Source organism: Janthinobacterium sp. GW821-FHT03C10 (genome assembly GCF_059420865.1).
Genome location: NZ_JBWKUN010000003.1, coordinates 1 through 87519, shown reverse-complemented (window position 1 = coordinate 87519; position 87519 = coordinate 1). Strand labels below are relative to the sequence as shown.

At 63.7% G+C, this 87519-nt stretch carries 72 protein-coding genes and 2 tRNA genes; 24 read left to right on the top strand and 50 right to left on the bottom strand.

Annotation, left to right across the window (positions count from 1 at the left end; genetic code table 11):
* The 4 genes from AC07VH_RS11600 to AC07VH_RS11585 form a co-directional block, all read right to left on the bottom strand.
* Window positions 1-76, bottom strand: a tRNA-Glu gene (locus tag AC07VH_RS11600).
* A gap of 54 nt (window positions 77-130) precedes the next feature.
* Window positions 131-206: transfer RNA gene (locus tag AC07VH_RS11595), tRNA-Ala, on the bottom strand.
* Window positions 207-330: 124 nt separating this feature from the next.
* Complete coding sequence (gltX, locus tag AC07VH_RS11590) at window positions 331-1737, bottom strand: glutamate--tRNA ligase (RefSeq protein ID WP_494787950.1); 1407 nt, start codon at window positions 1735-1737, stop codon at window positions 331-333.
* Between the two features lie 70 nt (window positions 1738-1807).
* The gene (locus AC07VH_RS11585; protein ID WP_494787949.1) at window positions 1808-2719 is read right to left on the bottom strand and encodes a LysR family transcriptional regulator; all 912 of its coding nucleotides are present in this window, start codon (window positions 2717-2719) and stop codon (window positions 1808-1810) included.
* Between the two features lie 159 nt (window positions 2720-2878).
* Between AC07VH_RS11585 and lysA the strand changes: the two genes are divergently transcribed.
* Together lysA and AC07VH_RS11575 are read left to right on the top strand one after the other, a co-directional pair.
* Window positions 2879-4117 carry a diaminopimelate decarboxylase gene (gene lysA / locus AC07VH_RS11580; protein ID WP_475413553.1) on the top strand — a complete coding sequence of 413 codons (1239 nt, stop codon included), beginning with the start codon at window positions 2879-2881 and terminating at the stop codon, window positions 4115-4117.
* A 63-nt stretch (window positions 4118-4180) separates the two neighbouring features.
* The gene (locus tag AC07VH_RS11575) at window positions 4181-5746 is read left to right on the top strand and encodes a phospholipase D family protein (RefSeq protein WP_494787948.1); all 1566 of its coding nucleotides are present in this window, start codon (window positions 4181-4183) and stop codon (window positions 5744-5746) included.
* A gap of 122 nt (window positions 5747-5868) precedes the next feature.
* Here AC07VH_RS11575 and AC07VH_RS11570 read toward each other — a convergent pair whose 3' ends face one another.
* From AC07VH_RS11570 to apbC, 3 genes are all read right to left on the bottom strand, one after another.
* A complete protein-coding gene (locus AC07VH_RS11570; RefSeq protein ID WP_494787947.1) occupies window positions 5869-7545 on the bottom strand; it encodes an alkaline phosphatase family protein in 1677 nt (558 codons plus the stop codon).
* Between the two features lie 138 nt (window positions 7546-7683).
* The gene (locus AC07VH_RS11565) at window positions 7684-8091 is read right to left on the bottom strand and encodes a DUF4399 domain-containing protein (RefSeq protein WP_494787946.1); all 408 of its coding nucleotides are present in this window, start codon (window positions 8089-8091) and stop codon (window positions 7684-7686) included.
* A gap of 220 nt (window positions 8092-8311) precedes the next feature.
* Window positions 8312-9400: an iron-sulfur cluster carrier protein ApbC gene (apbC, locus tag AC07VH_RS11560; protein WP_070219730.1), complete on the bottom strand. Its 1089-nt coding sequence runs from the start codon at window positions 9398-9400 to the stop codon at window positions 8312-8314.
* Window positions 9401-9560: 160 nt separating this feature from the next.
* Between apbC and metG the strand changes: the two genes are divergently transcribed.
* The 5 genes from metG (at window position 9561) to panC (ending at window position 14374) form a co-directional block, all read left to right on the top strand.
* On the top strand, window positions 9561-11714 hold the full coding sequence (gene metG / locus AC07VH_RS11555) for a methionine--tRNA ligase (protein WP_494787945.1): 2154 nt from the start codon (window positions 9561-9563) through the stop codon (window positions 11712-11714).
* A 19-nt stretch (window positions 11715-11733) separates the two neighbouring features.
* Entirely contained in the window at window positions 11734-12213 is a 480-nt protein-coding gene (locus AC07VH_RS11550; protein ID WP_070219744.1) for a GNAT family N-acetyltransferase, read from the top strand.
* A 107-nt stretch (window positions 12214-12320) separates the two neighbouring features.
* Window positions 12321-12530, top strand: coding sequence for a DUF3460 family protein (locus tag AC07VH_RS11545; RefSeq protein WP_034778041.1), 210 nt, complete (start codon window positions 12321-12323; stop codon window positions 12528-12530).
* 17 nt (window positions 12531-12547) lie between these two features.
* Window positions 12548-13480, top strand: a complete 933-nt coding sequence (locus AC07VH_RS11540) for a segregation and condensation protein A (RefSeq protein WP_489628139.1) — start codon at window positions 12548-12550, stop codon at window positions 13478-13480.
* 54 nt (window positions 13481-13534) lie between these two features.
* Complete coding sequence (panC, locus tag AC07VH_RS11535; RefSeq protein WP_489628140.1) at window positions 13535-14374, top strand: pantoate--beta-alanine ligase; 840 nt, start codon at window positions 13535-13537, stop codon at window positions 14372-14374.
* Between the two features lie 39 nt (window positions 14375-14413).
* Here the strand turns inward: panC and AC07VH_RS11530 are convergent, their stop codons facing one another.
* Entirely contained in the window at window positions 14414-14866 is a 453-nt protein-coding gene (locus tag AC07VH_RS11530) for a hypothetical protein (RefSeq protein ID WP_494787944.1), read from the bottom strand.
* Window positions 14867-15147: 281 nt separating this feature from the next.
* Here AC07VH_RS11530 and AC07VH_RS11525 point away from each other — a divergent pair, with 281 nt between their 5' ends.
* Window positions 15148-15900 carry an SDR family oxidoreductase gene (locus AC07VH_RS11525; RefSeq protein WP_494787943.1) on the top strand — a complete coding sequence of 251 codons (753 nt, stop codon included), beginning with the start codon at window positions 15148-15150 and terminating at the stop codon, window positions 15898-15900.
* A 287-nt stretch (window positions 15901-16187) separates the two neighbouring features.
* On the opposite strand, the gene AC07VH_RS11520 is transcribed toward AC07VH_RS11525, so the two are convergent.
* The 16 genes from AC07VH_RS11520 to flhD form a co-directional block, all read right to left on the bottom strand.
* Window positions 16188-16778, bottom strand: coding sequence for a cohesin domain-containing protein (locus AC07VH_RS11520; RefSeq protein WP_494787942.1), 591 nt, complete (start codon window positions 16776-16778; stop codon window positions 16188-16190).
* Window positions 16779-16813: 35 nt separating this feature from the next.
* Complete coding sequence (locus AC07VH_RS11515) at window positions 16814-19057, bottom strand: SGNH/GDSL hydrolase family protein (RefSeq protein WP_494787941.1); 2244 nt, start codon at window positions 19055-19057, stop codon at window positions 16814-16816.
* A gap of 475 nt (window positions 19058-19532) precedes the next feature.
* Window positions 19533-19931 carry a chemotaxis response regulator CheY gene (cheY, locus tag AC07VH_RS11510; RefSeq protein ID WP_026132837.1) on the bottom strand — a complete coding sequence of 133 codons (399 nt, stop codon included), beginning with the start codon at window positions 19929-19931 and terminating at the stop codon, window positions 19533-19535.
* 147 nt (window positions 19932-20078) lie between these two features.
* Window positions 20079-21149, bottom strand: a complete 1071-nt coding sequence (locus AC07VH_RS11505; RefSeq protein ID WP_475413560.1) for a protein-glutamate methylesterase/protein-glutamine glutaminase — start codon at window positions 21147-21149, stop codon at window positions 20079-20081.
* A gap of 107 nt (window positions 21150-21256) precedes the next feature.
* Entirely contained in the window at window positions 21257-21865 is a 609-nt protein-coding gene (cheD, locus tag AC07VH_RS11500; RefSeq protein ID WP_034758343.1) for a chemoreceptor glutamine deamidase CheD, read from the bottom strand.
* 9 nt (window positions 21866-21874) lie between these two features.
* Complete coding sequence (locus AC07VH_RS11495; protein ID WP_035826600.1) at window positions 21875-22747, bottom strand: CheR family methyltransferase; 873 nt, start codon at window positions 22745-22747, stop codon at window positions 21875-21877.
* Between the two features lie 71 nt (window positions 22748-22818).
* Complete coding sequence (locus AC07VH_RS11490) at window positions 22819-24534, bottom strand: methyl-accepting chemotaxis protein (protein ID WP_494787939.1); 1716 nt, start codon at window positions 24532-24534, stop codon at window positions 22819-22821.
* Window positions 24535-24877: 343 nt separating this feature from the next.
* On the bottom strand, window positions 24878-25384 hold the full coding sequence (locus tag AC07VH_RS11485; RefSeq protein ID WP_034758356.1) for a chemotaxis protein CheW: 507 nt from the start codon (window positions 25382-25384) through the stop codon (window positions 24878-24880).
* A gap of 30 nt (window positions 25385-25414) precedes the next feature.
* Complete coding sequence (cheA, locus tag AC07VH_RS11480) at window positions 25415-27616, bottom strand: chemotaxis protein CheA (RefSeq protein ID WP_494787938.1); 2202 nt, start codon at window positions 27614-27616, stop codon at window positions 25415-25417.
* Window positions 27617-27659: 43 nt separating this feature from the next.
* Window positions 27660-28025, bottom strand: coding sequence for a response regulator (locus AC07VH_RS11475; RefSeq protein ID WP_034758362.1), 366 nt, complete (start codon window positions 28023-28025; stop codon window positions 27660-27662).
* A gap of 83 nt (window positions 28026-28108) precedes the next feature.
* Window positions 28109-28657 (bottom strand): hypothetical protein, encoded by a 549-nt coding sequence (locus tag AC07VH_RS11470; RefSeq protein WP_034758366.1) that lies wholly within the window; start codon window positions 28655-28657, stop codon window positions 28109-28111.
* Between the two features lie 46 nt (window positions 28658-28703).
* Window positions 28704-29681, bottom strand: coding sequence for a flagellar motor protein MotB (gene motB, locus AC07VH_RS11465; protein WP_475413563.1), 978 nt, complete (start codon window positions 29679-29681; stop codon window positions 28704-28706).
* 58 nt (window positions 29682-29739) lie between these two features.
* Window positions 29740-30600 (bottom strand): flagellar motor stator protein MotA, encoded by an 861-nt coding sequence (gene motA / locus AC07VH_RS11460; RefSeq protein WP_034758373.1) that lies wholly within the window; start codon window positions 30598-30600, stop codon window positions 29740-29742.
* 219 nt (window positions 30601-30819) lie between these two features.
* Window positions 30820-31581, bottom strand: coding sequence for an SAM-dependent methyltransferase (locus AC07VH_RS11455; RefSeq protein WP_489628148.1), 762 nt, complete (start codon window positions 31579-31581; stop codon window positions 30820-30822).
* 109 nt (window positions 31582-31690) lie between these two features.
* Window positions 31691-32254 (bottom strand): flagellar transcriptional regulator FlhC, encoded by a 564-nt coding sequence (gene flhC / locus AC07VH_RS11450; RefSeq protein ID WP_152282605.1) that lies wholly within the window; start codon window positions 32252-32254, stop codon window positions 31691-31693.
* A gap of 149 nt (window positions 32255-32403) precedes the next feature.
* Window positions 32404-32721: a flagellar transcriptional regulator FlhD gene (gene flhD / locus AC07VH_RS11445; protein WP_010396649.1), complete on the bottom strand. Its 318-nt coding sequence runs from the start codon at window positions 32719-32721 to the stop codon at window positions 32404-32406.
* A gap of 606 nt (window positions 32722-33327) precedes the next feature.
* Here flhD and kynU point away from each other — a divergent pair.
* The 6 genes from kynU (at window position 33328) to AC07VH_RS11415 (ending at window position 40287) form a co-directional block, all read left to right on the top strand.
* Window positions 33328-34578, top strand: a complete 1251-nt coding sequence (kynU, locus tag AC07VH_RS11440; protein WP_494787936.1) for a kynureninase — start codon at window positions 33328-33330, stop codon at window positions 34576-34578.
* An 8-nt stretch (window positions 34579-34586) separates the two neighbouring features.
* Window positions 34587-35474, top strand: a complete 888-nt coding sequence (kynA, locus tag AC07VH_RS11435; protein ID WP_475413566.1) for a tryptophan 2,3-dioxygenase — start codon at window positions 34587-34589, stop codon at window positions 35472-35474.
* A gap of 14 nt (window positions 35475-35488) precedes the next feature.
* Window positions 35489-36034, top strand: a complete 546-nt coding sequence (locus AC07VH_RS11430; protein WP_494787935.1) for an RBBP9/YdeN family alpha/beta hydrolase — start codon at window positions 35489-35491, stop codon at window positions 36032-36034.
* Between the two features lie 103 nt (window positions 36035-36137).
* On the top strand, window positions 36138-38204 hold the full coding sequence (locus tag AC07VH_RS11425; protein WP_494787934.1) for a hypothetical protein: 2067 nt from the start codon (window positions 36138-36140) through the stop codon (window positions 38202-38204).
* Between the two features lie 2 nt (window positions 38205-38206).
* The gene (locus AC07VH_RS11420; RefSeq protein ID WP_494787933.1) at window positions 38207-39229 is read left to right on the top strand and encodes a leucine-rich repeat domain-containing protein; all 1023 of its coding nucleotides are present in this window, start codon (window positions 38207-38209) and stop codon (window positions 39227-39229) included.
* Window positions 39230-39261: 32 nt separating this feature from the next.
* Entirely contained in the window at window positions 39262-40287 is a 1026-nt protein-coding gene (locus AC07VH_RS11415; RefSeq protein ID WP_494787932.1) for a leucine-rich repeat domain-containing protein, read from the top strand.
* A 26-nt stretch (window positions 40288-40313) separates the two neighbouring features.
* Here AC07VH_RS11415 and AC07VH_RS11410 read toward each other — a convergent pair whose 3' ends face one another.
* Entirely contained in the window at window positions 40314-41351 is a 1038-nt protein-coding gene (locus AC07VH_RS11410; protein ID WP_494787931.1) for a hypothetical protein, read from the bottom strand.
* A gap of 143 nt (window positions 41352-41494) precedes the next feature.
* Between AC07VH_RS11410 and AC07VH_RS11405 the strand changes: the two genes are divergently transcribed.
* Window positions 41495-42226: an alpha/beta fold hydrolase gene (locus AC07VH_RS11405; RefSeq protein WP_494787930.1), complete on the top strand. Its 732-nt coding sequence runs from the start codon at window positions 41495-41497 to the stop codon at window positions 42224-42226.
* On the opposite strand, the gene AC07VH_RS11400 is transcribed toward AC07VH_RS11405, so the two are convergent.
* The 4 genes from AC07VH_RS11400 to AC07VH_RS11385 all read right to left on the bottom strand — a co-directional run bounded on the left by AC07VH_RS11400 (window position 42203) and on the right by AC07VH_RS11385 (window position 46606).
* Window positions 42203-42568 carry a hypothetical protein gene (locus AC07VH_RS11400; RefSeq protein ID WP_489628154.1) on the bottom strand — a complete coding sequence of 122 codons (366 nt, stop codon included), beginning with the start codon at window positions 42566-42568 and terminating at the stop codon, window positions 42203-42205. The genes AC07VH_RS11405 and AC07VH_RS11400 overlap by 24 nt on opposite strands.
* Entirely contained in the window at window positions 42565-42954 is a 390-nt protein-coding gene (locus tag AC07VH_RS11395) for a hypothetical protein (RefSeq protein WP_494787929.1), read from the bottom strand. Before AC07VH_RS11395 ends, AC07VH_RS11400 begins: the two co-directional genes overlap by 4 nt.
* Before the next feature lie 209 nt (window positions 42955-43163).
* A complete protein-coding gene (gene htpG / locus AC07VH_RS11390) occupies window positions 43164-45083 on the bottom strand; it encodes a molecular chaperone HtpG (protein WP_475413574.1) in 1920 nt (639 codons plus the stop codon).
* A gap of 89 nt (window positions 45084-45172) precedes the next feature.
* Window positions 45173-46606 carry an aminotransferase-like domain-containing protein gene (locus AC07VH_RS11385; RefSeq protein WP_494787928.1) on the bottom strand — a complete coding sequence of 478 codons (1434 nt, stop codon included), beginning with the start codon at window positions 46604-46606 and terminating at the stop codon, window positions 45173-45175.
* Window positions 46607-46740: 134 nt separating this feature from the next.
* Between AC07VH_RS11385 and AC07VH_RS11380 the strand changes: the two genes are divergently transcribed.
* The 3 genes from AC07VH_RS11380 (at window position 46741) to AC07VH_RS11370 (ending at window position 50671) form a co-directional block, all read left to right on the top strand.
* Window positions 46741-47652: a DMT family transporter gene (locus tag AC07VH_RS11380; protein ID WP_494787927.1), complete on the top strand. Its 912-nt coding sequence runs from the start codon at window positions 46741-46743 to the stop codon at window positions 47650-47652.
* 176 nt (window positions 47653-47828) lie between these two features.
* Window positions 47829-49022: an aminotransferase-like domain-containing protein gene (locus tag AC07VH_RS11375; protein WP_475413577.1), complete on the top strand. Its 1194-nt coding sequence runs from the start codon at window positions 47829-47831 to the stop codon at window positions 49020-49022.
* Between the two features lie 290 nt (window positions 49023-49312).
* Window positions 49313-50671, top strand: coding sequence for a diguanylate cyclase (locus AC07VH_RS11370; protein WP_494787926.1), 1359 nt, complete (start codon window positions 49313-49315; stop codon window positions 50669-50671).
* Between the two features lie 201 nt (window positions 50672-50872).
* Here the strand turns inward: AC07VH_RS11370 and AC07VH_RS11365 are convergent, their stop codons facing one another.
* From AC07VH_RS11365 to AC07VH_RS11345, 5 genes are all read right to left on the bottom strand, one after another.
* The gene (locus AC07VH_RS11365; RefSeq protein ID WP_494787925.1) at window positions 50873-53146 is read right to left on the bottom strand and encodes a TonB-dependent hemoglobin/transferrin/lactoferrin family receptor; all 2274 of its coding nucleotides are present in this window, start codon (window positions 53144-53146) and stop codon (window positions 50873-50875) included.
* A gap of 246 nt (window positions 53147-53392) precedes the next feature.
* Window positions 53393-54970 (bottom strand): FGGY-family carbohydrate kinase, encoded by a 1578-nt coding sequence (locus tag AC07VH_RS11360; protein ID WP_494787924.1) that lies wholly within the window; start codon window positions 54968-54970, stop codon window positions 53393-53395.
* Window positions 54971-54974: 4 nt separating this feature from the next.
* The gene (locus AC07VH_RS11355; protein ID WP_494787923.1) at window positions 54975-55331 is read right to left on the bottom strand and encodes a hypothetical protein; all 357 of its coding nucleotides are present in this window, start codon (window positions 55329-55331) and stop codon (window positions 54975-54977) included.
* Complete coding sequence (locus AC07VH_RS11350) at window positions 55328-56896, bottom strand: glycerol-3-phosphate dehydrogenase/oxidase (RefSeq protein WP_494787922.1); 1569 nt, start codon at window positions 56894-56896, stop codon at window positions 55328-55330. The genes AC07VH_RS11355 and AC07VH_RS11350 overlap by 4 nt, the downstream gene beginning before the upstream one ends.
* Window positions 56893-58503, bottom strand: a complete 1611-nt coding sequence (locus AC07VH_RS11345; RefSeq protein ID WP_494787921.1) for an FAD-binding oxidoreductase — start codon at window positions 58501-58503, stop codon at window positions 56893-56895. The genes AC07VH_RS11350 and AC07VH_RS11345 overlap by 4 nt, the downstream gene beginning before the upstream one ends.
* Window positions 58504-58643: 140 nt before the next feature.
* On the opposite strand from AC07VH_RS11345, the gene AC07VH_RS11340 reads away from it, so the two are divergent.
* The 3 genes from AC07VH_RS11340 (at window position 58644) to AC07VH_RS11330 (ending at window position 61628) form a co-directional block, all read left to right on the top strand.
* Window positions 58644-59732: an AraC family transcriptional regulator gene (locus AC07VH_RS11340; protein ID WP_494787920.1), complete on the top strand. Its 1089-nt coding sequence runs from the start codon at window positions 58644-58646 to the stop codon at window positions 59730-59732.
* Window positions 59733-59824: 92 nt separating this feature from the next.
* Window positions 59825-60607 (top strand): 3-hydroxybutyrate dehydrogenase, encoded by a 783-nt coding sequence (locus AC07VH_RS11335; protein WP_494787919.1) that lies wholly within the window; start codon window positions 59825-59827, stop codon window positions 60605-60607.
* Between the two features lie 172 nt (window positions 60608-60779).
* A complete protein-coding gene (locus tag AC07VH_RS11330) occupies window positions 60780-61628 on the top strand; it encodes a DUF2071 domain-containing protein (protein WP_494787918.1) in 849 nt (282 codons plus the stop codon).
* On the opposite strand, the gene AC07VH_RS11325 is transcribed toward AC07VH_RS11330, so the two are convergent.
* The 4 genes from AC07VH_RS11325 to AC07VH_RS11310 form a co-directional block, all read right to left on the bottom strand.
* On the bottom strand, window positions 61600-63243 hold the full coding sequence (locus AC07VH_RS11325; protein ID WP_475413587.1) for a methyl-accepting chemotaxis protein: 1644 nt from the start codon (window positions 63241-63243) through the stop codon (window positions 61600-61602). The two genes, AC07VH_RS11330 and AC07VH_RS11325, sit on opposite strands and share 29 nt — an antisense overlap.
* A 145-nt stretch (window positions 63244-63388) precedes the next feature.
* Complete coding sequence (locus tag AC07VH_RS11320) at window positions 63389-64639, bottom strand: cyclic di-GMP phosphodiesterase (RefSeq protein ID WP_494787917.1); 1251 nt, start codon at window positions 64637-64639, stop codon at window positions 63389-63391.
* 379 nt (window positions 64640-65018) lie between these two features.
* Window positions 65019-65615: a hypothetical protein gene (locus AC07VH_RS11315; RefSeq protein WP_494787916.1), complete on the bottom strand. Its 597-nt coding sequence runs from the start codon at window positions 65613-65615 to the stop codon at window positions 65019-65021.
* A gap of 62 nt (window positions 65616-65677) precedes the next feature.
* Window positions 65678-66043, bottom strand: a complete 366-nt coding sequence (locus AC07VH_RS11310; protein WP_494787915.1) for a winged helix-turn-helix transcriptional regulator — start codon at window positions 66041-66043, stop codon at window positions 65678-65680.
* 112 nt (window positions 66044-66155) lie between these two features.
* On the opposite strand from AC07VH_RS11310, the gene AC07VH_RS11305 reads away from it, so the two are divergent.
* A complete protein-coding gene (locus AC07VH_RS11305) occupies window positions 66156-66863 on the top strand; it encodes a glutathione S-transferase family protein (RefSeq protein ID WP_475413591.1) in 708 nt (235 codons plus the stop codon).
* A 118-nt stretch (window positions 66864-66981) separates the two neighbouring features.
* Window positions 66982-69072 carry a S9 family peptidase gene (locus AC07VH_RS11300; RefSeq protein ID WP_475413592.1) on the top strand — a complete coding sequence of 697 codons (2091 nt, stop codon included), beginning with the start codon at window positions 66982-66984 and terminating at the stop codon, window positions 69070-69072.
* Between the two features lie 186 nt (window positions 69073-69258).
* Here AC07VH_RS11300 and AC07VH_RS11295 read toward each other — a convergent pair whose 3' ends face one another.
* The 8 genes from AC07VH_RS11295 to AC07VH_RS11260 form a co-directional block, all read right to left on the bottom strand.
* A complete protein-coding gene (locus AC07VH_RS11295) occupies window positions 69259-71313 on the bottom strand; it encodes an esterase-like activity of phytase family protein (protein WP_494787914.1) in 2055 nt (684 codons plus the stop codon).
* A 70-nt stretch (window positions 71314-71383) separates the two neighbouring features.
* Window positions 71384-72310 carry a helix-turn-helix domain-containing protein gene (locus tag AC07VH_RS11290; RefSeq protein ID WP_475413594.1) on the bottom strand — a complete coding sequence of 309 codons (927 nt, stop codon included), beginning with the start codon at window positions 72308-72310 and terminating at the stop codon, window positions 71384-71386.
* 55 nt (window positions 72311-72365) lie between these two features.
* Entirely contained in the window at window positions 72366-73283 is a 918-nt protein-coding gene (locus AC07VH_RS11285; protein WP_494787913.1) for a helix-turn-helix domain-containing protein, read from the bottom strand.
* 15 nt (window positions 73284-73298) lie between these two features.
* Entirely contained in the window at window positions 73299-74774 is a 1476-nt protein-coding gene (locus tag AC07VH_RS11280) for a mannitol dehydrogenase family protein (protein ID WP_494787912.1), read from the bottom strand.
* Window positions 74774-75823, bottom strand: coding sequence for an ABC transporter ATP-binding protein (locus AC07VH_RS11275; protein WP_489628175.1), 1050 nt, complete (start codon window positions 75821-75823; stop codon window positions 74774-74776). The genes AC07VH_RS11280 and AC07VH_RS11275 overlap by 1 nt, the downstream gene beginning before the upstream one ends.
* Before the next feature lie 18 nt (window positions 75824-75841).
* Window positions 75842-76660 carry a carbohydrate ABC transporter permease gene (locus AC07VH_RS11270; protein WP_070219870.1) on the bottom strand — a complete coding sequence of 273 codons (819 nt, stop codon included), beginning with the start codon at window positions 76658-76660 and terminating at the stop codon, window positions 75842-75844.
* Window positions 76661-76670: 10 nt separating this feature from the next.
* Entirely contained in the window at window positions 76671-77531 is an 861-nt protein-coding gene (locus tag AC07VH_RS11265; protein ID WP_099664783.1) for a carbohydrate ABC transporter permease, read from the bottom strand.
* Window positions 77532-77748: 217 nt separating this feature from the next.
* Entirely contained in the window at window positions 77749-79059 is a 1311-nt protein-coding gene (locus AC07VH_RS11260) for an ABC transporter substrate-binding protein (protein ID WP_475413598.1), read from the bottom strand.
* Window positions 79060-79370: 311 nt separating this feature from the next.
* Between AC07VH_RS11260 and AC07VH_RS11255 the strand changes: the two genes are divergently transcribed.
* Window positions 79371-80639, top strand: coding sequence for a maltoporin (locus AC07VH_RS11255; protein ID WP_494804013.1), 1269 nt, complete (start codon window positions 79371-79373; stop codon window positions 80637-80639).
* A gap of 195 nt (window positions 80640-80834) precedes the next feature.
* On the opposite strand, the gene AC07VH_RS11250 is transcribed toward AC07VH_RS11255, so the two are convergent.
* The 4 genes from AC07VH_RS11250 to AC07VH_RS11235 all read right to left on the bottom strand — a co-directional run.
* Window positions 80835-83195: a chitinase C-terminal domain-containing protein gene (locus tag AC07VH_RS11250; protein WP_494789606.1), complete on the bottom strand. Its 2361-nt coding sequence runs from the start codon at window positions 83193-83195 to the stop codon at window positions 80835-80837.
* Between the two features lie 102 nt (window positions 83196-83297).
* The gene (locus AC07VH_RS11245; RefSeq protein ID WP_494789605.1) at window positions 83298-84749 is read right to left on the bottom strand and encodes a glycoside hydrolase family 19 protein; all 1452 of its coding nucleotides are present in this window, start codon (window positions 84747-84749) and stop codon (window positions 83298-83300) included.
* 280 nt (window positions 84750-85029) lie between these two features.
* Complete coding sequence (locus tag AC07VH_RS11240) at window positions 85030-85872, bottom strand: sulfotransferase family protein (protein ID WP_475413602.1); 843 nt, start codon at window positions 85870-85872, stop codon at window positions 85030-85032.
* Between the two features lie 156 nt (window positions 85873-86028).
* On the bottom strand, window positions 86029-87519 hold a 1491-nt coding region (locus AC07VH_RS11235; RefSeq protein ID WP_494804027.1), incomplete at its 5' end, for a YDG domain-containing protein.

Genomic DNA, 87519 nt, shown 5'->3' with positions numbered 1-87519 from the left:
TGGCGTCCCCAAGGGGATTCGAACCCCTGTACTCACCGTGAAAGGGTGATGTCCTAGGCCTCTAGACGATGGGGACCGCGGAACTTCCAAACAACATCTGCACCACTTCAACAAGCAACATCATTGCTGCTGGTGGAGGTAAGCGGGATCGAACCGCTGACCTCTTGCATGCCATGCAAGCGCTCTCCCAGCTGAGCTATACCCCCGTTGGTGCAGAAACAAGAGTATAGCAAAGAAGTTTCACTCTGCAAATACCCTTTTTCGTCTATGAGCAACTTTTCATAGGGGCGGTTTCCGCACTGCGTTTACGCGCTCAATTCAGCGCGGCGATTACAGCCACTTTGCCAGGCGCGCCAGCACGGTGTCGCGACCGAAGATCACGACCACCTGGTCGATGGCCGGCGTCTGCAGCTGGCCCGTCAGGATCAGGCGCAAGGGCATGGCCAGCAGCGGCATCTTGATGGCGTTGGCGGCCAGCACTTCCTTGATCATGGCGGCCACGGCTTCCTTGCTCCACTCCACCGTGGCGATGCGCTCGGCAAACTGCGCCAGCACGGGCTTGATGGCGTCCGTGATGTGCTGCGTTGCCAGTTCAGCTTCCGGCTGCGGCGCGCGGAAGAACAGCATCGAGGCGGCAGCCAGCTCATTGACGGTGTTGGCGCGCTCTTTCATCATGCCCAGCACTTGCGCCAGATCAGGCGCGCCTTCGAAGACGGCGCCGGCGGCGACCATTTGCGGACGCGCCAGGTCGGCCAGACGGGCATTGTCGGCCTGCTTGATATAGTGATTATTCAGCCAGGCCAGTTTTTCATTGTTGAACTGGGCCGCCGATTTCGACAGGTGATTCAGGTTGAACCACTCGCAGAACTGCTCGGTCGAGAACACTTCATCGTCGCCATGGCTCCAGCCCAGGCGCGCCAGGTAGTTCAGCATCGCTTCCGGCAGGAAGCCCTGCGCCGGGTAATCCATCACGCTGACGGCGCCATGGCGCTTCGACAGCTTCTCGCCGTCCGCGCCGAGGATCATCGGCAGGTGACCGTACAGCGGCAGCGGCGCGCCGATGGCGCGCAGGATGTTGATCTGGCGCGGGGTGTTGTTGACGTGGTCGTCGCCGCGGATCACGTGGGTGATCTGCATGTCCCAGTCATCGACGGCCACGCAGAAGTTGTAGGTTGGCGTACCGTCCGGGCGCGCGATCACCAGGTCGTCCAGTTCGCGGTTAGAGATCGTGATCGTGCCCTTGACCACGTCGTCCCACGTCACGTCGCCATCGAGCGGATTCTTGAAGCGCACGACGGGCTTGCGGTCCGCCGGCACGGCCGGCAGGGTCTTGCCCGGTTCCGGGCGCCAGGTGCCGTCGTAGCGTGGCTTTTCGCCGGCGGCGCGCATGCGCTCGCGCATCGCTTCGACTTCTTCCGGCGACGAGTAGCAGTGGTACGCCGTGCCTTCGGCCAGCATCTGCGCCACCACTTCGCGGTAGCGGTCCATGCGGGCCATCTGGTAGAACGGGCCTTCGTCGTGGTCCAGGCCCAGCCACTTCATGCCTTCGATGATGGCTTGCACGGCTTCCGGCGTGGAACGCTCCACGTCCGTGTCCTCGATGCGCAGCACGAAAGTGCCGCCGAAGTGGCGGGCATACGCCCAGCTGTATAAAGCGGTGCGGGCGCCGCCCAGATGCAGATAGCCGGTCGGGCTGGGAGCGAAACGGGTACGGACGGGAGTAGCGTTTGTGGTCATCGAAGTAATCAGGCTTGAATAAGTAAAACGCCATTTTACTCTGTTGACCGCCGCCGCTCCACAAGCGCCGTCACAGCTGCAGCAAGCGCCTTTTCACCTCGTCCGCCTGCGCATGCAGCGCCTGCTCGAACAGGGCCACCAGCTGCGACAGGGGCCGGTGCAGGGGCTTGACCAGATTCACGGTGAACGGCAGGGACACGGCAAAGCGGCGGATCTGCAAGCCCTGCCCCGCGTAGTCCAGCGCCGTGAGCGGATTGACGATGGCCAGGCCCACGCCTTCGCGCACCATGGCGCACACGGAGGCGGCGCTGTGCGTGTCGAGCGCCATGCGCCGCTCCACGCCGGCCTGCGCGAAGATGGCGTCGATCTGCTGGCGGTAGGGGTCGACGGCGGCCAGGCTGATGAAAGGCTGGCCCGCGAAATCGGCCGGCTGCAGCACGGCCTTGCCGGCCAGCGCATGGCCGTCGGGCAGTACGCACACTTCATCGACGGACATCAGGGTGTCGAGCGCGGTGCCCGGCGGCGCATTGCCCACTTCCGTCAAGCCGATATCGTGGCGCTGCGCCGACAGCCACTCTTCCAGCAGCGGCGACTCCTGCGGCGTGATGCTGATGCTCACCTTGGGAAAATCGGCGACGAAGCGCTTGCAGGCCTGCGGCAGCAAGGATTGGGAAAACACGGGCAGGCAGGCGATCGACAGCTGTCCCTGGTCGAACTGGCGCAGGGCCGCCGCCGTGCTGACGATGCGCTCCAGGCCGAAATACGCGCGCTGTACTTCTTCGAACAGCTGCAGCGCCTGGGCCGTGGGGCGCAGCCGCCCCCGCTCGCGCTCGAACAGGGTCAGGCCCGTCAAATGTTCAAGGCGCGCCAGCTCGCGGCTGACGGTGGGCTGCGAGGTGTGCAGCATCGTGGCGGCGGCCGTCACGCTGCCCGTCGTCATGATGGCGCGGAAAACCTCGATATGGCGCAATGAAATGGTCATGTGCATATCATAAATGAATAAGGTCACCTTAAATGGATATTTTATGTTTACACAGAAAAGCCGCATCATGGCCAGCATCGCAGGTCGGATTAGCGGGCAAAGCCCGCGTAATCCGACACCACCTCCGACACCACCCATCACACGACAAAGACCACCACCATGAAACCAGTGCCAGACGCCACCCTCGCCCAACTCGCCCAGGAACACGGCACGCCACTGTGGGTGTATGACGCGGCCACCATCCGCGCACGCATCGCGCAGCTGGCGCAGTTCGACACCGTGCGCTTCGCGCAAAAGGCCAACTCGAACATCCATCTGCTCACCCTGATGCGCGAAGCGGGCGTGCACGTGGACGCCGTCTCGCTGGGCGAGATCGAGCGTGCGCTGCAGGCAGGCTTTACGCCGGCGCAAACGAATGGCGCCGCCGGCGTGGTGTTCACCTGCGACCTGTTCGACCGCGCCACCCTGGCGCGCGTGGCGGCAGCGAAGATCGAAGTCAATTGCGGCTCCGTCGACATGCTGCGCCAGCTGGGCCCCGTGTCGCCCGGCCACCGCGTCTGGCTGCGCATCAATCCAGGCTATGGCCATGGCCACAGCAACAAGACGAATACGGGCGGCGAAAACAGCAAGCACGGCATCTGGCATGAAGAGCTGCCGGAAGCGCTGGCCGTCATCCGCGCGCATGGCCTGCACCTGGTGGGCCTGCACATGCATATCGGCTCGGGCGTCGACTACAGCCACCTGGAAACCGTCTGCGGCACCATGGTCGACCTGGTCAAGAACATGGGCCATGACCTGGAAGCCATTTCCACGGGCGGCGGCCTGTCCGTGCCCTACCGCGAAGGCGAGCAGCCCGTCGACACGGACCACTACTTCCAGCTGTGGGATGCGGCGCGCAAGCAGATTGAGGCGCACCTGGGCCATCCCGTGCACCTGGAAATCGAACCGGGCCGCTTCCTCGTGGCCGACGCGGGCCTGCTGGTGGCCGAAGTGCGCGCCACCAAGCAAATGGGCGGCAACCATTTCACCTTGCTCGATACGGGCTTCAATGAACTGATGCGTCCCGCCATGTACGGCAGCTACCATGAAATGTCGGTGATCGCGCACGACGGCCGCGCTCTTGATGAGCAGCACGCCACCGTCGTCGGCGGCCCCCTGTGCGAATCGGGCGACGTGTTTACCCAGCGCGATGGCGGCGTGGTGGAAACCCGCCTGCTACCTGCAGCGCAGGTGGGCGACTACGTCGTCTTCGAAGGCGCGGGCGCGTATGGCGCCTCGATGTCGTCGAACTACAACAGCCGCCCGCATGCAGCCGAATACCTGGTCGATGGGGCGCAATCCCGCCTGATCCGCCGCCGCCAGACGGTGGCCGAGCTGATCGCGCTGGAACAACTGTAAATCCTCGCCCGCGTGCGGGCATGCGCATCTGCTAACATCGGGGCAACTCGATGAAAGCCCGCCATGCCCGCCCAAGCACTTCCCTTCCGCAGCGCCACCCGGCTGCTGCTGCCCCTGCTGCTGTCCGCCGTCCTCGCCGGCTGCACTACACTGCCCTCGCTGGACGGCCGCAGCCCCTCCACCGTCATCGCAGACACACAGCACACCCAATTGGCCACGGCCATCGCGCCCATGGTGGCGCAGCATCCCGGCGTGTCCGGCATCTATCCGCTGGTCGACGGACGCGACGCCTTTGCCGCGCGCGCCCTGCTGGCCGCCGCCGCCCAGCGCAGCCTGGACGTGCAGTACTACATCTGGCACAAGGACATCACGGGCACCTTGCTGTTCGACGCCCTGCGCCAGGCGGCGGAACGTGGCGTGCGCGTGCGCCTGCTGCTCGACGATAACAATACGGCGGGCCTGGACCAGACCCTGGCCATGCTGGGCAAGCAGCGGAACCTGGAAATCCGCCTATTCAACCCCTTCCTGCCCCGCTCTCCCCGCGCGCTGGCCTTTGCCACGGATTTTTCGCGCCTGAACCGGCGCATGCACAATAAATCGTTCACGGCAGATAACCAGGCCACCATCGTTGGCGGACGCAATGTGGGCGATGAATATTTTGGCGCGGCCGGCGAGGTGCTGTTCGCCGACCTGGACGTGCTGGCCGTCGGCCCCGTCGTCGGCGAGGTCTCGCAGGATTTCGACCGCTACTGGAACAGCGCCTCGGCTTACCCGGCCAGCCTGCTGCTGACCAGTCCTGTCGACGGCGACGCGGCCACCATCGCCGCCGAGGCGGACCGCATCGACGACACCAGGGCCGCCGAGGAATACGTGCAGGCGCTGCGCACCTCGCCCTTCGTCAAGCAGATGATGGAACGCACCCTGCCCTTCGAATGGGCGCGCACACGCATGGTCAGCGACGACCCGGCCAAGGTGCTGAACCAGGCCAGACCAGGCACGGGCGTGGCGGAAAACCTGCAAAACCTGCTCGGCGTGCCGGAAAAGGAAGTGGACCTGGTGTCGCCGTATTTCGTGCCCGGCAAAGCCGGCACGCAAGCCTTTGCCGACCTGGCGAAAAAAGGCGTGGGCGTGCGCATCCTGACGAATGCGCTGGAAGCGACCGACGTGGCGGCCGTGCATGCGGGCTATGCAAAGTGGAGGAAACCGCTGCTGGAAGCGGGCGTGCTGCTGTATGAATCGCGCCGCTCGTGGGAGGCCGGCGACGCGCGCGAGCAGCCGGGCCGCTTCGGCAGTTCCGCATCAAGCCTGCATGCGAAGACCTTTGCCGTCGACGACCGGCGCATCTTTGTCGGCTCGTTCAATTTCGACCCGCGCTCGATCGAATTGAACACGGAAATGGGCCTCGTCATCGACAGCCCCGCGCTGGCCAGCCAGCTGGGGCAAGCCATGCGCACCACTATCCCGCAACGCGCCTACCAGGTGCTGCTTGGCGACGACGGCGCGCTGTACTGGATCGCCCGCGACGCCAGCGGCGCCACCACGCGCTACGACACGGAACCGGGCACCAGCGTGTGGAAGCGCATGGGAGTGGCGATTCTGTCGGTGCTGCCGATCGATTGGCTGCTGTAATCGGTTTTGCCGACGATGTTGTCGGATGACGCGTGGCTGCGCCCCGCTAATCCGACCTACAAGGTCATCGTAGGTCGGGTTAGCGCAAAGCGCGCAAGCCGACAAGCGCGCAGTACCGCCCTTTACCGCACCGCTTCCGTCAAGATCCGCCCTTCCGACGCGGACGGCTGGCGTATGCGCAGCAGGTGGGCCAGCGTAGGCGCGATGTCGACCACTTCCGCGTACTGGCCATAGGCGCCCGGCTTGATCCAGCGGGGGCCGAACACCATCAGCGGCACGTTGGTGTCATACGTGTACGGCGTGCCGTGCGAGGTGCCGCCGCTGCCCTTGCCAAAGTACCAGGCCGGCTTTGTGACGACCATCAGGTCGCCCGACAGCTGGCGGTTCCAGGCGCGGCGCATCAGCGTGTCCATGCGGGTGGCCACGGCGCCTGCTTCCATCTGCGTGCGCGTGTAGACTTGCGCCAAGCCGTCCTGCTGCAGCAGGAAGCGGGCCGCCGCGTCTTCCAGGGCGGCGCGCTGGATGCCGCTCTTTTCCGCCAGCGCGTAGTCGAGGTAGATATTCGGCAGCGACGACGTCGTCACCAGTTTATCGATGCCCAGGCTCGTCGCCAGGTGCCGGCTCAAGGCATCGACCAGCTTGGCGCCATCGATGCGTTTGGCGGAAAAGCCGCGCGTTTCGGCAAATTCCGGCACGTTGGCAAAGCCATGGTCGGCCGTCAGCACCACCAGCACGTTATCCATGCCGACTTTTTTATCCAGGTCGCTAAAGAAGCCGGCCAGCATGCGGTCCAGACGCTGCAGGTGGTCGTGCGACATCTTGCTTTCCGGGCCGTAGGCATGGTTCACATAATCGTGCGCGGACAGGCTCACGCCCAGGATGTCGGGCACGCCGGCCGGATTGCGGCCCAGATTCTCGCCATCGATGGCGGCGCGGGCGAATTCCAGGGTCAGCTCATCGAGGAAGGGACCGGACTTCAAACGGCTGTAGTACTCGCCATCGAGCTTGCCGCTGTCGCTGTAATAGGCGAACGGGAAGGTATTGCGCGTGCCCGGCTTGGCCGCCACCAGATCATCACGGGCGTCGCGCGCATAGGCAGCATCGGCCAGCAGCGGCGTCCAGCTCTTGCCATAATAACGGTCCTGCGGTTTGGCCGCCTGGTAGCGCTGCACCCATTGCGGATGCTGCTGCATGTAATAGGTGCTGCTGGCGAAATTGCCCGTCTTTTCCATGTACATATAGGCCGTGCCCGTTTTCCCGGCCAGCAGGATGGCGCCCCGGTCCTTGCCCGACACGGTGACGACCTTGGCCTGGTCGCCCGTGGCATAGCGCAGCTCGTCGCCCAGGGTGCTCACGCGCAGCTTCGTCGGCGCCGTGCCGTCGTCCGGCTGCGTTGCTTCGCCAATGTAATGGAAATTGCCGTCCTCGGTGCAGTACACGGACTTTTTCGTAACGGGATCGATCCAGTTATTGCCGATCACGCCATGCTGGTACGGGTAGGCGCCCGACAGCACGGCCGAGTGGCCGATGGCGGTGACCGTGATGCCATGCGCCTGGTGCGCATCGCTGAACCACGCGCCCTGCTCCAGCAGGCGCCGGAAGCCGCCCTGGCCGAACTGCTCGCGATAGCGCGTCACCTGTTCCTGCGGCAAGCCGTCGACCACCAGCACGACTACCAGCTTTGGCTGCGCCACGGCAGTGGGAACCACCTTGGCCGCATGCGCCTGGCACGCCGCCACGCCAGCGACCACCAGCAGCGCCTGCGCCACTTGCCGGGAAAGGGAGAAATGTTTCGTCATATCCACTCATCAAAAGTTAGGCCACCGGGCAGCATACGCCGACTATATGACGCAATGATGACAAAAGGCAATAACAAGAAAAAGACCGGGCTCCATCGCTGGAACCCGGCCTATGCCGTAACAGACAATATATCTGACTTACTTGACCGTCACCTTGATGCTTTTGCTCAACTCCGGTCCATATGACTGGTGCGCGCCATTGGCGAACTGCATGGTGAGGGTGTACTGGCCCGGCGGCAAGGTGACGTCCGTTTCCGTTTGACCTTTGCCAAAATGCAAATGCTTGTCATCCATGGGTATCATCTCGCCCGCCTTCATCGGCCCCGAATTGATGAGCAGATGATGGTGGCCCGTCTTGGCCGTCATGTCGCCGGCCGGCTTGACGTCCATGCCTTGGATCGCAAACTTGACCTTGAACGGGCTGCTGACGGTGGCGCCGTCAACCGGCTCGACGAACGAGACGGATTGGGCGAAGGCGCTGGCGGCCAGCAGGCTGCCGGCAAGCAGGACTGCGGCTTGGCGCAGGAATACGGTGTTCAATTGCATGATGTCTCCTCTTGTTTAATAACAACATGGACTGCATGAAACCATATTCCTGGCGGTCATGGCGCCGGGGACGAGTTAAGCCAATGGTGCCACTGGTGGCCTTGAAAACCGTAGCGAGCAAGCTCAATGTCGGGTTGAGTAACGCAACCGTACTTTAGTACGGTGAGTAACGCCGACCCGAAAGTGAGCTGCGCAGCAGGTTTGCAAGGCCACCCAACCATCAGTCGTTCTTGATCACGATCGACGGGAATTTACTTGTCATATCCTTCGCCTTTTCCGCCACCTTGATGGCGATGGTGCGGGCGATCTGCTTGTAGATCACGGCGACAGGGCCTTCCGGCTCGGCCACGACGGTGGGCGTGCCCGAGTCCGTCTGCTGGCGAATCGCCATGGTCAGCGGCAAGGCGCCGAGGAATTCCACGCCGAAGTCCGCGCACATCTTCGCACCGCCGCCGGCGCCGAAGATTTCTTCCGCATGGCCGCAGTTCGAGCAGATGTGCGTGCTCATGTTTTCCACCACGCCGAGGATCGGAATGCCGACCTTCTCGAACATTTTGAGACCCTTGCGCGCGTCCAGCAGCGCGATGTCCTGCGGCGTGGTGACGATCACGGCGCCCGTGACGGGTACTTTCTGCGACAGGGTCAGCTGGATGTCGCCGGTGCCTGGCGGCATGTCGACGATCAGGTAATCGAGGTCGCGCCAGTTGGTCTGGTCCAGCAACTGCTGCAAGGCTTGCGTGACCATCGGGCCGCGCCACACCATCGGCTCGTCCGGATCGATCATGAAGCCGATCGACGACACTTGCAGGCCGTGGTTTTCCATCGGCTCCATGCTCTTGCCGTCCAGCGTCTTCGGCTGGCCGCTGATGCCCAGCATCATCGGCTGCGACGGGCCATAGATATCGGCGTCCAGCATGCCGACGGTGGCGCCTTCGGCGGCCAGGGCCAGGGCCAGGTTGACGGCCGTGGTCGATTTGCCAACGCCGCCCTTGCCGGAAGCGACGGCGATGATGTTTTTCACGTTGCTCATCGGCTTCAAGCCGCGCTGCACCGTGTGCGAAATGATCTTCGACGACACGCCCACGCTGACGTTGCCCACGCCCGGCAGCACGCGCAGGGCGGCCAGCACGGACTTGCGGATCAGGTCGATCTGGCTCTTGGCGGGATAGCCCAGTTCGATGTCGAGCGAAATGTCGCTGCCATCGACCTTCAGATTCTTGACGGTTTTACTGGAAACGAAATCTTTATGTGTATTTGGATCAATAACCTGGGCCAGCGCGGCCTTGACGTCTTCTACTGTGATGCTCATGTAAATCTCCGTGTGTACTACATATGTGCAATACGCGCAGTCTAGCGCAAATTTGCGTGGTGCGATGGCGGCAAAAGCATCACTTGCCGGCGCTGCATCTGCTCATATTGCCTTTCCGCTGTTAAAATGTCCTATTATCCATCCCAAAAGTGCATCAATCATGACTCGCAAGCTGTTCGTCACCACTGCCCTGCCTTACGCAAACGCCGCTTTTCACATTGGCCACATCATGGAATACATCCAGGCCGATATCTGGGTCCGGTTCCAGCGAATGCAACGCGATGGCGAAGCCGGCCGTGAAGTGCACTTTGTGGGCGCCGACGATACGCATGGCACGCCCATCATGATCGCCGCCGAAAAGGAAGGCATCACGCCGCAGCAATTCGTCGCCAACATCGCGGCCGGCCGCGCCCAGTACCTCGATGGCTTCCACATCGCCTTCGACAACTGGTATTCGACCGATTCGCCGGAGAACGTTGATCTGTCGCAATCGATCTACCGCAAGCTGCGCGATACGGGCCTGATCGTCACGAAAACCGTCGACCGCTTCTTCGACCCGGTCAAGGGCATGTTCCTGGCCGACCGCAACATCAAGGGCGAATGCCCGAAATGCGGCGCCAAGAACCAGTACGGCGACAATTGCGAAGTGTGCGGCGCGGCTTACCAGCCGACCGACCTGGTCAACCCGTTCTCCGTGTTCACCAACGCGACGCCCGTGATGAAGCCGTCGGAACAGTATTTCTTCAAGCTGTCCGACCCGCGCTGCTTCGAATTCCTCAAGGATTGGCTGAATACGCCAGGCCGCTTGCAGCCGGAAATGGTCAACAAGGTCAGCGAGTGGCTGGGCGAGGCGGGCGAAAAGCTGGCCGACTGGGACATTTCGCGCGATGCGCCCTACTTCGGCATCCCGATTCCCGATGCGCCGGGCAAGTTCTTCTATGTGTGGATGGACGCGCCCGTCGGCTACCTGGCCAGCCTGAAAAACTATTGCGACAAGAAAGGCATCGATTTCGACGCCTTCCTGAATGACCCGACGACGGAACAGATCCATTTCATCGGCAAGGACATCGTTTCCTTCCACCTGCTGTTCTGGCCTGCCATGCTGAAATTTGCCAATCACCCGGTGATCGACAAACTGAAAGTCAATGTGCACGGCTTCCTGACGGTTAACAACGAAAAGATGTCGAAGTCGCGCGGCACCGGCATTTCGCCGCTGCGCTACCTGGACCTGGGCATGAACCCGGAATGGCTGCGCTACTACATCGCCTTCAAGCTGAACTCGAAAGTGGAAGACCTGGATTTCAACGGCGAAGATTTCGTCGCCCGCGTGAACAGCGACCTGATCGGCAAGTACGTGAACATCGCCAGCCGCTGCGCCGGCTTCATCGCCAAGCGCTTCGACGGCAAGCTGGCATCGACGCTGTCGGAAGGCGCGCAAAGCTGGATCAACCGCGCGCTGACGGTGGACGTGAACGGCGTCATCGTCGAGCGCCAGGCCAGCATCGCCGCGCACTTCGAGAACCGCGAATTCGGCAAGGCCTTGCGCGAGATCATGGAAATCGCCGACATCACCAACCAGTATGTCGATGAAAACAAACCATGGATTCTGGCCAAGGATGCGGACAAGACGGCCGAACTGCACGACGTGTGCACGACGGCGCTGATCCTGTTCCGCCAGCTGACGATCCTGCTGTCGCCGGTGCTGCCGGGCGTGGCGAAGAACGTGGCATCGTTCCTCAACGACGCCGAGTTCACCTGGGCCGATACGCAAGTGTTCGGCGACGCCGTCTCGAACAGCATGCTGGGCCGTACCATCGGCGCCTACAGCCACTTGATGACGCGCATGGATGCAAAGATGATCGAAGCGCTGTTTGATGCACCGCAAGCGGCCGCCGCCATCGCGGCGCCGGCCGGCGACGCGGCCAACGACGCCGCAGCAGCCCCTGCCGCTGCCGCCATCGAGGAACTGGCGCCCGAAATCAAGATCGACGACTTCCTCAAGGTCGACCTGCGCATCGCCAAGATCGTCAACTGCGAACTGGTCGACGGCTCCGACAAGCTGCTGCGCCTGACCCTGGATGCGGGCGAAGGCCGCTTGCGCAATGTGTTCTCGGGCATCCGCTCGGCCTACCAGCCGGAAGAACTGATCGGCAAGCTGACGGTGCTGGTGGCCAATCTGGCGCCGCGCAAGATGAAGTTCGGCATTTCGGAAGGCATGGTCATGGCCGCCTCCGCCGCCGACGAGAAGGCCAATCCGGGCATCTACATCCTGAACCCGTGGCCGGGCGCGGAACCTGGCATGCGCATCCGCTAAGCCCGCACAAGGACCGATGATGAATATCGTGGTGCGCGAAGCAACAAATGCCGATGCACAACTGATGGCCGAGCTGACCCGCGCCGCGTGGGCCGGCAAGGTGGCGGCCTCGTCCAGCGGGCACCACGAGACGGCGCAGCAGGTGGAAGCGCAATTGCGCCACGGCGGCGGTTTTCTGTTGCTGATCGACGACATTCCAGCCGGTTCGCTGCGCTGGATGCCGCTCGACAGCGACCCCGCCATCTGGAAGATTTCACGCATGGGCGTGCTGCCCGCCTACCGGGGCAGCCACGTCTCGCAGCACTTGCTCGAAGCCATCATTCATCACGGCCTGTCGTGTCAGGCCGAGGAATTGCGCCTGGCCGTACGGCGCGACCAGCGCAAGCTGATCGATTTTTATGCGGCCTTCGAATTCGAGCTGGCCGAAGAACTGGAATATTCGCACGCCAACCCCGCCGAACCGGCGCCGATGGTGATGCGGCGCCTGTTGCGTTATTGATTTTTAGCAATTTCGCCCCGGACTTGCCGATACAACAACCCGCCAAGCCGCACGGCGCGGTAAAATACGGCCGGCTGACCTTACCCATAAGACACTCAGAAGAGAATATGAAACTGCCTGCAAAACACAACAACTACGTATCCGACCACACCTTGTTCATCGCCGAACTGAAGGCCAAGAATCCTGGCATGGAAGCGGGCCAGCAAGCGGGCCGCGCCCTGCTGTGGGACAAGCCAGCCGTCAGCATCGATGAGCAGGAGCGCCAGCTGGCGTCGGCCGTCAAGCAACAGGCTTACGTTTACCAGAACAAGAACTAAGACCTGGAACCGGCACGATGTTGCCTGAAGAGTCTGCAGTCACGCCGGAAGCCGACGCTTCCGGTGCCGGCGCAGTCATCGAGTCGCCCGAACCTGTCGCCGATGGCGACGGCAGCGGCGACCCTGCAGCATCTGCAGCCGAGGTAACGGACGCGGCGCCCGCCGCCGACCCGCTGGGCATCGCCCGCCTGTATGGCGAGCCCATGCTGCGCATGCCGACGGATCTGTACATTCCGCCGGACGCGCTGGAAATCTTCCTCGAAGCCTTCGAAGGCCCGCTCGACTTGCTGCTCTACCTGATCCGCAAGCAAAACTTCAACATTCTCGACATTCCGATGGCGCAGGTGACCCTGCAATATCTGAAATACGTCGACCAGATCCGCGTGCGCAACCTGGAACTGGCCGCCGAGTACCTGCTGATGGCGGCGATGTTGATCGAGATCAAATCGCGCATGCTCTTGCCATCGCGCAAGAGCGACGTCGAGGAAGATGGCGGCGACCCCCGCGCCGAACTGGTGCGCCGCCTGCTCGAGTACGAGCAGATCAAGCTGGCCGCCTACGACCTGAACGCCATTCCCCAGTTCGAGCGCGATTTCGTGCGCACGCAGATTTTCATCGAGCAAAGCCTGACGCCCACCTGGCCCGACGTGGAACCGGTGGACTTGCAGCAGGCGTGGCTCGACGTGCTGAAACGCGCCAAGCTGACCCAGCATCACCGCATCAGCCGCCAGGAACTGTCCGTGCGCGAGCACATGTCGAGCATCCTGCGCCACTTGCAGTCGTCGCGCTTCGTCGAATTCAGCGAGCTGTTCGACATTGCCGGCGGCGTGCCCGTGGTGGTGGTCAACTTCGTGGCCTTGCTGGAACTGGCCAAGGAAACCCTGATCGAAATCACGCAGGCAGAACCGTTTGCCCCCATCTACGTCCGGCTGGCGTATTCGCCCGCCTGATCCCTTCCCTTTGTCACTGACCACCGTACAACGGGGTTTTAGCGAAAGCAATCCATGAAAATTATTTCCGACATTGAAGAATTGCGCGACCAGCTCAGCGGACAGCTGCGCACGGCGTTCGTCCCCACCATGGGCAACCTGCACGAAGGCCATCTGTCGCTGATGCGCCTGGCGCGCAAGCATGGCGACCCCGTCGTCGCCTCGATCTTCGTGAACCGCCTGCAATTCGGGCCGAACGAAGACTTCGAGAAATATCCGCGCACCATGGCGGCCGACATCGCCAAGCTGGAAAAGGAAGGCGTGTACGTGCTGTTCGCGCCGACGGAAAAGGAACTGTACCCGGAGCCGCAGGAATACCGCGTGCGCCCGCCCGATGACCTGGGCAATACCCTGGAAGGCGAATTCCGCCCCGGCTTCTTCGAAGGCGTGTGCACGGTCGTCACCAAGCTGTTCTCGTGCGTGGGTCCGCGCGTGGCCGTGTTCGGCAAGAAAGATTACCAGCAACTGATGATCATCCGCAACATGGCGCGCCAGTTCGCGCTGCCGACGGAAATCATCGCCGCAGAAACCTACCGGGCAGACGATGGCCTGGCTTTGTCCTCGCGCAATATGTACTTGTCGGAAAGCGAACGGGCGGAAGCGCCGGAACTGTTCAAGGGCCTCAATTTCGTCGCCGAGGAAGTGCGCAAGGGCAACCTGGCCGTGGGCGAACTGGAACAAGCCAGCATGCAACTGTTGAACAGCCGCGGCTGGAAATCGGACTACATCGCCGTGCGCAAGCGCGCCAACCTGCAAGCGCCGAATGCCGCCGAACTGGCCGCGGGCGAACCGCTGGTGGTGCTGGCCGCCGCCAAGCTGGGGCAGACACGTTTGATCGACAACCTGGAAATTTAAGCGCAGTCACAGCGGGGCCGTTCGGCCCCGTTTCTTTTATTACTTCTCCATCCCCACCAGCTTGAGTTCGGCAAACAGCGGCTTGTTGCTGCCGCGTGCCGCTTGCAACAGCTCATAGCTGGCCGCATCGAGCACGATTTCCTCGCCCGCCCACAGCTTGCGCTGATTCGCAGGCAGCCTCAGGCTGCGCAGGATGGCCCGGACCTGGGCCGGGTCGGCTGCCAGCAGGCGGATGGCGTGCGCATGGCGCTGCGTTCCCGTGCGTATCGGCAAGCCGCCCTCGGGACCATGCTGGCTCAGGCTGACATAATCGCGGCCCCCCACGCGGTGCAGATAGGCATGCCGGCCATCGCCTTCGGCAGGCCACTGCGCGGCCGGCTCCTGCATCTCGACGGACGCGACAGGCACGACAGCGGTTTGTTCAAGGCTCACGCCGCAAGCTGCCAGCAAGGCCGCGCTCAGGGCGAAAAACAATACGGGTGCTCGGCGCATGTTGCGCTCCTTCTTGTCGGGGTCGGGGACAAAGGGGGAATACTGCAGCGATCATGGGCCAAATTATTTGACGTGTAAAGTTAACTTTAGGAAATATTTCATTCTCTTACGCAATTTCCTGCAGCCGGCGCGACCATACCGCTCCATACCAGCCAGGCCAGCAATGATTGTTAATGGAATTTGCACATTGAAATCCATATCACCATCTTTATCCATGAATCGATACAGATCACAATGGCTGCACTGGCCCATGCGGGCCGCCACCACGACAGGAGAGCACCATGAATACAGCAACCATCCCCGCCAGGGTCGCCATCGTCACGGGCGCCTCGCGCGGCATCGGCGCGGCCATCGCCCGCCGCCTGGCGCGCGACGGCGTGCAAGTCGTCGTCAATTACGCCAGCGGCAGGGAGGCGGCGGATGCGCTGGTGGCGGCCATCGCGGCCGAAGGCGGCGCCGCCATCGCCGTCAAGGCCAACGTGGCCGATGCGGGCGAGGTGCAAGCGCTGTTCGATGCGGCCGAGGCTGCCTATGGCGGCATCGACGTGCTGGTCAACAACGCCGGCATCATGCCGCCCGCGCTGCCCACCCTGGCCGATACGGACGACGCCACCTTCGACAGCCTGTTCGCCATCAACGTCAAGGGCAGCTTCAACACCATGCGCCAGGCAGCGACGCGCTTGCGCCACGGCGGCAGCGTGCTCAACTTCTCGACCAGCGTGACCGGCCTGGCCCTGCCCGGCTATGCCGTCTACGGCGCCACCAAGGCGGCCATCGAGACGATGACGGCTATCTTCGCCAAGGAATTGCGCGGCAAGAACATTACCGTCAACGCCGTCGCCCCCGGCCCCACGGCCACGGCCCTGTTCTTGAACGGCAAGACGGAAGAGACGATACAAAGCATGGGCAAGATGGCGCCGCTGGAACGCCTGGGCACGCCGGAGGACATCGCCGCCGCCGTAGCCTTCCTGTGCGGCCCCGATGGCCGCTGGATCAACGGCCAGACCTTGCGCGCGAACGGCGGCCTGGTATAGCACCAGCCATGCATGCTGTGCGTCGCGCGTTGCCGTCTGCGATGCTCACCGCACTAGATTTTGAATTCGGACGCCAGTTTTCCACGGATCACTCCGCATCGATGCCGATGATCGGCAGCGACGGCAGTGACGCCATCTCCGCCGGCCTGGTGGCAATCGAGCATGGGGTCGCCAGCGCCGTTGGGTGCCATTTTCTGGCGCCAGGGGAATCGCCGACGCCGTGGTGTCTCCGGCAGAAGCCCCGCTAGCCACCCGCGCAGTGTTGCGCATGAATGCGGCGGCGCGCATTATTCCTGTGGCGACAGGCATGGATAGCGGCGCCTCAGCAGCCAGGCCATGCCCAGCAGCATGGGCGCCAGCAGCGCCAGCGTGCCCGGCTCCGGCACCACCGCGATCTGCGCGGGCAACGGCGCATTGAAGGCGATGTCGGACAGGTTCGCATCGAGCAGGATGATGTCCGACAGGCTGAGCGCAGCGATGCCGCTGGTGTTACGCGAGCGGAACAGGATGCCCGCCAGGGCGCCGCTGCCGTTCACGCCGGGCAAGCTGTCGGTCAGCGTGCCCAGCGTGAACGAGATTCGTCCCGCCACATTGTCGATTGTGCCGGGAAAGAAGATGGTGGGACCGCCGCCGGGCAGCAGGCCGCCTTCGGCGACGCTGGTGGCCGATAGCAGCCTGGGATCGAACGACAGGTCGAACTGAAAGGCGAACAGGTCGGTGGCGTCATGGATCACAATATTGACGCCAAAGCTTTGGTCCTGCGGCAAGAACAAGGACTCGGGCACGATGTTGATGATCGGGGCGGCACGGGCCTGGAGGCTACAGGCCAGCAAGGCGCCCAGGGCCCAGAGGCAAATCGATGTCAGTCGGGTGGCCATGTTGTGCTCCTCTTCAGGTTCGGGTTGGATTTGAATCAAAACGGGCAAGTGGTGCCTGCCGGCAGCTTGCGCGCGATCAAGGCCAGGTCCCGCACATCGACCACGCCATCGTTGTTGACGTCGCCATTCAAGCGGGGGCCCCGCTGTCCCAGCCTGAGGCGGACCTGCGCCACGTCGGCACAGTTGACCTCGCCGACCGTGATGCGCAGCGCATGGTTTTGCTCGACTAACTCTCCGCGCAAGATGAGTTTGCCTGGAAGCAAGGGCAGGCGCAGCACGCCCGGCACGGGCGAGATGCCACCGCCCGCGCGCAGGATTTCGGTGCTATCGCCCGGCCGGAGCGTGACGCCGGGGGCCAGCGTCACGTAGATCTCGCCCTCCAGCTCCGCGCCGGCCGCGACCTCGAGCCGCGTCGGGTTGCTGCTGGCAAAGGCGTCCGGCAGTTGGATCTGCCCATTAAACGGCAAAAACAGGTCGCCCTTGATCTGGCGTATGCCCCGCAGCCGCAACACGCCGTTATTGACGAACTGGGCTTGGAGTGTGCCGCCGGTGTAGTCGAAGGTGCCGTTGTTGTAGATAAACAGCGCGCTCAGGGCGCCGCGCGCCAGCGTGTAGGCGCTATGCCCGCCGCCGATCGACAGCGTGCCCTCGAAGCCGCTGAGAATCGGACCCTTGGCTTCGATCTGGTGGGTGCCGCCATTCTGGATGAACACGCCAGTGCCATCGATGCCCACCCATTCTTCGTTGCTGGACAGGATGCCCTGGTTCAAGGTGTAGCTGCCGACACCGCCGGCGCCGTAGCCCAGGGTCAGGCGGCGCAGCACCTCGTTGCTGCCATTGTCCTGTGTAAAGCTGCCGCTGCCGTTAAAGCCGATATCCTCCACCTCGGACCTGAGCGTGGCGTCCACGCCGTCGAGCACGTAGACGCCTGAACCGCCCGCCGTTGCACCGAGCACCAGGGTCGGCGTGATCATGGTTCCTTCGGTCTGTTCCAGCCGGCCTTTGCCGACTATTCCGACGGCGGTCAGCATGGCTTCCAGGCCCGCCTGCGCGCGTAGCGTCATGTTGCCGCTGCCGCTGGCATCGATCCTGAGGTCGAGCAACTGGGCCGGCGCCGCGGCGCTGTCGCGCGTCACGGTCCGGTCAATATCGTCATGCTGCAGCAGATACACTGTCCCGCCCGTCGGCTGGACGGTGCCGCCCGTCCCGTCCGGAGTGTCGGACCAGTTATTGCCTTCTTCCCAGAAACCGCTGCCATTGATCCAGTAATGCGTATTGCTGGCGAAAAATGCCTGCAGGGAGGCGAACCAGGCGGGCGCCAGCTTGTCGTAGCCCTGCTGGGTGGCCGGATGGGTGCCGTCCGTGAAGTCCGCCAGCGTCAGTTGCGCGCCGGCGTCCACAAAATGGGTATTGTTACGCTCCGTTGCCAGCGTGCGGACATTGTTGTTGTAGTCGCCAATGTATTTGTTCAGAATGAATTCGCCCAGCAAGCGGAGCGCAACCTCGTACTCGCTCTCCGCCAGGACGGCATCGCCGTCAGCATCTGCCGCGCGGAAGATACTGCCCAGATCAGGATTTAATTTCTTGCGGTTCAGGAAGGCGTTCACCGCGCTGGTGAACTTCGCCTGATCGACCGCGCCGCTTTGGCCGCCGACTATTTCAAACGAGAGTCCTTGTGATTTCAGGTAATCGAGCAGGGTATGCGTTACCTTTGGCCCGGTGCCGTCGAGGGGATAGCCCATCGGCGGGATGGACGAGACAAAGATCTCCACTTTCTCTCCGCGGTCCTGATAGTCCTTGTTGATTTTCTGGATCAGCGTGGCAAGCTCGCTGGCCAAGGCGACCAGGCCCAGGGGGCCGAAACCGGAGCGGATGTCGATTTGCCTGAAATCGTTGGTGCCGGCCATCAGCAGGATGATGGCCGGCTGGAAGGTGTTCCATGCTGCCGCGCCGGTGATATCGGCGACCGTGGCGCCCACGGCGCCTTGATGGGCAAGGTAGTTGGGCGGGTCGACGGGGTCATGACCGCCGCCGACGTAGTCGATTTTCTTGCCGGCCGCCAGCAGGTCGGTGAGCAGCTTCAGCCGGTAGCTGCGCTCCGGCCTCAAGGGATAGCCGGCCGTCAGCGAATCGCCCAGCGGCATCACTTTGATCTGCAGTGGCGGCTCGTCCGCGCAGGCGAGCGATGCCGCGCTCAGCCACCACAGCAAGATGAAGGCGCGCAGGATCTGCCGCGTCCATGAAAACAGGATGGCTTGGATGGGGAAATTGCGGGGCATAAATCCTCCGGACGGGCTGCAGGGCATCGAAGTAGCGCCAAGTCCAACGATCTGCTGGGCTGGTGCGCCAGGCCGAACTATGCAAAGCCTGTGCCATTCGCCGCAAGTGGTTGATTTTTCAATGTATTTATTTGGCTCAACGGACCAGTGCGGCGGGAATGTAAAAAAATCCGGCATCGGCAGCCAGGGGCGGCATCCGCGCAGGGATGTCTTGAGCGCAGTGCTGATTTGATCGATGATCGCATCACGCCGCCGGGTAGCGGCATCATCTCGGAGGACTGCCCAAGCTGCCTTCGTTCAACGGGCGGCTTGCAATCCGCATGCGGACCTCGCCCAACCCGGGCACGATATTTCCGTCGACACTGATGCCGCGGTGGCGGCGAAGCGCCAAGAAGGCCGTTTACGAAAAAGAGATAAAAAAAACGCCGCCAGTTCGCACCGGCAGCGTTTTTTCTTGAAGCAAATCAAACCGTGATCAGGCGCCGGCTTTTTCCAGCTTCTCGAAAATCTTGTTCAGCTTTTCATCGAGGGTCGCGGCCGTGAACGGCTTGACGACATAACCGCTGGCGCCGGCTTGCGCGGCGGCGATGATGTTTTCTTTTTTCGCTTCGGCGGTCACCATCAGCACGGGCAGCTTGGCCAGTGCGGGATCGGCGCGGATATGCTGCAGCATCGTCAGACCATCCATGTTCGGCATGTTCCAGTCCGAGACGACGAAATCGAACGATTCCGCGCGCAGCTTGGCCAGGCCCATCACGCCGTCTTCCGCCTCATCGACGTTGGCATAACCCAGTTCCTTCAACAGATTCCGGACAATGCGGCGCATCGTCGAAAAATCGTCAACGACTAAAAATTTCATCTTTGGATCAGCCATGAATAACTCCGTTGTTTCTGTAGCGGTTTGTTAATAATATCGACATGAATGCCGACATTATGGTCGACACTACGGCAGCAAGTTGTAGGATAGCATTTTCGTTGCTTTTAGGCGAACAAACTTGCCTCAGATCATATAAAACGTGGCTTACACGCGCAAAGCACGCATGCCGTGCGCCGCCAGGTGTCCCAGCACCATGCCAGGCAGCGCCGTCAGAGCGCCGACCTCATGCGTAGCGCCGACGGCGATCGCCTCGCGCGGCATGCCGAACACCACGCAACTGGCTTCATCCTGCGCAAAATTATACGCTCCTGCGGCCTTCATCTCCAACATGCCTTGTGCGCCGTCCTTGCCCATGCCGGTAAGGATCACGCCGACGGCATTTTTCCCGGCCGATTGCGCGGCCGAACGGAACAGCACATCGACGGACGGGCGGTGGCGGTTCACCGGTTCGCCCTGGTCGATCTTGGTCATGTAGTTGGCGCCGCTGCGCGTCAGTGTCAGGTGCGAATGGCCGGGTGCGATATAGGCGTGGCCGGGCAGCACGCGTTCGCCGCCCGCCGCTTCCTGCACCGAGATCTTGCACAGCGAATCGAGGCGGCGCGCAAACGAGCGCGTAAAGCCTTCCGGCATGTGCTGCGTGATCAGGATGCCGGGGCAATCGGACGGCATCTGCATGAGGAATTCGCGGATAGCTTCCGTGCCGCCCGTCGAGGCGCCCACGATGATCAGCTTCTCGCTCGACGTCAACGGGCTGCGCAGCGCAGGCAGCGGCGCGGCCGCCTTGTCGCCGGCCGACGGCAGGGTGCGCGCGCGGATGCGCGCCTTCGAGGCGGCGCGGATCTTGTCGGCGATCATGTCCGTGTACTCGCGCATGCCGCTCTGGATGGAAATCTTCGGCTTGGTGACGAAATCGACGGCACCCAGTTCCAGCGCGCGCATGGTGATTTCCGAACCGCGCTCGGTCAGCGACGACACCATCAGCACCGGCATCGGGCGCAAGCGCATCAGCTTTTCCAGGAAGTCCAGGCCATCCATCTTCGGCATCTCGACATCGAGGGTCAGCACGTCGGGGTTGGTCTGCTTGATCATCTCGCGCGCCACCAGCGGATCGGGCGCCGCCCCCACCACTTCCATGTCGGGCTGGCTGTTCACGATTTCCGTCATGACGCTGCGGATCAGCGCCGAGTCATCCACGATCAATACCTTGATCTTCATAAATATCCTTCCAGGCCTTGCGGCCCTTATTCTTTATTAAATTAGTAAACGGACAAAACCGGCGCAAGCCGCACAGCGCGACGCGCAGCAGGTTTGGTCCGCTGTCACTAGAACAGTTCGACCTCGCCGCCCACCGGCGCGACCTTGAGGCGGCTGGCGTAATCGAGTTCGCGGCGCACCAGCGTGTCGTTGTGCGTCTGCATCAGCTTTTTCACCAGCACCTTGCCGCTGCGGGGGAAGAAATACACCTTGCGCGGGTGGATGTCGTTGAGGTCTTCGGCCACCACGCGCATCTTTTCCGCCTTCAGGTAATTGATGACGAAGGCCGCATTGCGCTCGCCCACGTTGATCGCCGTGAAGCCGCGCAGCACGGCGCCGCCGCCGAACACTTTCGCTTCCATGTTCTCGCGCCGCGCGCCGGCCTTCAGCAAATCGTTGATCAGGATTTCCATGGCATAGGTGCCATAGCGCATCGACGCGGAAATCGGGCTGTTCGGATCGCTGCCGCCGTCGGGCAGCATGAAATGGTTCATGCCGCCCAGGCCCGTGACACGGTCGCGGATGCAGGCCGAGACGCAGGAGCCGAGCACGGTGACGATCAGCATGTCCTTGTTGGTAAAGTAATACTCACCAGGCAAGATCTTGGCGGCGTCACAATTGAACGTCCTGTCGTAATAGACGTTAGTGGCGAATTGCTCTTTGGATTCCAGGCTCATATCTCACTCTCATGTACGATGCGACGATGCCTTGGGCGCGGCGCCCCGAGGCTGATCGAGCTCATAGACTGTTTTACCGCGCAGCTTCAATGAATCCGACACGTACAGAAAATTCTCCGAATGGCCCGCGAACAGCAGGGCATCGGGCTTCATCAAGGGCACAAAGCGCGACAGGATCTTGCGCTGCGTCGCCTTGTCAAAATAAATCATCACGTTACGGCAAAAGATGACGTCGAACTGGCCCGTCAACGGCCAGCCGTCGGCCAGCAGGTTGAGCGGCTTGAAGGTGATCATCTGGCGCAGTTCCGGGCGCACCCGCACCTGCCCTTCGCGGTCGCCCTTGCCGCGCAAGAAGAAACGCCGCGCGCGGTCGGCCGGCATCTTGTCGAGCCGGTCCAGGTTGTAGACGCCATTGGCGGCCGTGGCCAGCACGTTCGTGTCGATGTCCGTGGCGATGATGGTGACCGGCGGCGTGAGCGTATTGAACGCCTCGCACACCGTCATGGCGATCGAATACGGCTCTTCGCCGGTGGAACTGGCCGAACACCAGATGGTGATCGGCCCGCTCAGTTTTTTCACATGCTCGGCCAGCAGCGGGAAGTGATGCGCCTCGCGGAAGAACGACGTCAGGTTGGTCGTCAGCGCATTCGTGAACGCTTCCCATTCGTCGCCCATGCGGCCCGCCTCCAGGTCGTCCAGGTAGCGGACGAACGAGGAGATGCCCGTCGCGCGCAGGCGCCTGGCCAGGCGGCTGTACACCATCTCCTGCTTGCTGTCGGCCAGCGCGATGCCGGCCCGCTTGTAAATCATGGCGCGGACCCGTTCGAAGTCCTTGCCAGTGAAATCAAATTCCTTGACCGAATCCGTTTTAGTTTGCGGCATTTTGTTTTTACCTCTCTATGACTACTCTGACCAATGCCTTTGCAAGTATAACTAGCGGGACCGGGTCGGCGTCAGAACTCTTCCCAATCGTCGCCGCCGGCCGCCGCCAGCTTTTTCGCCGGCGGTGGCGTGCCGGCTTGCGCCGTCTTTGCCAACCGCCGTGTAGTTGCCGCCACTGCAGGCGCCGGCCGTGCCGCCGCTTTGACTACTGGCGCGGGCATGGCCGCCTGCGCCGCGCTCTCGCCGTCCAGCTTGAAGATGCTGACGGCGTCGGCCAGTTTCTGCGCCTGGTCCTGCATGCTTTCGGCCGCCGCCGCCGCTTCCTCGACCAGCGCCGCATTTTGCTGCGTCATCTGGTCCATCTGCGCGATGGCCTGATTCACTTCCTCGATGCCATGGCTCTGTTCCTGCGTCGCCGCCGTGATCTCGCCCATGATGTCGGCCACCTGCCGGATCGACGTGACGATCAGGCCCATGGTCTGTCCCGCTTCGTCCACCAGGCGGCTGCCGGCATCGACCTTGTCGACCGAGTCGCCGATCAGGCCCTTGATTTCCTTCGCCGCGCCGGCCGATCGTTGGGCCAGATTGCGCACCTCCGACGCCACCACCGCAAAACCGCGTCCCTGTTCGCCCGCGCGCGCCGCTTCGACGGCCGCATTCAGCGCCAGGATATTCGTCTGGAACGCAATGCCGTCGATGACGCCGATGATATCGACGATCTTGCGCGAACTGTCCTTGATGGAACCCATCGTGTCGACCACTTGCGCCACCACCTTGCCGCCCTGCTCCGCCACCGACGACGCCGACACGGCCAGCTGGTTGGCCTGGCGCGCGTTGTCCGCGTTCTGCTTCACGGTCGACGTCAGTTCTTCCATCGACGATGCCGTCTCTTCGAGCGAACTGGCCTGCGTTTCCGTGCGCGCCGACAGGTCCGCATTGCCGCTGGCGATCTCGCGCGACGCCACGGTGATGGTGTCGGTTCCCGTGCGCACGTCGCTGACCGTCTGCACCAGGCTCGCGTTCATGTCCTTCAATGCCTGCTGCAGGGCGCTCGTTTCATCCTTGCCCTCGACCACCACGCGCGAGGTCAGCTCGCCGGCAGCCACTTTCTGCGCCACGGCCAGGGCGCCCGACAGCGGCACCGTGATCGAGCGCGTGATGAAGATGGCGCACCAGGCGCCGATCGCCACCGCCGCCCCGCCCAGGATGAACAGTACCGTCATCAGGCGCGCATCGGCCGCCAGCGAATCGTCCATGAAGCTTTGCTGCGCCACATGCTGCAAGTCGAGCAGCTTGTTGATATCGGCCAGGGTCGCCTTGTTCAAGGGGTCGATGTGGGTGGCGATCACCTTCGCCGCGCCCTCGCTGTTAAACGCCAGCACCTGCCCCATCGCCTCCTTGAAGGCGGCATCGACTTCGCCGTCGGCCTTGGCGATGTTGGCCAGCAGCGCCTTCTCGCCATCGGACAGGCCCAAGGTGGCCAGCTTGCCGCGCGCGCCGTCGTACAGCTTGCGCTGCTCGCGCACCTTGCCCTCTTCCACCTGCATCAGGCCCACATCGCCCTGCAGGCCGATGTTGCGCATGGCGATGCCGGTTTCCAGCATCGCGCTTTTCATCAGCGACGCCTGCGTATTCTTTTCGCTTGCCAGCTCCAGGCCCGAGAGCAACTGAGCCTTGTTACGGTAATTCAGGGCATTCGCCGAAACGATCACCACCACCAGGATGGCGAGGATGCTGCCAAAACCTATCCCCAGCCGGGTGCCTATCTTGAAATCGCGCAAACTCATTACAGTCTCCAATATTTATGTGAACGGCGCCCGTTCAACCGGACGGCGCCGTGTTATGGCCGGGTCTCTGTCGGACCTTGCAGCCTGCCGGCGCGCCTCTAGCAAGTAACCCCCAATAAATTATTATGATTTCTGACTTCCATAACCGGCGCTGTGCGGCGTTGCCCGCAGCTAGCAGTGCTCGCACTGCGTCGCTGCGGGCGCCTTGCACAGCATCCGGTTCTGTTCGTCATAAATTCACAATAATTTCCCGAGGATTACTTTCCCGCGCCGGTACATGCATATCTGTAGTGATTCTTTGCGTGGTAAAACGGCGGCGCACCGCGCGCCGCCATGCTGCAGCTTACGCCGCCAGCTTGTCGATCAGGCCCATCTCGCTGCTCGACATCAGCTTGTCGATGTCGACCAGGATCAGCATGCGCTCGTCGATGGTGCCCAGGCCGATCATGTAGTCGGTCGAGAAGGCGGTGCCCATTTCCGGCGCCGGCTTGACCTGCTCCGGCGTCAGGGTGGTGACGTCGGAAACGCTGTCGACCACCATGCCGACGATGCGGCCGCCGATGTTCAGGATGATCACCACCGTGAACTGGTCGTACACGGGCGTGCCCAGGTTGAACTTGATGCGCATGTCGACCACGGGGATGATGATGCCGCGCAGGTTGATCACGCCCTTGATGAATTCAGGCGCGTTGGCGATGCGGGTGACCGCTTCGTAACCACGGATCTCCTGGACCTTCAGGATATCGATGCCGTACTCTTCGGAGCCCAGGGTGAAGGCCAGGAATTCACGGCCGGCGATGTCCTTGCCGTCGCCCGCATTGCTTCCGGATGTTTGTTGAGTATCTGACATGGTGCGTTTTCCTATCTTTATCTATCGGTATTACGAAAAAATGGACTCGTCGGCCAGCTGGCGAGAGGAACGGATCAGGGCGGCGACATCGAGAATCAGCGACACGCCGCCATCGCCCAGGATGGTGGCGCCGGAAATGCCCACCACCTTGCGGTAATTCGATTCGAGGTTTTTCACCACGACCTGCTGCTGCCCCACCAGGTCGTCGACAAACAGGGCCGCCTTGCGCCCTTCCGTCTCGAGGATCACGCAGATGCCTTCCGAGGGACTGGTAAAGCGCGGCGCGATGTCGAACATCTGGTACAGCGGAATCAAGGGCAGGTATTCGCCGCGCACTTTCACCACCTGCCCCTTGCCACTGATGTCCTTGATGTCCTCAACGGCCGGCTGCAGGGATTCGATGACAAAACCCAGCGGTAAAATATACACTTCGTCGCCGACGCGGATCGACATGCCGTCCAGGATGGCCAGGGTCAGCGGCAGCGAAATGGAAATCGTCGTGCCGAAACCCTTGGCCGAACGGATGTCGACGACGCCGCCCATGGCGCTGATATTGCGCTTGACGACATCCATGCCCACGCCGCGGCCCGACACGTCGGTCACGGCTTCGGCGGTGGAAAAGCCGGGCGCGAAAATCAGCTGCCACACGTCGGCGTCGCTCATCGACTCGGACACGTCCAGGCCCTGCTGCGCGGCCTTGGCCAGGATGCGCTCGCGGTTCAGTCCCGCGCCGTCATCGGACACTTCGATGATGATGTTGCCGCCCTGGTGGCTGGCCGAGAGGAACAGACGTCCCGCCTCGGTCTTGCCGGCTGCCACGCGGGCGGCCGGCATTTCCACGCCATGGTCGATGCTGTTGCGCACCAGGTGCGTGAGCGGATCGACGATGCGCTCGATGAGACCCTTGTCCAGTTCCGTGGCGGCGCCATTCGTGATGAAATCGACCTTCTTGCCCAACTTGGTGGCCAGGTCGCGCACCATGCGCGGGAAGCGCGAAAAGACGAAATCCATCGGCATCATGCGGATCGACATCACCGCTTCCTGCAAGTCGCGCGTATTGCGCGTCAGGTGGCTGACGCTGTCGAGCAGTTTTTCATGCAGCATCGGGTCGAGCGCGCTGGCGCGCTGCTCGATCATCGCCTGCGTGATCACCAGCTCGCCCACCAGGTTGATCAGCTGGTCGACTTTCTCGATCGAGACGCGGATCGACGACGATTCGGCGCCGGCCTTGTCGCCCTCTTTCTTGGCCGGTTTCTTTTCCTGCTCCGCTTCGGCCACAACGCTCGCCACGGCCGGCGCGGCGGCGGCGCTGGCGCTGCCCGCCTTGGCGGCGTCGGCGCGGATCTGTTCGAGCGGCTGGAAGAAACCGTAGCCCTGTTCGGCGTCGCTCTGCACGCCGGCGGCGGCCCGGATATCCTCGATCGGCTGGAAGAAGCCATAGCCGGGGTCCGTCGCGCCCTGTGCCGCAGGCGCGCCTGGCAGCGGGTCGAAGAAACCGTAGCCCTGGGCCTTTTCCTGCGCCGCGCGGGCCGCATCGGCTTCGCCCGGCGCCAGCGGCGGCGCCTGCGTGATCACCATGTCGTCGGGATTGAGCACGAACGAGCAGATGGCCAGGATATCGTCCAGGCTTTCATGCGTCGTCACTTCCAGCACCTTGCGCGCGTCGGGCAGGCTGGATACGGCGACGTCGCCCAGCAAGCCCAGTTCGGCCGCCAGCGCATCGACTTCGCGCGGCTCCATGGCCGGCAGCTCCAGGCGGATGCGATGGCCGCCGGCATGGCTGACGGCGGCCTTTTCCGCCGTATGGAAAGCTGGCGCGACGGGCGTGAGCGCGGCCACCGGCACGTCCTGCGAGAACGACTGCAGCATCATGCGCACGTTGGCCACGGCATCCTGGTCGACGGCGCTGCCCAGGCGATGGCCGTCGAGCTGCATCTTGAGGATATCCTTGGCCGCCAAGAAGGCGTCGACGTGTTCCGCCGTCAGGGCCATCTGGCCCTGGCGGATGCGGTCGAGCAGCGACTCGAGGATGTGCGTCACCTCGCTCATGTCGGAGAGGCCGAACGTCGATGCGCCGCCCTTGATCGAGTGGGCGGTGCGGAAAATGGCATTCAGATCTTCGGCGTCGGGCGCCGCAATATCAACGGCCAGCAGCAGCCGTTCTTTTTCAGCCAGCAGTTCTTCGGCCTCATCGAAAAAGACCTGAAAAAACTGGCTAATATCGATGGTCATAGGGTGACTCCGTCAATTGCATCGTTGTGCTGCGCGGCTGGCATCAGCCGATCACCTTCTTGACCACTTCGATCAGGCGTTGCGGATCGAACGGCTTGACCAGCCAGCCATTGGCGCCGGCGGCACGTCCCTTCGATTTCATCTCGTCCGACGACTCCGTCGTCAGCATCAGGATGGGTACCTTCTGGTAGGTCGGCAGTTCGCGCAGCAGCTTGATCAGCTCCAGGCCATCCATGCGCGGCATGTTCTGGTCCGTCAATACCAGGTCCACGGTTTGCAGCTTGGCTTTTTCCAGTCCATCCTGACCGTCGACGGCCTCCACCACCTGGTAACCGGCGGCTTTCAGGCTGAACGCCACCATCTGGCGCAATGAGCTGGAATCGTCCACTGCAAGTATCGTTTTGGCCATCTTTGCTCCCACTTATTCCGGGCATCCTGCCCGAGTATTTGATTAATCAATCCATGCAACCACAAGCGCTCCGCACTGGCATGCTAGAACAGCTCGATGTCGCCGCTTTCCAAATGCTGTTGACTGACAGCCTTGCGCAGCACGCTGCGCAACTCCAGGCTTTGAATCGCCAGCGCCATGCTGACCCGCCCCAGCAAGGCGACAATTTCTTCATTGTCGCTCTCCGGCAACATCTCCGCACCATGCTCGCCCAGGGTCCCGAGGAACTCGCGCAAGCCCGTCACGCGCTTCAAGGTGCGCTCGATCAGCTGGCTGGTCATGTCCTGGAACTGCAGGCTGGTGATGGCGGCATTCACATAGCCCCCCACCTCATCCTGCAAGGCCAGCAGTTTTTCCCGCTGCTGCTCGGCAGGAATACCGCCGTCGAGCAGCAAGGCGATCGTGTCTTGCTGCGCAGCGACGGCTGCGTGTATCGCCATGAAATTGAAGGACAGCTTCTCGATCGCCTCTTCCAGCAAGATGCCGGTCTGCACCAGGTCGGTTTCCACCTCCGTCAAGTGCTTGCGGCCATGGTCCGACACGCCAGACAGCAGGCGCTTTACATGCGAGCCAAGTATTTTCTTTCTTGTCATAAAGGTCTCATTGTTTCAATACACCACGCGTCGACAGCCTTGCGTGTTATTTTTTCGCCGCTGCCGGGGCGGGGACTGGCGCCGCCGCGGGCGGCGCGCCGGCCGCCAGCCCGGAAGCGACAGCGGCGGAAGCGGCATCGGTCACCGGCAATTCGATCGCCGCGCCATCGCGCAGGACATTTTCTTCCGTGCGCTTGTTCATGACGATGATGCTGATGCGCCGGTTGATCGGATTGAAGGGATCGAGCTTGTCCAGGTGCGCGGCCGAACCCAGGCCCACCACGCGCAAGACCTTTTCTTCCTTCATGCCGCCGATCACCAGTTCGCGCCGCGACGCATTCGCGCGGTCGGCCGACAATTCCCAGTTGCTGTAGCCGGCATCGCTCATGTAGGGCGTCGAATCCGTATGCCCGGACAGGCCGATGCGGTTCGGCACTTCATTGAGCACGGAGCCGATGGCGTGCAGGATTTCCTTGGTGTACGGTTGCAGGTTCGCATTGGCGAGCGCAAACATCGGACGGTTCTGCTCGTCGACGATCTGGATGCGCAAGCCTTCGCTGGTGATATCGAGCAGCAACTGGTTCTTGTATTTTTTCAGCAGGGGGTTGGCGTCGATGGTCGCTTCGATGCGCGCCTTGAGCGCCTGCAGGCGCTTGCCTTCCTCGCGCTCGAGCGCGGCCTTGGCGGAATTGAGGTCGAACGATTTGCGCTGCTGCTCTTCCTGCGCCTTGCGGACCTGCCCATCCTGGCGCGACAGGTCCTGGCCGCCGCCCTGGATCACGGAATTGCTTTCGCCGCTGCCGGAGCCGCCCGCCATGGCCACTTTCAACGGTGTCTTGAAGAATTCGGAAATGCCGTTCAAGTCGCCCTTCGAGGTGGAGCCGAGCAGCCACATCAGCAGGAAGAAGGCCATCATGGCCGTGACAAAGTCGGCGTAGGCGATTTTCCACGCCCCGCCATGGTGCCCGCCAGCCGTCTTCTTGATACGCTTGACGATAATCGGGCGCATGCCTTCATCGGCCATGGCGTCCCCCTTCCGTGTGCTGCAAATGACTCATGGTGTCCAGGCGTATATTCACTGCTTACTTCGTTTTCGATTTCTTGATGTGGTCTTCCAGCTCATTGAACGTCGGGCGCTCGGTCGAGAACAGCACCTTGCGGCCGAACTCCACGGCCAGCGCCGGCGCATAGCCGTTCAGGCTGGCCAGCAGGGTCACTTTCACGCACTGGAACATCTTGCTCGACTCTTCCAGCTTCTGCTCCAGCAGGCTGGCCAGCGGGCCGACGAAACCATAGGCCAGCAAGATGCCGAGGAAGGTGCCGACCAGCGCGTGCGCGATCAGCATGCCCAGCTCGGCCGGCGGTATGCCCACCGATTCCATCGTGTGCACCACGCCCATCACGGCGGCGACGATACCGAACGCGGGCAAGCCGTCGCCCACCTTGGCGATCACGTGGGCCGGCACGGCGCCTTCATGATGGTGCGTCTCGATTTCGTTGTCCATCAGGTTTTCGATCTGGAACGCATCCATATTGCCCGACACCATCAGGCGCAGGTAATCGGTCATGAATTCGACGATGTGATGGTCGGCCAGCACGGCCGGGTATTTGGAAAACAGCGGGCTCTCTTCCGGCTTGTCGATATCGCCTTCGATCGACATCAAGCCTTCCTTGCGCACCTTGCTGAGCACTTCGAACAACAGCGACATCAGTTCCATGTACAGCTCTTTGGTATAGCGCGAGCCCTTGAACAGGCTGGGCAAGGCGGCGATCGTCGCCTTGATGGCCTTGTTATTGTTACCAACAAGGAAGGCGCCCAGGGCGGCGCCGCCGATCATCAGCAACTCCAGCGGCTGGAACAGCGCCGCCAGATGGCCGCCGGCCATTGCGAAGCCGCCAAAGACCGAGGCGCAGACGATGATGTATCCGATTATGACTAACAAGTGCCCTGACTCCCAATAATGGCCGAGGCTGTGCGCCCGGCATGTTCAAACCTGTTTCCGTCTTCTGGCGGCTGCGCCGCCGGCAAGGACAGCGGCAAAAAAAGTAACCGGAAGTTAATTGAAATGTGCTGCTTTTCAATGCAATTCCGAGAAAATGCCGTGTGGAACTACAATAACGTGAGATTGCCCTCCGGGCAAGCAAATAACGCAGACAATTGCTTAAAAGCACCATATGTAAAGCAAAGGGCCACCCTCTGTGGCGGCGATGGTCTTATCGGGCTCGCGCGCGGCGATCCGGAATTCGTAACTAATAAGCATGCTACCGGGCAACATCTCCCTTTCCGCCTTGATCCACAGGGCCGCCATCGCCGCCGGCGACAGGTAGGCAAACACGGCATCGTAGCGGCCGAAGTCGAGTCCTTCGTAGTCGCCGCGCAGGAAGCGCGCGCGGCTACCCGCCAGCCGCGCGCGCAAGCGGCTGGCCAGCCACGGCAGCGGCGCCAGTTCGATGCCGGAAAACTGCCCGTCGGGCCGGCGCCGCGCCAGGTCCAGCACCAGGCCGCCCAGGCCGCTGCCGATATCGACCAGCCGCACGCCGGGCCGGTCCGCGATCAGCTCGGCCACCGCCTGCCACACCTTCGGCCCCGACGGATAAAACGGCACTTGCGTACGGAATGTGGACCAGTACAGGCTCAACAGGAAAACGAACGCCGCCAGGAATACGCCCGGAGGCAAATCGAGCAGGCTGGCGCCCAGCAAGGCGGGCGCAAACAGCAGGCCGATGGCGCACCACCAGCGCGCCAGACCCGCGCGCCAGGTAAGAAGCGCCGCCAGCACGCCCTGCACCAGCGCCACGGCCGGCAGCGGCATGGTCGCGCCGGCGCGCGCCAGGCCATATACCGATAGCAACATCAAGGGAAAGGCCAGCGCCTGGATCAGGATCGCCTTGAGCGCGGGTGCGCGCAGGATTTGTTGCAGCATGGGACAGCCATCGGAGGAAAACGCCAGTGTAAGCGAAAGCACCATGAAAAAACCGGAGTCCGGTCTGGCGACCGCTCCGGTTTTCACTGAGGCTATTCTTGAAGCAGGATCAGGCGACGACGCCGGGCGGCGCGACAGCGGCCGCCTCATCGCGCGCCTTCTTGGTCTTGCCGGCGCGCGAAGGCATGTGGCACAGGCCGCACACATAATCGGCGTTCAGGTCGAGGCAGTTGACGACAAACTTGCCGCCGCACTTGCCGCAGGGCGCCATGTCCAGCATCTTGCTGCTGAAAAAGCGCACCAGGGTCCAGGCCCGCGTCAGCGACAGCAGCGGTTCTTCGCCCGCTTCGGGCGGCATCTGCTCCAGATACAGCTTATACGCCTTCATCACGGCTTCGATGCCGGTGGCGCCCGCGTGGTCGATGAGGAATTTGTGGATGTTGATGAACAGCGAGGAATGGATATTCGGTTGCCAGGTGAGGAACCAGTCGGTGGAAAACGGCAGCATGCCCTTGGGCGGCGAGACGCCCTTCAATTCCTTGTACAGATTCAGCAGGCGTTCGCGCGACAGCGAGACTTCCGTCTCCAGCAGTTGCAGGCGTGCGCCCAGCTGTATCAATTCGATGGCCAACTGGATTTCCTGCGCTTCCGATACGACACTTTTCTTGGCCATGCTGTGTGCTCCGCGACTGACTGATACTGACTAACTGATACTGACTAAAAGATTGCCGGCAAAATGTTCAGGGCAAGGCGCGTTGCCGAAGACAGTACGAATGTACGGCGAGGCAATGCAACGCAGCCATGGACGTTTTGATGGGAACCTTAAGCGATTTCTTCGACGCCCTGGCCGGCCATCAGGATGGCAGCGTGCGACTGGGCCAGCGAGCGGTCTTTATTGTAGTTCGTCAGCATGCCCAGGATGGCGCTGTCGTCGAAGCGGAAGCGGGCCAGCATCATGTTGCCGCCAGCGAGCTTCAGGATCTGCGCATTGCTCATGCCTTCGATCAATTCGGCGATGTCGGCGGCAATGCCCAAACGGAAGATGGCCGTTACCTTGTCCGCACGAATCATTTGCTGCGCCAGCATCAGGTAGCTCAGGTTAGCGTCGCGAATCTCAGCCATCATGTCGTTAGCAGTCATTTCCATCTCCTCAATCCGTTGAATTCAGCCAGCATTGTTTGTTGCCAGTGAGATACATTCTGCAGGAGCAACATTAAACGCAACAGAGGCGCAGCGCTGTATTTTTGGTCGGGGAATGGCGGATGGGACCGTAGGTGTTTGTCTGACAAACACTGCTCGATCATGGTCGCACGCCAGTAACGGCGCGGATGTGGGTGCATGGCTCTGCGACGGGATTACCCGACTTTTGGCCTGTAAAAAATATCACTTTTTTACAACAACTTGATCAGAATCAAGCCTGTCTACCTAGATAACGGCTGCCTTGGCAGGAACTTTAGGGCTTTTTTGAAAAATATTTCAAAGACCCGCATTCTTTTTCGGCCGGATTGACACCGTTCATGTAATCGTTGACGGCGGCGCCTGGCAAAACTTTAGGGCGATTTGAAAATATTTTTAAAAATCGTGATTTTTTTCGTTGACGCCCCGCAGGCAGGCACTTTTCGCGCTGCAGCCAGGCTGGAAATTCCGCTTTCCGGCGTGGATTTGCTACACTGCCTGCTTCCGCACAATACTTTAAGCTTCAAGCAATATCGTGCCATTGAGACAAGTATCAACATGAAAGCCACCATGATTTCTCGACATGACTGCAGCGCGCGCGACCTCGACGATCCCCTGGCGCCCCTGCGCCAGCAATTCGATTTGCCGCAAGGCGTGATTTACCTCGACGGCAATTCCCTGGGCGCGCGGCCGAAAGCGGCGCTGGCCCGCGCCCAGCACGTCATCACGGCCGAATGGGGCACGGACCTGATCCGCAGCTGGAATACGGCCGGCTGGTTCGACCTGCCCAAGCGCCTGGGCGACCGCCTGGCGCCGCTGCTGGGCGCCGGCACGGGCGAAGTGGTGATCACCGACACCACCTCCGTCAACCTGTTCAAGGCGCTGGCCGCCGCCCTGCAGATGCAGGCCGGCGATCCCGCGCAGGCCGCGCGGCGCGTCATCGTCAGCGAACGCAGCAACTTCCCCACCGATCTGTACATGGCGCAAGGCCTGGCCGCCTGGCTCGACCGGGGCTACCAGCTGCGCCTGGTCGACAGCCCGGACGAACTGGCGCAAGCCATCGATGCCGATTGCGCCGTCGCCATGCTCACGCACGTGAACTACCGCACCGGCTACCAGCACGACATGGCCGCCATCAGCAGCCATTGCCACGCGCAGGGCGCGCTGGCGCTGTGGGACCTGGCCCATTCGGCCGGCGCCGTGCCGCTGGACCTGAACGGCGCCGGCGCCGACCTGGCCGTCGGCTGCACCTATAAATACCTGAACGGCGGCCCCGGCTCGCCCGCCTTCATCTGGGTGCCGGCAAAACACCAGGCGCGCCTCCGCCAGCCGCTGTCCGGCTGGTGGGGACACGCCACGCCGTTCGCCATGGACCCGGGCTTCGCGCCTGCCGACGGCATCGCCCGCGCCCTGTGCGGCACGCAGCCGATCGTCTCGCTGGCCCTGGTCGAATGCGGCCTCGATATCTTTGCGCAAACCAGCATGGAAGCCATCCGCCGCAAGTCGCTGGCCCTGACGGATCTGTTCATCGCGCTGGTGGAACAGCGCTGCGCCAGCCATCCGCTGGGCCTCGTCACGCCGCGCGAGCATGCGCGGCGCGGCAGCCAGGTCAGCTTCACGCACCCGCACGGTTATGCCGTGATGCAGGCGCTGATCGCGCGCGGCGTGATCGGCGACTACCGCGAGCCGGCCATCATGCGCTTCGGCTTCACGCCCCTGTACACGAGTTTTACCGAGGTGTGGGATGCCGTGGAAATCCTGCGCGACATCCTCGACACACTAGCCTACGACATCGCCGCCAAGCGCGATGCCGTCACCTGACCCATCCCATGAGCGACGACAAGAATATGAACAAGGAAAACACCAGCGGCTGCCCCATGCATGCCGGCGGCCAGGATGCGCAGTGGCATGGCGCGCAGATGGACTTCAGCGAATCGATGAGCTACGGCAACTACCTGGCGCTGGACCGCATCCTGACGGCCCAGCATCCGCTCTCCCCCAACCACAACGAGATGCTGTTCATCGTGCAGCACCAGACGAGCGAATTGTGGATGAAGCTGATGCTGCACGAAATGCACGCCGTGCGCGCCAACCTGCAAAGCGGCGACCTGGCGCCCGCGTTTAAAATGCTGGCCCGCGTGGCGCGCATCATGGACCAGCTGGTCCATGCCTGGGACGTGCTGGCCACCATGACGCCGCCCGAATACACGGCCATCCGTCCCTACCTGGGCGCCTCGTCCGGCTTCCAGTCCTTCCAGTACCGCGAGATCGAATTCATTTTGGGGAACAAGAACGCGGCCCTGCTCAACGTGCATACGACGGCTCCCGACACCTACAAGGTGCTCGACGCCGCCCTGCGCGCGCCGTCCGTCTACGACGAAGCCATCAAGCTGCTGGCGCGCAGCGGCCTGCCCATCGCCCCCGAACGCCTGGACGCCGACTGGACCCTGCCGACCGCCTCCGACGCCTCCGTCAAGGCGGCCTGGCTGGAAGTCTACCGCGACCCGTCGAAACACTGGGCCCTGTACGAGCTGGCCGAAAAGCTGGTCGACCTGGAAACGGCCTTCCGCTTCTGGCGCTTCCGCCACGTGACGACGGTCGAGCGCATCATCGGCTTCAAGACGGGCACGGGCGGCACGGCGGGCGTCAGCTATTTGCGCAAGATGCTCGACGTGGTATTGTTCCCGGAGTTGTTCGCCCTGCGCACGGAGTTATAACCTAAGGAGCATCGATGTCGCCTCTCGTCCTGACCCTGGCCGGCCTGTGGAATTCCGGGCCGCAGCACTGGCAAACCCATTGGGAAGCGCGCCACCCGCAATGGTCGCGCGTGCAGCACGGGGAATGGCAGACGCCGGACAAGGACGAATGGGTGGCGGAGCTCGACCGTGCCATCGCCGCCTGCGAGCGAGCGCCCGTGCTGGCGGCGCACAGCCTGGCCTGCACGCTGGTGGCCCACTGGGCGGCCAGCGGCTCGCCGCACAGGATCGCCGGCGCCTTCCTCGTCGCCCCCAGCGACGTGGAAGCGCCCTCCTACCCCGCCGGCACCACGGGCTTTGCACCGATGCCGCTGCAAGCCTTGCCGTTTCCCAGCCTGGTGGTGGCCAGCGGCGATGATCCCTACGTCAGCTTCGCGCGGGCGCGCGCATTTGCCGCCGCCTGGGGCAGCGATTTCACCATGATCGGCGACGCCGGCCATATCAACGGCGATGCGGGCTACGGTCCCTGGCCGGACGGCGAACAGCTGCTGCTGGACTTCTGCGCCGCGCACCAGCCCTGAACCACAGGCGCGCACACGATACGCGTGCGCGCATTTGCCCACAAGTAAGAACGCAGGCAGAATCGTGGCCTTTCCATTGCGGCGCCCCGGCGCCAGCCTTACGATGAAACGTCCGTTCTTGCCCGCTCTCCTGCCCTTGCTGCTCTGCTCCGCGCTAGCCCACGGCGCGCCCTTCTACGAAGGCAAGAGTCTCGCCCATCCCGCCATCAGCGCCTCGCAAGACAGCGGCCTCGACATCGCCTTCCTCAAGGAAAAAGACGGCGTCAACGGCTATTACTGCGAGTGCACGAACAGCGCTTCGAAAACCTTCCTGCTCGACCAGTTCGGCAATGCCGTCATCCGCTCCGTCTTCTATGCGTCGCTGGACAAGGAATCGGACACCAGCGTGCAAACCATGCTGGTGCTGTTCCGCCAGGGCGACAGGAACGGCTTGCGCGCCTACCGCTACCACCGCAGCTCCGGCAAGTACCGGCGCCTCGACGGCTTGCAGCCGGCCCTGAACCGCATCGTGGCGCAAAGCGCCGCTCCCAACGCGGGCCAGGTCAAGGCCGCGCTGGCGAAACTGGCGCCGATGGACTACAGCGTCGCGCGCGGCAAGAGCGGCAATGCGGACTTCGACGCCATCGACCATACGCAAGGCAGCATCGTCGGCTACTACAGCGACGAAGGCAAGCCTGTGGCGCCCGGCGGCAAGGACGCCATCACCTACAAGAAAACCTTCCAGAAAAAAGGCGAGCGTTTTCTCACCGCCAGCTACACGCTGTACAGCGATGCGGGCGCCGGCATCCTGCCCAATTACCGCCTGTGGCAAGTGACGTGGGAAACGGCGCCGCAGCAGTTCACGGGCAGCGAAGACGGTCCGTCCGTCATCTACAGTCTGGCCTGGGACGACGGCTCGGTGGTCGAGCGGGGCCAGTACGTGAAAGGCAAGCGCCAGGGCCTGTGGGTGCGCGAGGGCATGCATGAAGGCAGCGAAAAAGGCCATTTCGTCAATGGCCTGCAAGAAGGCATGTGGTACTTCAATTATCCCAAACAGAGCGAGAGCGGCATGTACCGGGCCGGCAAGCGGGAAGGCCGCTGGACGGTCGTCAACTATGCCGATGAAGAGGAAGTGACGGGCTTCGACACCTACGCGGATGGCCAGCTGAACGGCCCGCACGAACGCCGCATGGGCGGCAAGCTGCGCACGCGCGGTAACTACGTCAACGGCGCGCGCCATGGCGCGTGGATCACGGAAGACGGCGACGGCAGCTTTATCGACGGTTTGCGCGACGGCCCGTGGACGCTCAAGCTCAAGGACAAGGCCACGCAAAGCGTCGCTTTTGTGAAAGGCAAAAAACAGGGTGAGGCCCTGGACACGGATGCGCAAGGCGCGCTGCGCCAGCGCGACCATTACCAGGCGGGCGTGCTCGATGGCAGCCGCACGCGCTATCTGGGCCCGGCCGGCAAGGAATACGTGGTCTACACGGCCACCTACCGCAACGGCCAGCTCGATGGGCGGGAACAGGCGTTCGACGACAGCGGCAAGATCCTGCGCCTCGACACCTTGTGGGACAACGGCAAGAAGCAGGGCCTCGATGCGCGCTACTACCCGAACGGCAAGCCGGAACGCCTGGCCGTCGTCGACCAGGGACGCCTGCTCACGCACCTGCGCGAATACTATGAGGACGGCCAGCTGTTCAACGACATCCACCGCTGCACCTTCAAGGAGTACGGCAGCACGCGCGACGACGTGTGCGAGTACCACCACATGTACTACCCGGACGGCAAGCCGCAGTACTATTACGCCTTCCAGTACGGCCAGCGCCAGGAAGGCTATTCGAACTACCCGAACGGCAAGCGCAAGGATGAACTGCTGGTCGACCGCGCCGCCGACACTTCCGTCGTCAACGCGTATTACGAAAGCGGCCAGCTCAAATGCACGGAGCCGCGCAGCGGCCACAGCACGCGCACGGTGAATGGCCAGACCATGATCAGCTACGCTTCGGCCGACCGCGATGGCGACAATATCTGCTACCACCCGAATGGCAAGGTGGCCAGCATCTACACCTTCCGCAAGCGCGTGCTCGTCGAATGCGGCAAGCGCTACGACGACACGGGCAAGCAGACGTTCCCGGGGCCGGAAGGCTGCCCTCCCCCCAGGAAGGTCGACTACCCGATAGGACTGTGACGATGACGCAAACAAGACAGCCGCAGCGCATCCAGAATCCCGAGCGCATCGATGCCGGGGCGATCCGCGCCGCCATCGCGGGCGGCCAAGAGGTGCTGGTGCAGTTCAATACCCTGGCCGAGCCGGCGCCGCTGCTGGCCGACCTCGACGCCCTGGCCGCCACTTGCGGCACGGCGCTGACCATCCGCATCTACGGCTACGACCCGAGGGTGTTCGATGCCCGCATCCTGCGCGCGCTGCCGCATGTGGCCAGCCTGTCCATCGATTGCCACCGGCAAGCCATCCACCTGGAAGCGCTGGGCGAACTGCGGCACCTGAAGCGCCTGAGCCTGGGCGTGTACGAGCTGGCGCAAGGCGACATCCTGCAACTGGACAATTTGCGCGCCCTCGAATACCTGAACCTGGGCGAGTCGGCCAGGAACAATATCGATCTGGCGCCCCTGCGCCAGTATGCGCACCTGACCTGCCTGACCATCGAAGGCCACCACCAGCACATCGAGACCCTGGCCAGCCTGCCGGCGCTGCACGAGCTGTCGCTGTACCGCATCAAGAACAAGGTGGCGCTCGATTTCATCTCGGAGATGAACCGCCTGGACAAGCTGCTGTTGCAGCTGGGCGGCCGCGCATCGATCGCGGACATCGAGGCGCCGCTATTGAGGAAACTGGAAGTGATACGCGTGCGCGGCCTGGAAACGCTGGGCGACATCGGCCGTTTCCCGCTGCTGCAGGCGCTATGGGTGGAAGACCAGATCAAGCTGCGGCAGATCGCGCTGGGGCCCAATTCCGTGCTCGAGCGCCTGAATCTGCACACCTGCAAGACGCTCGACAGCCTGCCCGGCCTCGCCGCCTTGCCCGCCCTGCGCCAGTTGTCGGCATCCGAGACCATGCTCGACATCGACGCGTTGCTGGCGCATGGCTTGCCCGCATCCCTCACGCATGCGCGCCTGCGCACCGGCAGGAAAACACGCGACGACGCCATCGCCGCGCAGCTGGCGGAGCATGGCTACGCCACGCCCCGCCCGTAAGCAGCATTCCATTCCCCCTCCGGAACCCGCCCATGTACCAGCCACCCGTGCAGGAACGCATCCATCAACCGGCCCACATCGATGCCGCCGCCATCCGCGCGTGCATAGACCAGGGCGAACAGGTGGTCATTCAATTCACGCAGGACCGCCTGCCGGCGCCGCTGCTGGCCAGCCTCGATGCGCTGGCCTCCACTTGCGGAACGGCGCTGGAGATCCGCTTCTTTGGCGCCAGTACCCGGCCTTTCGACGCCCGCGTGCTGCGCGCGCTGCCGCATGCCGTCAACCTGTCGCTCGATTGCCACATGCGCGCCATCCACCTGGAGCAGCTGGGCGGCCTGAGCCACTTGAAGCGCCTGTGCCTGGGCGTGCATCACCTGGCCGAAGGCGACATCCTGGCGCTGGACAACCTGCGCGGCCTGGAATCCCTGAGCCTGGAGCCAACGGCCAGGGCGCATATCGACCTGGCGCCGCTGCGGCACTGGAAGCGGCTGACGCAGCTGCATACTGCCGGCCACGCGAAAAACATCGAGGCAATCACCGCCGTGCCAACGCTGGCAAAGTTGACGCTGGCGCAGATCAAAAGCAAGGATGACGTGGACTTCATCGGCGCCATGCCGGCGCTGGAGCGGCTGTGCTTTATCCTGGGAGGGCGGACATCGATCGCCCACGTCACGGCGCCGCGGCTGCGGGAGCTTGAAGTGGCGCGCGTGCGCGGACTGGAAGACCTGGGCGACATCGGCCGCTTTCCGCAACTTGAGCGGCTGTCGGTGGAAGACCAGAGCCAGGTGAAGGAAGTACGGCTGGGCGCCAACCCGGCGCTGGCATGGCTGGTTCTGCGCAATTGCAAGGCCATCGAGCACCTGAGCGGCCTCGCGGGCTTGCCTGCGCTACAGGCGCTGGCCGTGCACATGACGCGGCTCGATATCGATGCGCTGCTGGCCGCGAGCATGCCGGCCGCATTAAAGCAGCTGAGTTTTTCGACGGGAGCAAAAAAGCGCGACGACGCAATCCGCGCGCAATTGACGCAACTCGGTTACGCCATGGCGCCCTACTACTGACAACAGCTCTGACAGCAACGCTGAAATCAGCGGCTGGCCGCCAGCCTGCGCTGCCACAGCGCCACGTCGATCATCACGCCGTCCGCGCCCGTGTTGCGGATGTAGACGCGGTAGCTGCCCTGTCCCATGTCGCCATCGAGGTAGGCCGTGCGCTCATTGCGCTGCAGCCTGGCGCCCTTGGCCAACTGGCGGTAGCGCTCGACCACCGTGTCGAAACTGGCATAGCTGCGCAGCGCCACTTCCAGGTCGCGCGGCGGGCGGCCTTCGGCATGGTCCAGCACATTGGTCTGTTTCTTGCCCTTGAGCGTGAGCGGATAGGCAAACACGCCGGCGCCGGCCGACGTCAGCACCGTCGATTTATCGAGCAGCAGCGGCAGCAGCGCCGGCGGGTAGGCGGGCGGCAGCTGGGCGCGGTTCCAGCCCGGCAGGGCCGGCTGCGCCAGCACGTATTCGACGCTGGCGATCTTCTGCCCGTCGGCGCCCGCTTCCTTGTCGCCCGCGATCAGCGCCAGCATGGGCGGCAATTGCCGGGCCCAGGCCAGCAAGGGCGCCGCATCCCCGACCAGCATGCCCTTGCGGTGGAATACCGTCAGCACGGCATTCGGATCGGGATTGCAGACTTTCGCCAGCGGCTGGCCCTCGAGGCGGCAATGTCCGTTGACCAGGCCAAAGGCGATGATGACGCCGCGCTTGTCGAGCAGCATGGCGCCCCGTTCGCGCCCCTGCTTGCGGTCGTTCATCGACGCCAGCAACTGGCGGCCATCGGCCAGCACGGTGCGCGTGGCGTCGCGCTTTTCGCTGATCGCCTCGAGCGCCTGCGCCAGCAGCAGTTCATCGTCCTCCGTGTAGCTGCCGCGCGCGTAGCCGAAGAAATCGAACAGGGCCGCGCGCACTTGCGGGGCTTCGCTCAGGCGCGGCAAGGGGCCGCCGGCCAGCAGGGCGGACAGGCTTTTCCCGGCCGGCGCCGAGGGCGCCGCCGTGGCGCGGGCGGGCTGGGAAAGGACGCAGGCCGCTGCCAGCAAGGCGCCGCCCAGGGTACGGTAATTCGAAAAGATGATATGCATGATTCTGTCTGTCGGGGGATTTGGCCGCCACCAGTGGCCGCTGGCCACGCATGGCGCGCCGGCGATTCTAGCATGGTGCCAGCGCCCACGCCGTGCGGCTGGCGGACGGCGCATATGCCGGCGCGGCTGCTATGATGACCGCAATGACGACACCAACCCACGCCTCGCCCCTGCTTGTCCTCCTGCCCGGCATGGATGGCACGGCCCGGCTATTCGACCGCTTTGACGCCGCCTTGCGCGCGCAGGCCCCCCTCGATACCCTGGCCATCGCCTATCCGGCCGCGCCACTCGATTACGCAGCGCTGGAAGCATTCGTGCGCGCGCGCTTGCCGCAGGGCCGCCCGTTCGTCGTGCTGGCCGAATCGTTTTCGGGGCCGCTGGGGGCCGCCCTGCGCGCCGATCCGCCGCCCGGCATGCGCGCCCTGGTCCTGTGCTGTTCGTTCGTGCGCAATCCGCGCCCGATGCTGGCGCCGCTGCGCCACCTGCTCGGCCTGGTGCCCTTTGGCGCCCTGCCCGGCTTCGCCCTGCGCCAGGCGCTGCTCGCGCCATGCGCCACGCCGGAGTTGCAGGCCGAACTGGCCGCGGCGCTGGCGCAAGTGCCGCCCAGCGTGCTGCGCCAGCGCCTGCGCGCCGTGATCGATGCCGACGCCACGCAGGCGTTTGTGCGCGGCAGCCTGCCCGTGCTGTATCTGCGTGGCCGCCACGACCGCCTGGTGCCGCCGGCGAACGCCGTGCAGATACTGCGGCAGGCAGCGGGCGCGCAACTGGTCGACATCGCCGCGCCGCACATGCTGCTGCAGGCGGCGCCGGAAGCGGCCGCCGATGCGGTGGCCGCTTTTATTACAAGCCTGTCAGCCCCGCAAATACCCGCTTAAGCGCGCGCTGGCCAGCACGGCCAGCCAGCTCAAGCCGCCCGACAGCACGCTGAAGTAGATGGCCCGCAGTGGATGCTGGGGCAGCAGATACGCCAGCACGGCCGCGCCCAGTACGGCGCACAGCAGCGGTTTCACCCTGCCGGGCGGCAGCAGCGCCAGCAGCAGATTCGTGCCCGCATACACATAAAACACCAGCAGCAGGGCCAGGCCGCCGGCCACGCCGCGCGAGCCGAGGCTGCCGAACAGCTGCGTGTACAGGTAAAAACCCAGCCAGCTCAATACAATAAACAGCAGGCAGCCCAGCGCGTGCGCGCCCAGGCCGGCCATCAGGCGGATTTTCACGGTTGCTTGAGTACAGGAATGAAGCGGTGGCCGCAGGCATGGCACATGAAGGTACGCGCATATTTATCCTGCAAGGCGGCGGCCTCCTTGTCCCAATTGGCGACGAAGGACGTTTGCGACAAGGCGACGGAGACGACACCCCCTGCCACGAAGATCCAGAACAGGCCATTTGCGCCAGCCTGGTAAAAGATGACGGCGGCGATGACAAAAATGATCACGCCCAACACGATCAGCCCTACCTTCTGGTGGGTCTGCATCGTCGGCCCGGCGGTCTGGCGCGACAACAAGGTCTGGCTGCGCGTATGCGCATGACCGTGGATGAAATCACCATCGATCCTGCCCGAGATATGGGTAGAGGTGCCGGAAATGCCGGAGGCATGCACCATGGAGAGGCGTTGAATGTTGGAACTGTCACATGCCGGGCAATGCGCCATTGCTATTTCCATAAAATAAAATAATCGCGCACTGTAGCATAAAAAAAGCCGGCCCTTTCATGACGAAAGGGCCGGCTTCGCTGCATCAGTCGCCGCTGCGGCTGTCGGATTACGCTTGGCCTCGGCGGCCCCGCTAATCCGACCTACGTACATTGCAGCGTTTACTTCGCCGTATTGAGCAGCAATTCGTTCAGGCGCTTGACGAAGCTGGCCGGGTCGGCCAGCGAACCGCCTTCGGCCAGCATGGCCTGGTCGAACAGGATGTTGGCCCAGTCGCCGAACTTGCCGCCTTCCGCGTCCTCGTATTTCAGACGCGTCACCAGCGGGTGGTTCGGGTTGATTTCCAAGATCGGCTTCGATTCCGGCGCGCTCTGGCCCGCCGCCTTCAGCATGCGCAGCAGGTTGCCCGACAATTCGTTTTCATCGGCCACCAGGCAGGCTGGCGAATCGGTCAGGCGGAACGTCACGCGCACGTCCTTGGCCTTGTCGGCCAGCACGGTCTTCATCTTGCCCACCAGGTCGGCGTACGAGGTTTCCGTTTCTTCGTGCTCTTTCTTTTCCGCCTCGTCTTCCAGCGCGCCCAGGTCCAGGCCGCCCTTGGCGACGGAGACCAGTTCCTTGCCTTCGAAATCCTGCAGGAAGGACAGCATCCATTCATCGACGCGGTCCGTCAGCAGCAGCACTTCGACGCCCTTCTTGCGGAAGATTTCCAGGTGCGGACTGTTTTTCGCTGCGGCGTAGTTGTCGGCCGTGACGTAATAGATCTTGTCCTGGCCTTCCTTCATGCGCGCCACGTAGTCGGCGAACGAAGTGATTTGCCCGTCGCTGTCGTTGGCCGTCGAGGCAAAGCGCAGCAGCTTGGCCAGGCGCTCCTTGTTGGCCGCGTCTTCGCCGATGCCCTCTTTCAGCACCTGGCCGAATTCCTTCCAGAAGACGGCGTACTTGTCCTTCTTGTCCTGCTCGTCCGCGTTCGCCAGTTCTTCCAGCATGCCCAGCACGCGTTTGGTCGAGCCTTCGCGGATGACCTTGACGTCGCGCGATTCCTGCAGGATTTCGCGCGACACGTTCAGTGGCAGATCGGCAGAGTCGATCACCCCGCGCACGAAGCGCAGATAGGTCGGCATCAGCTGCTCGGCATCGTCCATGATGAAGACGCGCTTGACGTACAGCTTGATGCCGCCGCGCTTGTTGCGGTCCCACATGTCGAACGGCGCCTTGGCCGGGATGTACAGCAGCTGCGTGTATTCGCTGCGGCCTTCCACGCGGTTGTGCGTGTGCGTCAGCGGCGACTGGAAGTCGTGCGACACGTGCTTGTAAAATTCGTCGTACTGTTCCGGCGTGATGTCGGCCTTGTTGCGGGCCCACAGGGCGCTGGCCTGGTTGACGGTTTCGAATTCGTCTTTCAGGACGGTTTCTTTTTTCTCGTCGTCCCACTCTTCCTTCCGCATCACGATCGGCAGCGAGATATGGTCCGAGTATTTGCGGATGATGGACTTGATCTTCCAGCTCGACAGCAATTCGTCCTCGCCTTCGCGCAGGTGCAGGATGATGTCCGTGCCGCGCGACGGCTTGTCGATGCTCTCGATGCTGTAATCGCCTTCGCCGGCCGACTCCCAGCGCACGCCTTCGGAAGCGTCCACGCCGGCGCGGCGCGTTTCGACGGTGATCTTGTCGGCGACGATGAAGCCCGAATAGAAGCCCACGCCGAACTGGCCGATCAGGGCCGCGTCCTGCTGCTGGTCGCCCGACAGCTTGCCGAAGAATTCCTTGGTGCCCGACTTGGCGATGGTGCCCAGGTGCGAGATCGCCTCGTCGCGGGTCATGCCGATGCCGTTGTCGGAAATGGTGATGGTGCGCGCATCCTTGTCGAAGCTGACCTTGATCTTCAATTCGTGATCGTTGCCGTACAGGGCGTCGTTATCGATCGCTTCGAAGCGCAATTTGTCGGCCGCGTCGGACGCGTTCGAGATCAATTCGCGCAGGAAGATTTCCTTGTTCGAGTACAGCGAATGGATCATCAGGTGCAGCATTTGCTTCACTTCGGTCTGAAAACCCAGGGTTTGCTTTTCGGAGACAGCCATTTTTACCTCATAGTCTTGTGGATGGGACGGATTTGATGAAGTTGGGGATTATATAAGCGATTTCAAGGGCTCCCGTTTCACACCGTGTCTTATCCCAGCGCGCGGCCGAAAAAGTCCCAGACGCGCTGGTCCTGCACGGTGGCCAGGTTCAGGCGCATGCGGGTCGACGGCAGCTGGCGCGGCGAGAACAGGCTGCCCGGCCCCAGCACCAGGCCTTCGGCCAGCGCCTTCTCGGCCAGCACATTCGTGTCGCAGCCCGCATCGGCCCAGATGAACATGCCAGCCGGCGCGGGATCGAAGCGCAGGCCGGCCCGCTCGGCGCGGCGGTACGTGCCCTCGCGCACCTTGTCGAGCCGCGCGCGCAGGCGCTCCGCATGCTTGCGGTACAGCCCTTGCGAGAGGATTTTGTACACCACGCGCTCGCCGATGTCGCTGGTGGTGAGCGTGGCCAGCATCTTGCGGTCGGCCAGCCGCTGCGCCCATTCCGGTGAGGTGGCGATGAAGCCCACGCGCAGGTTGGCCGACAGGCTCTTGGAAAAGCCGCCCAGGTAAATCACGCGGCGCAGCTGGTCCAGCGCGGCCAGGCGGGTGGCCGCCTGCACCGCGCCGCCCGGGTGCATGTCGCAATAAATGTCATCCTCGACGATGAGGAAATCGTGCTGTTCGGCCAGGCGCAGCACCTGGAACGCCTTGGCGGCCGACAGCGACGTCGAGCTGGGGTTGTGCAGCACCGAATTGATCACGTACAGCTTGGGGCGGTGCAGCGCCGCCAGCTCGGCCAGCACGGCGATATCGGGGCCGTCCTGCAAGCGCGGGATGCCGATGACGTGCATGCCCATGGCGGCAAAGGCGCCGAACATCAGCCAATACGCGGGATCGTCGACGAAAATGGTGTCGCCGGGGCGGGCAAACTCACGCGCCACCAGGTCCAGCGCCTGCATCACGCCCACTGTGGTGACGATCTGCTCGGGCGGACAGGCGATTTCCAGGCCGGCCAGCTTCAGCTGCAACTGCTGGCGCAGCGGCAGAAAGCCCTGCGGCGATCCGTACCCGAGCAGCAGGCTGCCCGGCTGGCGGCTGACGTCGCGCAAGGCACGCGCCACCAGCTCGCCATCGAGCCACTCGGCGGGCAGCATGCCGGTGCCGGGCGCGGGGATGGCCGGCGTCTGGCGGAACATGTTACGGATCAGCCAAACGACGTCCATCGGCTGTGCCGCCGCGTCCTGCGCGCCGACGGGCGGCGCCGGCGTGTTCAGCGGCGAGCGCTCGCGCACGAAAAAGCCGGCGCCGCGCCGCGATTCCAGGTAGCCGCGCGCCACCAGCTTGTCGTAGCTGGCCACCACCGTGGCGCACGACACGTCCAGGCTGGCGGCGCACTGGCGGATCGAGGGCATGCGCGCGCCACCGCGCAGCAGCTTGTCGTCGATGCGCGCCGCCAGCGAACGCGCGATCTGGTCGATCAGGGTTTCGCCCGAGGCGCGCGACAGCAAGGGCCGGGACGGCAAGGCGGGTGTATTGCTCATATGACCATGACAGTATGTGAAATTATGCGTGGAAGTGTATTTGTACTGTATTGCTATTCACCTCTAGGATAGCAGCACGGGGCGGATTGATCCACCCCGCTTTATTTACCCATGCCACCCGTACCAGGACAGCCATGCCATCGCACGCCGCCACCTCCCCCACTTCTCCCCTGCGCCTCGGCGCCGACCGCAAGGGCCAGCTGCTGGGCCTCATCGCCGTCGCCCTCTTCAGCCTGACCCTGCCGTTTACGCGCCTGGCGGTGGCCGAACTCGATCCCACCTTTGTCGCCCTGGGCCGCGCCCTCGTGGCCGCCGGCCTGGCCGGCCTGTGGCTATGGCAGCAGCGCGCGCCGCTGCCGCGCCGCGAACAATGGCTGCCGCTGGCGCTCGTGTCGCTGGGCTGCGTGCTGGGTTTTCCCTGGCTGACGTCGATCGCCATGCGCAGCCTGCCCGCCTCGCACGGCGCCGTGCTGGTCGGCATCCTGCCGCTGGCGACCGCCGTGTTTGCCGTAATGCGCGGCAAGGAACGTCCGTCCCCGGGCTTCTGGCTGATGGCCCTGCTCGGCACTGCGCTGGTGGTGGCGTTCGCGCTGCGCCAGGGCGGCGGCAGCTTCCACCTGGCCGACTGGCTGATGTTCGCCGCCGTGCTGCTCGGCGCCCTCGGCTACGCGGAAGGCGGACGCCTGGCGCAGGCCATGCCGGGCCAGCACGTGATTTCCTGGGCGCTGCTGCTGGCCGTGCCTTTTGTCTTGCCCGTGACGCTGTGGAACGCCTGGCCGCAGCGCGCGCTGATGGCGCAGGCCAGCGGCGCCGCCTGGCTGGGCTTTACGTATATCTCCGTGTTTTCCATGTTTATCGGCTTTTTCTTCTGGTACCGGGGCATGGCGCTGGGCGGTGTGGCCCGCGTGGGCCAGACGCAGCTGCTGCAGCCCTTCCTCACCCTGGTGGGCGCGGCCGTGCTGCTGCACGAGCCATTGACGGGTGAAAGCCTGCTGTTTGCCGGCGCCGTGATCGCCGTCGTGGCCATCGGACGCAAGCTGAAGTAAGGTTCCTTGACGCCCATTTGCAACGCCGTTGCGCGTGCGGATGGGCACGGCGGCGTGCAAGCCGTACAATACCGCAGCACCATGGCGGCGCCTATCCGGCGCCGCTTGCGCACGCACCGCCACAAGCGGGCCAACAAATCCAGCCGGCGCAGCTCGGCATCTTCTGTGAGACTCGTATGAAAATTGAAAATCCGAATCCGATCCAATGGCGCTTTGCCGAACGCGCGGAACAGCTGCAAAGCTCGTTCATCCGCGAAATCCTGAAGATCACGCAGCGTCCCGAGATCATCTCGTTTGCCGGCGGCCTGCCCTCGCCCGCCACCTTCCCCGTGGAAGAAATGAAGACCGCCTTCGACAAGGTCCTGTCGAACAATGGCAAGGTGGCCCTGCAATACGGCCCCACCGACGGCTACCTGCCGCTGCGCCAGTGGATCGCCGACTCGCTCTCCAGCAATGGCAGCACCATCCTGCCGGAACAGGTGCTGATGACGTCCGGCTCGCAGCAGGCGCTGGACTTGCTGGGCAAGGTCCTGATCGACGAAGGCAGCAAGGTATTGGTGGAAACCCCCAGCTACCTGGGCGCCCTGCAGGCGTTTTCCGTCTACCGTCCCGAATTCGTTTCCGTCGATACCGATGACGAAGGCCTGGTGCCGTCGTCGATCGACCCCGTCGCCGATGGCGCGCGGCTCTTGTACGCGCTGCCGAACTTCCAGAACCCGACGGGCCGCAGCCTGTCCGTGGCGCGCCGCGTGGAACTGGTGGAGACCTGCGCCCGCCACGGCCTGCCGCTGATCGAGGATGATCCCTACGGCGCCCTGAGCTACAGCGGCGAGCCGTATCCGAAGATGATCAACATGAATCCGGACGGCGTCATCTACATGGGCTCGTTCTCGAAAGTGCTCACGCCCGGCATCCGCCTCGGCTACGTGGTGGCGCCGATGCCGCTGGTGCGCCGCCTGGAACTGGCCAAGCAGGCGGCCGACCTGCACACCTCGCAGCTGACGCAGATGGTCGTGCATGAAGTGATCAAGGATGGCTTCCTGGAGCGGCATATCCCCAGCATCCGCAACCTGTACGGCAACCAGTGCCAGGCCATGCTGTCGGCGCTGGAAGAGCACTTCCCGGCCGGCGTCACCTGGACCAAGCCGGAAGGCGGCATGTTCATCTGGGTCACCCTGCCGAAACATATCGATGCGATGAAACTGCTCGACGAAGCCATCGCCAACAAGGTCGCCTTCGTGCCGGGCGCGCCGTTCTACGCGAACACGCCGGACACGCACACCCTGCGCCTGTCGTTCGTGACGGTGCCGCCGGAACGCATCCGCGAAGGCATCGCCATCCTGGGCAAACTGATCGCCGCAAAAATGTAACTCGCCTCTTCACGCCCCGCAGCCGCGGGGCGTGTCCCAGCTGCCCCAGCGCCACCGGGCACGCGTCTTTTCCGCCTAAAAAACGCTTTCACGATAGCAACTGCGTGTATTTATTTTTAAAAATATCATAAAAATAATACTTTCCCATCTCGCGCAACATCGATTTTTTCACCCAAAAAATTAGCAAGGCGGTATGATTTGACCGCTGTATCAGATTTGAATCCGCTCAGCATCACCGACAATGCAGCAAATGCTGGCAGCGCAGAGTACATCCGAGAAGGCCGGTAGCAATGAGTCCAGGCAGTGTGGGGCATTCCCAGCGGCAAGAAGCCGCGATTTTGATTGTCGACGATGCGCCGGCCAACCTTGAGCTGCTGCGCAAGCTGATGAGCGAGCAGGGTTATCAGACCTATGTCGCCACGTCCGGCGCACGGGCGCTGGAGATCGCCCAGCGCGCCCAGCCCGACCTGATCCTGCTCGACGTGATGATGCCGGACATGGATGGCATCGAGACGTGCCGCCGCCTCAAGCAGCACCCGCTGACGCAGCGCATCCCCGTCATCTTCATGAGCGCCAGGACGGAAACGGAAGACGTGGTGGCCGGCTTCGACTGCGGCGCCGTCGACTACATCAGCAAGCCGCTGCGCATGGCCGAAGTGCGCGCGCGCGTGCGCGCCCAGCTTCAAATCCGCAGCAACAATGAAACCCAGCAGGAACAGGCCGAGCGCCTGCGCACCATCGTCAACAACATGGCCGAGGGCTTGCTGATCATCGAGGCCGACGGGCGCATCCAGTACACCAACCCGGCCTGCGACCAGTATCTGGGCTACCGCGAAAACGAACTGGCTGGGCGTTCCATCGGCGAGCTGCTCAGCCCCCTCGTGACGCAGGAATACCTCGATTACTTCGCCATGCACGCGGCCAATCCGGAAAAGGCGCACAACCACGGCACGCGCGAAGTGGCGATCCGCCACCGCAACGGCGCGGCGCTGAGCATGGACCTGACCCTCACGCCCATGTATCTGCGCCAGCCCCTGTATATCGGCCTGCTGCACGACATCACGCACCACAAGCAGTCGGAAGACGCGCTGCAGCGCGCCGCCTATCTAGACCCGCTGACGCAGATCGCCAATCGCCGGCATTTCGACAGCTTCCTGGACAAAGAGTGGCAGCGCGCCGTGCGCGGCGGCGGCGCCCTGTCGCTGGTGGTGCTCGACGTCGACCACTTCAAGCTGTACAACGACAGCCTGGGCCACCCGGCCGGCGACAGCTGCCTGCAGCAGGTGGCGCAAGCCATCGATGCGCATGCCAGCCGCTCCGGCGACCTGGCGGCCCGTTACGGCGGCGAGGAATTCGTCCTGCTGTTTGCCGACACGGACGCGGCCAGCGCCCTGCACCTGGCCGAGGCCATCCGCGCCAGCATCGAAGCGCTGCAATTACCGCACCCGCGCTCCAGCACCTCGCCGTGGATCACCGTCAGCATCGGCGTGGCGACCATCCGCCCGCACCAGCTGGACGACCGCGAAGCGCTGTTCGTCGCCGCCGACCGCGCCCTGTACGTGGCCAAGGAAGCGGGCCGCAACCAGGTCCGCGCCACGCACTCGGGCAGCACGGCCTGGGAAACGGTCAAGGCGATCGTACTGCGTTAACAGGGAAGTTCAACGAAACATGTCGCGAACCGGGAGTAGGCCCACGCCCCACGCAATGGCACTCCGGGCCAAGCGGGCCTGAAAAATGTCGAGGGCAAGGCGCAGCGACGCAGACAGTACGCAAGTACGGCAAGGAAGCTGCAACGCCGCCATCGGCATTTTCTCAGGCCCGCGTCTCCGGCCCGCCGTTCTCAAAGCGAATCAAAATTTTCTGGACACGCTCAACTTCGCATTACGTCCCACGCCGGTGACGGCTTCGCTCAGGTAAGGCATGTAATTGCGGTTGAAGACATTATCGACCGTCAGCCGCACTTCCGTGCCGCGCCACACGCCCTGCCTGCCATTCCACGACGCGAACAAGGTATGCAGCGCATAGCCTTTCGACGGCGGCAGACGGTAGACATTCCCCACCGGCAGCACGCGCTCCTGCTTCGCCACGAAGCGGCCCTGCCAGCCCATGCTGGCGCCAAGGTCGGGCATGCGCCAGCCCAGGCCCGCCATCAATTTATCGGGCGCGATGGTCGATACGGGTTCGTCCCGGCCCCACGGGTCGCGCTGGGAACCCGTGCGCGTGCCGCGCTGCTTCGACAGCGAGGCGCTGGCGAACAGGCGCGGCGAATTGTAGTAGGACTCCACTTCCACGCCCTGCGTATGGAAACCGGCCAGGTTGCGGTAGGACGACAGCGCCGGCGGCACCTTGCCCGATCCCGGCACATAGCCTTCGATCAGGATGCCCAGGCGCGGGCCGATATTGTCGCTGACCTTGTTGCGGTACGCCGTCAGGCGCAGCTGCACGTCGTCGCGCTCCATGAAGACGTTCTGGCGGTGCAGCATGACGCCCGTGCGCACGGCCGTCACGCGCTCGACGGCCAGGTCGCGGCTGGTGCCCGGCGTCGATGAACCGAGCCGGGACGACACATAGTATTCGTTCGAATACATCTCGTCGATCGTCGGCGCGCGCCAGGTGCGGCTCAAGTCGCCGAACAAGGCCAGCGTGCCGGACGCCTTCCAGAACAGACCCAGGCGGGGCGACCAGTCTTCGTGCGCCTTTTCGCTGAAGTCGTGGCCGGCCGCCGCCAGCTGGCTGTTGTAGCGCGATGCCTTGTTCGGCACGCCCTCGGAGACGACCCGGTCGTGGCGCAAGGCCGCCGTCAGCGTCAGGTCGCCATACGTCATCGCATCCTGCAGATACAGGCCCGTGGTTTCCTGGCGCCCGGCCGGCATGTAATAGGGCTGGAAGTAGCCGTAGTTGTAGCTGGGGTCTTTCAGCGCCGTCGACGACGGATAGTACATCAGGGTGTCGCGCACATTCTTGTGCCATTGCAGGCCCGTTTGCAGCACGTGCGACACGGCGCCCGTCGCAAACACGCTTTCGTTGCGCACCTCCGCGATGCGGTCCACGTACGAGGCCCAGCTCTCGTTGCCGAGGGAGCCCAGGTAGGAACCGAGCGAAGCGGACGGCAGGCGCTTGTCATGCTGGTCCGTGTGCGAATAGCCGGCGCTGGCCGTCAGCTTGATCCATGGATTATCTTGCGGCGCGTACTGCCACTTCACGGAATAGGTGTCGTCGTCCTGGTCGCGGTAGACGGCCTTGCGCTGCCACGCCTCTTCCAGTCCATACTTTTTGATTTCCGCCTCGGTCGGCGTGGGCACGTCCTCGCCCATGGCGGCGAACGGACCCCAGCCCGAACTGCCGCCCTTCATCGCCGTCAGGGTCAGCAGCTGCTCCGGCGTCAGCCGGATATTCAGCTTGGCCAGGCTCGATGGCGCGTCGATGGCGGAAAAGCGGAATGGCTTGCCGTCGGGTTTGCGCAAATCGTCGGACTTGCGCTGCGTGGTGAAGGCCATCGCATCGAAGCGGCCGTCTTGCGTGCGGCCGTAGACGGCCACGGTGGCGTCGTTTTCGCCATTGTTCGAGTGGCGCGAGTACTTGAGCATGGCGCCCACGCTCTCGCCGCCTTCCAGCAAGTCCTGCGCATCCTTGGTCTCGACCGTGATGACGCCGCCGAAGCCGCCATTGCCGTACAAGCTAGTATGCGCGCCCTTGTTCACTTCGATCTGCTTGATCAGTTCCGGCTCGATGAAGATGGAGCCCTGGCGGTATTTCTCGAAGCCCTTGGGCACGCCGTCGAGGATGACTTTCACGTCCTGCACTTTATTGAAGCCCCAGATATTGAGGCTTTGGCCGCTGGGGCGGGCCGTGCCGGCCAGGTCCACGCCGGGCAAGGTATCGAGCAGCGAGGCGACATTGTCGGCCTGCTGGCGCTCGATGTCGGCGCTGTTGATGTACGAGCGTCCGGCCGTGCCGGCGCTGATGGCGTCGCCAAACACGCTGATGGCGGGCATCTGCACGGCGCCAGCCTTCTCGGCCTTGTCGGCCATGGCCGCCGCCCACGCATGGCCGTGCGTGCCGCCCAATGCCAGCGCCAGCGCGGCGGCCAGCGGGGTCAATCGTTGTTTGCTGCTGCTCTTCATCGCTATCCTTGCCTGGGTTTGCTGCTTCATGCTTGTGGAATGAAAAAATGCTGGGCAGAGGACAGGCTGTGCACGATCAAGCGGCGGCGTTGACGGAAGCGTTGCGGCGGAACCCTGCCCGCGCGGACACGCCGCCGGCGCAAGGCCGGCGGCGCACTGCAGTCACCGGGGATAAGTTGCCTTAGTGAAATGCGGAACACATCATATATCAGATGAGAATGATTCGCAATAGCATTTAAGACCTAGCTACTCCGGATAGCCGGTGATGTCTGCGATCTCGCGGTACAGCGGTTGCAGCCGCGCATACATCTTGCGATACACGCGCCGGTACAGCTGTTCGTAGATCTTGCGGTGCTCGGGATGGGGCTGGAAGACCTTGCCCTTGCGCGTCATCGCGTGCACGGCGGCGGGAAAGTCCGCATGCCAGCCCAGGCCCACGGCGGCGGCGATGGCCGCGCCCAGGCCCGAGCTTTCATACACGTGGGCGCGCGCGGCCGGCAAGCCGAAGATGTCGGCCGTCAGCTGCATGGCCGCGTCGCTTTGCGAGCCGCCGCCCGCGATGCGCAGCTCCGTGATGGCGACGCCGCTGCGCCGCTCGATGCGCTCCTTGCCTTCGCGCAGCGCATACGCGAGGCCTTCGAGGATGGCGCGGTAGATATGCGCGCGCGTGTGCACGTCGCCAAAGCCGATCATGGCGCCCTTTGCTTCCGGCCCCGGCACCTTGATGCCTGGACTCCAGTACGGCTGCAGCATCAGGCCCATGGAGCCGGGCGGCACGGCGTCGACCAGGCGGTCGAACAACGCTTCGGCGGACAAGCCCATGCCGTCTTCGGCCGCCGCCGCCCGTTCGCGGTCGCCGAACTGCTCCTTGAACCAGTTGACCATCCAGTAGCCGCGGAAAATCTGCACTTCCGTGCTGTAGGCGCCCGGCATGGCGGCCGGGTACGGCGGAATAAAGCGCGTCACTTCCACGTACTTGCGGCTGGTCGTGTTGATGGTGGCCGTGGTGCCGTAGCTCAGGCACGCCACGTGCGGCTCGACGCAGCCGGCGCCCAGCACCTCGCAGGCCTTGTCGGCCGCCGCCGCCAGCAGGGGCGTGCCCTCCGGGATGCCCGTCGCCGCGGCGGCCGATGCCGTGATGGCGCCCATGCGCGTGCCCGGCGTCACCAGTTCCGGCAGCATCGAGCGGCGAATGGCCAGCGCCTGCCACTTCCAGTCGAAGCGCCCGGCCCAGGCGTGGCGCTTGTAGTCGAAAGGGATGTAGGCCACTTGCGAGCCCGTCGAATCGATGTATTTTCCGCACAGGCGGTGATTCAAAAAGCCCGACAGCAGCAGGAATTTGTGCGTGCGGCGCCAGATGTCGGGCTGGTGCGCGCTGATCCAGTTGATCTCGGCCTCGCGGCGGAAATACCGGATCGTGCCATCGAGGCGCGTGGCGCGGAACAGGGCGCGCCACCACGGCGCCAGGCGGGGAATATCGCGCGTGCTGCGCTGGTCCAGCCAGGTGATGGCGGGCCGCAAGGGCGCGCCGTGTGCATCCACGTTGACCACCGTGCCGCGCTGCGTGGTGACGGCCACGCCGGCCACCGAGGATCGATTGATGTCCGTGCTGCGCCACAGCTGCTGGCACGCTTCGCACACGGCTTGCCAGTAACCGTCGGCGTCGTGCTCGGCCCAGCCGGGGTGGTCGGAGTAATACGCTTCGAGGAAAACCTGCGCCTTGGCCGCCAGCGTCCCTTCCCGGTCGAACAGCAGCGCGCGCACGCTTTGCGTGCCATTATCGATGGCAAGGATGTACGGTCCGGCGCCGCACTCGGTCGCCATGGCCTCAGCCCGCCAATGCGGCCAGCGCGGCGCGCAGCGCCTGCAGCAGCGCTTGCGGATCCTTGTCCGGCTGCGCGCTGAAGACGGGCGCTTCCCAGTCCTGCCCCCGCACGGCCACCACGCGCAAGCGTCCCTGCTCGCTCCAGGCCGGGTACCAGCCCACGTCGACGACATCGCCGTTCGCGCACGTGATTTGCAGCAGGTCTTCGCCCAGTTCGTCGACGAGGGTATCGACGGGCTGGCGCAGGTCCAGCGGCGACAGGCTGTCGTAGGTGATGCGGGCGTCGCCCAGCGCCAGGGGCTGGCCAAACAGGGTGGTGTCGATGATGCTCTCCTCTTGTTTATTTTTATGGTTTTTCATTCGCCTTGCGGCACGCTGTAATGGCGGCGCCACAAGGCCAGGTAGCGCTGCTGCTCTTCCTCCCAGCGCGCATCGTCCCAGCCCAGTTCATGCTGGCAGATGGCGCGCAGGCGCGGCATGATAGCAAGCGCGCCGCCGGCCAGCTGCAAACCGAGACGCGTGCGCCGCAGCAGCAAGTCGTCCAGGTGCTGCACGTCCTCGCTGCGCGCGCCCCAGCGCAGCTGCGCCCACAGGGTCTGCGTGCCGGGCACCGGCTCGAATTCGCCGTCCAGCGCCGCATCGCACAGCGCCTGCGCGGCAGCGCCATGACGGCCCAGCAGACGTACACGCTGCTCGCCGTCGAGCGCCAGGGCCTTGCCTGACAAGGGCGGCGTCGCATCGAAAATCGGCAAGGGACGCAAATCCGCCTGCCAGCCCGGCAGCAGCGGCGCGGCGCGGCGCAAGGCATCGAGGGCGATCACGCGGAACGTCGTCAGCTTGCCGCCTGCCACCGTCAGCAAGCCATTTTCCAGCCATAGCGCATGTTCGCGCGCTTCCTTCGACGGGTCAAGCTGGCCGCTGCCGATGACGGGGCGCACGCCGGCAAACGTGGCCAGCACATCGTCTTCGCCCAGCGCCAGCTGCGGGAATTGCCAGCGCAGCGCCACCAGCAGGTAATCGAGTTCGCCGCGTGTGATGGCCGGCTCGCTTTCCAGCCCGCCGGCGTGGTCGACATCGGTGGTGCCGACCAGGGTCACGCCCTCCCATGGATACGCAAACACGGGGCGGCCGTCGTGCGGGTGCATCAGGCTGACGGCTTGCGCCAGCGGCAAACGCCAGGCCGGCAGCAGCAGATGGCTGCCGCGCAGGGGCCGCAATTTCGGCGGTTCTCCCACCTGCCCCCGCAAGCCGTCAGCCCAGGCGCCCGTGGCGCTGATCACCAGGCGCGCGCGCGCGGTGCATGCCGTGCCATTGAGCGCATCGATCAAGGTGGCGCCGGCGACCTTGCCATCTTCCCGCAGCAGCGATGCCACGCCCAGGTAGTTGACGGCCACGCCGCCATGGCGCCGCGCCTCCTGCAGCACGCGCAGCACCAGGCGCGCATCGTCCGTCTTGGCGTCCTGGTACAACATGCCGCCCCGCAGCCCGTCGCGCCGGAGGTGCGGCGCCAGCATGGCAAAATCAGGCGCATCGACATAGCGGCGCGCGCGCTTGCCCGCCATCGCATCGTAGATGGCCAGGCCCAGCATGAACTGGCGCCGCCCCGGCTTCCTGCCCGCGTAGTCGCCGAAGGCGAAGCCCTGCGGCTCGACCAGCCCGGCCGCATCCGCCAGCAAGGCTTGCCGCTCATGCACCGATTCGCGCGTCATGGCGAACTGTCCCTGCTTCAGGTAGCGCAAGCCGCCGTGCACCAGCTTTGATGACCGGCTCGACGTGCCCCAGGCGAAATCGCGCTGTTCCACCAGCAGCGCCGCCAGGCCGCGCCGCGCCGCTTCCAGCAGGATGCCGGCGCCCGTGATGCCGCCGCCGACGATCAGCACATCCCACTCGCGCGCCAGGACGCCCGGCAGCGCCTCCCTGTTCATGACGCACCGCCGGCGTCGGGCAGCAGTTTGCCGGGGTTCATCATGCCCTGCGGGTCGAACTGGCGCAGCAGCGCGCGCATGGCGGCGATGCCCAGCTCTCCCTTTTCCGCCGCCAGCCACGGCGCGTGGTCCGTGCCCACGCCATGCTGGTGGCTGATGGTGCCGCCGTTGGCGACGATGGCGGCGCCGGCCGCGTCCTTCAAGGTGCGCCAGCGCGCCATGTTGGCTTCAAAGGTGGGCGCCAGCCGGTACACATACGTGGTGTAGACGCTGGCGCCCTGCGCATACACGTGCGACAAATGCGTGTAGGCGTGCACCTGCTCGCCGTGCGCGGCCAGCGCGCTGACGCCCGCCTGCTCCAGCGCCGCCATCATCGCCGCCACGCGGGGCCAGTCGACGGCCGTTTCCACCGTGTCGATGACGTAGCCGTGTTCCCACGCGCCGTTGCGCAGGTAGACGTTGCGAAAGCGCCCCTGCTTCCACTTGTCGCCCATGTGGCGCCCCACGTGCACGCCCCCGTGCCGCCGCGCCAGCGCCAGCGCCCCGCGCAGGGCCGCGCGCGCCGGTTTCTCGTCGCCGCTGACGCCCAGCATCAGCATGCACTTGCCTTCGCCGCAGCCGCGCAGCGACAGGTAGCGTTCCAGCAGTCCCACGAGTTTTTTATGCCCGGCCAGGGTCAGCATGGTTTGCGTTTCGACCGCGTTCGACAGGCGCAGCATGCACAGGGGCAGGCGCGACTGGACCAGCGCCCGCACGGCCGCTTGCGCCCGGCCCCAGTCCGCAAAGAACACGGCGTGGAACGCCTCATACGGCGGCAGCGGCGAGACGCGCACGGTGGCCTGCGTCAGGATGCCCAGCCGCCCTTCGGAGCCGAGCACCATTTCGCGCAGGTCGATGCCGGCCGCCGAGGCGGGAAACGTGGGAATCGTCAGGGTGCCGGACGGCGTTTCCATCTCGCCGCCCGCGAACAGCTGCTCGATGCGGCCGTAGCGCAACGATTGCTGGCCCGACGAGCGCGTGGCGATCCAGCCGCCCAAGGTCGAATATTCGAACGACTGCGGATAGTGGCCCAGGGTGTAGCCCTGCGCGCGCAGCTGCGCTTCCAGGTCGGGGCCATACACGCCCGCGCCGAACGTGGCCAGCTGCGCTTCGCGGTCCAGGTGGGCCAGCGCGCACAGGCGGGTCAGGCTGAGCGACAGCACGGGACGGGGTCCCGCCGCCACCGTCAAATGCCCGGCCACGCTGGTGCCGCCGCCGTGGGGTATCACGGCCACGCACGCCTGGCGCGCATACGCGAGCAGCTGGCGCACCTGCAGCGCGCTGTCGGGAAAGGCCACGCCGTCGGGCACCGCGCCGATGCGGCCGTGGCGTAATTTAAACCAGTCGGGCAGGCTTTGACCGAGCGCATGACGCACGCGCGTGGCAGGCTGGGTGTCGATCAGCGGATGCGGCGCCAGGCGCGACGCGGGCACCTGCGCGCAGGCGTCGTCGAAGCTGGCGTCCGCGATGGGACTGCCCGGCCCCAGGCACCCGCGCAAAAAAGCCAGCGCATCCTCGCCCAGCGCATACGTGATGCTGTCGTCTCCCCAGCCATTCCAGCGTTGCATGAACATCCCCTGTGTTGCGGCCAGTTGCGCGCCACGACGGCTTGCTATACTGTGTTTGCCTGATTTTCTTGCTAGATCAATAGCATATGCCGCCACAGACGAAGGGTATTGGTTTTTCATGACAATCGCATTGTTCCATCATGACAAGCACTGACGGCCGGGTCGCCGGCGCCTATCTGCTGCCGCTGCTGGAAGCGGCAAGCGCGCACGGTATCGATAGCGCCACCCTGGCGCAGGCGGCCGGCGTGGCGCCGCACGGACTGGAAGCGGCCGCGCCTGGCCTGGGCCTGGCCGCGCGCGACTACGTGCGCCTGCTCGATGCGGGCGCGCAGCTGGCGGGCGATGCGCATTTCGGCCTGCACGTGGGCCAGCGCGTGCGCATGGGCACGTACAGCGCGTATGGCTTGATCTTGCTCAGTTGCGGCAACGTGGGCCAGGCGCTGGAACAGACGGCCCGCTACGAACGGCTGGCGCACGACCTGGGCCGCTCGACCCTGGAGCGCGACGGCGCCATCGCGCATTACCGCTGGGCCAGCAACTACCCGGGCGCCAGCCGGCACCTGGTCGACAGCGTCTTTGCCGGTGTCAAAGTGTGCGGCGACTGGCTGGCCGGCATGCCGCTGCCGCCGGCCCGCCTGGCATTCACCCACGATGGCGGCGGCGACTTGCTGCGCCACGCGGCCCACCGCGACGAATACGTGCGCGTGCTGGGCAGCCTGCCCGCCTTCAACGCCCCCGCCAACACGGCCACCTTCGACACGCAATTGCTGGACTGGCCCGTGCCGAACGCCGACGTCAGCCTGTATCCCGTGCTGTGCCGGCATGCGGAACAATTGCTGGCGCAGCGCGAGGCTGAAACAGGCACTGGCGGCACCATCGACGCGCAGGTGCACGCGGCCATCGTGGGAGGCTTGCGCCACGGTTCGGCGCGGCTGGCCACCGTTGCCGCCGCCCTGGCCGTCACGCCGCGCACCCTGCAGCGCAAGCTGACCGACGCGGGCACCAGCTTCCAGGCCCTGCTGGACCAGGCCCGCTACGGCCTGGCGCGCGACTATCTGCGCGAGCCGGACCTGTCGCTGGTCGACATCGCCTTCCTGCTCGGCTACCAGGAACAAAGCGCGTTCAACCACGCGTTCCGCACCTGGTCGGGCACCAATCCCGGCGCCTGGCGCCTGCAGGAAATGCTGGACAGACAGCTTGATCGGCTTGACCGGCAGCAAGCCGTTTAGGCGTGCGCGGGGCATGCGTGGCCCGTTTTCTGGCTATACTGGCATAGTCAGGTTTTCCACGATCACTCCAACCCGCAATGCAAAGGATTAATATGCAACTCAAAGACAAAGTCGCACTGATTACCGGCGCCGCCAGCGGCATCGGCAAGGAAATGGCCGTCGAATACGCGAAACAGGGCGCCAAGGTCATCATCGCCGACCTGGCCCTGGAAGCGGCCAGCAAGACGGCCGAGGAAATCAAGCAGTCGGGCGGTCAGGCGTTTGCCGTCGCCATGGATGTCTCCAGCGAAGCGCAGGTCGACCAGGGCGTGGCCGATGCCGTGGCCCACTTCGGCGGCATCGATATCCTGATCAGCAACGCGGGCATCCAGATCATCAGCCCCGTCGTCGACTACCCGTTCGAGCAGTGGAAAAAGATGCTGGCCATTCACATGGACGGCGCCTTCCTCACCACGCGCGCCTGCATGCGCGAAATGATCAAGGCGGGCCGCGGCGGCGCCATCATCTACATGGGCTCCGTGCACTCGCACGAAGGCTCACCGTTCAAGAGCGCCTACGTGGCGGCCAAGCACGGCTTGCTGGGCCTGGCCAAGGTGGTGGCCAAGGAAGGCGCGAAGGACGGCATCCGCGCCAACGTCATCTGCCCCGGCTTCGTGCGCACGCCGCTGGTCGACAAGCAAATCCCCGAGCAGGCGGCCCAGCTGAACATCAGCGAAGAAGACGTGATCAAGAAAGTCATGCTGAAAGACACCATCGACGGCGAATTCACCACCACGCAGGACGTGGCGCAAACGGCCGTGTTCCTGGCGGCCTTCCCGTCGACGGCACTGAGCGGCCAGTCCATCGTGGTCAGTCACGGCTGGCACATGCAATAATAGTAACGCCCGCCCACATCGGCTGCGCGGCGCCCTGTGCGGCCTGCGATGCTCGCTGTGCTCCAGCACAGCTGCGCGTCTCGGCCACACATCGCTGCCGCTCGCGATGATGTGGACGGGCGTTGCAGCGTCAGCGTATGAATCTTCCTGCGCCTTTCCAGAAAGTTCCTAATTGCAAGACAACACTTACCGCCACCCGCGCGCGGGCCGGTTCGGGCGGCGGCTTGCCGCGCTCGCCAATTCCACGCGTTTCGCCAACATGCGCCAGGCCGTCATGTCGCGCCTGCCCTTCCTGAAACTGCACAGCGACGTGCGCGACGTCGTCTACGTGAGCTGGCTGGTCGACGCCGCTGCGGCGCAGACATTATTGCCGCCGGGCGTGGCCCTGTGGCAGCGCGACGGCAAGACGCCATTCACCGTGCTGACCTACCGCCACGGGCATTTCGGCCCTGCCCTGTTCGGTCCGTTACGCAAGCTGCTGCCATCGCCACTGCAAAGCAACTGGCGTTTATATCTGGACCACACGCCGCCGGGCGCACCCGCCGTGCCCTGCGTGTACTTTCTGAAAAACATCATGGCCAGCCTGCCGCATGCGCTGGGCACGCGGCTGTTCAGCGATATCCTGCCGACCCACCTGGCCGCCGGCATGACGCTGGACGTCACGGCCACGCAGGCGCACTGCAGCATTGCCGGCGGCACCGGCAGCGCCCCGGCGCTGGACGTGCAGGCGGCCATCACGGCGGCGCATGGCCTCGATGCCGACTGGCAGCAACTGTTCGGCAACTGGCGCGACGCCGTCGCCTTCCTCGCCTGCCAGGATGCGGCCATCGCGCACGTGCCGCGCAACGGCAAGCTGGTCTTCGGCGAAATCGACTTGCCCGTTGATGTGGATCAAGTGCAAGCGCTGACGGCCTGGCGCGCCGACTGCGGCTTGCTGGGGCAGTTGCCGCCCCTATCGAAGCCGTTCGCCTTTCTCGTACCGCAAGTGGCCTTCAAGGCGCTGTCAGAGCGCCTGCTGTAGCACGGCGGCGCTCGGGTGCGCGCAGGGGCGTAGCCTGGCCGCCGCGCCGCCGTTCCAGCTTGAACAGAGCCATCGCCTGTTCCAGCTGCAAGGTCTGGTCTTGCAGCGATGCCGAGGCGGCCGCCGACTCCTCCACCAGCGCCGCGTTCTGCTGCGTCACTTCATCCATTTGCGTGACGGCCATGTTGACCTGGCCGATGCCGTGGCTTTGCTCGCGCGAGGCCGAGGCGATCTCTTCCATGATGCCGTGCACGCCCTGCACGGCGCCCAGCATTTCGGCGCTGCTTGCGCCCGCCTGCCGCGCCAGCTTCGCGCCCGCCTGCACCTGCTCCAGCGATGCCGTGATCAATTGCTTGATTTCCGTGGCGGCCGCCGCGCTGCGGTGGGCCAGGCTGCGCACTTCGCCCGCCACGACGGCAAAACCGCGCCCCTGGTCGCCCGCGCGCGCCGCTTCCACGGCCGCGTTCAGGGCCAGGATATTCGTCTGGAAGGCGATGCCTTCGATAATGCCGGTAATGTCGCCGATCTTCTTCGACGAGGCGTCAATGTCCGCCATCATCGTCACCATCTGGCCGACGATCTCGCCGCCGCGCCCTGCCAGGCCGTGCACCTTGCCCGCCATGTCGCTGGCCTGCACGGCATTGCCGCTATTCTGCTGCACCGTGGCCGCCAGCTGCTCCATGCTCGACGCCGTCTGCTGCAGGGCCGACGCCTGTGCTTCCGTGCGGCCCGACAAGTCCATATTGCCGGCGGCGATTTCCTGGCTGGCCATGCTGATGCGCAGGAAGTTGCCGCGCACGTCGCCGACGATGGAATGCAGGTTCACGCGCAACTGGCGCAAGGAGCGCAACAGCTGCCCCATCTCGTCGCGCCGCGTGGTGTCGAGCTCGCCCGTCAGGTCGCCGCCCGCCATCACGTCGCACGCCTGGCGCGCCCGCTGCAGCGGCTGCAGCACCACCTTGTGCAAGGCATGCCAGAAATACAGGGTCAAGCAGAGGGCCAGCACGGACAGGCCCGTCAGCCAGCCGTGGGCCGCCTCCGGCAGCACGCCCGCATCCCACGCCAGTTGCAGCAGCAACAACAGGGACAACGAACCCAGGTTCCAGCCGATGCGCTTGCCCAGCGGCAGGTCGCGCAGGCGCGCCAGCCTGGCCAGCCAGCCCGTGTGCACGGCGGCGCCCTGGCTGAGGGCGATGCCGCCGGCCTGTCCCGCCTTGATGCGCGCGTACAAGGCCGACGCCTGTGCCACCTGCTGGCGCGTGGGCTTGGTGCGCACGGACATGTAGCCGACGGCCACGCCGTCCTCGACCACGGGCGTCACGTTCGCCAGCACCCAGTAATAATCGCCGTTCTTGCAGCGGTTTTTCACCATGCCGCTCCACGAGCGCCCCGAGCGGATGGTGGCCCAGAAATCGGCGAACGCTTCGACCGGCATGTCCGGATGCCGGAGGATGTTTTGCGGCGCGCCGATCAATTCTTCCGCGCTGTACCCGCTGACGGCGATGAAATACGGATTGGCATACGTGATATTGCCTTGCAAGTCGGTAGTCGAGACGATGGTCTCGGTATCGCTCAGGTTGACTTCGGTATCGCTGACGGGAAGATTGAGTCGCATGGTCACATCCTCAGTGGTAGCCCGTACGGTGACGGGGAAGCGGACAAGGAACGGTCGCCAGCCAGCAAAGCGGGCCCGGCACTGGCACCATTATTTTAATATTTTATTATTAACAAAATGCACTTTATTACGGCCGTGCCAGCCGTCATGCCACGGCAGGTTCGCCGGCCCAGTAACGGTCGATGTCCTGCAAGCGCCACTGGGCTGCGCTTTCCGTGGAAACGATGCGCTCCTGGCAACCAGGCGCGGCCAGGTCCATGACGGTCGGCGCGATGCAGGTGCCGGCGCGGATGGAGAAAAACACGCGCACGCTGGGCTGGGTCAGCGGCTTGCCCGGCGCCTGTCCCACCACCACGGCCAGGCGCTCCGACTGCAGCCGCACGAGGGTGCCCAGCGGATAGATGCCCAGGCATTTGACGAAGGCGGCAAACAGTTGCGCGTCCAGGTGCCCGCCGCGCCAGCCTGCCATGCGGCGCAGCGAATCGGCCGGGCACCAGCCCTGCTTGTACGGACGGTTCGAGGTGATCGCGTCGTACACGTCACAGATGGCGCCCATGCGGGCAAACAGGCTGATTTCCTCGCCGCGCAGTCCCTTGGGGTAGCCGCTGCCATCGAGTTTTTCATGGTGGTGCAGGCACACGTCGAGCGCCACCGGATCGATCTCGCCTACTTCCTGCAACATGCGGTGGCCGGCGGCCGGATGGGCGCGCACGGAGGAAAATTCCGCTTCGTTCAGGCTGCCCGGCTTGTTGAGGATGGTGGACGGCACGGCCATCTTGCCGATATCGTGCAGCAAGCCCGCCAGGCCGGCCGAGCGCACCTGTTCAGGCGCCAGGCCCAGTTCCCTGGCCAGCGCCGTCATCAGCGCGCACACGGCCACCGAATGCATATACGTGTAATTGTCGGCGGTTTTCAGGCGCGCCAGGCCCAGCAGTACATCGCCGCCGCGCTGCACCGAGGCGGCGATATCGTCGACCAGTTCGTAAGCTTGCTCCGCAGACAAGGCCTTGCCCATGCGCACCTCGTCGAACATCGTCTGCACGGCCTGGCGCGAGCGTTCGATCAGGCGCCGGGCACGCGCCAGCTCCTCCTCGCGCGAGCGGGGCGGGTCCGCCTCGGCGACGGCGCCGGATTTGTTTGCGCGCACGGCGGCCGGCGCGGCTGCGGGAGCGCCTGCCGCGGCAGGCGGCGCGACGGGCGGCGCCACTTGCGGCGCCTGCCCGCGCGCCGTATCGATCCACACTTCGCACAAGCGTGCCGAGCGGATACGCTCCAGGTCAGCCGGCGACTCCAGCAAGAACGACCGCGTCCAGAAAGGGGTATCGAGCCAGGAACGGCCCAGACGTTCGACATACATTCCCAGCATGAGTTCGCTACTCGTTATTTTTTTCAGCACGGCGGTTCTCCAGACATTCAGATCGCAGCATTTACTTGCGCATTATCAATATCATACGCCAAAAAATAACGATTAAACCGAATAAATTGTTTTATATGGAAAAATCACAACAATCATAAAGATAATCACTAATTCTATCATTTTCGTTGTTGAAAAATATTAAATCAACAAATATATCAATTAATACATATTGGATTTACTTGACTGAATGTCTTGTACGGATGAGGGATGCGATATGCCTGCCGGCGGCCGCATGGGCCGCCGCACGGGCTTGACGTGCAGGAGGGAAAGACACCAGCGCCAGGCGCCCCGAAGTGGGGCTGGCGCTTTGGAGAAAGGAATGTCTGGCTGATGCGCGAGCGGCATGGCCGCTGGCAGCTTAGCGCGGCACGTAGCGCCAGCCGGCGTTTTCCAGCATGAAGGTCAGTTCCGTCTTGATGCCTTCCGGACGGCTCGGCACGCTCAATTCCGTGTCGCACACGAGGTAACCCGTCTTGCGCTTGACGTCGCACTCATTGACGGCCTTGACCTGCATGGTGCTTTGCGCTTCCTGCATCTGCACGTCCTTGGCCGCCTCCGGATTGCGCGCCACTTCTTCCTTGGCCCAGGCGCGTAGCATCGCTTGCGCCTCGGCCGGCGACGGTCCCGCGAACTTGGCGTCCTTGCGCTCGACGCCGACCCAGGTGCCGTTATCGTTACGTAGCGGCAAGACCATAAAACCGTCGCGCATGCCGGCGCTCATGCCGACCAGACACACCACCTCGTCCGGCACTTCCTGCGAATCCTGGCAACCCTGCAGGCTGGTGGCCTTGACGGGAATGGGAACCGGTATCGACGATTGCATCCTGGCTTGCGTTTTGGCCACGCCCGCCTGCACGGCGGCCTGGATGTGTTCGAGCGTGGGCATGGTAGCGGCCTGGGCCGGCAAGGCGGCGAACAGGGCGGCGGCGGTCAGGGCGAGAGTAGTCAGGCGCATGGGTGTCTATAGTAGTGGTCAAAGGCCGGCAGTCTAGCACTTTGCATAAAAAACAGCTGTTTCTATAGAGAACTATCCACGGCATCGGGCGCGAGAAAGGCGCCGCCCCCGTCCGCCTGTCCGCGCAGGCGCAAGCCGATGGCGCGCAGCATCTCGACCAGCTCGCGCAGGCGCTGGCCCTCGTCCGTCAGTTGGTATTCCACCTTGACGGGCACTTCCGCATAGATCGTGCGCGTCAGCAAGCCCGCCGCTTCCAGCGCGCGCAAGTCCAGGGTCAGCATGCGCTGCGAGATATTCGGCACGGCGCGGCGGATTTCGCTGAAGCGCTTCGGCCCCGCCATCAGATAGCTGAGCAGCACCACCCTCCAGCGCCCGCCCAGCAGACGCATGGCTTCTTCCACGGCGCAGCCGGAAACATTGTCTTTCATGGCGATCCCTACCTGGTATAAAAAATGTACCTATACCACATTATTCTGCCTTCTTCCAAATAGTAACTTATGCCGCTAGACTGCCCTTCCCTCACCTGAATGGAACTCCAGCATGGAAACCACCCTGATCTACAGCGTGCCGTTCGGCTGCTCGTTTGCCGCCATCGCCGCCCTCGAATGGAGCGGCCTGCCGTATCGCCTGGCCCGCGTCGAAGCGCGCGACCCGGCCAGCAAGCAGCATCCGGCCTTTCTCGCCATCAATCCCCTGGGCCAGACGCCGGCCCTGCTCACGCACGCGGGCGCGCCGCTGCTGGAAAGCATGGCGATCCTGCTGCATATCTCCGCCCGCGCGCCGGCAAGCGGCCTGGGCTTTGCGCAAGGCACGCCCGCCTACGACCGCCTGAACAGCGTGCTCTCGTTTTTGCACACGACCTTTCACGCGGCCTTCATGCCCGCCTTCCAGGCCAGCCGCGCGGCCGATGGCGATGCGCGCGCGGCCGTCTGGCGCGAAATGGCCGTCGACAAGGTCAACAAAGGCCTGGCGCACCTGGAGCGCCTGCTCGCCGGCCGCGTCTGGCTCGCTTCCGATGCGGCGCCGACGATTGCCGACGCCTACCTGGCCGCCACGGCGCGCTGGGCCGAACCGCTGCAGCTGGCACGCTTAAGCGACTATCCGCACGTGGCGCGCGTGCTGGCCGCGCTGGAACAGGATCCAGGCATCCGCTTTGCCCACGCCATCGAGGCGGGCTTGCCGGCCGCCAGCCAGGGCGGTTTCCTGGGCCACGTGGCGCTCGACCAACTGGCAGCGCCGGCCGGCTAACCGGCGGTCAACTCCCGCAGCAAGCGCGTCTTTATTGCTATGATGTCGGGCTGCCGGCGGTACAGCCGGCCACGTCAATACCATATCGATAACGTCGTCATCAGAATCGGGAGTTTGAATGAGTTTACGTCTGCTGCTCTTGGGAGCATTCAGTGCCGCCATGGCCACCACCGCCGCTGCTGCGGCACCGGCGCTGGCCGCGCCACGCGGTTTCACCGTGGAAGACATGGTGGCCATGGAACGGGTGGGCAGCCCCGTGCTGTCGCCGGACGCCACGCGCGTCGTCTACACGGTGCGCACCACCAACCTGGAGAAAAACCGCGGCAACACGCAGCTGTGGATGATCGACCTGCGCGCGCCGAACGCGGCGCCACGCCAGCTCACGCGCGGCGATGCCAGCGCCAGCGACCCGCAATGGTCGCCGAACGGCGACGCCATCTACTTCCTCTCGGGCCGCTCCGGCTCCTCGCAGGTGTGGCAGCTGCCCCTGAACGGCGGCGAAGCGGCCAAGGTCACCGACCTGGCGCTGGACGTCGACACCTACCGCTTGTCGCCGCAGGGCGACCGCCTGGCCTTCAGCATGGGCGTCTTCCTCGATTGCGCGGACATCGCCTGCACCAGGAAGCGCCTCGATGAAAAAGCGAAAAACAAGGCCAGCGGCATGGTCTACGAGCAGATGTTCGTGCGCCACTGGGATACCTGGGCCGACGGCCGCCGCAATGCGCTGTATTCGGCGCCGATCGATGCGACCGGCAAGGTCAGCGCCGCGCCCGTGAGCCTGAGCGGCACCCTCGATGGCGACGCGCCATCGAAGCCATTCGGCGACAACGGCGAATACCACTTCAGCCCGGACGGCAAGACGGTGGCCTTCTCGGTGCGCGTGGCCGGCCGCACGGAATCGTGGTCGACCAACTTCGACGTCTACACGATACCGGCCGCCGGCGGCCAGGCGCCGCGCAACCTCACGGCCGACAATCCGGCCTGGGATGCGAAAGCCACCTATTCGCCGGACGGCCGCACCCTCGCCTACGTCGCCATGACCAAGCCGGGCTTCGAAGCGGACCGTTTTCATTTGGTGCTGATGGACGTCGCCACGGGCAAGAAGCGCACCCTGGCCGACGACTGGGACCGCTCCGTGGCCGATTTCCGCTGGACGCCGGACGGCAAGGCCTTCCTCGTCGCCGCCGATGACGTGGGCCAGCACCGTCTGTTCCACATCGACGCGGCCAGCGGCAAGGTCAACGCGCTGACGGGCAAGGGCGCCGTGGGCGACTTCGACGTGCGCGGCAATACCATCGTGCTGGCGCAAGCCAACCTGGCCTCGGGCGCGCAACTGTACACGCGCAAGCTCGACGCCAAGTCCGAATCGGCACCGATGGTGCAGCTGACGAAACAGAATGCGGCCGCGCTGGCCGACGTGCGCTTTGGCGAATATGAGCAGTTCTCGTTCGCGGGCGCGGATGGCGAAACCGTCTACGGCCACGTCATGAAGCCATGGAACGCTAAGCCGGGCGAAAAATATCCGGTCGCCTTTTTGGTGCACGGCGGCCCGCAGGGCAGCTTCGGCAACAGCTGGAGCTACCGCTGGAATCCGCAAGTGTATGCGGGCGCAGGCTACGCCACCGTCTTCATCGACTTCCACGGCTCGACCGGCTATGGCCAGAAGTTCACGGACTCCATCAGCGGCGACTGGGGCGGCAAGCCGCTGCTCGACCTGCAGAAGGGTCTGGAAGCGGCCACCAAGAAATTCCCGTGGCTGGACCGCGAACGCAGCTGCGCGCTGGGCGCGTCGTACGGCGGCTACATGATGAACTGGATCGCCGGTAACTGGCCGGACGGCTTCAAATGCCTGGTCAACCACGACGGCGTGTTCGACAACCGCGGCATGGCCTACGCGACGGAAGAGTTGTGGTTCACCGAGTGGGAAAACGGCGGTACCTATTACGACGCGCCGGCCAAGTACGAGCAGTTCAACCCGGTCAACTTCGTGAAGAACTGGAAGACGCCGATGCTGGTGGTCCAGGGCGACCTCGACTTCCGCATCCCCACCGCGCAAGGCCTGGGTACCTTCACGGCGCTGCAACGCCGCGGCATCCCGAGCAAGCTGCTGGTCTTCCCGGACGAAAACCACTGGGTACTGAAGCCTGCGAATTCGCTGCTGTGGCATCACACGGTGCTCGATTGGTTGAATACCTATACCAAGAAGTAAGCCATGAAGCAATGAGGTGAAAGTCGGATTACGGCCTTCGGCCTCGGCGGCCCCGCCTAATCCGACCTACGTTCGCTCCTCATATCAAAAAAAAGCCGCGCGGTGCATCTCTGCACCGCGCGGCTTTTTGTTTTGTAGGTCGGATTAGCGGCGCGCGCGCCGCGTAATCCGACACTGCGCATCACATCAATACGTATTGAGCGCCTTGGCAAACTTCACGATCCACAAGCGGCTTGGACGCTCGCGGTCGTCGCCGCGCGCCACGCGGATGGTGTTGGCCGCGTTGCAGCCGGCCGCGCTGCTCGTGACGATGGCGCCGTTGGCGTCGACCGTGCACTTGGTCACGTCGGCGTCCGCCACTTCCACGCCATTCGCGTCATACACCTTGGTTTTCAGGCCGAAGTCATTGTCGTTGGCCAGCGCGATGGTGGAGTCGTCGATCAGGGTCAGGCCTTCGGCCTTTTCCGCCGCCCAGCCGATGGCGTTCAAGTCCAGCAGCACAGTTTTCTTCAACGGCGTGACAGCGGCCCAGTCGGCGCCATTGACGGGGGCGCCGCCCATGCTGCTTTTCTCCAGGTCCGAGGTCGTCGCGTTGTAGGCGGCGGACGCGATATCGGTGGCGCCCTTCAGTTCGACCAGCATCAGTTTATTGAATACCTTGCCCGACGGCGCGGCGCCCTGCTCGATGACGAGGAACTTGCCGCCGCCCAGCGCCACCATGTCGCCCAGCTTGGCGTTGCCCGTGCGGCCATCCTGGTAGTCGGCCGCGTTGAGCGGATACGCATACATCTTGCCGCTGGTGCCCGTCACCGGGTCGAATTCGATCCAGCGCGTGAAGCGGGCGAAGCGCTCGACCTGTTCATTCTTCTTCGTCACCGTGTATGGCGCGCTGCCGTCGGACAAGGGGCTTTGCAAAAAGGCGTACAGCTTGTCGTTGCTGGTGTCGAGCGTCATGCCTTCCATGCCGCGGTTCGCGCGGCGCTTGGCGAACAGCGCCGGCAAGCCCTTGCCCGGCTCGTACTTGGCCTGGATGATACCGGTGGCAGCATCGATCTTGACGATGAAGGGGCCGTATTCGTCGGACACCCACAGCGCATTGCGCTTGGCATCGACGACGATGGCTTCCGAATCGAGGCCGCCCGCATTGAAGACGGCCTTGCCGGCGGCATCGAACTTCATCGCATCCATGACGGGAATCTCGGCCGAATTGCCGACCGCGCCCACGGGCACGGGCAAGCCCGAGCTGTTGACGGTGGCCGACACCTTGATCGGCGTCGACGAACCCAGCACGGCGCCGTTCTTGCCGACCGTGATCACGCCGAACGACGGTGTAAAGCTGGGCGACGGGAAGATCTTGCTGCCGATGGTGCCCTTGCCCGAAGGATCGGGCACCAGCGGGCCGTCGCCGTTCGGGCCGCGGTCCGTCAAGCCATAGAATTCCAGGTCGCCGGCCGCGTTCTTGCCCTTGTAGGCCAGGCCGGAACCGTACGACGGCAGAAAGCCATTCGGGAATTCGCCCTTGATCTTGGCATTGGCGCCTTCGTACGGCACGTAGAATTTGTCCGCCGCCTGGATCTGGTAGCGCGTCACCGTCACTTTCACTTCACCCACAGGATTGGCCTGTGTCAGCGCCTCGTTGACGGGCGCGCCCGCTTTCGAGGCGAGGGTGTCCTCGAAATGCTCGCGCACGAGGGCGCGGCGTTCCGCGTCGACCGTGCGGCCGGCGAATTTCCCGCCCACGCTGGCCAGGTGCGCAGCCAGGGCCGCGTTGAAGACGGCCGGCGCGGCGGCAAAGTCCAGGGTCTTGCCGGCCAGCGCGGCCTTCACTTCGGCCGTCAGCTTGATGCCGTTCGACGGATCGCTGTCGTCGTCGAGCAGTTGCAGCGCCAGCAGGCGGTTGACGACCTTGTCGTCCGCCACATTCGTGCTGGCGGCCAGCGCCAGCGGCGTGACGACGGCGCCGCATGGGGCCGAACCGAGGGCCAGGCCGCCCACGCTGAAGGCCACCGTCTCGCCCGGATTGCACATGAATTCGCCCTTGGCGTTGGTGCTGGCCTTGGCCGCGCTGCCGGCCACGTAATCGAGTCCTTCCACCGCGCCGTCAAGGAACACACCCGTCTGCGCCACGGGCTTGGAAGGCTCCGCCGGCGGATTATCGCTGCCGCCGCAGGCGGCCAGGGCCAGGCCGGCGGCGATGGCCAGCAGGGTCAGTTTCGGGGTCGACGTTACAGCAGTGTTCATGCATTCCTCGGCTAAGATGGGTTGAAGCCGTGGAGAGTAACTGGGCAAAGTGACAAGCCCATGACAGCCGTCACGCCAGTGGCGTATCCGCAACAGGCCCGCCGATGCCGCCGAAGCGGCCATCGGCCTGGCGCCGGAATTCCTTCGGCGTGACGCCCTTCACCTGCAAAAAGCGGCGGTTGAAGTTGGCCACGTTCTGGAAACCCACGTCATAGCAGACGTTCGACACGTATTGGTCGGTGTCCATCAGCAGCTGGCACGCCTTGTTGATGCGCAGCCGGCTGACGAAATCGGTAAAGCTGTTGCCCGTCGCCTTGCGGAAGAAGCGCGAGAATTTACTCAGCGACATGCCCACCTGCTCGGCCAGCATTTCCGCCGAAATCGGCTCGCGGTAATTCTCCGTAATGTAGTTGAGGACGGAATTGACCTTGGCCAGGGTGGCGTCATCATCGTAGGAACGCAGCGAAGCGCTCGACAGCAGACGGTAGTTGGCCGTGCGCGCCAGCTTGCTCATCAATTGCACGAATTCTGCGAAGCGCTCGGCCCCATGCGTGGCGCGGATGCGCGCCAGGTGCTGTTCGGCCTCATGGCCCATGTCGAAAAACTCCACGCCATAGCTGGAGCGCTCGAGCAGGGGCAGCAGCTCGCGCAATTCGGGAATCACGCGCGCGGCGCCCGCCAGCGGCGCATGGGCGAACTGCACGATCATGTCGCGCAGGGCCACGCCGCCGTCCGGCATCACGTTCGATATCCAGTTGTGCGGCAGGCGCGGGCCCGTCAGCACCAGGTGGCCGGGCGAGAATTCGCCGATATAGTCGCCCACGAACAGGCGCCCGCTGGTGGCGACGATCAGGTGCAGCTCATACTCTTCATGGCAGTGCCAGCGCACGCGCGAGCTGGGATAGCCATGTTCCAGGTAATTGATGATGCCGTCGTAGCTTTCGCGTTCCAGCTCGGGCGCCTTGCGCTCGCTGTCCTTGTGCCATAGGTGTTCCATGCTCGTCTCTCCCAGGCTGTCCCCGCCCGTGCCATCGAATGTACCTCAAAAAGCTTCACTCGCCAAAACGGCCCAGCGCCTGCTGGCGAAACTCCTTCGGCGTCATGCCCTTCAATTCCAGGAAGCGCCGGTTGAAATTGGCCACATTGTTAAAACCCGCCTCGTAGCAGATGTTGCTGACATAGCGCTCCGTCTCCATCAGCAGCTGACACGCCTTGTTGATGCGCAGGCGGTTGACGAAATCCGTGAAGCTGTTGCCCGTGGCGCTGCGAAAGAAGCGGGAAAACGTCCGCTCCGGCATGTCCACCTGCTCGGCCAGCTGTTTCAGCGAGAACTGGCTGCTGTAATTGTGCACGATGAAGTTGATGGCGGAGCTGATGCGCGCCAGCGCCACGTCATCGTCGCTCGACTGCATGGCCACCGTCGACAGCAGCTGGTAATCGCTGGTCTGCGCCAGCTCGCCCAGCAAGGTGAGAAATTCGATGAAGCGCGGCAGACCGCTGCTGTCGCGGATGCGCCGGAAGCGCCGCAGCGACTGCTCGCTGACGCCAAAGAATTCCACGCCATGCAGGGCGCGCTGCAGCAGCGGAAAAATATCCTTCAATTCTGGAATGGCGGCCGCCATCGACGCCAGCGGCGCATGGCCGAACTGGATCACCATGTCGCGCAGGGCCACGCCCTCGGCCGGCGTGTCGAGCGAGACCCAGTTGTGCGGCACGCGCGGCCCCGTCAGCACCAGGTGGCCGGGCGCGAACTGGCCGATATAGTCGCCGACAAAGACCTTGCCGCTGCTCTCGACGATCAGGTGCAGTTCGTACTCGTCGTGGTAATGCCAGCGCACCAGCGCATTCGGAAAGCCGTGCTCCAGGTAGCGGATGAAGCCGAAACTGCCTTTCGGCTCGAAGCCGGGCGTGGCGTCGCGCTGCTGTTCCAGTTCCTGCTCCACCTGCGGATATCCGGCCTTGCGTGGCATGGCGCGCCCTCCCCGTCAGGCGACGATCTGTTCCAGCGCCGCGCGCGCGCCCAGCCCATACAGGCTGGCCAGCGACTGCCCCACCGCCTGCGTGAACGCTTGTGTGTCGCAGAGGTCACCGAACAGTTCGCGCAGTGACAGCAGCGCCGAGGCGTCCGCCCCGCCCTGCAGCGCCAGCGCGCGCAGGCGCGCCGCGTACGGGTCGTTCAGGGGCATCTCGCGTCCCGCTTCGTCGTGGCCTTCCAGGTAGCGGAACCAGCACGCCACGGTAAACGCCAGCAGCTTGATGGCGCCGCCTTGCGCAAGCGCTTCGCGCACGGACGGCAGCACGAATTTCGGGATGCGCGCCGAACCCTCCGTGCCGATGCGCGCCAGCTGGTCGCGCACGGCCGGATTCGAAAAGCGCTCGATCAGAGTGTCCTTGTATTGCGCCAGATCGATGCCTTCCACGCTATCGAGCAGGGGCGTGACCTCGTCGTCCATCATGCGCCGCACGAGCGCGCGGATGCCGGCATCCTCCATCGCTTCGTGCGCAAACGTGTAACCGAGCTGCATGCCGATGTAGCACAGGGCCTGGTGGCTGGCATTCAACAAGCGCAGCTTCATCTTTTCATACGGCAGCACGTCGTGCGTCATCTGCGCGCCCACCTTTTCCCAGGCCGGGCGGCCCTGCGGGAACTCGTCCTCGATGACCCACTGGCGGAACGGCTCGCACACGACGGGCCAGGCGTCGACGATGCCGAAGCTGTCGCGCACCAGCGCCCGGTGTTCGTCCGTGGTGGCCGGCGTGATGCGGTCGACCATGCTGTTGGGGAAGCTGCCATGCGTGGCCAGCCAGCGCGCCAGTTCTGCGTCACGCAGCGCGACAAAGGCCAGCAGCATCTTGCGCGTCACGTCGCCATTGTTTTGCAGGTTATCGCAGGACATGATGGTAAACGGCGCCAGTCCCTTCTGGCGGCGCACGGCCAGCGCGGCGGCCAGGTAGCCGAACGAGCAGCGCGGCGACTCGGGATGCGCCAGTTCGTACGCAATATCGGCATGATCCGCATCAAACTCGCCCGTACCCTGGTTCACATAGTAGCCGCCCTCCGTGATGGTCAGCGCGACGATGCGCGTGCCGGAATCGGCCAGCTTTTCCAGCACGGCCTGCGGCTCGTCGGGCGCATACAGGTAGTCGCCGATGCAGCCGATGATGCGCGCCGAGTCGCCGGCCGCGCTGCGCTCGACCACCGTATATAAACCGTCCTGCGCCCGCATGGCGTCGCGCATGGCCGCGTCATGCGCGAGCAAGCCCACGCCGCAGTATCCCCATTCTGCGTTGCCGGGCAAGGCCAGCAAATCGTCGAGGTACACGGCCTGGTGGGCGCGGAAGAAGCCGCCCACGCCGATATGCACGATGCCGGGCACGAGCGCGCCGCGCGCATACGCGGGCAAGGCCACGTCCGCCGGCAGCTTGGCCAGGTTCGATTGCTTCAATGCGATGGCATCCATTACAGCGCTCCTTTCGCCGCCGCATAGGTCTTGCCGGCGCGGTCGAAATAATGGACGAAGCCCGGCTCGAACGTCAGGTGCGTCTGCTGGCCCGGCTGCAGGCTGCTGCGCTCCGCGCCGCGCGACACCACCTGCACATTGTTCGGCAGGCGCACATAGGTCAGGGTTTCCACGCCCAGCGATTCCACCAGGTCGACGGTGACGGGCACGCTGCCCGGCTGCGCCGCGCCCAGGTGCACGTGCTCGGGGCGGATGCCGACAAAGCCGTCCGCCTGCGCCGCGCTGCCCGCCTGCGCCAGCAGCTGCGGCGCAGCGTCGGCCGGCACCACGTTCATGCTGGGCGTGCCGATGAATTGCGCAACGAAGCGGTTCGCCGGGCGGTCATACAATTCCAATGGCGAGCCATGCTGCTCGATCTGGCCGTCGCGCAGCACCACCACGCGGTCGGCCAGGGTCATCGCCTCGACCTGGTCGTGCGTCACATAGATGGTGGTGGCGCCCAGCTCGCGGTGCAGCTTGGCGATCTCGATGCGCGTCTGCACGCGCAGGGCCGCGTCCAGGTTCGACAGCGGTTCATCGAACAAAAACACCTTCGGGTCGCGCACGATGGCGCGGCCGATGGCCACGCGCTGGCGCTGACCGCCCGACAATTCCTTGGGCGTGCGCTCCAGGTAACGCCCAAGGTCGAGGATGGCGGCCGCCTTGTCGACCTTTTCGCGGATGACGGCCGGATCGACGCCGGCCAGCTTCAAGGCGAACGACATGTTCTGGAACACTGTCATGTGCGGGTACAGCGCATACGACTGGAACACCATCGCCAGGTCGCGCTTGGACGACGGCAGGTTCGTGATGTCGCGCCCGTCGAGCGACAGCTTGCCGCCGTCGATCGGTTCCAGGCCGGCGATCAGGCGCAGCAGGGTTGATTTTCCGCAACCCGACGGCCCCACGAAGACGACGAATTCGCCCTGTTGAATGTCCAGGTCGATGCCCTTGATGGCGCGATGTTCGCCAAAGAATTTCTCGATATTGCTCAGTTGAAGGTAAGCCATGATGTCATCCAATAGTGTTTACTTAACAGCGCCGAAAGTCATGCCTTGTACTAACTGCTTCTGGCAGAACCAGCCCAGCGCCATGATGGGCGCGATGGCCATCAGGGAAGCGGCCGACAATTTGGCCCAGAAGAGTCCTTCCGGACTGGAATACGAGGCGATGAGCCAGGCCAGGGTGCCCGCGTTCGAGGCGCCCAGGTTCAGCGACCAGAACGATTCATTCCACGACCACACCATGCAGACCAGCGCTGTGGAAGCGATGCCGCCCACGGAGAGGGGCAGCACGACGTGGCGGAACTCGTCCCACACGGTGGCGCCATCCATGCGCGAGGCCTCGAGGATTTCGCGCGGCAGCTCCTTCATGCTCGTGTACAGCAGCCAGATCATGATGGGCAGGTTCATCAGCATGAACATGATGGTCAGGCCGATGCGCGTGTCGAGCAGGCCGAAGTACTGGTAGCAGATATAGATGGGCATCAAAGCGCCCACGCCGGGCATGTAGCGCGAGCTGAGCATGAACTTCAGCAAACCGATGGTGCCGCCCGTGGGAAAGAAGGCCATCGAATACGCTGCCGGGATGGCGATCAAGAGGCCAATGGCCGTCGACACCACGCTGGTAAACAGCGAGTTCCACGCGTAGCCGAAGTAATTGTCGCGCGCCAGCACTTCTCGGAAGCTGTCCAGGGTGGGCGTGAAGAACAGCAGCGGCGGCGTGGAAATGGCTTGCCCTTCCGTCTTGAAGGCCATCAGGCCCAGCCAGAAGATGGGGAAGAACAGCAGCAGCGCGCACAGCCAGGCGGCGGCCGTGCGGCCATACAGATTGAGTTTGCTATGCATCAAGGTCTCCTTATTTCGACAGATTCTTGCCGATGACGCGCATCAGGAAGAAGGCGGCGATGTTGGCGATGAGCACGGCGAACAGGGCGCCGGCCGAGGCCGCTCCCACGTCATAGGACAGCAGTGCCTGCTGATAGATCATGAAGGTGATGGTGGTCGTGTCGAAGCCGGGTCCGCCGCCCGTGGTGGTAAAGATTTCCGCAAAAATCGACAGCAGGAAGATCATCTCGATCATCAGCACCACCGAGACGGCGCGGCCCAGGTGGGGAATGTAGAGGTAGCGCAGCTGCTGCAGATAGGTAGCGCCATCCATGCGCGCCGCTTCCAGCTGTTCGCGGTCCATCGATTGCAGGGCCGTCATGAAGATCAGACAGGCAAACGGCAGCCATTGCCAGGAGACCATCATGATGATGGAAAACAGGGGATGGGCCGACAGCCAGTCGACGGGCGTGGCGCCAAAGAAGAGGCTGATCTGCGCAAACAGTCCGTAGATCGGATTGAGCAACATGTTCTTCCACATCAGGGCATTCACGGCCGGCATGACGAGGAACGGCGAGATCAGCAGCACGCGCACGACGGCGCGCCCCGGGAACGCTTCATTGATCAGCAAGCCCAGCGCCGTGCCCAGCACCACCGTGATCAGCATGACGGAAAACAGCAAGGTAAACGTGTTCTGCAAGGCCGGCAGGAACGAGGCATCGGTAAAGAAAAAGTGGAAATTGGCCAGACCATGGAAAGGATGGCCGCTCGGATCGAGCATGGAATAACGCACGAACGCGTAATACAGCGTGATCAATAACGGAATCACGGAAATGACGGAGACGGCGACCACGGCCGGCGTCAGCAAAGTCCGGGGGATAATGCGTTTCATAGGGGTTCTCTTGAGACGTGAGGTGAGTGATTGATCTCTGCAACAGCAAGGCCAGTCATGTCACCTGTTTTACAAACCAAACGGCACAACAAAGATGCCTGACAAAACCGTAGCGAGCGGCAGTGATTTGTGGCCGAGAAGCGCAACCGTACTGGAGTACGGTGAGCATCGCCGGCCGCAAAGCGCGACGCGCAGTAGGTTTGGTCAGGCTATCCTCTTACTTGTAGTAGCCGCCCTTGCGCATTTCTCGTTCCGCCGTCTGCTGCGACAACTCCAGCGCCTGCTCCACCGTCACCTTGCCCAGCAGCGCTGCCGCCATCTGCTGGCCTGCCGCCACGCCGATCACCTGGAATTCGGGAATCGAGGCGAATTGCACGCCAACATATGGCGATGGCGGCAAGGTGCTTTGCACGGCGCGCGTGGTGGCCAGGGCCTTGCCTTCGGCGGCGGCGAATTTCGCCACTTTCTGGAACTCGGGGCTCGCATACGTCGACTTGCGCGTGCCCGTCGGCACGTTGGCCCAGCTGGTTTCCTTGGCAACCAGTTTCACGTAATCGGGCGAGGTGGCCCAGTTGATGAAGCGCTGCGCCTCGTTCGGGCGCTTCGAGCTCGATGGAATCGCCAGCGACCAGATCCACAACCAGTTGGCGCCCCGCTCCGTCACGCCGATGGGCGACTGGGCGAACGCTACCTTGTCGGCCACCTTGCTTTGCTTGGGGTCCGTGATGAAGGAGGCGGCGATCGTCGCGTCGATCCAGATGCCGCACTTGCCCTGGTTGAACAGCGCCAGGTTTTCATTGAAGCTGTTGGCGGCCGCGCCCGGCGGGCCGTATTTCTTCATCAGGTCGACATACATGGTGACCGCATCCTTCCACGGCTTGCTGGTAAATTGCGGCTTCCATTGCATGTCGAACAGCTGGCCGCCGTAGGAATTGGCCATGGTGGTGATCAGGGCCATGTTGTCGCCCCAGCCCGGCTTGCCGCGCAGGCAGATGCCGTACACGCCGTTGGCCGGATCGTGCAGCTTGGCCGCCACGTCGCGCAGCTGGTTCCAGCTGGGGCGGTCTTCGATCGTCACGCCCGCCTTTTTGACCAGGTCGCTGCGGTACATGATCATCGAGCTTTCGCCATAGAACGGCGAGGCGTACAGCTTGCCGTCGCCGGACAGTCCCTCGCGGATGGCGGGCAGCAGATCGTCGATATCGTATCTGGCGTCCGGCTTGATGGGGATCAGCCAGTTTTTCTTGCCCCAGATGGGCGTTTCATACAGGCCGATGGTCATCACGTCGAACTGGCCGCCCTTGGTGGCGATATCGGTGGTCATGCGCTGGCGCAAGACGCCCTCTTCCAGGGTCACCCACTTGAGCTTGATGTCGGGATTGGCTTGCTCGAAGAATTTGCCGAGCTTTTGCATTTCGATCATGTGGCCGTTGTTGACGGTGGCGATGACCAGGTCGGTTGCGGCAAAAGCGGACGAGCTGAGGCAGAGCGCGCCGGCGCACAGCGCGGCAATGGCGGAACGTTTCATTGTGTGTCTCCAGTGTTTTTTGTCGTTGGCAATGCTCAGGTACTTAGCACCACGACCACAATGTAGCACCGGACTTTGATACTTTCTGATACTCCAAAACCGCAATTCGATACTCTTTTGCAACCCCTCTATGCGCCAGAGTATCGATATCGAGTAAAAACAACACTTTGAAAGAAAGTATCGGTACTTGTTCGATTTGTATCAGGCTGGTTAAAAAAGCGCTGCTAGACTTGGTTTTCGGCATTAGACCGTGTGCGGTGACCGGCCTTCCGGGGCGCCACCGCTACCACCAACATTCTTCTGGAGACCGCATGAATCGCACTGCATTGAAAACTTTACCTGCCCTGCTCCTGGCCATCGCCAGCGCTTCCGCCATGGCCGACCCCATGTATCCATCCGACTCCGAAGGCTTCCACGGCTACCTGCGCGCCGGCGCCGGCAGCAATACTTCGGGCGACGGCGGTTCGCAAGGCTGCTTCGGTCTGGGCGGCAACACCATGAAATATCGTCTGGGCAATGAGTGCGACGCCTACACGGAATTCGGCTACACCAAGTCCGTCGCCCAGTCCGGCGGCGTGAACTACCTGGCCACCATCTGGGTCAACGCCTACGCGCCCAACTCCGATTTCGGCGACAACAAGCTGGGCATCGTCAAGGCCTATGTCGAAGCGCAGGGACTCGATTTCCTGAACGGCGGCACGGCCTGGATCGGCAAACGCTTCTACTACCGTCCCGACATCCACATGCTGGACTTGCAATACATCAATATGAACGGCACGGGCGCCGGCCTGGACCGCATTCCTGCCGGCCCCGGCAAATTCTCGTACGCCTTCTTCAAGGACAACGACATCAACACCGTGTCGCCGACCGGCGTCGTCAGCACCAAGTCCGCCGTGCGCCAGAACTTCATCTACGGCGAGATTCCCGTCAATGAAAACGGCACGCTGGACCTGGCCGCGACCTACATCATCGGCGAAGGCAAGGACAACGACGCTTTCGGCCAGAAGCACAATGGCTGGCAGCTGTCGGCCTTCCACCGCCAGGCGAAAGTCTTCGGCGGCGGCAATACCTTCGGCGTGCAGTACGGCGTCGGCCCTGGCACGGGCAAGGGCGCGCAGTTCGGCGCTTCGGGCGACACCAATTTCGGTTCGGACGTGAAACGCACGCGCATCTTCAATGACATGGCGATCCAGCCGATGGCCAACTTCGGCATGGAATTCGTCGCCCTGTGGCAAAAAGACGAGTCGAACGCCACCGGTTCCTCGACCTGGACCTCGGTCGGCGTACGTCCCGTGTACGCATTCACCAACAACTTCAAGCTGGTGGGCGAACTGGGCACGGACCGCGTGACGCAAGCGGGCGGCCTGCCGGCCAAGCGCCTGACCAAGCTGACCATCGCCCCGACGATCTCGGCCGGTCCTGGCCTGTGGTCGCGTCCCGAGCTGCGCGCTTTCGTGACCTACGGCAAATGGAACGATGCGGCCACCGCCTCGGTCAATGCGTCGAACAACGGCGGCCCGATCTACAACAACAATACCAGCGGCACCTCGTATGGCTTCCAGGTAGAAACCTGGTTCTAAACACCGAGCAAAACCTACTGCGCGGCGCGCTGTGCGGCCTGCGATGCTCACCGTGCTCTAGCACGGTTGCGCTTCTTAGCCACACATCACTGCCGCTCGCTACGGTTTTGTCCGGCGTTTTATTTCAAAAGAAAGCCAAGAAAAAAGGGCGGAACCTCGGTTCCGCCCTTTTCTGTTTACCCTGCCGGATTCAACTTACGGCAAGGCCACCGGCAGTTCCGGATACTCCTGCGTCAAGGCGTACTTGGTGCCGCCCACGGTGACCGTGTAGTTGGCCGGTCCCGAGATCGGCAGGCGGTAGTTCAGGGTCAGCGCCACGGAGCCGCCCGGCGCCAGCGATTGCCAGGCGGGAATCGCGAAGCGGGCCCGGTTGTAGTTCTTCGTGAAGCCGCCGATATTGTTCGGCCCCGTGTAGCCGGCATTGATCACCGTCAAGCCGAAGCCGGACTGGTCGCTCATGTCCGATGGCGCCGAGACGGGATAGTCGAACTCCACCACGGTGCCGCCCGGCAGGGTCGACGTGGTGTTGTTCTTCACCGTCATCACCGGGTTGATGGGGAAGTTGTTGTCGCCCAGCTTCCAGCCGCCCAGGGTGATGCTGACGTTGGCCGCCGTGCCCGGCATGGCGATTTCGGCGCGCTTGTTGCCGTACACGCCAGCCGTGCGGAAGGCCTGGTACAGCACGTCCGTCAGGGTGGTGCCCATGAAATACTCGCCCTTGCCGCCGTTGCGCGTGGCATCCCAGGCATAGTCGCCCGCCATTTCCCAGATCATCACGCCGCCGATATTGTTATTGACGATGTACTGGGCCTTGGCCGCGATCGACTGCGTGGTTTCCGTGGAAATGAATACTTTTTTAGTCGCATTCCACAGCCACGGCGCCACCATGGTACTGCTGTAGTACGGCACATAGGTGCCTACCAGCGCCTTGTCCGTGACTTTATACGCGTCCAGGTAGCTCGGCACGATACCGTTCTGCAAGTTCAGCGCGTGCCAGATGGGGTTGCCGCCGCCCGGCGTCGGCTTGCCTTGTGTATCGAGGTCGAACCACACGTTGTCGATGCCGGTGGCGCCCGTGCCGCACGTCTTGGTGCCGGCGCAGGTGACGGTGGAACTGATCAGCGGCGTCGTGCCCCACAAGCCGTTGGTGCCGCCCGCCACATCCTTCCAGCCCCGCGTGTAGAACGGCACGCCGATATTGATGCGGCCCGCCTGCATGGCGCCCCGGTAGTAGCGGTAAGCCCAGTCCGTGTTCAGGTAGCCGATGTTCTGGAACTGATAGGCATTGCCGGCGCGCAATTCGCCATCGTTGCCGTCGTCAAACAGCGCCGCGTTCGGTCCCACATACTGGTTCCATGCGCCGTGCAAGTCGTAGCTCATCAGGCTGGCGTAATCGAGATATTTCAATCCCGACATGTTTTCCTCGCCCCGCAAGACCCAGCCCGAAGCGGAGCCGGCGATGGTCAGCAGATAGTATTTATTGTCCTGCACGGCCGCTTCGTCGAGCTTCTGGCGCAGCACCTTCAGCAGCACGTTGTAGCTCGTCATCAGGCCCGCCAGGCGCGGTTTCGACACGGCGAAGTCGTTCGGATTGCCCGCTTCATTGTTGGTGGTCGGATGTTCGTAATCGACATCGACGCCATCGAAGAAGTTGTACTGGCGCACGAAGGCCACCATCGAGTCGGCCAGGGTGTTGATGCCGGCCGTGTTGATGCTGCCGTCCGCGTTCGTCGTGGCGGTGTAGAAGCCGCCGCTGCCGGCCCAGCCGCCCACGGAAATCATCAGTTTCACGCCCGGATACTTCTTCTTGTATTGCGCCAGCAAGTTGAAATGGCCCTTGTACGGCAGGGACGGGTCCATGGCTGCCGCCGGTACGTTTGGCCACGTCAGGCCCGTGTCCGGATTGGCGGCGCCGCTGCCGATGGCAATTTTCGACGTGGCCGGATCGACGGTGGCGAACGCATAGTTCAAGTGGGTGATCTTGTCCCACGGCAGGTTATTCACCAGATACGTTGGGCTGCCATCGACGCCCGTGCGCCAGCTGGCAAAGTAGCCGACGATGCGCCGGTTCAAGCCATTGCTCAGCACTTCGCGGCCATTCGCGTCGTACACCTTGCAATACGGCACATTCGGCACGGCCGAAATCAGGCCGTCCGGACGGCAAGCCGTGGGTGTCGGTGTCGGTGTCGGCGTTGGCGTTGGTGTCGGCGTCGGCGTCGGCGTCGGTGTCGGCGTCGGTGTCGGCGTCGGCGTCGGCGTTGGTGTTGGCGTTGGTGTCGGTGTCGGTGTTGGCGTCGGCGTATCCGTCACGGCCCATGGGCCCCACTGGTCGGCGGCGCTGGGAACATTGCCTTGCGTCCACCATTTGGCCTTGTAGGTGACGCCCTGGTACGTCACGCACTGGCCGCCCGTGTAGACGGTGGCGGCATCCCAGACGGCGCACGCCTCCACGGCGGCAAGCAAGGTGTTCGGGGTGGCGGTCGTGCCGTCCTGGCCCCCGCCGCAAGCGACGAGCACGCCGCTGAGCAGGGCCATCAATAATGCATTCGATTTCATGTGGTATTGGTCTCCGTTATGGTTGTACATCGAGAGCTGTTGCAGGCCCCTGAAGGGGCTCTTGTCAACTGTTATCCCTGGCCGGCTGTCTTGCATTGACTGCTACTGCAACTTCACATTCCAGTTGGCTTCCACGCATTTCACGTAGTTCCCGGCCAGCAAGGCGCTGTACGGGGTTTGGTAACTGACCAGCTGGCATTGGTTCTCGCCACCGGCGCTCCAGTTCTTTTCCCAGTAGATGTTGTAGGCAGCGGAACTGGCCGGGGTGAAGCGTTGCATGTTGGCGCAAGACAATTGTTCGCCGGAATAATCCCAGCCCATGTCGGCGGCAAATTGCTTGTAGTAATCGATACGGTTTTGCGCGGCCTGCTTTTCCGTGCCCTGCCCGCATTCGGCGTTGATGATCATGATGGTGGTGGCGAAATTATTGCCCGCGCCGGCCGTCGTATCGGCCGCGTTCGGCACCCAAGTGCCGTCGAGCACATGCAGCATCGACGGTTTCGGCGGTTGCGGATAGACAAAGAAGAACGTGGCCGACGCCAGGTTCAGCCAGGTCGAGGCGACGAGGTCTGGATTTTTCAGCAGCACGGATTGGTCACCATCATGCATGGCTTGCGAAAATGGACCATAGTTGTAGTTGTAGGACAGCTGCTTGGCGCCGCGGCCAAAGTATTTCTTGAAGCTGCCGTCGGCATTCTTACCGCACGTCCATACCTTGTTGAAGACGGGATCGGCGCACTCGATGTTGTAGCCGCAGCCGGCACCCGTTTCATCGCAGCCCAGTTCGCGCAAATATTTCAAGCCCTGACGCCATTGCGGCAGCGGGCTGCTGGCGTTATGGTCGCCCGTTTCTTGCCCGAAATGGGCGAACATGGTGGCCAGACTATGGCGGCAGACGGCGTCCGCGTTGCGCCCGTCGCTGTAGTCGTCGCACACGGCGGGGAACTTGGCCACGGCTTGCAGGAAGCGCTGGTAGGTGTAGCTGGCGTCGCGCGCGGCAAAATAGTAATCCCACTTCGCCGCCGGCAGCAGGCGTTCGACCCGCTTGACGTTGAGCGGATTGCCGGCCAGTCCAGGCTGGACGGCCTCGACGGCGGCATTTCCCAGGGTGCGGATCGACGCCTTGACCTTGCGGAAGAAATCGTTGTTCGTCAGCGCCGCCTCGTTCGCCTCGGCCTGGGCCTTGGTAGGCACGCCTGGCGTGGGAGTCGGAGTTGGCGTTGGCGTTGGCGTCGGAGTGGGCGTTGGCGTCGGAGTGGGCGTCGGTGTCGGGGTGCTGGTATCGAGACTCCACGGTCCCCACTGGTCGTTGTTCGGCGCCGTGCCTTGCACCCACCACTTGGCCCGGTACACCTTGCCGTCGTAGACGGCGCATTGGCCCGCCGTGTAGACGGCGGCTGCGCTCCAGGCAGCGCACTGATCGCTGGCGGCCGTGGCGGCCAGCAGGGTCGAGGGGGGTTCGGTGGTGGAATTGCCGCCGCAAGCGAGCAGCGCGCTGCCCAGCAGGCCAGCCATCAAAGGCGAGGCCAGCCGGCTAATTTGCCGTGTCTTCACAATGTCTCCTGAACGTTATACGAAAACTATCGAAGTAGCTTTTTATGTTGTACGTAAAGAAAGCACAGCGAAGCGTCGGCTTTCTGCATCAAGAATGCGTCGCCGAAAATTGGTAGTCAAGTGGTTTTATACAACGGTGTTTTTTACAATACCAGTTGCATCAGCGCCGGTGCCCAAGGCACCGTTGGCAAAGAATGAAAGGGAAAGATATGCGGCCGGCTCCGGCAATACCGCGCCAGCATCGGCGCGGCAAGTGGTATCAGCACTGCCGCAGGTGTTTTCAGGCCGATGGCGTTGCCGCGCGTTGGTGTTGCGGATAATACAGGTCATAAAACCAGCCATACGCATCTTCGATTTGCGCCTGGATGCGCGGCGGTATCGCATGCGGCCTGGGCGCGCTGATCGTCGCCTGCTGGCGGTGCGTGTACTTCATGCGGTAATGGCTGTCGCTTTCCTGGATGCCCACGGCCAGATCGTGCGGGTCGATCTGGAACGGTGCCAGGCCCAGCCAGCTGTACAGGTGCGACATGCATTCCACCGGCCGCGCCATCAAGTCTTCGAAACGCACGAAATACAGCTTCTGCTGCACTTCGGCAGGCAAGTCCAGCACGGCATGCAGGGAACTCAGGGGAGCACCGATGGTGCGGTCCTTGGCAAACAGCATGTCGGCACGGCCCAGGCGGTCGAAATCGGCCAGATGGTCGACGAAATCGAGCAGGATGGTGCGCTGGTGCTGCGCTTCGATGGAGCCGTAGACCTGGCCCAGTTCGCGCACGCAGACGATGATTTTCGCTTCCGGCGCCAGCTGCAGCAGCATTTCCACGCAATGCAGCCAGGCGCGGTTCTTGTCCACCACGCCCTGCTTGCCGCAATCCCGGTACCAGCCGCGCAGGAAGCCCTGCATGGCCGTTTTCAGATGGTCATAGCTGGCATCGAAGGAGCTGTCGAGCTGCGACAGGAAAAAAGCGTCGTCGCTGACCATGCGCCGCATGCCCAGCAAAGCGTTGCACAGGGGCGAACTATTGCCTTCGCAATGCAAGTCGGGATGCTGCGCCAGCAGTTGGCACAGCAAGGTAGAACCGGCGCGTGGCAAGCCGGCCACGCCGATGAAGTTGGATGTCATGCGATTGTACTTTCTGTTCAGCGCTGCTCTTCTGACGGAAATCAAGGATGGTGCAGCCATTATACGAGCGCGTCAACGACGCGCCGGTAAAAAAAAATGCCGCTTCGAAATACGAAGCGGCATCTCCGGCGCCACCATGCGGTGACGCCGCTGGCTTTACTGGCTATCCTGGCGCGTGTTGCCGCCAGCTTCGGCCGGCAGGCGCAAGCCGCTATCGACCACGCTCAGGCGCAGTCCTGGCAGGACATTGCCGACGACATTGCCGGCCAACTGCACCGCCGGCGCGCTGCCTGCGCTGCCCTGCTCGCCCTCGCGCGGCGCCTCCTGCGCGGCGGCGGGCTTGCCTGGCGCCGTTTCGCCACTGACGATCATGTCCGCCTGCACCATATTGCCCTGCGATGGCGCCACGGCAACGGCAGCAATCACGCTTGCGACCGCGCTTTGCAGCGCCTCCGTCGGATTGACTTTCAGCACGCCATCCACATAGCTCAAGGCGTAGTTGTTCGACGTCTGACCCGATGCCGATACCAGATAATTGCCTGCCGCGGAAGCCGTCGTCGCCGGCGTGCTGAAGGCCAGGTTGCCGCTTAATTCCGTGGCCAGCGTATCGCCAGCGAGCAAGCCGTTGTAGCTGGCGCGGAAGTCGGGATTGGCGCGTCCCTGGTCTTTTTCGGCATTCTCGACTTTCACCGTCAGCGCCGCCTGCGAGATCGTGGCCGTCGTGCTGGCGGTGCTGTTGACCACATAATTGCCCGCATCCGCGCCGCTCAGGCGTATGCCGGCCACCGTCACCGTCTTGCCCACGCCCGCATTCTTGTCGCTGAAGCTGGCGCCGTTGCTGGCAATACTCAGCTGATCATTGCCGATACGGTTGTCGCGCAAGGAGACGACGGCATTCGTGGTGGCGTCATACACCTTGTTGACGCCGCTGGCGCTGACCGTCAGCGCCGCTGGCGTGATATCGGCCGTGGTGCTGGCCTGGCTGCTGGCCAGCACATAGTTGCCCGCATCGGCACCGGCCAGGCCCAGGCCGCTGATGGTCACGGTCTTGCCCGTTGCCGCGTTCTTGTCGCTGAACGCGCCAAGCACGGGGCCGCCAGCCAGGCTCAAGGCGTCGCCAGCCACCAGGCCCTTGAAGGTGGCGCCAGCCAGGTTCAGGCTGGCGGCCGTGCCACCGTCGTACACCTTGTTCGCGGCCACGATACCGGCAATGGCGCTGATGGACGCCGGCGTGATGCTGGCCGTCAAGCCGGTCGGATTGGCCACCGTGTAGTTGCTGGCCGAACCCGAGCCGTCGAGCAAGGTCGTGCCGCTGACCGTCACGGCTTTCGCATTGCCCGCGTTCTTGTCGCTGAAGGCCGCCGTCTGGCCGCCGATGGCCAGGGTTTCATCACCCACCAGGCCGGCCAGGCTGCCGCCGGTCAGTTGCGCCACCGCATTGCCGTCATAGACCTTGTTGCCCGCCACCTGACCCGTCACCGTCAGGGCTTTCGGCGTGATGCTGGCCGTCAAGCCGGTCGGATTGGCCACCGTGTAGTTGCTGGCCGCACCCGAACCGTCGAGCAAGGTGGTGCCGCTGACCGTCACGGCTTTCGCATTGCCCGCGTTCTTGTCGCCGAAGACAGCCGTCTGGCCAGCAATAACCAG

Excerpts from the sequence above, each read along its gene's own strand:
- flhC (WP_152282605.1), bottom strand. The coding sequence starts at position 32,254 with ATGGCCAAGAAAAGTGTCGTATCGGAAGCGCAGGAAATCCAGTTGGCC.
- AC07VH_RS11365 (WP_494787925.1), bottom strand. The coding sequence starts at position 53,146 with ATGAAGAGCAGCAGCAAACAACGATTGACCCCGCTGGCCGCCGCGCTG.
- metG (WP_494787945.1), top strand. The coding sequence starts at position 9,561 with ATGACTCGCAAGCTGTTCGTCACCACTGCCCTGCCTTACGCAAACGCC.
- AC07VH_RS11240 (WP_475413602.1), bottom strand. The coding sequence starts at position 85,872 with ATGACATCCAACTTCATCGGCGTGGCCGGCTTGCCACGCGCCGGTTCT.
- kynA (WP_475413566.1), top strand. The coding sequence starts at position 34,587 with ATGAGCGACGACAAGAATATGAACAAGGAAAACACCAGCGGCTGCCCC.
- AC07VH_RS11540 (WP_489628139.1), top strand. The coding sequence starts at position 12,548 with ATGTTGCCTGAAGAGTCTGCAGTCACGCCGGAAGCCGACGCTTCCGGT.
- AC07VH_RS11270 (WP_070219870.1), bottom strand. The coding sequence starts at position 76,660 with ATGCATAGCAAACTCAATCTGTATGGCCGCACGGCCGCCGCCTGGCTG.
- gltX (WP_494787950.1), bottom strand. The coding sequence starts at position 1,737 with ATGACCACAAACGCTACTCCCGTCCGTACCCGTTTCGCTCCCAGCCCG.
- AC07VH_RS11295 (WP_494787914.1), bottom strand. The coding sequence starts at position 71,313 with ATGAACACTGCTGTAACGTCGACCCCGAAACTGACCCTGCTGGCCATC.
- AC07VH_RS11345 (WP_494787921.1), bottom strand. The coding sequence starts at position 58,503 with ATGCAACGCTGGAATGGCTGGGGAGACGACAGCATCACGTATGCGCTG.
- AC07VH_RS11420 (WP_494787933.1), top strand. The coding sequence starts at position 38,207 with ATGACGCAAACAAGACAGCCGCAGCGCATCCAGAATCCCGAGCGCATC.
- AC07VH_RS11355 (WP_494787923.1), bottom strand. The coding sequence starts at position 55,331 with ATGAAAAACCATAAAAATAAACAAGAGGAGAGCATCATCGACACCACC.
- AC07VH_RS11405 (WP_494787930.1), top strand. The coding sequence starts at position 41,495 with ATGACGACACCAACCCACGCCTCGCCCCTGCTTGTCCTCCTGCCCGGC.
- AC07VH_RS11570 (WP_494787947.1), bottom strand. The coding sequence starts at position 7,545 with ATGACGAAACATTTCTCCCTTTCCCGGCAAGTGGCGCAGGCGCTGCTG.
- AC07VH_RS11425 (WP_494787934.1), top strand. The coding sequence starts at position 36,138 with ATGAAACGTCCGTTCTTGCCCGCTCTCCTGCCCTTGCTGCTCTGCTCC.
- AC07VH_RS11455 (WP_489628148.1), bottom strand. The coding sequence starts at position 31,581 with ATGCTGCAACAAATCCTGCGCGCACCCGCGCTCAAGGCGATCCTGATC.
- AC07VH_RS11380 (WP_494787927.1), top strand. The coding sequence starts at position 46,741 with ATGCCATCGCACGCCGCCACCTCCCCCACTTCTCCCCTGCGCCTCGGC.
- AC07VH_RS11575 (WP_494787948.1), top strand. The coding sequence starts at position 4,181 with ATGCCCGCCCAAGCACTTCCCTTCCGCAGCGCCACCCGGCTGCTGCTG.
- AC07VH_RS11520 (WP_494787942.1), bottom strand. The coding sequence starts at position 16,778 with ATGGCCACCCGACTGACATCGATTTGCCTCTGGGCCCTGGGCGCCTTG.
- apbC (WP_070219730.1), bottom strand. The coding sequence starts at position 9,400 with ATGAGCATCACAGTAGAAGACGTCAAGGCCGCGCTGGCCCAGGTTATT.
- AC07VH_RS11285 (WP_494787913.1), bottom strand. The coding sequence starts at position 73,283 with ATGCCACGCAAGGCCGGATATCCGCAGGTGGAGCAGGAACTGGAACAG.
- panC (WP_489628140.1), top strand. The coding sequence starts at position 13,535 with ATGAAAATTATTTCCGACATTGAAGAATTGCGCGACCAGCTCAGCGGA.
- AC07VH_RS11300 (WP_475413592.1), top strand. The coding sequence starts at position 66,982 with ATGAGTTTACGTCTGCTGCTCTTGGGAGCATTCAGTGCCGCCATGGCC.
- AC07VH_RS11410 (WP_494787931.1), bottom strand. The coding sequence starts at position 41,351 with ATGCATATCATCTTTTCGAATTACCGTACCCTGGGCGGCGCCTTGCTG.
- AC07VH_RS11305 (WP_475413591.1), top strand. The coding sequence starts at position 66,156 with ATGGAAACCACCCTGATCTACAGCGTGCCGTTCGGCTGCTCGTTTGCC.
- AC07VH_RS11250 (WP_494789606.1), bottom strand. The coding sequence starts at position 83,195 with ATGAAATCGAATGCATTATTGATGGCCCTGCTCAGCGGCGTGCTCGTC.
- flhD (WP_010396649.1), bottom strand. The coding sequence starts at position 32,721 with ATGACTGCTAACGACATGATGGCTGAGATTCGCGACGCTAACCTGAGC.
- AC07VH_RS11350 (WP_494787922.1), bottom strand. The coding sequence starts at position 56,896 with ATGAACAGGGAGGCGCTGCCGGGCGTCCTGGCGCGCGAGTGGGATGTG.
- AC07VH_RS11275 (WP_489628175.1), bottom strand. The coding sequence starts at position 75,823 with ATGGCTTACCTTCAACTGAGCAATATCGAGAAATTCTTTGGCGAACAT.
- AC07VH_RS11485 (WP_034758356.1), bottom strand. The coding sequence starts at position 25,384 with ATGTCAGATACTCAACAAACATCCGGAAGCAATGCGGGCGACGGCAAG.
- AC07VH_RS11470 (WP_034758366.1), bottom strand. The coding sequence starts at position 28,657 with ATGACAAGAAAGAAAATACTTGGCTCGCATGTAAAGCGCCTGCTGTCT.
- AC07VH_RS11475 (WP_034758362.1), bottom strand. The coding sequence starts at position 28,025 with ATGGCCAAAACGATACTTGCAGTGGACGATTCCAGCTCATTGCGCCAG.
- AC07VH_RS11360 (WP_494787924.1), bottom strand. The coding sequence starts at position 54,970 with ATGGCGACCGAGTGCGGCGCCGGACCGTACATCCTTGCCATCGATAAT.
- lysA (WP_475413553.1), top strand. The coding sequence starts at position 2,879 with ATGAAACCAGTGCCAGACGCCACCCTCGCCCAACTCGCCCAGGAACAC.
- AC07VH_RS11515 (WP_494787941.1), bottom strand. The coding sequence starts at position 19,057 with ATGCCCCGCAATTTCCCCATCCAAGCCATCCTGTTTTCATGGACGCGG.
- AC07VH_RS11395 (WP_494787929.1), bottom strand. The coding sequence starts at position 42,954 with ATGGTGCATGCCTCCGGCATTTCCGGCACCTCTACCCATATCTCGGGC.
- AC07VH_RS11525 (WP_494787943.1), top strand. The coding sequence starts at position 15,148 with ATGAATACAGCAACCATCCCCGCCAGGGTCGCCATCGTCACGGGCGCC.
- kynU (WP_494787936.1), top strand. The coding sequence starts at position 33,328 with ATGATTTCTCGACATGACTGCAGCGCGCGCGACCTCGACGATCCCCTG.
- AC07VH_RS11315 (WP_494787916.1), bottom strand. The coding sequence starts at position 65,615 with ATGCGCCTGACTACTCTCGCCCTGACCGCCGCCGCCCTGTTCGCCGCC.
- AC07VH_RS11530 (WP_494787944.1), bottom strand. The coding sequence starts at position 14,866 with ATGCGCCGAGCACCCGTATTGTTTTTCGCCCTGAGCGCGGCCTTGCTG.
- AC07VH_RS11495 (WP_035826600.1), bottom strand. The coding sequence starts at position 22,747 with ATGCCGCAAACTAAAACGGATTCGGTCAAGGAATTTGATTTCACTGGC.
- AC07VH_RS11375 (WP_475413577.1), top strand. The coding sequence starts at position 47,829 with ATGAAAATTGAAAATCCGAATCCGATCCAATGGCGCTTTGCCGAACGC.
- AC07VH_RS11335 (WP_494787919.1), top strand. The coding sequence starts at position 59,825 with ATGCAACTCAAAGACAAAGTCGCACTGATTACCGGCGCCGCCAGCGGC.
- AC07VH_RS11430 (WP_494787935.1), top strand. The coding sequence starts at position 35,489 with ATGTCGCCTCTCGTCCTGACCCTGGCCGGCCTGTGGAATTCCGGGCCG.
- cheD (WP_034758343.1), bottom strand. The coding sequence starts at position 21,865 with ATGAGCCTGGAATCCAAAGAGCAATTCGCCACTAACGTCTATTACGAC.
- AC07VH_RS11290 (WP_475413594.1), bottom strand. The coding sequence starts at position 72,310 with ATGGAACACCTATGGCACAAGGACAGCGAGCGCAAGGCGCCCGAGCTG.
- motB (WP_475413563.1), bottom strand. The coding sequence starts at position 29,681 with ATGGCCGATGAAGGCATGCGCCCGATTATCGTCAAGCGTATCAAGAAG.
- AC07VH_RS11550 (WP_070219744.1), top strand. The coding sequence starts at position 11,734 with ATGAATATCGTGGTGCGCGAAGCAACAAATGCCGATGCACAACTGATG.
- AC07VH_RS11585 (WP_494787949.1), bottom strand. The coding sequence starts at position 2,719 with ATGACCATTTCATTGCGCCATATCGAGGTTTTCCGCGCCATCATGACG.
- htpG (WP_475413574.1), bottom strand. The coding sequence starts at position 45,083 with ATGGCTGTCTCCGAAAAGCAAACCCTGGGTTTTCAGACCGAAGTGAAG.
- AC07VH_RS11565 (WP_494787946.1), bottom strand. The coding sequence starts at position 8,091 with ATGCAATTGAACACCGTATTCCTGCGCCAAGCCGCAGTCCTGCTTGCC.
- AC07VH_RS11265 (WP_099664783.1), bottom strand. The coding sequence starts at position 77,531 with ATGAAACGCATTATCCCCCGGACTTTGCTGACGCCGGCCGTGGTCGCC.
- AC07VH_RS11370 (WP_494787926.1), top strand. The coding sequence starts at position 49,313 with ATGAGTCCAGGCAGTGTGGGGCATTCCCAGCGGCAAGAAGCCGCGATT.
- cheY (WP_026132837.1), bottom strand. The coding sequence starts at position 19,931 with ATGGCTGATCCAAAGATGAAATTTTTAGTCGTTGACGATTTTTCGACG.
- AC07VH_RS11545 (WP_034778041.1), top strand. The coding sequence starts at position 12,321 with ATGAAACTGCCTGCAAAACACAACAACTACGTATCCGACCACACCTTG.
- AC07VH_RS11310 (WP_494787915.1), bottom strand. The coding sequence starts at position 66,043 with ATGAAAGACAATGTTTCCGGCTGCGCCGTGGAAGAAGCCATGCGTCTG.
- AC07VH_RS11385 (WP_494787928.1), bottom strand. The coding sequence starts at position 46,606 with ATGAGCAATACACCCGCCTTGCCGTCCCGGCCCTTGCTGTCGCGCGCC.
- AC07VH_RS11260 (WP_475413598.1), bottom strand. The coding sequence starts at position 79,059 with ATGAAACGTTCCGCCATTGCCGCGCTGTGCGCCGGCGCGCTCTGCCTC.
- AC07VH_RS11490 (WP_494787939.1), bottom strand. The coding sequence starts at position 24,534 with ATGAGTTTGCGCGATTTCAAGATAGGCACCCGGCTGGGGATAGGTTTT.
- AC07VH_RS11255 (WP_494804013.1), top strand. The coding sequence starts at position 79,371 with ATGAATCGCACTGCATTGAAAACTTTACCTGCCCTGCTCCTGGCCATC.
- AC07VH_RS11325 (WP_475413587.1), bottom strand. The coding sequence starts at position 63,243 with ATGCGACTCAATCTTCCCGTCAGCGATACCGAAGTCAACCTGAGCGAT.
- AC07VH_RS11340 (WP_494787920.1), top strand. The coding sequence starts at position 58,644 with ATGACAAGCACTGACGGCCGGGTCGCCGGCGCCTATCTGCTGCCGCTG.
- cheA (WP_494787938.1), bottom strand. The coding sequence starts at position 27,616 with ATGACCATCGATATTAGCCAGTTTTTTCAGGTCTTTTTCGATGAGGCC.
- AC07VH_RS11280 (WP_494787912.1), bottom strand. The coding sequence starts at position 74,774 with ATGGATGCCATCGCATTGAAGCAATCGAACCTGGCCAAGCTGCCGGCG.
- AC07VH_RS11505 (WP_475413560.1), bottom strand. The coding sequence starts at position 21,149 with ATGAAGATCAAGGTATTGATCGTGGATGACTCGGCGCTGATCCGCAGC.
- AC07VH_RS11415 (WP_494787932.1), top strand. The coding sequence starts at position 39,262 with ATGTACCAGCCACCCGTGCAGGAACGCATCCATCAACCGGCCCACATC.